General features: G+C 70.4%; 96 protein-coding genes and 1 pseudogene (1 of these 97 only partly in view). 68 read left to right on the top strand and 29 right to left on the bottom strand.

Annotation, left to right across the window (positions count from 1 at the left end; genetic code table 11):
* Positions 1-117: 117 nt before the first annotated feature.
* Both IQ210_RS31080 and IQ210_RS31075 read right to left on the bottom strand, forming a co-directional pair.
* The gene (locus IQ210_RS31080; protein WP_194082480.1) at positions 118-918 is read right to left on the bottom strand and encodes an MIP/aquaporin family protein; all 801 of its coding nucleotides are present in this window, start codon (positions 916-918) and stop codon (positions 118-120) included.
* 370 nt (positions 919-1,288) lie between these two features.
* A complete protein-coding gene (locus IQ210_RS31075) occupies positions 1,289-2,053 on the bottom strand; it encodes an IclR family transcriptional regulator (RefSeq protein WP_194082479.1) in 765 nt (254 codons plus the stop codon).
* 305 nt (positions 2,054-2,358) lie between these two features.
* Here IQ210_RS31075 and metH point away from each other — a divergent pair, with 305 nt between their 5' ends.
* The 4 genes from metH (at position 2,359) to IQ210_RS31055 (ending at position 10,429) form a co-directional block, all read left to right on the top strand.
* The gene (gene metH / locus IQ210_RS31070; RefSeq protein ID WP_194082478.1) at positions 2,359-5,871 is read left to right on the top strand and encodes a methionine synthase; all 3,513 of its coding nucleotides are present in this window, start codon (positions 2,359-2,361) and stop codon (positions 5,869-5,871) included.
* Between the two features lie 184 nt (positions 5,872-6,055).
* Positions 6,056-6,757 carry an HAD family hydrolase gene (locus IQ210_RS31065; protein ID WP_059196544.1) on the top strand — a complete coding sequence of 234 codons (702 nt, stop codon included), beginning with the start codon at positions 6,056-6,058 and terminating at the stop codon, positions 6,755-6,757.
* A gap of 421 nt (positions 6,758-7,178) precedes the next feature.
* Positions 7,179-8,783: an ABC transporter substrate-binding protein gene (locus tag IQ210_RS31060; protein ID WP_194082477.1), complete on the top strand. Its 1,605-nt coding sequence runs from the start codon at positions 7,179-7,181 to the stop codon at positions 8,781-8,783.
* Between the two features lie 68 nt (positions 8,784-8,851).
* The gene (locus tag IQ210_RS31055; RefSeq protein WP_194082476.1) at positions 8,852-10,429 is read left to right on the top strand and encodes an ABC transporter substrate-binding protein; all 1,578 of its coding nucleotides are present in this window, start codon (positions 8,852-8,854) and stop codon (positions 10,427-10,429) included.
* Positions 10,430-10,508: 79 nt separating this feature from the next.
* Here the strand turns inward: IQ210_RS31055 and IQ210_RS31050 are convergent, their stop codons facing one another.
* Together IQ210_RS31050 and IQ210_RS31045 are read right to left on the bottom strand one after the other, a co-directional pair.
* A complete protein-coding gene (locus IQ210_RS31050) occupies positions 10,509-11,180 on the bottom strand; it encodes a response regulator (protein WP_020141342.1) in 672 nt (223 codons plus the stop codon).
* 64 nt (positions 11,181-11,244) lie between these two features.
* Positions 11,245-12,228 (bottom strand): RecB family exonuclease, encoded by a 984-nt coding sequence (locus tag IQ210_RS31045; protein ID WP_194082475.1) that lies wholly within the window; start codon positions 12,226-12,228, stop codon positions 11,245-11,247.
* A gap of 175 nt (positions 12,229-12,403) precedes the next feature.
* Here IQ210_RS31045 and IQ210_RS31040 point away from each other — a divergent pair, with 175 nt between their 5' ends.
* The 3 genes from IQ210_RS31040 (at position 12,404) to IQ210_RS31030 (ending at position 15,802) form a co-directional block, all read left to right on the top strand.
* Positions 12,404-14,035, top strand: coding sequence for a site-2 protease family protein (locus tag IQ210_RS31040; protein ID WP_194082474.1), 1,632 nt, complete (start codon positions 12,404-12,406; stop codon positions 14,033-14,035).
* A gap of 76 nt (positions 14,036-14,111) precedes the next feature.
* The gene (locus IQ210_RS31035) at positions 14,112-15,014 is read left to right on the top strand and encodes a tRNA (adenine-N1)-methyltransferase (RefSeq protein WP_194082473.1); all 903 of its coding nucleotides are present in this window, start codon (positions 14,112-14,114) and stop codon (positions 15,012-15,014) included.
* Between the two features lie 209 nt (positions 15,015-15,223).
* Positions 15,224-15,802, top strand: coding sequence for a hypothetical protein (locus IQ210_RS31030; protein WP_194082472.1), 579 nt, complete (start codon positions 15,224-15,226; stop codon positions 15,800-15,802).
* Positions 15,803-15,895: 93 nt separating this feature from the next.
* Here IQ210_RS31030 and IQ210_RS31025 read toward each other — a convergent pair whose 3' ends face one another.
* Positions 15,896-16,201 carry a ferredoxin gene (locus tag IQ210_RS31025; protein ID WP_194082470.1) on the bottom strand — a complete coding sequence of 102 codons (306 nt, stop codon included), beginning with the start codon at positions 16,199-16,201 and terminating at the stop codon, positions 15,896-15,898.
* Between the two features lie 580 nt (positions 16,202-16,781).
* Between IQ210_RS31025 and arc the strand changes: the two genes are divergently transcribed.
* From arc to prcA, 6 genes are all read left to right on the top strand, one after another.
* Entirely contained in the window at positions 16,782-18,548 is a 1,767-nt protein-coding gene (gene arc, locus IQ210_RS31020) for a proteasome ATPase (RefSeq protein ID WP_079311552.1), read from the top strand.
* A 245-nt stretch (positions 18,549-18,793) separates the two neighbouring features.
* On the top strand, positions 18,794-20,305 hold the full coding sequence (gene dop, locus IQ210_RS31015) for a depupylase/deamidase Dop (protein WP_390897574.1): 1,512 nt from the start codon (positions 18,794-18,796) through the stop codon (positions 20,303-20,305).
* A gap of 189 nt (positions 20,306-20,494) precedes the next feature.
* A complete protein-coding gene (locus IQ210_RS31010) occupies positions 20,495-20,713 on the top strand; it encodes a ubiquitin-like protein Pup (RefSeq protein WP_189711133.1) in 219 nt (72 codons plus the stop codon).
* Positions 20,714-20,746: 33 nt separating this feature from the next.
* Complete coding sequence (locus IQ210_RS31005) at positions 20,747-21,340, top strand: endonuclease VII domain-containing protein (RefSeq protein ID WP_194082468.1); 594 nt, start codon at positions 20,747-20,749, stop codon at positions 21,338-21,340.
* The gene (gene prcB / locus IQ210_RS31000) at positions 21,292-22,137 is read left to right on the top strand and encodes a proteasome subunit beta (RefSeq protein WP_194082467.1); all 846 of its coding nucleotides are present in this window, start codon (positions 21,292-21,294) and stop codon (positions 22,135-22,137) included. Before IQ210_RS31005 ends, prcB begins: the two co-directional genes overlap by 49 nt.
* 66 nt (positions 22,138-22,203) lie before the next feature.
* The gene (gene prcA, locus IQ210_RS30995; protein WP_194082466.1) at positions 22,204-22,941 is read left to right on the top strand and encodes a proteasome subunit alpha; all 738 of its coding nucleotides are present in this window, start codon (positions 22,204-22,206) and stop codon (positions 22,939-22,941) included.
* Between the two features lie 73 nt (positions 22,942-23,014).
* On the opposite strand, the gene IQ210_RS30990 is transcribed toward prcA, so the two are convergent.
* A complete protein-coding gene (locus IQ210_RS30990; RefSeq protein ID WP_194082464.1) occupies positions 23,015-24,034 on the bottom strand; it encodes a LacI family DNA-binding transcriptional regulator in 1,020 nt (339 codons plus the stop codon).
* Positions 24,035-24,141: 107 nt separating this feature from the next.
* Here IQ210_RS30990 and IQ210_RS30985 point away from each other — a divergent pair, with 107 nt between their 5' ends.
* The 12 genes from IQ210_RS30985 to IQ210_RS30930 all read left to right on the top strand — a co-directional run bounded on the left by IQ210_RS30985 (position 24,142) and on the right by IQ210_RS30930 (position 36,408).
* Positions 24,142-25,401 (top strand): MFS transporter, encoded by a 1,260-nt coding sequence (locus tag IQ210_RS30985; RefSeq protein ID WP_194082463.1) that lies wholly within the window; start codon positions 24,142-24,144, stop codon positions 25,399-25,401.
* Positions 25,402-25,410: 9 nt separating this feature from the next.
* Positions 25,411-26,772, top strand: coding sequence for a Pup--protein ligase (pafA, locus tag IQ210_RS30980; RefSeq protein WP_059196529.1), 1,362 nt, complete (start codon positions 25,411-25,413; stop codon positions 26,770-26,772).
* Between the two features lie 128 nt (positions 26,773-26,900).
* The gene (locus tag IQ210_RS30975; protein ID WP_194082461.1) at positions 26,901-27,902 is read left to right on the top strand and encodes an FKBP-type peptidyl-prolyl cis-trans isomerase; all 1,002 of its coding nucleotides are present in this window, start codon (positions 26,901-26,903) and stop codon (positions 27,900-27,902) included.
* 61 nt (positions 27,903-27,963) lie between these two features.
* Positions 27,964-28,335 carry an FKBP-type peptidyl-prolyl cis-trans isomerase gene (locus IQ210_RS30970; protein WP_079311559.1) on the top strand — a complete coding sequence of 124 codons (372 nt, stop codon included), beginning with the start codon at positions 27,964-27,966 and terminating at the stop codon, positions 28,333-28,335.
* A 149-nt stretch (positions 28,336-28,484) separates the two neighbouring features.
* The gene (locus IQ210_RS30965; RefSeq protein WP_126270879.1) at positions 28,485-29,438 is read left to right on the top strand and encodes a helix-turn-helix transcriptional regulator; all 954 of its coding nucleotides are present in this window, start codon (positions 28,485-28,487) and stop codon (positions 29,436-29,438) included.
* 19 nt (positions 29,439-29,457) lie between these two features.
* Positions 29,458-30,486, top strand: a complete 1,029-nt coding sequence (locus IQ210_RS30960) for a helix-turn-helix transcriptional regulator (protein ID WP_194082460.1) — start codon at positions 29,458-29,460, stop codon at positions 30,484-30,486.
* Between the two features lie 89 nt (positions 30,487-30,575).
* Positions 30,576-30,836 carry a hypothetical protein gene (locus tag IQ210_RS30955; RefSeq protein ID WP_194082498.1) on the top strand — a complete coding sequence of 87 codons (261 nt, stop codon included), beginning with the start codon at positions 30,576-30,578 and terminating at the stop codon, positions 30,834-30,836.
* Positions 30,837-30,845: 9 nt separating this feature from the next.
* On the top strand, positions 30,846-31,040 hold the full coding sequence (locus IQ210_RS30950; RefSeq protein WP_109500017.1) for a hypothetical protein: 195 nt from the start codon (positions 30,846-30,848) through the stop codon (positions 31,038-31,040).
* A gap of 261 nt (positions 31,041-31,301) precedes the next feature.
* Positions 31,302-31,589 (top strand): Sec-independent protein translocase subunit TatA, encoded by a 288-nt coding sequence (gene tatA, locus IQ210_RS30945; protein ID WP_059196522.1) that lies wholly within the window; start codon positions 31,302-31,304, stop codon positions 31,587-31,589.
* 47 nt (positions 31,590-31,636) lie between these two features.
* Positions 31,637-32,590 carry a twin-arginine translocase subunit TatC gene (tatC, locus tag IQ210_RS30940; protein ID WP_194082459.1) on the top strand — a complete coding sequence of 318 codons (954 nt, stop codon included), beginning with the start codon at positions 31,637-31,639 and terminating at the stop codon, positions 32,588-32,590.
* A 31-nt stretch (positions 32,591-32,621) separates the two neighbouring features.
* On the top strand, positions 32,622-33,512 hold the full coding sequence (locus IQ210_RS30935) for a diacylglycerol kinase (RefSeq protein ID WP_194082458.1): 891 nt from the start codon (positions 32,622-32,624) through the stop codon (positions 33,510-33,512).
* Positions 33,513-33,552: 40 nt separating this feature from the next.
* Positions 33,553-36,408 carry a DEAD/DEAH box helicase gene (locus IQ210_RS30930; RefSeq protein ID WP_194082457.1) on the top strand — a complete coding sequence of 952 codons (2,856 nt, stop codon included), beginning with the start codon at positions 33,553-33,555 and terminating at the stop codon, positions 36,406-36,408.
* 65 nt (positions 36,409-36,473) lie between these two features.
* On the opposite strand, the pseudogene atzF reads toward IQ210_RS30930, so the two are convergent.
* The 4 genes and pseudogenes from atzF to IQ210_RS30910 all read right to left on the bottom strand — a co-directional run.
* Positions 36,474-38,123 (bottom strand): annotated as a pseudogene (gene atzF / locus IQ210_RS30925) (allophanate hydrolase); the annotation flags it as partial.
* Between the two features lie 124 nt (positions 38,124-38,247).
* Positions 38,248-41,751 (bottom strand): 5-oxoprolinase/urea amidolyase family protein, encoded by a 3,504-nt coding sequence (locus IQ210_RS30920; protein WP_194082454.1) that lies wholly within the window; start codon positions 41,749-41,751, stop codon positions 38,248-38,250.
* Complete coding sequence (locus tag IQ210_RS30915) at positions 41,748-42,380, bottom strand: urea amidolyase associated protein UAAP2 (protein WP_194082452.1); 633 nt, start codon at positions 42,378-42,380, stop codon at positions 41,748-41,750. Before IQ210_RS30915 ends, IQ210_RS30920 begins: the two co-directional genes overlap by 4 nt.
* Entirely contained in the window at positions 42,377-43,201 is an 825-nt protein-coding gene (locus IQ210_RS30910; RefSeq protein ID WP_194082451.1) for an urea amidolyase associated protein UAAP1, read from the bottom strand. The genes IQ210_RS30915 and IQ210_RS30910 overlap by 4 nt, the downstream gene beginning before the upstream one ends.
* A gap of 156 nt (positions 43,202-43,357) precedes the next feature.
* On the opposite strand from IQ210_RS30910, the gene IQ210_RS30905 reads away from it, so the two are divergent.
* The 6 genes from IQ210_RS30905 to IQ210_RS30880 all read left to right on the top strand — a co-directional run bounded on the left by IQ210_RS30905 (position 43,358) and on the right by IQ210_RS30880 (position 48,828).
* Positions 43,358-43,984, top strand: coding sequence for a TetR/AcrR family transcriptional regulator (locus tag IQ210_RS30905; protein WP_194082450.1), 627 nt, complete (start codon positions 43,358-43,360; stop codon positions 43,982-43,984).
* A 270-nt stretch (positions 43,985-44,254) separates the two neighbouring features.
* The gene (locus IQ210_RS30900; protein ID WP_194082449.1) at positions 44,255-45,838 is read left to right on the top strand and encodes a sensor histidine kinase; all 1,584 of its coding nucleotides are present in this window, start codon (positions 44,255-44,257) and stop codon (positions 45,836-45,838) included.
* Positions 45,835-46,242, top strand: coding sequence for a roadblock/LC7 domain-containing protein (locus IQ210_RS30895; RefSeq protein ID WP_059196512.1), 408 nt, complete (start codon positions 45,835-45,837; stop codon positions 46,240-46,242). The genes IQ210_RS30900 and IQ210_RS30895 overlap by 4 nt, the downstream gene beginning before the upstream one ends.
* Positions 46,239-46,655: a DUF742 domain-containing protein gene (locus tag IQ210_RS30890; RefSeq protein ID WP_194082447.1), complete on the top strand. Its 417-nt coding sequence runs from the start codon at positions 46,239-46,241 to the stop codon at positions 46,653-46,655. Before IQ210_RS30895 ends, IQ210_RS30890 begins: the two co-directional genes overlap by 4 nt.
* On the top strand, positions 46,636-47,256 hold the full coding sequence (locus tag IQ210_RS30885; protein ID WP_194082446.1) for a GTP-binding protein: 621 nt from the start codon (positions 46,636-46,638) through the stop codon (positions 47,254-47,256). Before IQ210_RS30890 ends, IQ210_RS30885 begins: the two co-directional genes overlap by 20 nt.
* 75 nt (positions 47,257-47,331) lie before the next feature.
* A complete protein-coding gene (locus tag IQ210_RS30880) occupies positions 47,332-48,828 on the top strand; it encodes a cytochrome P450 (RefSeq protein ID WP_194082444.1) in 1,497 nt (498 codons plus the stop codon).
* Here IQ210_RS30880 and IQ210_RS30875 read toward each other — a convergent pair.
* Complete coding sequence (locus IQ210_RS30875) at positions 48,822-49,769, bottom strand: RluA family pseudouridine synthase (RefSeq protein WP_194082443.1); 948 nt, start codon at positions 49,767-49,769, stop codon at positions 48,822-48,824. The genes IQ210_RS30880 and IQ210_RS30875 overlap by 7 nt on opposite strands.
* Positions 49,770-49,788: 19 nt before the next feature.
* Positions 49,789-51,333: an amino acid permease gene (locus tag IQ210_RS30870; protein ID WP_194082442.1), complete on the bottom strand. Its 1,545-nt coding sequence runs from the start codon at positions 51,331-51,333 to the stop codon at positions 49,789-49,791.
* 225 nt (positions 51,334-51,558) lie between these two features.
* Here IQ210_RS30870 and IQ210_RS30865 point away from each other — a divergent pair, with 225 nt between their 5' ends.
* The 3 genes from IQ210_RS30865 to IQ210_RS30855 all read left to right on the top strand — a co-directional run bounded on the left by IQ210_RS30865 (position 51,559) and on the right by IQ210_RS30855 (position 54,126).
* Entirely contained in the window at positions 51,559-52,152 is a 594-nt protein-coding gene (locus IQ210_RS30865) for a PadR family transcriptional regulator (RefSeq protein ID WP_194082441.1), read from the top strand.
* Between the two features lie 181 nt (positions 52,153-52,333).
* Positions 52,334-53,353: an ATP-binding cassette domain-containing protein gene (locus IQ210_RS30860; RefSeq protein WP_194082440.1), complete on the top strand. Its 1,020-nt coding sequence runs from the start codon at positions 52,334-52,336 to the stop codon at positions 53,351-53,353.
* Positions 53,350-54,126, top strand: a complete 777-nt coding sequence (locus IQ210_RS30855; protein ID WP_194082439.1) for an ABC transporter permease — start codon at positions 53,350-53,352, stop codon at positions 54,124-54,126. The genes IQ210_RS30860 and IQ210_RS30855 overlap by 4 nt, the downstream gene beginning before the upstream one ends.
* A gap of 55 nt (positions 54,127-54,181) precedes the next feature.
* Here the strand turns inward: IQ210_RS30855 and IQ210_RS30850 are convergent, their stop codons facing one another.
* The 3 genes from IQ210_RS30850 to IQ210_RS30840 form a co-directional block, all read right to left on the bottom strand.
* Complete coding sequence (locus tag IQ210_RS30850) at positions 54,182-55,024, bottom strand: siderophore-interacting protein (RefSeq protein ID WP_194082438.1); 843 nt, start codon at positions 55,022-55,024, stop codon at positions 54,182-54,184.
* Between the two features lie 148 nt (positions 55,025-55,172).
* Positions 55,173-56,102: a 5'-3' exonuclease gene (locus IQ210_RS30845; RefSeq protein ID WP_228048609.1), complete on the bottom strand. Its 930-nt coding sequence runs from the start codon at positions 56,100-56,102 to the stop codon at positions 55,173-55,175.
* 21 nt (positions 56,103-56,123) lie between these two features.
* Positions 56,124-56,483, bottom strand: a complete 360-nt coding sequence (locus IQ210_RS30840; protein WP_194082436.1) for a hypothetical protein — start codon at positions 56,481-56,483, stop codon at positions 56,124-56,126.
* A gap of 161 nt (positions 56,484-56,644) precedes the next feature.
* Between IQ210_RS30840 and IQ210_RS30835 the strand changes: the two genes are divergently transcribed.
* The 4 genes from IQ210_RS30835 to IQ210_RS30820 all read left to right on the top strand — a co-directional run bounded on the left by IQ210_RS30835 (position 56,645) and on the right by IQ210_RS30820 (position 61,891).
* Complete coding sequence (locus tag IQ210_RS30835) at positions 56,645-57,712, top strand: quaternary amine ABC transporter ATP-binding protein (protein ID WP_194082435.1); 1,068 nt, start codon at positions 56,645-56,647, stop codon at positions 57,710-57,712.
* Positions 57,705-60,320: an ABC transporter permease/substrate binding protein gene (locus IQ210_RS30830; RefSeq protein WP_194082434.1), complete on the top strand. Its 2,616-nt coding sequence runs from the start codon at positions 57,705-57,707 to the stop codon at positions 60,318-60,320. Before IQ210_RS30835 ends, IQ210_RS30830 begins: the two co-directional genes overlap by 8 nt.
* Positions 60,321-60,602: 282 nt before the next feature.
* Positions 60,603-61,175: a helix-turn-helix domain-containing protein gene (locus IQ210_RS30825; protein WP_194082433.1), complete on the top strand. Its 573-nt coding sequence runs from the start codon at positions 60,603-60,605 to the stop codon at positions 61,173-61,175.
* Positions 61,172-61,891 (top strand): helical backbone metal receptor, encoded by a 720-nt coding sequence (locus IQ210_RS30820; RefSeq protein ID WP_194082432.1) that lies wholly within the window; start codon positions 61,172-61,174, stop codon positions 61,889-61,891. The genes IQ210_RS30825 and IQ210_RS30820 overlap by 4 nt, the downstream gene beginning before the upstream one ends.
* On the opposite strand, the gene IQ210_RS30815 is transcribed toward IQ210_RS30820, so the two are convergent.
* Entirely contained in the window at positions 61,839-62,981 is a 1,143-nt protein-coding gene (locus IQ210_RS30815) for a TDT family transporter (RefSeq protein WP_194082431.1), read from the bottom strand. The two genes, IQ210_RS30820 and IQ210_RS30815, sit on opposite strands and share 53 nt — an antisense overlap.
* Before the next feature lie 70 nt (positions 62,982-63,051).
* On the opposite strand from IQ210_RS30815, the gene IQ210_RS30810 reads away from it, so the two are divergent.
* Both IQ210_RS30810 and IQ210_RS30805 read left to right on the top strand, forming a co-directional pair.
* A complete protein-coding gene (locus IQ210_RS30810; protein WP_194082430.1) occupies positions 63,052-63,966 on the top strand; it encodes a LysR family transcriptional regulator in 915 nt (304 codons plus the stop codon).
* Positions 63,967-64,236: 270 nt separating this feature from the next.
* Positions 64,237-65,184, top strand: coding sequence for a phosphotransferase family protein (locus IQ210_RS30805; RefSeq protein ID WP_194082429.1), 948 nt, complete (start codon positions 64,237-64,239; stop codon positions 65,182-65,184).
* Here the strand turns inward: IQ210_RS30805 and IQ210_RS30800 are convergent.
* Together IQ210_RS30800 and IQ210_RS30795 are read right to left on the bottom strand one after the other, a co-directional pair.
* The gene (locus tag IQ210_RS30800) at positions 65,168-65,851 is read right to left on the bottom strand and encodes a gamma-glutamyl-gamma-aminobutyrate hydrolase family protein (RefSeq protein WP_194082428.1); all 684 of its coding nucleotides are present in this window, start codon (positions 65,849-65,851) and stop codon (positions 65,168-65,170) included. The genes IQ210_RS30805 and IQ210_RS30800 overlap by 17 nt on opposite strands.
* Positions 65,852-65,933: 82 nt before the next feature.
* Positions 65,934-66,680, bottom strand: a complete 747-nt coding sequence (locus tag IQ210_RS30795; RefSeq protein ID WP_194082427.1) for a FadR/GntR family transcriptional regulator — start codon at positions 66,678-66,680, stop codon at positions 65,934-65,936.
* A 95-nt stretch (positions 66,681-66,775) separates the two neighbouring features.
* Here IQ210_RS30795 and IQ210_RS30790 point away from each other — a divergent pair, with 95 nt between their 5' ends.
* From IQ210_RS30790 to IQ210_RS30775, 4 genes are read left to right on the top strand one after another with little or no spacing between them, the layout of a single operon-like run.
* The gene (locus tag IQ210_RS30790; protein WP_194082426.1) at positions 66,776-68,134 is read left to right on the top strand and encodes a glutamine synthetase family protein; all 1,359 of its coding nucleotides are present in this window, start codon (positions 66,776-66,778) and stop codon (positions 68,132-68,134) included.
* An 11-nt stretch (positions 68,135-68,145) separates the two neighbouring features.
* Positions 68,146-69,525 carry an aldehyde dehydrogenase family protein gene (locus IQ210_RS30785; RefSeq protein ID WP_194082425.1) on the top strand — a complete coding sequence of 460 codons (1,380 nt, stop codon included), beginning with the start codon at positions 68,146-68,148 and terminating at the stop codon, positions 69,523-69,525.
* Positions 69,522-70,313 (top strand): 3-oxoacyl-ACP reductase, encoded by a 792-nt coding sequence (locus tag IQ210_RS30780; protein WP_194082424.1) that lies wholly within the window; start codon positions 69,522-69,524, stop codon positions 70,311-70,313. Before IQ210_RS30785 ends, IQ210_RS30780 begins: the two co-directional genes overlap by 4 nt.
* A gap of 27 nt (positions 70,314-70,340) precedes the next feature.
* Positions 70,341-71,246, top strand: coding sequence for a DUF2510 domain-containing protein (locus IQ210_RS30775; RefSeq protein WP_194082497.1), 906 nt, complete (start codon positions 70,341-70,343; stop codon positions 71,244-71,246).
* A gap of 14 nt (positions 71,247-71,260) precedes the next feature.
* Here IQ210_RS30775 and IQ210_RS30770 read toward each other — a convergent pair whose 3' ends face one another.
* Positions 71,261-72,463 (bottom strand): amino acid deaminase/aldolase, encoded by a 1,203-nt coding sequence (locus tag IQ210_RS30770; RefSeq protein ID WP_194082423.1) that lies wholly within the window; start codon positions 72,461-72,463, stop codon positions 71,261-71,263.
* A 1,233-nt stretch (positions 72,464-73,696) separates the two neighbouring features.
* On the opposite strand from IQ210_RS30770, the gene IQ210_RS30765 reads away from it, so the two are divergent.
* Both IQ210_RS30765 and mycP read left to right on the top strand, forming a co-directional pair.
* Positions 73,697-74,437, top strand: a complete 741-nt coding sequence (locus tag IQ210_RS30765; RefSeq protein ID WP_322657040.1) for a hypothetical protein — start codon at positions 73,697-73,699, stop codon at positions 74,435-74,437.
* Complete coding sequence (mycP, locus tag IQ210_RS30760) at positions 74,434-75,615, top strand: type VII secretion-associated serine protease mycosin (RefSeq protein WP_194082421.1); 1,182 nt, start codon at positions 74,434-74,436, stop codon at positions 75,613-75,615. The genes IQ210_RS30765 and mycP overlap by 4 nt, the downstream gene beginning before the upstream one ends.
* Before the next feature lie 87 nt (positions 75,616-75,702).
* Here the strand turns inward: mycP and IQ210_RS30755 are convergent, their stop codons facing one another.
* On the bottom strand, positions 75,703-76,644 hold the full coding sequence (locus IQ210_RS30755) for a serine hydrolase (RefSeq protein ID WP_194082420.1): 942 nt from the start codon (positions 76,642-76,644) through the stop codon (positions 75,703-75,705).
* A gap of 150 nt (positions 76,645-76,794) precedes the next feature.
* Between IQ210_RS30755 and IQ210_RS30750 the strand changes: the two genes are divergently transcribed.
* Entirely contained in the window at positions 76,795-77,526 is a 732-nt protein-coding gene (locus IQ210_RS30750) for an SseB family protein (RefSeq protein ID WP_194082419.1), read from the top strand.
* 1 nt (position 77,527) lies between these two features.
* Here IQ210_RS30750 and IQ210_RS30745 read toward each other — a convergent pair whose 3' ends face one another.
* Positions 77,528-77,902: a DUF1844 domain-containing protein gene (locus IQ210_RS30745; RefSeq protein ID WP_194082418.1), complete on the bottom strand. Its 375-nt coding sequence runs from the start codon at positions 77,900-77,902 to the stop codon at positions 77,528-77,530.
* A 388-nt stretch (positions 77,903-78,290) separates the two neighbouring features.
* Here IQ210_RS30745 and infC point away from each other — a divergent pair, with 388 nt between their 5' ends.
* The 10 genes from infC (at position 78,291) to IQ210_RS30695 (ending at position 89,050) form a co-directional block, all read left to right on the top strand.
* A complete protein-coding gene (gene infC / locus IQ210_RS30740) occupies positions 78,291-78,956 on the top strand; it encodes a translation initiation factor IF-3 (protein ID WP_194082496.1) in 666 nt (221 codons plus the stop codon).
* 109 nt (positions 78,957-79,065) lie between these two features.
* The gene (gene rpmI, locus IQ210_RS30735; RefSeq protein ID WP_004933563.1) at positions 79,066-79,260 is read left to right on the top strand and encodes a 50S ribosomal protein L35; all 195 of its coding nucleotides are present in this window, start codon (positions 79,066-79,068) and stop codon (positions 79,258-79,260) included.
* Between the two features lie 98 nt (positions 79,261-79,358).
* Positions 79,359-79,742: a 50S ribosomal protein L20 gene (gene rplT / locus IQ210_RS30730; protein ID WP_033531708.1), complete on the top strand. Its 384-nt coding sequence runs from the start codon at positions 79,359-79,361 to the stop codon at positions 79,740-79,742.
* Positions 79,743-79,836: 94 nt separating this feature from the next.
* On the top strand, positions 79,837-80,679 hold the full coding sequence (locus tag IQ210_RS30725; RefSeq protein ID WP_194082417.1) for a TrmH family RNA methyltransferase: 843 nt from the start codon (positions 79,837-79,839) through the stop codon (positions 80,677-80,679).
* Between the two features lie 53 nt (positions 80,680-80,732).
* Positions 80,733-81,842 (top strand): sensor histidine kinase, encoded by a 1,110-nt coding sequence (locus IQ210_RS30720; RefSeq protein ID WP_194082416.1) that lies wholly within the window; start codon positions 80,733-80,735, stop codon positions 81,840-81,842.
* Between the two features lie 139 nt (positions 81,843-81,981).
* A complete protein-coding gene (gene pheS / locus IQ210_RS30715; protein ID WP_079309919.1) occupies positions 81,982-83,103 on the top strand; it encodes a phenylalanine--tRNA ligase subunit alpha in 1,122 nt (373 codons plus the stop codon).
* On the top strand, positions 83,103-85,613 hold the full coding sequence (gene pheT, locus IQ210_RS30710; RefSeq protein ID WP_194082415.1) for a phenylalanine--tRNA ligase subunit beta: 2,511 nt from the start codon (positions 83,103-83,105) through the stop codon (positions 85,611-85,613). The genes pheS and pheT overlap by 1 nt, the downstream gene beginning before the upstream one ends.
* Positions 85,614-85,749: 136 nt before the next feature.
* Positions 85,750-86,808: a PP2C family protein-serine/threonine phosphatase gene (locus IQ210_RS30705; protein WP_194082414.1), complete on the top strand. Its 1,059-nt coding sequence runs from the start codon at positions 85,750-85,752 to the stop codon at positions 86,806-86,808.
* A 281-nt stretch (positions 86,809-87,089) separates the two neighbouring features.
* The gene (locus IQ210_RS30700; protein ID WP_194082413.1) at positions 87,090-88,430 is read left to right on the top strand and encodes a transcriptional regulator; all 1,341 of its coding nucleotides are present in this window, start codon (positions 87,090-87,092) and stop codon (positions 88,428-88,430) included.
* 74 nt (positions 88,431-88,504) lie between these two features.
* Positions 88,505-89,050, top strand: a complete 546-nt coding sequence (locus IQ210_RS30695) for an NUDIX hydrolase (RefSeq protein ID WP_194082412.1) — start codon at positions 88,505-88,507, stop codon at positions 89,048-89,050.
* Positions 89,051-89,071: 21 nt separating this feature from the next.
* Here the strand turns inward: IQ210_RS30695 and IQ210_RS30690 are convergent, their stop codons facing one another.
* Both IQ210_RS30690 and IQ210_RS30685 read right to left on the bottom strand, forming a co-directional pair.
* Positions 89,072-89,329 (bottom strand): hypothetical protein, encoded by a 258-nt coding sequence (locus IQ210_RS30690; RefSeq protein ID WP_194082411.1) that lies wholly within the window; start codon positions 89,327-89,329, stop codon positions 89,072-89,074.
* A 223-nt stretch (positions 89,330-89,552) separates the two neighbouring features.
* Complete coding sequence (locus IQ210_RS30685; RefSeq protein ID WP_194082410.1) at positions 89,553-90,413, bottom strand: 3-hydroxybutyryl-CoA dehydrogenase; 861 nt, start codon at positions 90,411-90,413, stop codon at positions 89,553-89,555.
* Positions 90,414-90,695: 282 nt separating this feature from the next.
* Here IQ210_RS30685 and IQ210_RS30680 point away from each other — a divergent pair, with 282 nt between their 5' ends.
* Positions 90,696-91,952 (top strand): glycoside hydrolase family 10 protein, encoded by a 1,257-nt coding sequence (locus IQ210_RS30680; protein WP_194082409.1) that lies wholly within the window; start codon positions 90,696-90,698, stop codon positions 91,950-91,952.
* A 26-nt stretch (positions 91,953-91,978) separates the two neighbouring features.
* On the opposite strand, the gene IQ210_RS30675 is transcribed toward IQ210_RS30680, so the two are convergent.
* Together IQ210_RS30675 and IQ210_RS30670 are read right to left on the bottom strand one after the other, a co-directional pair.
* Complete coding sequence (locus tag IQ210_RS30675; RefSeq protein WP_194082408.1) at positions 91,979-92,176, bottom strand: DUF1918 domain-containing protein; 198 nt, start codon at positions 92,174-92,176, stop codon at positions 91,979-91,981.
* 93 nt (positions 92,177-92,269) lie between these two features.
* Positions 92,270-93,184 (bottom strand): DMT family transporter, encoded by a 915-nt coding sequence (locus IQ210_RS30670; RefSeq protein WP_194082407.1) that lies wholly within the window; start codon positions 93,182-93,184, stop codon positions 92,270-92,272.
* Here IQ210_RS30670 and IQ210_RS30665 point away from each other — a divergent pair.
* The 3 genes from IQ210_RS30665 to IQ210_RS30655 all read left to right on the top strand — a co-directional run bounded on the left by IQ210_RS30665 (position 93,183) and on the right by IQ210_RS30655 (position 95,812).
* On the top strand, positions 93,183-94,616 hold the full coding sequence (locus IQ210_RS30665; protein ID WP_194082406.1) for an aminotransferase-like domain-containing protein: 1,434 nt from the start codon (positions 93,183-93,185) through the stop codon (positions 94,614-94,616). The genes IQ210_RS30670 and IQ210_RS30665 overlap by 2 nt on opposite strands.
* Before the next feature lie 54 nt (positions 94,617-94,670).
* The gene (locus tag IQ210_RS30660; RefSeq protein ID WP_194082405.1) at positions 94,671-95,096 is read left to right on the top strand and encodes a GNAT family N-acetyltransferase; all 426 of its coding nucleotides are present in this window, start codon (positions 94,671-94,673) and stop codon (positions 95,094-95,096) included.
* 122 nt (positions 95,097-95,218) lie between these two features.
* The gene (locus IQ210_RS30655; protein WP_194082404.1) at positions 95,219-95,812 is read left to right on the top strand and encodes a histidine phosphatase family protein; all 594 of its coding nucleotides are present in this window, start codon (positions 95,219-95,221) and stop codon (positions 95,810-95,812) included.
* A 5-nt stretch (positions 95,813-95,817) separates the two neighbouring features.
* Here IQ210_RS30655 and IQ210_RS30650 read toward each other — a convergent pair whose 3' ends face one another.
* The gene (locus tag IQ210_RS30650; RefSeq protein WP_194082403.1) at positions 95,818-96,261 is read right to left on the bottom strand and encodes a DUF6314 family protein; all 444 of its coding nucleotides are present in this window, start codon (positions 96,259-96,261) and stop codon (positions 95,818-95,820) included.
* Between the two features lie 149 nt (positions 96,262-96,410).
* Between IQ210_RS30650 and IQ210_RS30645 the strand changes: the two genes are divergently transcribed.
* Positions 96,411-98,888 (top strand): alpha-L-arabinofuranosidase C-terminal domain-containing protein, encoded by a 2,478-nt coding sequence (locus IQ210_RS30645; RefSeq protein WP_194082402.1) that lies wholly within the window; start codon positions 96,411-96,413, stop codon positions 98,886-98,888.
* Here IQ210_RS30645 and IQ210_RS30640 read toward each other — a convergent pair.
* Positions 98,875-99,321, bottom strand: a complete 447-nt coding sequence (locus tag IQ210_RS30640; protein ID WP_194082401.1) for a carboxymuconolactone decarboxylase family protein — start codon at positions 99,319-99,321, stop codon at positions 98,875-98,877. The two genes, IQ210_RS30645 and IQ210_RS30640, sit on opposite strands and share 14 nt — an antisense overlap.
* Positions 99,322-99,486: 165 nt before the next feature.
* Here IQ210_RS30640 and IQ210_RS30635 point away from each other — a divergent pair, with 165 nt between their 5' ends.
* Genes IQ210_RS30635 through IQ210_RS30610 form a run of 6 tightly spaced genes read left to right on the top strand, consistent with a single transcriptional unit; the run spans position 99,487 to position 106,955 of the window.
* Positions 99,487-102,057: a YfhO family protein gene (locus tag IQ210_RS30635; protein WP_194082400.1), complete on the top strand. Its 2,571-nt coding sequence runs from the start codon at positions 99,487-99,489 to the stop codon at positions 102,055-102,057.
* Positions 102,058-102,102: 45 nt separating this feature from the next.
* Positions 102,103-103,131, top strand: coding sequence for an N-acetyl-gamma-glutamyl-phosphate reductase (gene argC, locus IQ210_RS30630; RefSeq protein ID WP_097261657.1), 1,029 nt, complete (start codon positions 102,103-102,105; stop codon positions 103,129-103,131).
* Positions 103,128-104,279 (top strand): bifunctional glutamate N-acetyltransferase/amino-acid acetyltransferase ArgJ, encoded by a 1,152-nt coding sequence (gene argJ, locus IQ210_RS30625; RefSeq protein WP_194082399.1) that lies wholly within the window; start codon positions 103,128-103,130, stop codon positions 104,277-104,279. Before argC ends, argJ begins: the two co-directional genes overlap by 4 nt.
* The gene (gene argB / locus IQ210_RS30620; protein ID WP_194082398.1) at positions 104,276-105,187 is read left to right on the top strand and encodes an acetylglutamate kinase; all 912 of its coding nucleotides are present in this window, start codon (positions 104,276-104,278) and stop codon (positions 105,185-105,187) included. Before argJ ends, argB begins: the two co-directional genes overlap by 4 nt.
* Positions 105,184-106,389 (top strand): acetylornithine transaminase, encoded by a 1,206-nt coding sequence (locus IQ210_RS30615; protein WP_194082397.1) that lies wholly within the window; start codon positions 105,184-105,186, stop codon positions 106,387-106,389. Before argB ends, IQ210_RS30615 begins: the two co-directional genes overlap by 4 nt.
* Before the next feature lie 20 nt (positions 106,390-106,409).
* A complete protein-coding gene (locus IQ210_RS30610; RefSeq protein ID WP_059196460.1) occupies positions 106,410-106,955 on the top strand; it encodes an arginine repressor in 546 nt (181 codons plus the stop codon).
* Positions 106,956-107,042: 87 nt separating this feature from the next.
* Here IQ210_RS30610 and IQ210_RS30605 read toward each other — a convergent pair whose 3' ends face one another.
* Positions 107,043-107,843 (bottom strand): FAD:protein FMN transferase, encoded by an 801-nt coding sequence (locus IQ210_RS30605; protein WP_407699730.1) that lies wholly within the window; start codon positions 107,841-107,843, stop codon positions 107,043-107,045.
* Positions 107,836-108,131, bottom strand: the 3' portion of a protein-coding gene (locus IQ210_RS30600) for an FMN-binding protein (protein WP_194082396.1). It continues 484 nt past the right edge of the window; only the last 296 of its 780 coding nucleotides appear in the window; its start codon lies beyond the right edge, outside the window — the gene reads right to left on this strand; its stop codon occupies positions 107,836-107,838. Before IQ210_RS30600 ends, IQ210_RS30605 begins: the two co-directional genes overlap by 8 nt.

Genomic DNA, 108,131 nt, shown 5'->3' with positions numbered 1-108,131 from the left:
GGGGCCGGCGGTGTGCGCGTCGGTCACTGTGTGCTCCTGAGGTTCCGTGGATAAGCGGTCTGTCTACGGCTGCTTGCTACGAGTGCGTGCTACGCGTGCTTGCCAGAAGTGCTGCTTCTAAGCGAAGGCGACGTTGTAGATGCCTGCAGCGATCGCGCCGCCGATCAGCGGACCGACGACCGGGACCCAGGCGTAGCCCCAGTCGGAACCGCCCTTGTTGGGCAGCGGCAGGAGGGCGTGCACGATACGCGGACCGAGGTCACGGGCCGGGTTGATCGCGTAGCCGGTCGGGCCACCGAGGGACAGACCGATGGAGACGACGACCAGGGCGGTGATCAGGGCGCCCAGCGTGCCCAGGCCGTTGCCGCCGTCGTTGAGGCCCTGCGTGAGGACGGCAAGGACCAGCACGATGGTGCCGATGACCTCGGTGGCGACGTTCTGCCAGGCGACCCGGATCTCCGGACCGGTGGAGAAGATGCCCAGGACCGGGCCGGCGCCCTGCTCCTGCGCCTCGACGGCCTTGGTCTTGGTGGCCTGCGCGCCCGGACCGCCGACGATCTCCTTGTCGGTGAGGTGCGCGTGGAACTGGCCGTAGTAAGCGATCCAGACCAGAGCCGCGCCGATCATGGCGCCGAGCACCTGACCGCCCCAGTAGATCGGGACGTCGCTCCAGGAGATGCCGTCCTTCTTGAGCGCGAGCGCGAGCGTGACGGCCGGGTTCAGATGTGCGCCGGACAGGGGCGCGGAGGTGTAGACGGCCGTGAGAACGGCGAAACCCCACCCGAAGGTGATGGCGAGCCAACCGGCGTTACGGGCCTTGGAGGCCTTCAGCGTGACGGCGGCGCACACGCCACCGCCGAGCAGGATGAGTATGGCGGTACCGATGGTCTCGCCGATGAAGATGTCGGAGCTGGACACCCGCGACTCCTTTGTCCTTCGTCCAGGGGAAGCAGAACCCCGGGTCCCTCCGGTGGTTCGCGTGCCCTCGGGGGTGAGAGCGTTGCCGGCCCTTGGCGTTGTCACACTCTAGCGCGTATTGCCGGTAGGTGTTCGACAATGCCGACCGATGGACGGGAGTCTTGCTCCGGCGTTACGTGCGCGTCAAGGGTTCTGTTATCGAAAGCACGATCGTTATTGATTGCTGTGAGCTGTCGATCTTCAGGCGGGACGCCGGGAGGCGCCTCGCCCGATATGTCCACTTCAGGGTATGGCGAAGGCCGGGACGCGTCGCGGCGTCCCGGTCGCTCTTACCGAGTTCTCAGTCCGTTACGGGCTCTGCGTACGGGCTCTAGAAGCGCCCGGCGCCCAGGTCCCGCGACACCGCGCGGGCGCAGTCGCGTACCGCCGCGATCAGCTCGGGACGCAGCTCGCCGTCCCGGCACAGCCGCTCCACGGCACCGGTGATGCCGACCGCGCCGACCGGCATCCGCCGCCGGTCGTGGATGGGGGCGGCGACACCCGCGACGCCCTCCCAGGTTTCCTCCACGTCCGCCGCGTAGCCCCGCGCGCGGGTGATGTCGAGGATGTTCTCGAAGCTGTCCAGCTCGCACACCGTGCGGTCCGTGAACGGCTTGCGGTCCGCCTCGATGGCCTCGCTGTGCGCCACCGGGTCGTAGGCCGACAGCACCTTGCCCAGGGCCGTGGAGTGCAGGGGCTGCATGGCCCCGATCTCCAGCACTTGACGGCTGTCGTCCGGCCGGAAGACGTGATGCACGATCAGCACGCCCTGCTGGTGCAGAACCCCGAGATACACGCTCTCGCCGCTGGAACGGGCCAGATCGTCGGTCCACACCAGCGCCCGCGCCCGCAGCTCGTGCACGTCGAGATAGGTGGTGCCGAGGCGCAGCAGCTCGGCGCCCAGCTGGTAGCGCCCGGAGGCGTCGTCCTGCTCGACGAAGCCCTCCGCCTGGAGCGTGCGCAGAATCCCGTGCGCGGTGCCCTTGGCGAGGCCCAGGGCCGAGGCGATGTCCGACAGGCCGAGCCGCCGCTCGCCGCCCGCGAGCAGCCGCAGCATCGCGGCCGCCCGTTCGAGCGACTGGATGTTCCGTGCCATCGCCGTCCCTGCCTCCGTCCCCTTCGCCGTCGACCCGCGACGTCGCTGCCGCCGTTCGGCAATGTCGAACACTACTAGTCCATGCCGACCGACCGCCAATAGTCGGACGACACGTTTGCGCCACCGACACGCAGTCTTGCGTCACTCGTATCCCGCCGATGACCTGCCCGTCATCCTCGTCCGCCCCGTGGACGCCCTGACCATCCGGCGCCGGTCCCGGCTACCCTGGCCGCGTGCGCCCGCTGTGGGAAGCCCCACGGCAGGACGCAAAGCCGACAGCCGTCGCACCCAAAGGGAGCCCTTTCATGGCCTCGTTGCCACCGTCCCCTTCCGCCGACAGCCGGACCCGTGTGTCCGCGCTCCGCGAGGCGCTCGCCACCCGTGTGGTGGTCGCCGACGGAGCGATGGGCACCATGCTCCAGGCGCAGGACCCCACGCTTGAGGACTTCGAGAACCTCGAAGGCTGTAACGAGATCCTCAACGTGACCCGCCCGGACATCGTCCGCTCCGTCCACGACGCGTACTTCGCGGTGGGCGTCGACTGCGTCGAGACCAACACCTTCGGGTCCAACCACACGGCCGCCTCCGAGTACGACATCGCCGACCGGGTCCACGAGCTGTCCGAGGCCGGCGCCCGCATCGCCCGCGAGACGGCCGACGAGTACACCGCCCGCGACGGCCGCCAGCGCTGGGTCCTCGGCTCCGTCGGCCCCGGCACCAAGCTGCCCACCCTCGGCCACATCGACTACGCCACCATCCGCGACGGCTACCAGGCCAACGTGGAGGGCCTGCTCGCCGGCGGCGCCGACGCCCTGATCGTCGAGACCACCCAGGACCTCCTCCAGACCAAGGCCTCCGTCCTCGGCGCCCGCCGCGCCATGGACGTCACCGGCGCCGACGTCCCCCTCGTGGTCTCCATGGCCTTCGAAACGACCGGCACCATGCTCCTGGGCTCCGAGATCGGCGCCGCGCTGACCGCGCTGGAACCGCTCGGCATCGACATGATCGGCCTGAACTGTTCCACCGGCCCGGCGGAGATGAGCGAGCACCTGCGCTATCTCACCCGGCACTCCCGCATCCCGCTGCTGTGCATGCCGAACGCGGGCCTGCCCATCCTCACCAAGGACGGCGCGCACTTCCCCCTCGACCCCGAGGGCCTGGCCGACGCCCAGGAGAACTTCGTACGCGACTACGGCCTGTCGCTGATCGGCGGCTGCTGCGGTACGACGCCCGAGCACCTGCGCCAGGTCGTCGAACGCGTCCGCGACCTCACCCCCGCCGAGCGCCACCCGCGCCCCGAGCCGGGCGCCGCCTCCCTCTACCAGACCGTCCCGTTCCGCCAGGACACCTCCTACCTGGCGATCGGTGAGCGCACCAACGCCAACGGGTCGAAGAAGTTCCGTGAGGCCATGCTGGAGGGCCGCTGGGACGACTGTGTGGAGATGGCCCGGGACCAGATCCGCGAGGGCGCGCACATGCTGGACCTGTGCGTGGACTACGTCGGCCGCGACGGCGTGGCGGACATGGAGGAACTGGCGGGACGGTTCGCGACCGCGTCCACGCTGCCGATCGTGCTGGACTCCACCGAGGTCGACGTCATCCAGGCCGGCCTGGAGAAGCTCGGCGGGCGTGCGGTCATCAACTCCGTCAACTACGAGGACGGCGACGGCCCCGAGTCCCGCTTCGCGAAGGTCACCAAGCTCGCGCAGGAGCACGGGGCGGCGCTGATCGCGCTGACCATCGACGAGGAGGGCCAGGCCCGCACGCCGGAGAAGAAGGTCGAGATCGCCGAGCGGCTGATCGAAGACCTGACCGGCAACTGGGGCATCCATGAGTCGGACATCCTCATCGACACCCTGACCTTCACCATCTGCACCGGTCAGGAGGAGTCCCGGGGCGACGGCATCGCCACGATCGAGGCGATCCGCGAGCTCAAGCGCCGCCACCCGGACGTGCAGACCACGCTGGGGTTGTCGAACATCTCCTTCGGCCTGAACCCGGCCGCCCGCATCCTGCTCAACTCCGTCTTCCTCGACGAGTGCGTCAAGGCGGGCCTGGACTCGGCGATCGTGCACGCCTCGAAGATCCTGCCGATCGCCCGGTTCAGCGAGGAAGAGGTGCAGACGGCCCTCGACCTCATCTACGACCGTCGCGCCGAGGGCTACGACCCCCTCCAGAAGCTGATGGCCCTGTTCGAGGGCGCCACCGCGAAGTCGTTGAAGGCGGGCAAGGCCGAGGAACTGGCCGCGCTGCCGCTGGAGGAGCGTCTCAAGCGGCGCATCATCGACGGCGAGAAGAACGGCCTGGAGGCCGACCTCGATCAGGCGCTGGAGACCACTTCCGCCCTGGACATCGTCAACAACACGCTGCTGGACGGCATGAAGGTCGTCGGTGAGCTGTTCGGCTCCGGCCAGATGCAGCTGCCGTTCGTGCTCCAGTCCGCCGAGGTGATGAAGTCGGCCGTCGCCTACCTCGAACCGCACATGGAGAAGTCCGACGCCGAAGGCAAGGGCACCATCGTGCTGGCCACCGTCCGAGGCGACGTCCACGACATCGGCAAGAACCTGGTGGACATCATCTTGTCCAACAACGGCTACAACGTGGTCAACCTCGGTATCAAGCAGCCGGTCTCGGCGATCCTGGAGGCGGCCGAGGAGCACAAGGCCGATGTGATCGGGATGTCCGGGCTGCTGGTGAAGTCCACGGTGATCATGAAGGAGAACCTGGAGGAGCTCAACTCCCGTGGCATGGCCGCCGATTACCCGGTCATCCTCGGCGGCGCCGCTCTGACCCGGGCCTATGTCGAGCAGGATCTGCACGAGATCTACCAGGGCGAAGTCCGCTACGCCCGCGACGCGTTCGAGGGCCTGCGCCTCATGGACGCCCTCATCGGCGTCAAGCGTGGCGTCCCCGGTGCGGCCCTGCCCGAGCTCAAGCAGCGCCGGGTGCGCGCCGGCGCCGCCGTGGCCGTCGAGGAGCGCCCCGAGGAAGGGGGACGCTCCGATGTCGCCACCGACAACCCTGTCCCCACGCCGCCGTTCTGGGACACCCGCGTCATCAAGGGCATCCAGCTCAAGGAGTACGCCTCCTGGCTCGACGAGGGCGCCCTCTTCAAGGGCCAGTGGGGCCTGAAGCAGGCGCGCACCGGCGACGGTCCGACGTACGAGGAACTCGTCGAGACCGAGGGCCGGCCCCGGCTGCGCGGGCTGCTCGACCGGCTCCAGACGGAGAACCTCCTCGAAGCGGCCGTGGTCTACGGCTACTTCCCGTGCGTCTCCAAGGACGACGACCTGATCATCCTCGACGACCAGGGCAACGAGCGCACCCGCTTCACCTTCCCGCGCCAGCGCCGCGGCCGCCGCCTGTGCCTCGCCGACTTCTTCCGCCCGGAGGAGTCGGGGGAGACCGACGTCGTCGGCCTTCAGGTCGTCACCGTCGGCTCCCGCATCGGCGAGCAGACCGCCAAGCTCTTCGAGGCCAACGCCTACCGCGACTACCTCGAACTGCACGGCCTGTCCGTCCAGTTGGCCGAGGCGCTCGCCGAGTACTGGCACGCGCGCGTGCGTTCGGAACTCGGCTTCGCCGGTGAGGACCCCAGCGACATCGAGGACATGTTCGCCCTGAAGTACCGCGGCGCGCGCTTCTCCCTCGGCTACGGCGCCTGCCCCAACCTGGAGGACCGCGCCAAGATCGCCGACCTGCTCCAGCCGGAGCGCATCGGCGTCCACCTGTCCGAGGAGTTCCAGCTGCACCCCGAGCAGTCCACCGACGCGATCGTGATCCACCACCCGGAGGCGAAGTACTTCAACGCCCGCTAGAAAGGTGCCGCACAGGCACATAAGCGCAGCTCAAGACGGCCCCCGGCGGTACTTGAGGTGTGCCCCGGACCACGTCGATTAAACGAGGCGCATCCTCCGGGACAGCCGTACACTGGACGGTCCATCGCAGGCCGGTTCCCTCCATGGGAACCGGCCTGATCGTCCCTCAAGGAGGTGCGCCTAGATGACCAGTACGGTCCCCGCGCTCGGAACCCGTACGGCCGAAGGCTCAGCCCTGCAGGCCGTGCTTCTCGACATGGACGGCACCTTGGTGGACACCGAGGGCTTCTGGTGGGACGTCGAGGTGGAGATCTTCGCCGGACTCGGCCACACCCTCGACGACTCCTGGCGCCATGTCGTGGTCGGCGGTCCCATGACCCGCAGCGCGGGGTTCCTGATCGAGGCCACAGGCGCCGACATCACCCTCCCCGAACTCACCGTGCTGCTCAACGAGGGCTTCGAGGACCGCATCGGCCGCGCCCTGCCGCTGATGCCGGGCGCCCTGCGGCTGCTGGCCGAACTCTCCGAGTACGAGATCCCCACCGCCCTGGTCTCCGCCTCCCACCGGCGCATCATCGACCGAGTGCTCACCTCCCTCGGACCCCAGCACTTCGCCCTCACCGTCGCCGGCGACGAGGTGGCACGCACCAAGCCGCACCCCGACCCCTACCTCTTCGCCGCCGCGGGACTCGGCGTCGATCCGGCCAGATGCGCCGTCGTCGAGGACACCGCCACCGGCGTCGCCGCCGCCGAGGCCGCGGGCTGTCACGTCGTGGCCGTGCCGTCCGTCGCGCCCATCGCCCCCGCCGCCCGGCGCACCGTCGTCACCTCGCTCGAGGAGGTCGACCTGGCATTTCTGCGCGGCCTGATGACGGAAATGCGCTGAGCGTTCACCCAGCGTGCATCGCGGATAACGGAAGCATTTCCGGACCGCGCGCAAAGGAATTCGAATCTTGATGGATGGCCGAATTCCGGTGTCCGTACACCTTGTTGAGCATGTGACGTTCCCCACTTCACAGGAGGTCGACAGGTAGCGCGGCCTGTGCCTGTGGCCCGCAATGAGGGGGTTCTGCCGTGCCCTTGTGTCCCGATTGATGGAAACCTGCACTAATCCTTCCCCTGTCGGGTTTTCGGTGTGTCCGCACCCGGTTTCGCTCCGTGATGGCACCTCAACTCCGGTGCCTGCGAACCCCTCTGCGGGCGCGGACTAATCTCGTCGCGAGAACATCACCGCACCCCCCGTGGATCCGCCGCACCACCCATGCATGCCGGATACACGGACTCGACAGCTCTGGAGAAACTCGAGCATGAACCGCAAGACTTTGGTGCTGCCGGCCGTGATCGGTCTGCTCGCGCCGGTCCTCGCCGCCTGCGGCGGGTCCGACGGCGGCAGCGGCGGCGGAGACGCGATAGTCGTCGGCACCACGGACGCGGTCACTGCCTCGAAGGACGCCCCCGCGCCCCTCGACCCGGCCTACGCCTACGACGCCGGCATCTGGAACATCCTGCGCCAGACCGTGCAGACCCTGATGATCCAGCCGCGCGGCGAGGGCGAGCCCGTGCCCGAGGCCGCCGAGAGCTGCGGCTTCACCGACACCGGCAACGAGCGCTACGCCTGCAAGCTGCGCCCGGGCCTGAAGTTCGCCAACGGCGACGCCGTCACCGCGCAGGACGTCAAGTACTCCATCGACCGCGCGCGGAACATCAACGCCGAGGGCGGCCCGGTCGGCCTGCTCTCCACCATCGACACCGTCGAGACCCAGGGCGACCGCGAGGTGATCTTCCACCTCAAGACGGCCGACGCCACCTTCCCGTACAAGCTCTCGACACCCGTCGCCGGCATCCTCAACCCCGACGACTACCAGCCCAAGACCCTGCGCGAGGGCTTCGACGTCGACGGCTCCGGCCCGTACACCATGTCCGCCGAGGTCAAGGACGACGAGCTCGTCAGCGCCGTGTTCACCAAGAACCCCAACTACAAGGGGACGCTGAAGGTGAACAACGACAAGGTCGAACTGCGCACCTTCGCGGACGCCGACGCCATGGGCACCGCCATCGACGACGGTGACATCGACGTCATGTCCCGCACCATGTCGCCCGAGCAGATCGAGAAACTCTCCGCGTCCCCCGACAGCGATGTCGACCTCGTCGAGATGCCCGGCCTGGAGATCCGCTACCTGGCCTTCAACACCGACGCCCCCACGGTCAAGACCAAGGCCGTGCGCCAGGCGATGGCCCAGGTCATCAACCGCAGCGAACTCGTCTCCAAGGTCTACGGCTCCGAGGCCGAACCGCTGTTCTCGCTGGTGCCGGCGAGCATCATCGGCCACTCCAACTCGTTCTTCAACAAGTACGGCGACCCCAGCAAGACCAAGGCCGCGGCCCTCCTGAACAGGGCCAACATCACCACGCCGGTCAAGCTGACCCTGCACTACACCACCGACCACTACGGCTCGGCCACCAAGAAGGAGTTCGAGCAGCTCCAGCAGCAGCTCAACGACTCCGGCCTGTTCGACGTCAGCATCAAGGGCGAACTCTGGAAGACCTTCCGCCCCGCCGAGCAGAAGGGCGCGTACGACGTCTACGGCATGGGCTGGTTCCCGGACTTCCCCGACGCCGACAACTACCTCGCGCCGTTCCTCGACAAGGGCAACTTCCTCGGCTCGCCCTACGCCAACAGCGAGATCCGCAACACCCTGATCCCGGAGTCCCGCCGCCAGGCCGACCGGCTGTCCGCCTCCACCAGCCTCACCGACATCCAGGACATCGTCGCCGACGACGTCCCGGTGCTGCCGCTGTGGCAGGGCAAGCAGTACGTCGCCGCCCGTGACGACATCACCGGCACCGCCTACGCCCTCAACTCCTCCTCCACCCTTCAGCTGTGGGAGCTCGGCCGTGGCGTGAGCGGCTGATCGTCCCCTGCCCGGGGCCCGGGACGGCCGGCCCCGGGATTCGACACCCGACGACAAGGCACTCGCACGTGAACATGCGCAACCAGTGGCCGGTCCTGCCGATCATGGCGGGGCTGGCCTCCGGCCTGTTGACCGGCTGCGGCTCGGAGAACGGGGAATCCGGCAGCGGTGGCTCCACCGTGGTGATGGGGATGTCCGACGACGTCCTGGCCACCGACCCGGCCTCCGGCTACGACCCCGGCTCGTGGCTGCTGTTCAACAACGTCTTCCAGTCGCTGCTCAGCTTCCCCAAGGGCGGCACCGAGCCGGTACCGGAAGCCGCCGAGAGCTGCGGGTTCAGCGACACCGAGACCAAGGTCTACAAGTGCACGCTGAAGGACGGCCTGAAGTTCAGCAACGGTGACGACCTCACCTCGGAGGACGTCAAGTTCTCCTTCGACCGCATGCTGAAGATCAACGACGACGCCGGCCCCGCGATCATGTTCCCCATGCTCGACAAGGTCGAGACGCCGGACGAGAAGACGGTCGTGTTCCAGCTGAACACCCCCGACGCCACCTTCCCCAGCAAGATCGCCTCCGGCGCCGGTTCCATCGTCGACCACCGGCAGTACGACGCCGGCAAGCTTCGCGAGGACGGCGAGGCCGTCGGCTCCGGCCCCTACAAGCTGGACTCGTTCGACGACGGCGAGGCCGTGTTCTCCGTCAACGAGAACTACGAGGGCACCGCCAAGATCAAGAACTCCGGCGTCACCCTGAAGTTCGGCGTCGACCAGGCCCAGCTCAAGCAGGACCTCACCGACAACAAGATCGACATCGCCTACCGGGGCCTCAGCGCGAACGACATCTCCGACATCGAGGCCGCAGGCACCGACGCCGACGTCGAACTCGTCGAGGGCACCAGCGCCGAGGTCCAGCACCTCGTCTTCAACATGGACGACCCCGTCGCCGGAAAGCTCGGCGTCCGCAAGGCCATCGCCTACCTGCTGGACCGCGACGCCCTCATGGCCGACGTCTACCAGGGCACCGCTACCTCGCTCTACTCGATCATCCCGGCCGGCATCGCGGGCCACAACACCGCCTTCTTCGACACCTACGGCGCCCGCCCCTCCAAGGCCAAGGCCGCCGCCGCCCTCAACACCGAGGGCATCACCGGCAAGGTCAAGCTCACCCTCTGGTCCACCCCCACCCGCTACGGCCCCTCCACCGACCAGGAACTCAAGGCCATCGCCGACCAGCTCAACGACAGCGGCCTCTTCGACGCCGACGTCAAGTCCGTCGCCTACGACCAGTACGAGAAGGACATAGCCAAGGGCAAGTACGGCGTCTACGTGAAGGGCTGGGTCCCCGACTACCCGGACGCCGACAACTTCACCGCCCCCTTCTTCGGCGAGGGCAACGTGCTGAGCAACAACTACACCAACAGCACGATCACCGACACGCTCATCCCGCGCACCGCCGCCCAGAGCGACCGCGCCGCCACCGACAACGACTACGGCCACCTCCAGGACGTCGTCGCCGCCGAACTCCCCGTCCTGCCCCTGTGGCAGGCCAAGCAGTACGCCGTCGTCCGCGACAACGTCTACGGCCTCGAGTACTGCCTCGACGCCTCGACCGTCTTCCGCTTCTGGGAGATCAGCAAGGGCTGACCGGCCGACCGGCCCCGGCAACACCAAGGGCGCCCCTTCCTCGGAGGGGGCGCCCTTGGTGTTGCAATTCCTGGTGCTGCTACTGCGCGCCGGGGCGCACCAGCCCGCTCTCGTACGCGTACACCGCCGCCTGCACCCGGTCCCGCAGCCCCAGCTTCGTCAGCACATGCCCCACATGCGTCTTCACCGTGGTCTCACTGACGAACAGATCGGCCGCGATCTCCGCGTTCGACAACCCCCGCGCCACCAGCTTCAGCACCTCCACCTCACGGTCGGTGAGCGTGTGCAGCGTGTCCGGCACCGGCTCGTCACCCGACGGCAGATGCGTGGCGTACTTGTCGAGCAGCCGGCGCGTGATGCTCGGCGCGAGCATCGCCTCACCCGCGGCCACCACCCGGATCGCCTGCACCAGCTCGTTCGCCGGTGCGTCCTTCAGCAGGAACCCGCTGGCCCCCGCCCGCAACGCCTCCACCACGTACTCGTCGAGATCGAACGTCGTCAGCACCAGCACCTTCGCCGGACCGTCCCGCCCGGGCCCGGTGATCTGCCGGGTCGCCTCGACGCCGTCCATCCGCGGCATACGGATGTCCATGAGAACCACGTCGGGCTGCAACGCCCGCACCTGGTCGAGCGCCTGGAGGCCGTCCCCGGCCTCACCGACCACAGCGATGTCCTGCTCCGCCTCCAGAATCATCCGGAAGCCGGTACGCAGCAGCGGCTGGTCGTCGACCAGTAGGACGCGGATGGCCACGTGACACTCCTTCGCTAGTCCGGCCCCATTCTGCCCTGCGACGCCCCGCCGGACTCGGCCGCCCTCACCGCAGCGGCTGCGATGCCCCCGGACCCCCGGCTGTGTCCGCGCCCGCCACTGTCACCGGCAACGGATACGGCGGGGGAGTGCCGCCGAACTCCGGACAGTGCGCCTGGTGATCGCACCAGCCGCACAGCTTCGTCGGCCGCGGACGCCAGTCGCCCGTCTCCGTCGCCAGCCGGATCGCCTCCCACAGCGCCAGCAACTTCCGCTCCACCCGCTCCAGATCCGCCACCACGGGGTCGTACGTCAGCACGTCACCACTGCCGAGATACACCAGCTGCAACCGCCGCGGCACGACCTGCTTCAGCCGCCACACCACCAGCGCGTAGAACTTCATCTGGAACAGCGCACCCTCGGCGTACTCCGGCCGCGGCGCCTTGCCCGTCTTGTAGTCGACGATCCGCACCTCACCCGTCGGCGCCACGTCCACCCGGTCGATGATCCCGCGCAGCCTCAGCCCCGACTCCAGCTCCGCCTCGACGAACAACTCCCGCTCGGCAGGCTCCAGCCGCGTCGGATCCTCCAGACTGAACCACCGCTCCACCAGCTGCTCGGCCTCCCCGAGCCACCGCGCCAGCCGCTCACCCTCCGGATCGTCCGCGAACAGCTCCACCACCTCGGGCCGCGACTCCCGCAAGCGGTCCCACTGGCCGGGGATGAGCGACTTCGCCCGCGGCGGCGTCCGCTCGCCCGCCGGGGCGTCGAACAACCGCTCCAGCACCGCATGCACCAAGGTGCCCCGCGTCGCCGCCTCACTCGGCTTCTCCGGCAACCGGTCGATCACCCGGAACCGATACAGCAACGGACACTGCATGAAGTCACTCGCACGCGACGGCGACAACGACGCCGGAGCTATCGCGACGGGCGCCCCGGCCGTGACCGTCACGTCCTGTGCCCTCGCCGCCTGCTCGCCCACGACCGGCGGATCCACGTCCGCGACCCCGCCGCCGGCGGCCTCCGCCGCGCCCTCGGTGCTCGTCTCCATGCCCACAGACCTTACGGCCCACCACTGACAGTGACCCACTCGCCGCCGCGACCCGCACGACAGCCCGGGAAACACAGGGGGTGCCGGGGCGGAACGCGTCGCGACCGCCGCATACCATCGACCCCGAGACCCTTCCGCCGGCAGGCGCGGAAGACGCTTCGAACGAGGGGACACCGTGGACGAGAGCGGCGGGAGCGGGCAGCCGCGGTCCGGCAACGACGAGCCGACCCAGCACGCAGGCCCTACGGCCCCGGCCGCCGACCCCGCACCCCCTACACCCGACGAACACCCCGCGAAGGCGACGGACACCGACCCCGCCACGGGGGAGCGGGACGAGCCCACGACCGGCCCCACTGACGCTGCGACGCCGGGCGAGGACACCCCGACCGCTCCGAGCACTTCGAGTGGCTCAAGCACCACCAAGGACGCCGAGGCCGAGCGGCAGGGCGCGGCGCCGGAAGACAACGCCGTCGGCGACACCAGCGAGCGCACCCGTGACGTCGAGGACCACCCGACGCCGAACGCCCCCACCCCCCACGACGAAGACCCGGCCCCCGCCCACGACCACCGCACCAGCGACCAAGACCCCGCCCACGACCACCGCACCCTCGCCCACTCCGGCACCACCAAGGGCCGCCCGCCCCAGCGGCAGCGCGAACCCGGTGGTGGGCTGCTCATGGGACGCCCCTTCGGCGTGCCCGTGTACGTCGCGCCCAGCTGGTTCCTCGTGGCCGCCCTCATCACCTGGGTCTTCGGCGGACAGCTCGACCGCGTCCTGCCCGAACTCGGCGCCGCCCGCTACCTCGTCTCCCTCTTCTTCGCCGTCGCCTTCTACGCCTCCGTCCTCGTCCACGAACTCGCCCACACGGTCGCCGCCCTCCGCTTCAAGCTCCCCGTGCGCCGCATCCAGCTCCAGTTCTTCGGCGGCGTCTCCGAGATCGAGAAGGAGGCCGAGACCCCCGGCCGCGAGTTCGTGCTGGCCTTCGTCGGCCCCCTGCTCTCCCTCGTCCTCGCCGGCCTCTTCTACGTCGCCCTCCAGCCCGTCGAACCCGGCACCGTCCCCGGCGTCCTCCTCGCCGGCCTGATGATCTCCAACCTCATCGTGGCCGCCTTCAACCTCCTGCCCGGCCTCCCCCTCGACGGCGGCCGCATGCTCCGCGCCGTCGTCTGGAAGATCACCGGCAAGCCCATGAGCGGCACCATCGCCGCCGCCTGGGTCGGCCGCGCCCTCGCCGTCTCCGTCCTCATCGGCCTCCCGCTGCTCACCCAGTCCGGAGCCCTCGGCTCCAACGCCGAGGACAACGTCGGCATGGACACCGTCATGGATGCCCTGCTCGCCGCCATCCTTGCCGCGATCATCTGGACCGGCGCCGGCAACAGCCTCCGCATGGCCCGCCTGCGCGAACACCTCCCGGAACTCCGCGCCCGCAACCTCACCCGCCGCGCCGTCCCCGTCGAGACCGACACCCCCCTCTCCGAGGCCCTGCGCCGCGCCAACGAAGCCGGCGCCCGCGCCCTCGTCGTCGTCGACACCGACGGCGAACCCCTCTCCCTCGTCCGCGAGGCCGCCATCGTCGGCGTCCCCGAACACCGCCGCCCCTGGGTCGCCGTCAGCGGTCTCGCCCAGGACCTCACCGACGGCATGCGCGTCTCCGCAGAACTGGCGGGCGAGGACCTCCTCGACGCCCTGCGCGCCACCCCCGCCACCGAGTACCTCGTCGTCGAGGACACCGGCGAGATCTACGGCGTCCTGTCCGCCGCCGACGTCGAGCGCGCCTTCGTCAAGGCCATGGCCCGCCCCAGCTGAGAGCACCGCTCTCCTGAAGCGGTGCTCGGGCTTCCTCGTGGTCGGCGGCCCTCCGAAACGCCGGTAGTCTGTTCACATGTCCGAACCGACCGGTGCCGCCCGCAGGCGCGGGCCCTTCAAGGTCGGGGACCAGGTTCAGCTGACCGACCCCAAGGGCCGCCACTACACGTTCACGCTCGAAGAGGGAAAGAACTTCCACACCCACAAGGGTTCCTTCCCGCACGACGAGCTGATCGGCGCTCCCGAGGGCAGCGTTGTCCGCACCACCGGTAACGTCGCCTACCTCGCGCTGCGCCCCCTGCTCCCCGACTACGTCCTGTCCATGCCCCGCGGGGCAGCCGTCGTCTACCCGAAGGACGCGGGACAGATCCTCGCCTTCGCCGACATCTTCCCCGGCGCACGCGTCGTCGAAGCCGGCGTAGGCTCCGGCTCGCTCAGCAGCTTCCTGCTGCGCGCCATCGGCGACCAGGGCATGCTCCACAGCTACGAGCGCCGCGAGGACTTCGCCGAGATCGCGCAGGCGAACGTCGAGCGCTACTTCGGCGGCCCCCACCCCGCCTGGCAGCTCACCGTCGGCGACCTCCAGGACAACCTGTCCGACACCGACGTCGACCGCGTCATCCTCGACATGCTCGCCCCCTGGGAATGCCTCGAGGCCGTCTCCAAGGCGCTCGTCCCCGGCGGCATCCTCTGCTGCTACGTCGCCACCACCACCCAGCTCGCCCGGACCGTCGAGTCCATCCGCGAGATCGGCTCCTTCAACGAGCCGACCGCCTGGGAGACGATGATCCGCAACTGGCACATCGAGGGCCTCGCCGTCCGCCCGGACCACCGGATGATCGGCCACACCGGCTTCCTCCTCACCGCCCGCCGCCTCGCCGACGGCGTCGAGCCGCCCATGCGCCGCCGCCGCCCCGCCAAGGGCGCCTACGGCGAGGACTACGCCGGCCCCAACGCCGACGGAGGCTCCGGCCGCTGAGGCGGCCCCGTGCCGCGTACAACGCAACCGCGCCGCGGCCGAGTTCCCGACACCAGCTCCGGAACTCGGCCCCGGCGCCTTTTCGTTGCCGGCGCCGCGGACCCCGAGGTCCGTGCGACAACCACCGACCCCGCCGTTCCGCTCCCTTGTGACGTGTGGCACCATGCGGGACACCCCCACCGCCACAGCCCTCTCGGGAGTCACCCCTAGTGCAGCAATCCGCGGTTCCGGAACTCGCTCACACCCACACCCGCCCCATCCACTGGGTGGCCACCGCCACCGCCGTGGCAGGCGTCGTGGCCCTCTCCTCGGTCCTCCAGCCGAATCCGGCCACCGCCGCCCAGGCCGCAGGCCCCCAGTCGCAGAAAGCCCCCGCGACCACCACCGCCCCGAACCCGGCCCACGTCGACTTCCCGATCGACTGCGGCCCCGTCAAAGCCCTGGTGGTGAAGAAGGCAACCGGCGACCTCGACGGCGACGACCGCCCCGAGACCGTCGCGGTCGTCCACTGCGACGCCCCCATGGGCACCCCGCCCGACGGCGTCTACGTCCTCACCCAGGCCGCCGACGCCAAGAAGCCCCGCGTCGTGGCGACCCTGATCGACCCCAAGGACCGCATCACCGTCAAGAACCTCGCCCTCACCGACGGAACCGTCCTCGCCGACACACTCGGCTACTCCTCGGACTCCGTACCCAGTTGCTGCCCGGACGTGAAGACGAGCGCGAAGTGGCAGTGGAAGAACGGCACCTTCCTGCGCACCACCCCGGCGGGCGCACAGAGCGTCTGAGCCCCGCTCAGCACGCCACGGCGGCGGCCAACTGACAGAGCGACAACAAGCGTTCCGCCCGGTACGACGCCGCCGACCCGCACCCGCGCGCGGTCACGCCACGTCGGGCCCGTACACCTCGACCCCGTCCGACACCCGGCGCACATGAATGCACTCGCCCGGGCACTCCTTGGCCGAGTCCACCACATCCGTCAGCAACGGCAGCGGCACCGGCGTCGACGCGCCCGCGGACTGCAGCAGCTCGTCGTCCGCGCCCTTCACATACGCCAGACCGTCGATGTCCAGCTCGAACACCTCAGGCGCGTACTGGACACAGATGCCGTCGCCGGTACAGAGATCCTGATCGATCCAGACCTCCAGAGCCTCACCGACGACCCCGGCCTCCTGCTGCACGCTCACGTCTCCTGCCACCTCCGGTGCTCAACACCCCCGACCCTACCCCCGCCACCGTACGAACATCCCAGACAAGCCCCCGGACCAGCCCAGCCCATCGCGCGCCGGTGGAGTACCCCTCGAATGCACCTCGATCACACCTCGCGCACCGGTCGAGACACCCCCGCCCCACACCCGTGCGCCCCCCGTGCCACCACCCGGCAGCCGCCGACCCGGCCCGCACCCCGGCCGCCACCACCATGACGCACCCCACCCGCCCGCACACGCTCCGTCAACACCACCCCGCCACCGACCGACCGACCCCACGCCCCAGCGAACAAGCACCGAAGGCCCGATCACCGGGCCCCACGAGCCCCCGACCGGCGGCGCTGCGCGCAACTCACCCCCGCCGTGGAAGATTTCGAGCACTCCTGCCCAGGAACAGTCGGCTTCTGAATCACGTTGACTGGGTATTCAGACGGCGTGAGGGAGAGCGCAGGGTGACCGACGACACACCTTGACACTCTTTGTGATCTAGGGGTTTCAATCGACACCCACCCAGGTAGGGTCTGGAAGCGTCCAGCTCCCCTTGGAGGAGGTGAGGACCGTGGCAGCCCACGACGACGACATGAACCGCGGCATCCGCCCGGGACGAGGGTCCGACGACCCGGCCGGGCAGATTGCCTACCTTGAGCAGGAGATCGCCGTCCTGCGACGCAAGCTCGCCGACTCTCCGCGGCACACGAGGATTCTCGAAGAGCGGATCGTCGAGCTGCAGACCAATCTGGCCGGCGTGTCCGCCCAGAACGAGCGACTCGCGAACACGCTCCGCGAGGCCCGCGACCAGATCGTGGCCCTCAAGGAAGAAGTCGACCGGCTCGCACAGCCCCCGGCCGGCTTCGGCGTCTTCCTGCAAGCCAACGAGGACGGCACCGCCGACATCTTCACCGGAGGACGCAAACTCCGGGTGAACGTCAGCCCCAGCGTCGACCTCGAAGAACTCCGGCGCGGCCAGGAACTGATGCTCAACGAAGCACTCAACGTGGTCGAGGCCATGGAGTTCGAGAGCGTCGGCGACATCGTCACCCTCAAGGAGATCCTCGAGGACGGCGAACGCGCCCTCGTGCAGGGGCACACCGACGAGGAACGGGTGGTACGGCTCGCCGAGCCACTGCTGGACATCACCATCCGCCCCGGCGACGCCCTCCTGCTCGAACCCCGCTCCGGCTACGTCTACGAAGTCGTGCCCAAGAGCGAGGTCGAAGAACTCGTCCTCGAAGAAGTCCCCGACATCGGCTACGAACAGATCGGCGGCCTCGGCGGCCAGATCGAAGCCATCCGCGACGCGGTTGAACTGCCCTACCTCTACCCGGACCTGTTCAAGGAGCACGAACTCCGCCCGCCCAAGGGCGTCCTGCTCTACGGACCCCCCGGATGCGGCAAGACACTCATCGCCAAGGCCGTCGCCAACTCGCTGGCCAAGAAGGTCGCCGAGGTCACCGGCCAGGCCCAGGGCAAGAGCTTCTTCCTCAACATCAAGGGCCCCGAACTCCTCAACAAGTACGTCGGCGAGACCGAGCGGCAGATCCGCCTCGTCTTCCAGCGTGCGAGGGAGAAGGCCAGCGAAGGCACCCCCGTCATCGTCTTCTTCGACGAGATGGAATCCCTCTTCCGCACCCGCGGATCCGGCGTCAGCTCGGACGTGGAGAACACCATCGTCCCCCAGCTCCTCGCCGAGATCGACGGAGTCGAAGGCCTGCAGAACGTGGTCGTCATCGGCGCCTCCAACCGCGAGGACATGATCGACCCCGCCATCCTGCGCCCCGGCCGCCTGGACGTGAAGATCAAGATCGAACGTCCCGACGCCGAGGCCGCCAAGGACATCTTCGGCAAGTACCTCACCGAGCGCCTCCCCCTGCACTCCGACGACCTCGGCGAGCACGGCGGCAGCAAGGAAACGACCGTCCAGAGCATGATCCAGACGGCCGTCGAGCACATGTACGCCGAATCCGAGGAAAACCGCTTCCTGGAAGTCACCTACGCCAACGGAGACAAGGAAGTCCTCTACTTCAAGGACTTCAACTCCGGCGCCATGATCGAGAACATCGTCGGCCGCGCCAAGAAGATGGCCATCAAGGACTTCCTCGACCACAACCAGAAGGGACTCCGCGTCTCCCACCTCCTCCAGGCCTGCGTGGACGAGTTCAAGGAGAACGAGGACCTCCCCAACACCACCAACCCGGACGACTGGGCCCGCATCTCCGGAAAGAAGGGCGAACGGATCGTCTACATCCGTACCCTCATCACCGGAAAGCAGGGCGCCGACACCGGACGCTCCATCGACACGGTGGCGAACACCGGTCAGTACCTGTAAAAAACAGGGCGGCTGCGGGTGCCCTCACCGGGTACCCGCAGCCGACTGTTTTCCAGGACACAGCCACAACCACAGGCGTGCAAGGCAATGACGCAAATGATCTCCCCACCAGCGCAAAGCCGTTCTAGGCTCTTCGGTACCGCCGAGTCGCGCAGTGCGGGGACGGGCACCGCACACGCACCGGAGCGCCAGCGGTACTTGAGCGCCGCCCCCGACCGAGGGCGCCGCCGGGCAAGGAGGGCCGCATGACCGTACGGCGAGTAATGGGCATCGAGACGGAGTACGGGATCTCCGTCCCCGGCCACCCCAACGCCAATGCCATGCTCACCTCGTCCCAGATCGTCAACGCCTACGCGGCGGCGATGCACCGGGCCCGCCGGGCCCGCTGGGACTTCGAGGAGGAGAACCCGCTACGGGACGCGCGAGGCTTCGACCTCGCCCGCGAGGCCGCCGACTCCAGCCAGCTCACCGACGAGGACATCGGCCTCGCCAACGTCATCCTCACCAACGGCGCCAGGCTCTACGTCGACCACGCACACCCCGAATACAGCGCCCCCGAAGTCACCAACCCCCGCGACGCCGTCCTCTGGGACAAGGCCGGCGAACGCATCATGGCCGAGGCCGCCGAACGCGCCGCCGCACTCCCCGGCGCCCAGCCCATCCACCTCTACAAGAACAACACCGACAACAAGGGCGCCAGCTACGGCACGCACGAGAACTACCTGATGAAGCGGGAAACCCCCTTCTCGGACATCGTGCGCCACCTCACCCCCTTCTTCGTCTCCCGCCAGGTCGTCACCGGCGCCGGCCGCGTCGGCATCGGCCAGGACGGCCACGAACACGGCTTCCAGATCAGCCAGCGCGCGGACTACTTCGAGGTCGAGGTAGGCCTGGAGACGACCCTGAAGCGCCCGATCATCAACACGCGGGACGAGCCGCACGCGGACGCGGAGAAATACCGCCGCCTGCACGTGATCATCGGCGACGCGAACCTCTCCGAGATCTCGACCTACCTGAAGCTCGGCACGACAGCCCTCGTCCTCTCGATGATCGAGGACGGCTTCATCGCCGTCGACCTCGCCGTCGACCAGCCCGTCCGCACCCTCCACCAGGTCTCCCACGACCCCACCCTGCAACGCCTGGTCACGCTCCGCAGCGGCCGCACACTCACCGCGGTCCAACTTCAGATGGAGTACTTCGAGCTCTCCCGCAAGTACGTCGAGGAACGCTTCGGCGCCGACGCCGACGAACAGACCAAGGACGTCCTCGCCCGCTGGGAAGACACCCTCAACCGGCTCGAGAACGACCCCATGAGCCTCGCAGGCGAACTCGACTGGGTCGCCAAGCGCGAGCTCATGGAGGGCTACCGCCGCCGCGACGGCCTCGACTGGGACGCCGCGAAACTCCACCTCCTCGACCTCCAGTACGCCGACGTACGCGCCGAGAAGGGCCTCTACAACCGCCTCGCGGCCCGCGGCCGCATGAAGCGACTCCTGGACGAGGCGGACGTCGAGCGCGCCCGTACCAAGCCCCCGGAGGACACCCGCGCCTACTTCCGCGGCCGCTGCCTGGAGCAGTACGCCGACGACGTCGCCGCGGCCTCCTGGGACTCCGTCATCTTCGACCTCCCGGGCCGCGACTCCCTCCAGCGGGTCCCAACCCTGGAACCACTACGCGGAACGCGAAATCACGTCAAGGAGCTCCTGGACCGCTGTCGCACGGCGGAAGACCTGGTCAGGGTCCTCTCGGGCGGCTGAGCGGTTACACGGGCAGTGTCGGCCGGACAGGGTGGAAATCCCTCCGTCCGGGAATCATCGAGGTGGCCCCCGCACGTTGAGGAAACTGCGGGGCCGATGTCAGACCCGGCTTGTAGGGTCTGATCATCACCGATCGGCGGATAAGCCGACCTGGCGACCATGTCGGGCGAAACGAGCGGGGTGAGGGTTATGGCAACCAAGGACACCGGCGGCGGCCAGCAGAAGGCGACGCGCTCCACGGAAGAGGTCGAGGAGCAGACTGCGGAGGCGCAGGGCTCGGAAGACCTCAAGGAGCGCCACGAGAAGCTGAGCGATGACGTGGACTCGGTTCTGGACGAGATCGACGATGTCCTCGAGGAGAACGCAGAGGATTTCGTTCGAAGCTTCGTTCAGAAGGGTGGCGAGTAGCCTTCGAATCGAAGGTTGCGGGGGTCCCTGGAATTGGAAAGTGGAGAGCGAGTGAAGCGCTGCTCGCGGTGCAAGGAAAACAAGCCGCGAGCAGCCTTCGCCCGTAACAAGTCGGCCCGTGACGGATTGCAGGCCTACTGCAAGGAGTGCTGGTCCGCCTATCACCAGGCTCGACAACTGGCCAAGGGGAAGAACGTCCGGCCGAGGGTGGAGACGCCTGAAGGGCACAAGTTTTGTCGTAGCTGTGGGGAGATCAAGCCCCACAGCGAATGGCATCGCAACGCGACGGCCTCGGACGGACTCGCCACCTGCTGTAAGGCGTGCAAAGCCGTAAGAGGCAGGCAGGGGCATCTCAAGCGCCAGTACGGCATCACCGAGGCTGAACGTGACCAGTTGATCGCCTCTCAAGGGGGCGTCTGCTGCATATGTTTGGCGGCTGTGCCTGAGCATGTGGATCACTGCCACAAGACGGGTAGGGTCCGAGGCGTACTGTGCTTCAGCTGCAACGCCGCACTGGGGCAGTTCAAAGATCGGCCCGATGCCATAAGGCGGGCTGCCGCATACGTGGAAGGAATCGCGTGGAAGCCAACACTCGTAGCACCGGGCGTCTACCAGCTGCCTTCCTGACGCCAGGGTCCTCGTCGTTCATGGACTTTCTCTCCGAGCACCAGCCCGAGCTGCTGCCCGGCAAGCGTCAACTCCCGCCCGTGCAGGGTGTGATCGAGGCGCCGCACGGGACGACCATCGTGGCCGTGACGTTCCCGGGGGGCGTCGTGCTCGCCGGTGACCGTCGGGCGACCATGGGCAACGTCATCGCGCAGCGGGACATCGAGAAGGTGTTCCCGGCGGACGAGTACTCGGCGGTGGGTATCGCCGGCACCGCCGGCCTCGCTGTCGAGATGGTGAAGCTCTTCCAGCTGGAGCTGGAGCACTTCGAGAAGGTGGAAGGCGCTCAGCTGTCGCTGGAGGGTAAGGCCAACCGGTTGTCGACCATGATCCGGTCGAACCTCGGCATGGCGATGCAGGGGCTGGCTGTCGTGCCGCTGTTCGCGGGGTACGACGTCGACCGGGAGAAGGGGCGGATCTTCTCCTACGACGTCACGGGTGGTCGTTCCGAGGAGCAGAACTACGCTGCTACCGGTTCCGGTTCGATCTTCGCGCGCGGTGCGATGAAGAAGCTGTTCCGTGACGATCTGAGCGAGGAGCAGGCGACCACGCTGGTGGTGCAGGCTCTGTACGACGCGGCTGACGACGACTCGGCGACCGGTGGTCCCGATGTCGCCCGCCGGATCTATCCGATCGTCACCGTGATCACCGAGGACGGTTTCCGTCGGCTGACGGACGAGGAGTCGTCCGACATCGCCCGTTCGATTCTGGAGCGGCGTCTGGAGCAGCCGGACGGTCCGCGGGCCGCGCTGCTGTAGGCGGTCGGCGCTCCGGTTCTTGTTCAGGTGATCGCAGTGACTTCTACAGAAAGGGACGGATAACCGGTGTCGACGCCGTTCTATGTCTCCCCCCAGCAGGCGATGGCCGACCGGGCGGAGTACGCCCGTAAGGGCATTGCGCGTGGCCGCAGCTTGGTTGTGCTGCAGTATGCCGACGGCATTGTGTTCGTCGGTGAGAACCCGTCCCGTGCGCTGCACAAGTTCAGTGAGATCTATGACCGGATCGGTTTCGCGGCCGCCGGTAAGTACAACGAGTACGAGAACCTGCGGATCGGTGGCGTGCGCTATGCCGATCTTCGTGGGTACACGTATGACCGTGATGACGTGACCGCGCGTGGTCTCGCCAATGTCTACGCCCAGACGCTGGGCACGATCTTCTCCTCCGCGGCCGAGAAGCCGTACGAGGTGGAGCTGGTCGTGGCGGAGGTCGGTGACACGCCCGAGGGTGATCAGATCTATCGGCTGCCGCATGACGGTTCGATCGTGGACGAGCACGGTTCGGTCGCGGTCGGCGGTAATGCCGAGCAGATCAGCAGCTATCTCGATCAGCGTCACCAGGACGGGATGAGTCTCGCCGAGGCGCTGAAGCTGGCGGTGCAGGCGTTGTCGCGGGACACGAACGGTACGCAGCGGGAGATTCCGGCCGAGCGGCTGGAGGTCGCGGTGCTGGACCGTACGCGTCCGCAGCAGCGGAAGTTCAAGCGGATCGTGGGTCGTCAGCTGTCGCGGCTGCTGGAGACCGATGGTGCGGAGACCGAGGCGGAGAGCTCCGAGGAGGAGTAGTCCTCTCCAGTCGCGCCCAGCGCTCACCCCTTCTGTGCCCCGGCCCGGGTCTCCCGGCCGGGGCACAGGGCGTTCAGGGGGTGCTGGGCGGGGCTGTGGAGGCGCGGACGACCAGTTCGACCGGGATGTCCCCGGCGTCGGGTGTGCGGCCGTCCAGGACGTCCAGGAGGGCTTGCATGCCGCGTTCGCCGAAGAGTTCGGCGTCGAGTCGTACGGTCGTGAGTTCGGGGTCGAGGGCGGCGGCGAGTGCGATGTCGTCGACGCCGGTGACGGAGACGTCGTCGGGGATGCGCAGGCCGCGGCGGCGGAGGGCTTTGTAGACACCGGCGGCGAGTTTGTCGTCGTCGCAGACGACGGCGGTGGGGTGATCCCGGTCGGCGGCCGACAAAGCTGCCTCTGTTGCCGCCAGGGCGCCTTCGATGGACATCGGGGTGTGGGCGGTGCGCAGGGAGGTTCCGGGTACCGCTGCCAGTCGTGCGGCGAGGGCACGCGCGCGTACCTCGAAGGTCCAGGAGGGGATGTCGGCGGCGAGGTGCAGGAAGTGGCGGTGGCCGAGGCCGAGGAGGTGGTCGGCGATCTGGTGGGTGCCGTCGGTGATGTCGAGGTTGACGGTGGCGGCGCCGAGGCTGCCTTCGGGGTCGCTGTCGAGCATGACGAGGGGGAGTTGGTCGCCGCGGATGGCGGTGAGGGCGTCGGCGGCCATGGAGGAGGCGATGACGCCGTCGAGGGCTGCTTGGGCGGAGGCGAAGGGGTCTCGGGCGGGGCCGACGCCTTCGGGGGAGGGGTAGAGGACGACGCCGAAGCCGCGTTCGGCGGCGACGCGGGCGGCGCCGGTGTAGACGCCGGCGAAGAACTCGGTGGTGAGGGCGGGGACGACCAGGAGGACGGTGCGGGTGCGGCCGAGGCGGAGGTTGCGGGCGGCGAGGTTGGGGCGGTAGCCCAGTTCGCGTGCGGCTTCCCGTACGCGTTCCGCGGTGGTCTCCGAGACGCGGCCGCGCCATTTGTCGCCGAGTACGAGGGAGACGGCGGCCTGGGAGACGCCGGCGGCCTGGGCGACGTCGCGGCTGGTGGGGCGGGTGCTGCCTCGTGCCACCGTGTGCCTGCTCTTTCGTCTGGACTCGTGAACAGCGCACATGGTACGTATGACGAGCGACGTTATACGTAACACTTGAGCGCTGTCGGCGAGGGAGAGGGCGGATCATGGCCGCGGGATACCTGGAGATCCTCAGGGCTAGGCATGCGACGCGGCTGCTCGTCGGCACGCTCGTGGGGCGGCTGCCCAACGCCATCGCGGCGATCGCGATCGTGCTGTTCATCCGCTCGGAGGGCGGTACGTACAGCCTCGCGGGTGCGCTGGCCGCGGTGTACGGCGTCGCCAATGCCGTGGGTCAGCCGGTGCTGGGGCGGCTGGTGGACCTGTACGGGCAGCCGCGGGTGCAGTTGCCGGCCGCGGTCCTCTCGGCGCTGGCGATGACCGCCTTCGCCTTCGCCGGCACCGATCCGCTCGTGCTGTCCTACGCCGCCGTGGCCGCCGCCGGTCTGTTCACGCCGCCCCTGGAGGGTGGTCTGCGGGCGCTGTGGTCGTCGGTCCTCCACCGGGAGGACCAGGTGCACACCGCGTACGCCATGGATGCGGTGGCGCAGGAAGTCATGTTCACCGTGGGACCGTTGCTGCTGACGGTGTGCGCGTCGGTGTGGTCGGCGCAGGCGGCGTTGCTGGTGCTGAACGTCCTCGGGGTGCTGGGCGCGCTCTCCGTGGTGGTGTCGCAGCCCTCGCGCGCGTGGAAGTCGGCGCCGCGGGAGGCGCACTGGCTGGGTGCGTTGCGCTCGCCGGGGCTGCTGGCGTTGCTGGCGGCCTTCCTGTTCGTCGGCAGTGCTCTGGGGTCGATCGCGGTCACTTCGGTGTCGTACGCGGACGATCATGGCGGGGATGCGGTGTACGGCTGGATGATGGCGGGGCTGGGGCTAGGTGCTCTCATCGGCGGCACTGTGTACGGGGCTCGGCAGTGGACGGGTGAGCCGGCGCGTCGACTGCGGGTGCTGGTCGCTCTTCTGGCGGCGTGTCAGGTGCCGTTGTTGCTGCGGCCCGGTCCGGTGCCGATGGTGCTGCTGACCGTGCTCGCGGGGCTGTTCCTGGCGCCCGCCATCGCGTGTGCGTTCGTGCTCGTGGACCGGCACGCGCCGCGGGGCACGGTCACGGAGGCTTTCTCGTGGCTTGTGACGACGTTCACGGTGGGTTCGTCGGTCGGAACGGGCCTTGCGGGGCCGGTCGTGGAGCACGGTGGGGCGCTGTGGGGGTTCGCCGTGCCGGCGGTCACGGGGGGTGTGTCGTTGCTGGTTCTGCTGGCCACCGGGCGGGTCCTCGCAGCTCCCGGCAGGGGGGCGGTGGTTGCGGCTTCATCGGAAAATGATCCAAACCGTGCTGCCGAACCCCGTTTCAGCGCAGGGGATCGGGCGTAATGTTCACTCATGGACCGCCGCATTTTCGGGCTGGAGAACGAGTACGGCGTCACATGTACGTTCAGGGGACAGCGCCGCCTGTCTCCCGACGAGGTGGCGCGGTACCTCTTCCGCCGTGTCGTGTCATGGGGCCGCAGCAGCAACGTCTTTCTGCGAAACGGCGCCCGCCTCTATCTCGATGTCGGGTCACATCCGGAATACGCGACTCCCGAATGTGACAACGTGACGGAACTGGTCACGCACGACAAAGCAGGCGAGCGCATTCTCGAAGGACTCCTGGTGGACGCCGAACGACGCCTGCACGAGGAAGGAATCGCGGGCGACGTCTACCTCTTCAAGAACAACACCGACTCGGCCGGCAACTCCTACGGCTGTCACGAGAACTATCTCGTCGCACGTCACGGGGAGTTCTCCCGGCTCGCGGACATCCTCATTCCGTTCCTCGTCACGCGGCAGCTGTTGTGTGGTGCCGGCAAGGTGCTGCAGACGCCGCGGGGCGCGGTCTACTGCGTGAGTCAGCGGGCGGAGCACATCTGGGAGGGCGTCTCCTCGGCGACGACCCGCTCGCGCCCGATCATCAACACGCGTGACGAACCGCACGCGGACGCCGAGCGTTACCGCCGTCTCCACGTCATCGTGGGTGACTCGAACATGTCCGAGACGACCATGCTGCTGAAGGTCGGGGCGACCGACCTGGTGCTGCGCATGATCGAGGCGGGCACCGTGATGCGTGATCTGACGCTGGAGAACCCGATCCGGGCGATCCGTGAGGTCAGTCATGACATCACGGGCCGGCGCAAGGTGCGTCTGGCCAGTGGCCGGGAGGCCTCCGCGCTGGAGGTGCAGCGCGAGTACTACGAGAAGGCCGTGGACTTCTGTGAGCGCCGCGGTATTCGTACGGGCACCGTCGAGCAGGTCCTGGAGCTGTGGGGCCGGACGCTGGACGCGATCGAGGCGGAGGATCTCGACCGGATCGGTACCGAGATCGACTGGGTGATGAAGTACAAGCTCATCGAGCGGTACCGGGCCAAGCACAACATGACCATGTCGCATCCGCGGGTCGCGCAGATAGACCTCGCGTATCACGACATCCACCGTCGTCGCGGGCTGTACTACCTTCTGGAGCGGAAGGGCCAAGCAGCCCGTATCTGCAACGACTTGAAGATCTTCGAGGGCAAGTCCGTGCCCCCGCAGACCACTCGGGCGCGTCTTCGCGGTGACTTCATCCGGCGGGCGCAGGAGCAGCGCCGGGACTTCACGGTCGACTGGGTCCACCTCAAGCTGAACGACCAGGCGCAGCGCACGGTGTTGTGCAAGGACCCGTTCCGTTCGGTGGACGACCGGGTGGAGAAGCTGATCGCCGGTATGTGAGTCGGGTGTTCCGGTCGGATTGCCGGAACGCAACACGGGCGCCGTACGTTTTCCGTACGGCGCCCTTCTCACGCCGTAGAGTTGCGCGCACGCCATCAACAAGATCGATCGATTACGAGGCCCTCACCGTGCGCCGACGCTCACTTCTCATTGCCGTACCCGCTGGAATGGCCACGCTCGCCGCGTGTGGTGACGAGGATTCCGACTCGAGCAAGGCGAGCGAGAGCGCGTCTCCCTCGGCGTCGGAGACGTCCGCCGCGCCGGCGCCGAAGATCGTCGACGGTCCGCTGCCGGCGATCACGGCGGGGACGAAGTTCGGCGAGAAGCCGACGGTCGCCAAGGGCAGTGGTGACCCGTCCGACCAGGTCGCGGTGAAGACGGTGATCGCGGGTGGCGGTCAGTCGGTCGCGGAGAACGACTTCATCCAGGCGAACTACCTGGGTCAGATCTGGGACACGGCGAAGGTCTTCGACAACTCCTACGACCGCAAGACTCCGCTGGTGATCCAGCTCGCCCAGGGCGCGATCATCGACAGCTGGCGCTATGCGCTGGCGGGCAAGAAGGTCGGCAGCCGGGTGCTGATGTCGACGGCGCCCACGTGGGGGTACGGCAAGGAGGGCAACTCGTCGGCGGGCATCAAGGGCACCGACACGCTGGTCTTCGTGGTCGACATCGAGGGCACGTTCAACGCCAAGAGCTCGGCCAAGGGCAAGGACGTCGCGCAAGACGACTCGGCCCTGCCGAAGGTGAGCACCAACACCGACGGCAAGGCGCCGACCATCGACGTGCCCAAGGCGGACGCGCCGACCAAGCTGGTCGCGGAGTACGTGATCGAGGGCGACGGTGACGAGGTCAAGGCGGAGAACACCGTGCTCGTCCAGTACAAGGGCGTGCTGTGGGACACCGGCAAGGAGTTCGACTCGACGTACAGCCGCAAGGCGCTGACGTCGTTCTCGTTGCAGCAGGTCGTCAAGGGCTGGGCGCAGGGTCTGACCGGCAAGAAGGTCGGCAGCCGCGTCCTGATCGTGATCCCGCCGAAGCTGGGCTACGGCGACAACCCGCCGAGCGGCAGCGGCATCTCGAAGGACTCGACGCTGGTCTTCACCGTGGACATCCTCGCGAAGATGTGAGCCCTGCCAGGGTGTAAGACTGTCCCTGTTGCCTTTCCGTGAACAAGCAGGAGCTAGTGACGTGAGCATCGACAAGCCCGAGATCGACTTCCCGGGCGGCGAGCCCCCGGCGGACCTCGAGATCAAGGACATCTGGGAGGGTGACGGCGAGGTCGCGCAGGCCGGTCAGAACGTGACCGTGCACTACGTGGGTGTCGCCTTCAGCACCGGCGAGGAGTTCGACGCCAGCTGGAACCGCGGTACGCCGTTCAAGTTCCCGCTCGGTGGCGGCCGCGTCATCAAGGGCTGGGACCAGGGCGTGCAGGGCATGAAGGTCGGTGGCCGTCGCCAGCTGACCATCCCGGCGCACCTCGCCTACGGCAACCAGAGCCCGACCCCGGCGATCAAGCCGGGCGAGACGCTGATCTTCGTGGTCGACCTGATCGCCGTCTGATCGTCCCGTCTGACGTGTGATCGTCACACGATCGGTCTCGATCAGCTGGGGCCCATGCCTGTCCGGGCATGGGCCCTCGGCTTTTGCCACGCCACCGCGGGGCGGTACGGTCAACGTCATTACGCACCATAGGGAGGCGAAGGGCGTCGATGGCCATTGCCAAGGCCGAGCGGCTGATGAACCTGGCGCTGTGTCTGCTGGGGACGCGCAGGCCGCTCAGCAAGCGTGAGCTCCGCGAGTCCATCGAGGCCTACCTCGAAGCCAACAGCGACGACTCCTTCAACCGGATGTTCGAGCGCGACAAGGACGATCTGCGCGAACTCGGGCTCGTCATCGAGACCGTGGAGAACCTCGACGGCGAGGTCGGCTATCTCGCCCGCCGGGACAGCAACCGGCTGCCGCCCATCACGCTCGACGCCGAGGAGGCCGCGGCCCTGGGCCTGGCCGCCAAGGTGTGGCAGCAGGCCCGCCTCGCGGGCGCGGCCAGCGGCGCCCTGCAGAAGCTGCGTGCGGCCGGGCTGCCGGAGGACGTCGACCCGTACGAGGCGCACGGCGCCCTGGAGCCCCGTATCCCCGTGCACGAGGCGGCGTTCGAGCCGCTGATGCTGGCCTGCCGGGACCGTCGCCCGGTCGTCTTCGACTACCGCAAGGCCACCGCCGCCCACCCCGAGACCCGGCATGTGGAGCCGTGGGCCCTGGAGTGCTGGCGCGGCCACTGGTATCTGGCGGGCTGGGACCGCGACCGGGGTGCCGAGCGGGTCTTCCGGCTGTCGCGGATCACGGGCAAGGTGCGCTCGCGCGGCAGCAGCTTCACCGCGCCGGTGCCCGATGTCGTCACCGTCCGTGAGACCGTCGCGAGCTGGGCCGGGGAGACCGCTGACCGCAGCGCGCTGATCAGGCTGCGCACGGACGCCGGTTACCCCTTGCGGGCGAAGGCCACCGCGGTGCGGGAACTAGGGGACGGCTGGGACGAGTTGGAGATCCCGTACGGCCACGGGCTGGACGCCTGGCTGGTGGAGTTCGGTCCTGACGTGGTCGTCCTGGAGCCCGCCGAGCTGCGGGCCGATGTGGTGGACCGGCTGCGTGCCGTGGCCAAGGGCTGAGGGGGAGCGGGGAACAACTGTGGCAGGCAAACCGGTCAGGCCCGTCAACGCCATCGACCAGACCCGGCGGATGCTGTCCTTGGTGACGTATCTGAAGGAGCGGCCCGGCGCCCGCGTCGAGGACGTCGCCCGGGCTTTCGGCATCACCGAGGACGAGCTGGTCTCGGACCTCGACGTGCTGCCGATGTGCGGCACCAGCTTCCGCGGCGGTGACCTCCTCGACATCGACACCGACGGTGAGCGCATCTGGTGGCACAACCCGGCCGCCCTCGGTGAGGAGACCGCCGAGCCGCTGCGGCTCGCCGCCGACGAGGCCACCGCGCTGCTCGTCGCCGCCCGTGCGGTGTCCACGCTGCCCGGGCTGCGCGAGGGCGACCGGCAGGCGCTGCTGCGGGCGACCGCCAAGGTGGAGGCCGCCGCCGGTGAGCAGGCGGGCGCGAGTTCCCGGCTGTCGGTGACCTTCGAGTCGGAGGGCGGTGTCTTCGCCGACGTCGACCGGGCGATCTCCGAGCGGCGCCGGCTGTGGATCCGCTACTACTCGCCCGCCCGTGACGAGCTCAGCGAGCGCGAGATCGACCCGATCCGCCTGGTCAGCGTCGGGCACACCTATGTCGAGGCCTGGTGCCGCCGCTCCGAGGCGCGCCGCACCTTCCGGCTCGACCGGGTCGCCGAGATCAAGATCCTGGACGAGCCGTCGGTGCCGCCCGAGATCGAGCTGCGGGACCTGTCCGAGGCACTGGTGCAGCCGGCCGCCGAGGACCCGGAGGTCGTCGTCGAAGTGGGCCCGGGCGGGCGCTGGGTCGCCGAGTACTACCCGCACGACAGTGCGGATGAGCTTCCGGACGGCGGGCTGCGTATTACCCTGCGCACCCCCGACCCGGCCTCCCTGCGCCGGCTGGCGCTGCGGCTCGGCCGGGACGGCCGCATCGTCTCGCCGAGCGGGCTGGCCGACAGCGCCCGGCAGGCGGCTCGCGAGGCGCTGGCGGCGTACGACGGGGTCGAGGTGCGGGACGACGAGCGGTACGACAGGCAGGAGCAGGGGCTTTGAGCGAGTCGGCTACCTCCGGTGCGGTCACCTCGGGTGCGGCGACTTCTGGTGGGGGTGTCTCCGGTGCCGCCGCTTCGGGTGCGGCGGGGATGTCCGTGGCGGCCGCCTTCGCGGGGATGAGAAGTGTCTCCCCGATGGTGTTCCGGGCCGGCTGCCCGGACTGCCGGGGCCGCTTCGAGCTCGCCGCGAGCGCCCTGCGGCTGGCCATCGGCGCCACCAGCAAGACCACGTTCTACTCGTTCACCTGCCCGGACTGCGGGGTCTCCGTGCGCAAGCCGGCCGGGGAGCGGATCGTGGAGCTGCTCACCGGCGGTGGGGTCAGGACACTGCGCCTGCACTCGACCCTCTAGGGTCTGCCTATGTTCTGGTCGATGTTCGCCGTCGCTGTGGGCTTCCTGGGGATCGCCGTTCTCGGCGTGCTCGCCGTGCGCGTGTTCCTGGAGGCGCAGCGGCTGGGACGGCAGGTCTCGGACTCCGCGCAGCGCATCAGCAGGGCCGCGGCGGATCTGGAGCGGGCCGCCGAGAGCACCGTGCGCTCTGTGGACGCGCTGTGAGTCCTGCTGTGCTCTGCATGTGAGTCCTGCGCCGCAAGCGGTTTGGGTCACTTCGCCCTGTCACCTTGATGGCATGGGCAGGTACGCTGCTGGTCGCGGACCGGAGAACGAGGCCCGGATCGCGGACCGGGAGTACGCACGGGGATTGCCTCACGTTTACCCCTGAGCGTTACGATCGCTGACAACACGATCGTTCGGACACGTGTCCGACCGGTCGGACAGCACCCCACCCCAGCCGCCTCGGTGAGAAGGTAAAGACTTATGTTCGGAAGGCTCGGCGCCCCCGAGATCATTCTCATCCTCGTCGTCATCATCCTGCTGTTCGGCGCGAAGAAGCTTCCCGACATGGCGCGCTCGCTCGGCAAGTCCGCCCGCATCCTCAAGAGCGAGGCGAAGGCGATGAAGGACGAGGGCAAGACCCCCGCCCCGGCCGACCCGCCGCAGCAGGCGGACGACCAGGCCCCGGCGCAGCGCATCATCCAGGCCGCTCCCGGCGACGTGACCAGCTCCCGCCCGGTCACCGAGCCGACGGACACGACCAAGCGCTGACGCAGGGCCGGTGACCTCCGGCCCGCCGCACGAGATGGGAACGTGGGTTGCTGAAGTCTGCCCGCAAAGAGGAGAAGGATCCCGAGGGGCGGATGCCCCTTGCGGATCACCTTCGTGAGCTTCGCAACCGGCTCGCGAAGGCGCTGCTGGCCATCGTCATCGTCACGATCGTCGCCGCCTTCTTCTACAACGACATCATCAACTTCCTGACGAAGCCGATCCTGGACTCCATCGGTTGCGACTCGAGCTTCGCGGAACTGGCCAAGTCGTCCGACGCCAGTGAGAAGTGCGCCCGGATCACGATCAACGGTCTGCTCGCGCCCTTCACGCTCGCCCTGCAGGTCTCGCTGACCGCGGGCATCGTGCTGGCCTCGCCGATCTGGCTGTACCAGCTCTGGGCGTTCGTCGCCCCGGGCCTGCACCGGCACGAGAAGAAGTACGCGTACGCGTTCGTCTTCACCGGTGCCCCGCTGTTCATCGGCGGTGCCTACTTCGCGTACTCGGTGCTCCCCACCACCGCGAAGGTGCTGATCGACTTCACGCCCAACGGCAGCATCGACAACCTGCTGCCGCTCGACGACCTGCTCCAGCTCGTCACGCGCATGGTCATCGTCTTCGGCCTCTCCTTCGAGCTGCCGCTCCTGCTGGTGATGCTCAATCTCACCGGCATGATCACCGGCAAGCGGATGCTCGGCTGGTGGCGCGGGATGATCATGGGCATCACCGTGTTCGCCGCGGTCGCGACGCCGAGCACGGACCCGCTGAGCATGCTCGCGCTGGCCGGTCCCATCTGGGTGCTGTACTTCCTCGCGACGCTGTTCTCCCTGGTCAACGACAGGCGCCGGCGCCGCCGTGAGGCGGAGGGCCCCGCCGACGACGAGGCCTCCGACCTGGACCTCACCCCCGAGGACATCGGCGAGGTCGAGACGGTCTCCGCCAGCCGGGCGCTGCCCGAGCAGTCGACCACGGACCGGGTCAACGGTTATGACGACGTGACCTGAAGATCGGGTGGCCGCTCGTAGGGTCGGTGACGTGACCAGCGAGATCACCCTCTTCGTCAACCCCACCGCGGGTCGCGGCCGGGGCGCCCACGCGGCGCAGCCGGCCGCTTCCGCGTTGCGGGCGGCCGGTTTCTCCGTGCGTACGGTCCTCGGGGAGAACGCCGGGGACGCCCTCACCCGCGCGCGTGCCGCCGTCGCGGACGGCACCGGCGCGCTGATCGCCGTCGGCGGCGACGGCATGGCGCACCTCGCGCTCCAGGCCGTCGCCGGCACCCGCACCCCGCTCGGCCTGGTCGCCGTGGGCACCGGCAACGACCTCGCCCGCGCCCTGGGCCTGCCGGTGCGGGACCCGGCCGCCGCGGGACGCCGGATCGCCGACGCCCTCAAGGGCGGCGAGCTGCATGACGTCGACCTCGGGCAGGTGGGCGACCGCTGGTTCGGCACCGTCCTGGCCTCCGGGTTCGACTCCCGCGTCAACGACCGCGGCAACAGGATGAGATGGCCCACGGGCCGCTTCCGGTACGACCTGGCGATGATCGCCGAGCTGGCGGCGTTCAGACCCTTCCCGTACCGGATCAGGCTCGACGACGGCGAGGTCCAGGAGATCGAGGCGACCCTGGTGGCGGTCGGCAACGGATCGTCGTACGGCGGCGGCATGCGGATCTGCCCCGGCGCGGATCTCACCGACGGGCTGTTCGACATCACCGTGGTCGGCGACTGCGGCCGGGCCACGCTGCTCAGGGTGTTCCCGAGCGTCTACCGGGGCACCCACGTCGACCACCCCAAGGTCACCGTGCACCGGGCGGCGAAGGTCGAGATCAGCGCGGCGGGGATCACCGGGTACGCGGACGGGGAGCCGCTCGGGCCGTTGCCGCTGACCGCGCGCTGTGTGCCCGGCGCGGTGCGGGTCGCGGGGCTCTGAAGTGCACGGACCCGGGGTTTGACAAGACGGGATCCGGATAATGATCGTCCTGTTGTCAGTGGGGCCCGGTACGCTCGAAAGCACGATGACAGAGGACCTCTCACCGGCCGAGCGGTATGCGGCTGCCCGTCTGCGGGCCGCCGAGCAGGCCACCGCGCTCGCGGGCTTCCGCGAGATGTACGACTTCGGCCTCGACCCCTTCCAGATCGAGGCCTGCCAGGCGCTCGAGGCGGGGAAGGGCGTACTGGTGGCAGCCCCCACCGGCTCCGGCAAGACGATCGTCGGCGAGTTCGCCGTCCACCTCGCCCTGCAACAGGGCAAGAAGTGCTTCTACACGACACCCATCAAGGCGCTGTCGAACCAGAAGTACGCCGACCTGTGCCGCCGCTACGGCGCCGACAAGGTCGGTCTGCTCACCGGCGACAACAGCGTCAACTCCGAGGCCCCGGTGGTCGTGATGACCACCGAGGTGCTGCGGAACATGCTGTACGCGGGCTCCCAGACCCTCCTCGGCCTCGGCTACGTGGTCATGGACGAGGTGCACTACCTCTCCGACCGCTTCCGTGGCGCCGTATGGGAAGAGGTGATCATCCACCTCCCCGAGTCCGTCACGCTGGTCTCGCTGTCGGCGACCGTGTCCAACGCCGAGGAGTTCGGGGACTGGCTCGACACCGTCCGCGGCGACACCGAGGTGATCGTCTCCGAGCACCGGCCCGTGCCGCTGTTCCAGCACGTGCTCGCCGGACGGCGGATGTACGACCTGTTCGAGGAGGGCGAGGGCCAGAAGAAGGCCGTCAACCCCGACCTCACGCGGCTGGCCCGCATGGAGGCTCAGCGGCCCTCCTACCAGGACCGCAGACGCGGCCGGGCGATGCGCGAGGCCGACCGGGAGCGGGAGCGCAGACAGCGCTCGCGCGTGTGGACCCCGGGCCGCCCCGAGGTCATCGAGCGGCTCGACGCCGAAGGCCTGCTGCCCGCCATCACGTTCATCTTCAGCCGGGCCGCCTGCGAAGCGGCCGTACAGCAGTGCCTGTACGCCGGACTGCGGCTCAACGACGACGAGGCGCGGGCCAAGGTCCGTGACCTCGTCGAGGAGCGCACCGCCTCCATCCCGACGGAGGACCTGCACGTCCTCGGGTACTACGAGTGGCTGGAAGGCCTCGAGCGCGGCATCGCGGCCCACCACGCGGGCATGCTGCCGACGTTCAAGGAGGTCGTCGAGGAACTCTTCGTACGCGGCCTGGTGAAGGCCGTGTTCGCGACCGAGACCCTCGCCCTGGGCATCAACATGCCCGCCCGGTCGGTGGTGTTGGAGAAACTCGTCAAGTGGAACGGCGAGCAGCACGCCGACATCACCCCCGGCGAGTACACCCAGCTGACGGGCCGGGCCGGGCGGCGCGGCATCGACGTCGAGGGCCATGCCGTGGTGCTGTGGCAGCGCGGGATGAGCCCCGACCATCTCGCCGGGCTCGCCGGCACGCGCACGTATCCGCTGCGGTCCAGCTTCAAGCCGTCGTACAACATGGCGGTCAACCTGGTCGAGCAGTTCGGGCGGCACCGGTCCAGGGAGCTGCTGGAGACGTCGTTCGCGCAGTTCCAGGCCGACAAGTCGGTCGTGGGCATCTCGCGGCAGGTGCAGCGCAACGAGGAGGGTCTTGAGGGCTACAAGGAGTCCATGACCTGCCACCTCGGTGACTTCGAGGAGTACGCGCGACTGCGGCGCGAACTGAAGGACCGCGAGACCGAGTTGGCCCGGCAGGGCGCCAACCAGCGGCGCGCCGAGGCCGCGACGGCGCTGGAGAAGCTCAAGCCGGGGGATGTCATCCATGTCCCGACGGGCAAGTACGCAGGACTGGCCCTGGTGTTGGACCCGGGGCTGCCCGCCGGGCGGTCCAACGGACACCGGGGCTTCGAGCAGCATGACGGGCCCCGGCCGTTGGTGCTGACCGCCGAGCGGCAGGTCAAGCGGCTGGCGTCGATGGACTTCCCGGTGCCGGTCGAGGCGTTGGACCGGATGCGGATTCCCAAGTCCTTCAACCCGCGCTCGCCTCAGTCGCGTCGGGATCTGGCCTCCGCCCTGCGGACCAAGGCCGGGCACATTCCGCCGGAGCGGGCCCGCAAGAAGCGGGCGCAGGCCGCCGACGACCGTGAGATCGCGCGCCTGCGGACCGAGATCCGGGCGCATCCGTGCCACGGGTGCGACGACCGGGAGGACCATGCGCGGTGGGCCGAGCGGTATCACCGGCTGCTGCGGGACACCTCGCAGCTGGAGCGGCGCATCGAGGGGCGTACGAACACCATCGCGAGGACCTTTGACCGCATCGTCGCGCTGCTGACCGAGCTGGACTATCTGCGGGCCGACGAGGTCACCGAGCACGGCAAGCGGCTGGCGCGGCTCTACGGCGAGCTCGATCTGCTGGCCAGCGAGTGTCTGCGGGCCGGAGTCTGGGAGGGGCTCGCCCCTGCCGAGCTTGCCGCGTGCGTCTCGGCTCTGGTGTACGAGGCGCGGGTCGGTGACGACGCGATGGCGCCGAAGCTGCCGTCCGGCAAGGCGAAGGCCGCGCTGGGTGAGATGGTGCGGATCTGGGGGCGGCTGGACGCCCTTGAGGAGGACTTCCGGATCACGCAGACCGAGGGTGTCGGGCAGCGTGAGCCGGATCTCGGGTTCGCCTGGGCCGCGTACATGTGGGCCAGTGGGAAGGGGCTCGATGAGGTGCTTCGGGAGGCTGAGATGCCGGCCGGGGACTTTGTGCGGTGGTGCAAGCAGGTGATCGATGTGCTGGGGCAGATCTCGGCTGCGGCGCCGGCGAGGGAGGGGTCTTCTGTGGCCAAGGCTGCGCGTAAGGCGGTTGATCAGTTGTTGCGGGGGGTTGTGGCCTACTCGTCGGTGGGGTGACCGTTTCGGGGGCGGGTGCGGGTTGTCTGTGGCTGGTCGCGCAGTTCCCCGCGCCCCTAGGTCGGTCAGTGTCCCCTGCGTTTCAGATAGTTCCGCCAACTGCCGTGTCGCGTGATGTCCTCGGCGTCCGTCAAGGCGGCTGGTTCGCAAAGGAAGCCCGGGATCCGGCTACCGTCTGCCAATTCCACGCTGCCCAGCGTCATGGGCCGCGGAAGCGTGGACAGTAGGCGGCCCAGGCCCTCTGCCGCGAGGCGCCAGATCTCCGTCTCGATCGCGGCTCCTTCCTTGCCCACGTGCACCAAGCCCGGCTTCGGCGGGGTCGTACGCAGGGCATAGAGGCGATACGCCGCGGCCGTCGTCGTCGTACGTTCCAAGCGGGCCCCCAATCCAAGGAGTTGGGGGTTCAACGGCTGGCCCGACAGATGTGCCCCCACCACCGCCAGCCTCGTCTCCGGCTGGAGCAGCCCCGCCATCCTCGCCAGGCGTTCGTCCGTGAACGCCGGGCCTATCAGCATCACGCCGAACGGGAGGCCGTTCACCTCGCCCGCCGGGACCGCCACCGCCGCCAGGTCGAAGAGGTTGGTGGAGTTGGTGAAGCGGCCCAGGCGGGCGTTGGTGGACAGGGGGGCCGCGGCCACCTCCGCGAGGGTGGGGTGGCCCGGGGTTGTGGGGAGCAACAGGGCGTCCGCGTCCGAGAGTTCTGTCAGGGCTCGGGTGCGGAGAGACGACAGGCGGTCCATGTCGGCGTAGAGCTGGTGGGCCGGGATGTCGCGGGCGCGGGTGATGATGCCGGCGACCGTCGGGTCCAGGCCCTCGCCTCCCTCCGTGAGCAACTTGTCGACAAAGCTTCCCACCGCCGTGTAGCGCTCCGCCACGAACGCGCCCTCGTAGAGCATCGCGGCCGCCTCGGTGAACGGGGTCAGGTCGAGGGTGCGGATCTCGGCGCCTGAAGCCGACAGTTGCGCGACTGCCGCCTCGTAGGCCTCCGCCCAGCCCTCGTCCAGTTCGCCGAGCTGGTCCAGGGGCGGGACGGCTATCCGCCAGGGGCCCGGTGCCCGGCCGGGGAGCGCGGGGGGCGTGCCCGTCGCCATGTGGGAGAGCGCCTGTTCCGCCTCCGGAAGGGTGCGGGCGAAGACCGTCACGCAGTCCAGGGAGGCGCAGGCCGGGACCACGCCGGTCGTCGGGACCAGGCCTCGGGTGGGCTTGAGGCCGACGATGCCGTTGAAGGCCGCCGGCACCCGGCCCGAGCCGGCCGTGTCGGTGCCCAGGGCGAAGTCGACCAGGCCGAGGGCCACCGCGACGGCCGAGCCCGAACTGGAGCCGCCGCTGATACGGGACGGGTCGTGGGCGTTGCGGACGGCGCCGTGCGGGGAGCGGGTGCCGACCAGGCCGGTCGCGAACTGGTCCAGGTTGGTGGTGCCCAGCACGATCGCGCCGGCCGCGCGGAGGCCGGCCACGACGGGGGCGTCCTCGTCGGGGTGGTAGGCGTACGCCGGGCAGCCCGCGGTCGTCGGCAGGCCCGTCACGTCGATGTTGCCCTTCACGGCGAACACGCGGCCGGCCAGCGGGAGGCCTTCACCGGCGTCGACGGCACGGGCCTCGGCCTCGACCTCCTCCTGCGGGCGCAGGTCGATCCAGATCTCCGGTCGGTCCACGGCCTTGATGCGGGCGTAGGCGGCGCGGACGCGGGTGAGGGCGTCGGTCATGCGGTTCCTCGTTTCATTTCGCGGGCCTTGGGACCGGCAGCTTTCGGTTCGTGGTCCCGAGGACCCGCCGCTTTCGGTTCGTGGTCCCGAGGACCCGCCGCTTTCAGTTCGCGGGACCGAGGGCCAGCCGCTTTCAGTTGGCGGGACCGAGGACCAGCAACGCCGTCCCCGCCTCCACCTGGTCGCCCGGTCTGGCCAGGATCTCCGTCACCACGCCGTCGACCGGTGCGTGCACCCTGGACTCCATCTTCATCGCCTCCAGCGCGAGGAGCGGCTGTCCGGCCGTCACCTCGTCGCCGGGTGAGACGTTCAACTGCCATACGGAGGCGGCGAATTCGGCCTCGACCATGCGTCCGCCCTCGGGGACCGTCACCTCCGCCGGGGGAGCCGGCGGTGCTGCCGCGGCCTCCGCCCTGGTGAACTCGCCCGCCGCCTCCCACGCGTCCCGTTCCGCGGCGAACGCCGCCTGCTGCCGGGTCCTGAACTCCCGTATGGACTCGGCGTTGTCGGACAGGAACGCCTGGTACTCGGCGAGGGAGAACGTGCCCTCCTCGATGCGGGGCACGAAGCGGCCGGAGGTGATGTCCGCCCGCAGGTCGAGGAGTTCGTCCGCGTCGACCGGGTACCACTTGATCCGGTCGAAGAAGCGCAGCAGCCAAGGAGACCCCGGCTCGAACGCGCCGCGCTGCTGCCATCCCGACCACACCTGGGTCGTACGGCCCACGAACTGGTAGCCGCCGGGGCCCTCCATGCCGTAGATGCAGAGGTAGGCGCCGCCGATGCCGACCGAGTTCTCCGCGGTCCAGGTGCGGGCCGGGTTGTACTTGGTCGTCACCAGACGGTGGCGCGGGTCGAGGGGGGTGGCGACCGGGGCGCCCAAGTAGACGTCTCCCAGGCCCAGTACGAGGTACTCCGCGTCGAAGACCGTGCGGTAGACGTCGTTCACCGAGTCCAGGCCGTTGACGCGGCGGATGAACTCGATGTTCCACGGGCACCAGGGCGCGTCGTCGCGCACACCCGCCATGTAGCGGGCGATCGCCTCCCGGGTCGCCGGGTCGTCCCAGGACAGGGGGAGGTGGACCGTGCGGGAGGGGACGACCAGTTCGTCCGTAGGGGGGAGCGCGTCGACGATCTCCCGTACGGAGGTGAGGAGTTCGTGTTGGGGCAGGCGCCGTGGGTCCGTCTGGATCTGCAGGGAGCGGATGCCCGGGGTGAGGTCGGTGACCCCGTCCAGCTCCGCCTCGGCGACCGCTTCCATCAGGGCGTGGACGCGCATGCGCAGCGCCAGGTCCAACTGCATCGGGCCGAACTCGACGAGCAGGTTGTCGTCGCCGCTGCGGCGGTACGTCACGTCGCCGTCGCGGGCGAGGATGCCGCCGTCCACGATCTCCGGGCGGGGTGAGCCGTCGACGTCCACCGGTACGAAGCGGACCGTGTCGCCCGGGCGCAACTGGCCCAGCTTCCAGCGCTCGCCGCTCAGTACCGTCGCCGGGCACACGAAGCCGCCCAGCGAGGGTCCGTCCGGGCCGAGCAGCACCGGCATGTCGCCGGTGTAGTCGACGGCGCCGACCGAGTACGGGGTGTCGTGGATGTTGGACGGGTGCAGGCCCGCCTCGCCGCCGTCCGTGCGGGCCCAGCGGGGCTTGGGGCCGACGAGACGGACGCCGGTGCGCGCCGAGTTGAAGTGGACCTTCCAGTCGGCGGCGTAGAAGTCGCGGATGTCGTCCTCGGTGAAGAACTCCGGTGCCGCGTGCGGGCCTTCGACGGCGGCGATGTGCCAGGTCGAGCTGTACGACGGCCGGTCGGTGACCGGCGTTCCGGTGGTCTCGCCGCCGCCGTGCAGGACGTCGCCGGTGCGCAGCGCCCTGCCGCCGTGCCCGCCGAAGCGGCCCAGCGTGAAGGTGCTCGCGCTGCCGAGGAAGGCGGGGACGTCGAGGCCGCCGGCGAAGAGGACGTAGGTCCGCAGGCCGTGCTCGGCGGGTGCGCCCACGGTCAGCAGCGAGCCGGCGGGTATCGTCACCGGCTCCCACTGCGGGACCGGCACGCCGTCCACCGTGACCTCGGCCGGGGCGCCCGTGACGCACACCGTCGTCGGGTGCGTGAACCTCAACGACGGTCCCTGGAGGGTGCATTCGAGGCCGGGCGCGCCTTCGTGGTTGCCGAGTGCCTGGTTGCCGAGCCGGAAGGCGCGGTCGTCCATCGGGCCGCACGGGGGCACGCCGACCTGCCAGTAGCCGGTGCGGCCGGGCCAGTCCTGCACGGTGGTGAGGGTGCCGCCGGAGACGACCTCGATGCGCGGGGTGGGGTCGGCGATGCTCGCCAGGGTCGCCGTCGAGTGCGCCGCCCGGGTGAAGAGCGGATCGGCGAGGGCGGCGCGGACCAGGCCCAGGTTCGTCTCGATGCCGTCGACGCGGGTGCGGGCCAGCGCCTCGTCGAGGCGGCGCAGCGCGTGGGCGCGGTCGGAGCCGTACGCGATGACCTTCGCGAGCATCGGGTCGTACGACGTCGTCACCTCTGTGCCCGTCTCCACCCAGCCGTCGACGCGGACGCCCGGCGGGAACTCGACCCGCGTCAACAGACCCGCGCTGGGCCGGTGTTCGCGTGACGGGTCCTCGGCGTAGACGCGGGCCTCGACGGCGTGACCCCGCGGTGGGCCGGGATCGCGGACGACGTCCGTCTCACCGCGGGCCAGCCGCAGCATCCAGGCGACGAGATCGACGCCGTAGACCTCCTCGGTGACCGGATGCTCCACCTGGAGGCGGGTGTTGACCTCCAGGAAATACGCCTCCTCGCGGGCGGCGTCGTAGACGAACTCAACGGTCCCGGCGGAGCGGTAGCCGACGGACGCGCACAAGTCGCGGGCACTGGAGGCGAGTTGTGCCCGTACGTGGTCGGGGAGTCCCGGGGCCGGTGCCTCCTCCAGGACCTTCTGGTTGCGGCGTTGCAGGGAGCAGTCGCGGTCGCCGAAGGTGACGACCCGGCCCTCGCCGTCGCCGAAGACCTGGACCTCGACGTGACGGGCGTGCTCGACGAGGCGTTCCAGGAAGACGCCCGCGGAGGAGAAGGAAGCGGCGGCGACGCGCTGGACGCGGTCCCAGGCATCCTCCAGGTCCGCACGGGACCGACATGCCGACATACCGATACCGCCGCCACCGCCGGTCGCCTTGAGCATGACCGGGTAGCCGATCGCCGCCGCCCGCGCGAGGGCCTCGTCCAGCGAGGCCAGCAGGCCCGTTCCGGGCGCCAACGGCACCCCCGCCGCCTCGGCCGCCGCCCGCGCCGTGTGCTTGGCGCCGAACAGCTCCAGCTGCTCCGGCGTCGGGCCGACGAAGACGATCCCGGCCTCCTCGCAGCGCCGCGCGAAGTCGGCGTCCTCCGACAGGAAGCCGTACCCGGGGTGCACGGCGCCCGCGCCGGTGTCCTTCGCCGCCTTCAGGACCAGGTCGGCGTCGAGATACGACTCCTTCGCGGGCGCGGGCCCCAGGCGTACGGCCGTGTCGGCGAGCCGGACGTGGGCCGCCGAGCGGTCCGGGTCGGAGTACACGGCGACCGTGCGCAGGCCCAGCTCCCGTGCCGTGCGGATGATCCGTACCGCGATCTCGCCCCGGTTCGCGACGAGCAGCGTGTCGAAGCTCATCCGGCGGCCCCGATCGTCATCTCCACCGCGGTCGGCTCGAAGCCGTTGCAAGGGTTGTTGATCTGCGGGCAGTTGGAGACGAGGACGAGGACGTCGCACTCGGCGCGCAGGGTGAGGGAGAGCCCCGGTGCCGAGATGCCGTCCACGATCCCGAGCGTGCCGTCCTTCTCGACCGGCACGTTCATGTACCAGTTGATGTTGGAGACCAGGTCGCGCTTGCCGAGGCCGTAACGGGCACCCTCGGCGAGGAAGTTGTCCACGCACGCGTGCTGCGACCAGGTGTGGTGGCCGTACCGGAGGGTGTTGGACTCCTTGGAGCAGGCGCCGCCGACCGTGTCGTGGCGGCCGACGTCGTCGGCGACGACCGTCATCAGCGGCGTGTGCTCGTTCGACATCAGCGCGGTGCCGGTGGTGAGGAAGATGTTGCCCTGGGCATGGAGGGTGTCGGGCGCGCTGTAGCGGACGGACGTGTCGTGGGCGTCGTAGACGAGGAAGTCGACGGCCTGGTTGCCGTGCAGGTCGGTGATGGTGAGCGTCTCACCGGCCCGTACGACGGACGACCAGGCGGCGCGGGCGGGAACGACGGCCTTCACCGGAACGAGGGCCTTCGCGGGAACCACGGACGTCATGCGAGCCCCCTGGCGGTGAGGAATTCAGCGGTGTTGAGGAAGGCGCGGCGGCCCTCGGGCGTCGCGTCCCACAAGGGGTCGCCGGGCGCGGTCGGCGCGGCCCGCCAGGCGAGGACCTCCAGCGGGGTGCTGACGTAGTCGGGGCGCGGGTCGGCCGGGTGCGGGACGTTGGCGATCAGCACGGTGACGTCCTGCTCGGTCCGCAGGGTGACGCTGCCGCCGGGACCGGCCGAGCCGGTGAAGTCCAGGGCGCCGTCCTCGCGGACCTCCACGCCCTGGAAGAAGGAGAGCGACGGGGGTAGGTCGCGGGGTCCGAGGCCGTTCTTGGCCGCCGCCAGCTTGAACAGCTCGCGCCCGGCGGGGGAGGGGGACTGCGGGGTGCCGTCGCCGTAGCGTTTCGTGTTGCGTACGAGGGTGGAGGTGCCGCACAGCGCGTCGTGCCGGCCCGATGTGTCGGCGACGACGGTCGCGAGGACGCGGCCCTGGTCGGACAGGAGCAGCTGGCCCTCGCCGAGGTAGGCGTTCCACTGCACCTTCACCGTGTCGGCGACGTTCAGCCGCTCCCAGGGGCGGTCCGCCGCGTACAGCAGGAGGTGGGCGCAGGCGTCGCCGCGCAGGTCGGTCAGGCGCAGCTCGGTGCCGCGGGCGAGCACGCGGTGGGTGTAGTTGCCGCCCGCGACCGTCTCGGCCCACACCAGGTGGCCCGCCTCGCAGGGCGGCTCGGGCCAGTCCGACGCCGGGACGACGGGCATGGCCTCGGCGCGGGTGCCTTCCTGGGCGCGGGCGTGGTCACGGGCTCCGTAGGTGGTCTCTGTCGCCATGGCGGACCTCCGGCTCCTCACGTAATTTCTGTCGTGCGACAGAAATTAGGAGCGAGGTGGGTCACGCGGATTGCCCGGGCGTTGCGAGGCGGTTACCGAGCCCTCACCAGGGCTGATGGAGATCGTCACCGGACCCGCTGTGCGAGGATCGAACGCATGGGAACGACAGGTGGGCGACGGGTCGGCAGGCCGCGGGCCGCGCAGCGGGCGGACAGCGGGCTCGAGCCGCGCGACGAACTCCTCGCCGCCGCCGCCGAGTTGTTCACCGTCCGCGGCTATGCGGCCACCACCACGCGGGCGGTCGCCGAGCGCGCGGGCATGCGCCAGGCCTCCATGTACCACTACGTCTCCGGCAAGGAGGAGCTGCTCGCCCAGCTCCTGGAGTCCACGGTCACCCCGTCCCTGGGCTACGCCCGTGAACTCCTCGCCGACGACGCGACCCCGGCCGCGGACCGGCTCTGGGAGCTGTGCCGCGCCGACGTCGAGCTGCTGTGCGGCGGCCCGCACAACCTCGGCGGCCTGTACCTGCTGCCCGAGGTGCGCGCCGAGCGGTTCGCCGGGTTCCGTGCCGTGCGCGCCGAACTCAAGGACGCCTACCGGCAGTTGCTCGCCGCGACCGAGGCCGGCAGCGCGCTCGCCAAGAGCGAGCTCGACCTGCGTACCGATCTGGTCTTCGGGCTGATCGAGGGCGTCATCCTCGTCCATCGCTCCGACCCCGAGCGTCCGGTGTCGGTGTTCGCGGAGGCGACGGCCGACGCGGCGCTGCGCATCGCCGGGGTCTGAACCGCCGTATCGGAAGCGGACCTTCACCCGTCACGGTGAGTGGCTCTCGCATGCCCGTACGCCGTGACGCACCGTGTGCGAGTGGCGGCTCAGCGTGTAAATGGAGCCGAGGGTACTCCTGTCGCGGGGACGATTTCAGGTGCTTGCTGAATATGACACGGCGATGATCCGGTCGGACTAAGCTCGCCCGCAGCGCACCGAGTTGAGATGTATTCGGTCGCTTGTTCCCCAAATATGCGCCTCCCAGCCGATATGTTTCAGAGGGCCTACATGGTGAGTGTTCAATCCCCACCCGGACGCCGTGAACTTCCCTACGCGCGCGTGCTGTTGCTGCCCGCGATACTGATGGCCGCGGCGACCGGAGCCGCAGCCGCCGCCGTCTCGGAGCCCGCCCGTACGGCCGTCGGCTGGTGCGGCGGCGTCGCCATGCTCCTGGTGCTCGCGACGGCGGCCGAAGCGGTACGTCGCGGCCGGGCCCTGCGTGACCTGCGGGCCGAGCACGCTCGTCACACTGCGTATCTGGAACGCCGGGTCGCCTCCCACGAGGCCGAGATGCTCCGCTTCGCCAAGGAGATCGTGCCCAACGCGATCTACCGGTTGCGATCCGGAAATTCCCCCGGTGAGGTGATTCGCCGCATCGGCGACATCGACCCCTCCTACCGCGAACTCCCCGAGTCGCAGCTGAAGGTGCTCCAGACGGTCCTCGAGATCATCGACCGCGAGGAAGCCCTGCGCGACTCCGCCCAGCGCTCCTTCGTCAGCATCGCCCGCCGCGTCCAGGCCATCGTCCACCAGCAGAACAACGAACTCCGGGAGATGGAGGAGGACCACGGCCGCAACCCCGAGGTCTTCGACGACCTCCTGCGCATCGACCACGGCACCGCGCTGATCGGCCGCCTCGCCGACTCCATCTCCGTGCTCGGCGGCGGCCGCCCCGGCCGCCAGTGGCCCGACCCCGTCCCGCTCTACAGCGTGCTGCGCGGCGGCATGTCCCGCATCCTCGAGTACCGCCGCATCAAGCTGGACTCCATCGCCCAGGTCAACATCCGCGGCATCTCCGTCGAACCGGTCATCCACGCCGTCGCGGAGCTCATGGACAACGCCACCCGCTACTCGCCGCCGCAGACCAAGGTCCACGTCACCGCGACCGAGGTGCAGACCGGCGTCGCCGTCGAGATCGAGGACGCCGGCGTCAGCTTCAGCGAGGAGGCCCGCAACAAGGCCGAGGGCATGCTGGAGCGGGCCAAGGCCGGCGTCGACCTCCAGGACCTCGGCGATGCCCCGCGCCTCGGCCTGGCCGTCGTTGGACGCCTGTGCTCGCAGTTCAACATGCAGGTCTCGCTGCGCAGTTCGGCGTACGGCGGCGTCCGCGCCGTGCTCATCGTGCCGCGCGAGATGATGACCGAGGAGCCCGCTCCCGGACTCGCCCACGGCATCGGCGCAGGCGCCGTGCCCAAGACCGAGGGTGCGCTCGAAGGTCCCAAGCGCGCACCCAAGAGGCGGCGTCCCACCAGCCCCCGTATCCCGGCCACCGTGTCCATGACGGACGAGGTCCCCGAGGTGACCGAGTGGACGGCGGGCGGGCTGCCGCAGCGCCGCAGTCGGGTCAAGATCCCGCTCAGCCAGCGGCTTGCCGAACAGGCCGCCGCCGAGAAGGCCGAGCGGGAGGGCAAGCCGTCCATCTGGTCGACGCCCGCACCCGCCCCCGAGCCGGAGCAGAAGGAACCCGAACCCGGCCTGTGGGTCGAGGCGTTCTGGAACGGACTCAAGGGCGACCCGGACCCGGCCGCACTCACCCAGCAGACCACCGAGCCGGCCCGCATCGAGGCCGACGACGAGAGGGACCACAAGTGATCCAGCAGCGCGCCAACTTCGACTGGATGCTCAAGGATCTCGCCGATGGCGTACCGGGCATCGAGATGATCGTGGTGCTCTCCGCCGACGGCCTGCGCATCGCCCGCCACGGCGGCGACCCGGACGCCGCCGACCGCGTCGCCGCGGCCTGCGCCGGGCTGCAGAGCCTGGCCGGTGCCGTGGCCCACGAGATCCCGGGCAGCGACGGCCGGATGAAGATGGTCCTCATCGAGATCAACGGCGGCTACTTCTATCTGATGGCCGCCGGCCCCAACGCCTACCTCGCGGTCCTGTCCGACGTGGTCGCCGAACCGGGCCTGATGAGCAACAGAATGCGCGACCTGGTGGTCCGGATCGGGGCCCACCTCACCAGTCCGCCCCGGCGCAACGGCCAGACCGTATGACTCCTCCGCAACGCCGGCGGCGATACCCCAGTCAAGAAGCGGTCGAACCGGTCCCCAAGCCCACGCCCGAGGGCGAGGGCGGCGACGGAAAGCGGCCCCCGGAACGCCTCTACGTGGTCGCGGGACCGGACGGCGAACGCGCCGACCTCGACCTCGTCACGTTAATCGTGGCGCGCGCCGACCCACCGCCCTCCGCGACGCCCGAGCAGACGGCGATGCTCCGGCTCACCACGGCCCCCCTGTCGGTGGCCGAGCTCTCGGCCTATCTCAACCTGCCGTTCAGCGTGGTGACCGTACTGCTCACCGAGATGCTGACGGCCGAACTGGTGCAGGCGCGCGCCCCGATCGTCCGGCAGGCGCTCCCCGACCGTTCCCTTCTCGAAGCGGTGATGCATGGACTTCAAAGGCTCTGACACCATCCCCGGACCACGGACAGAGGATCATCTGCCGCACACGGCCCAGGCCGCGGTGAAGATCGTGATCGTGGGCGGCTTCGGAGTCGGCAAGACGACGATGGTCGGCTCGGTCAGCGAGATCAGGCCGCTGACCACCGAGGAGACCATGACGCAGGCCGGTATCGGCGTCGACGACAACTTCGGCTCCGACACCAAGACGGCCACCACCGTCGCCATGGACTTCGGCCGGATCAGCATCACCGACCAGCTCGTGCTGTACCTGTTCGGCACCCCCGGCCAGGAACGCTTCTGGTTCCTGTGGAACGGCCTGTTCGAAGGCGCGCTCGGCGCGGTGGTGCTCGTCGACACCCGCCGCCTGGAGGTCAGCTTCGACGTCATAGGACGACTGGAGGAGCGCGGCGTGCCCTTCGTCGTCGCCGTCAACACCTTCCCGGACGGGCCGCGTTACCCCATCGCGGACCTGCGCAGCGCGCTCGACCTGGCCCCGGACATCCCCATCGTGGAGTGCGACGCGCGCCGCCGGGCGTCCAGCCGCGACGTGCTGATGACCCTGATGCGCTTCCTGCACTCGCTCGCCATGACGGGCGCCCTCACCTGACGCCCCGCATCTCTGACGGGCGCCGCCACCCGACCTCAACTCCCCTGCAACCGGATCCACTTCGGAGCGACCACTGTGACGCCTGAACCCCACTCCCTGACCGGCGCCGGCCCCATGGCCGGCCCGCCCCCCGGCTGCCCCGCCCACAACCTCGGCCCCGGGGGGCTGCACAGGCTGTACGGCCCCGAGGCGGAGGACCTCGAAGGGCTCTACGAGAAACTCCGTGACGAACACGGCCCGGTGGCGCCCGTGCTGCTCCACGACGACGTCCCCATGTGGATCGTCCTCGGCCACGCCGAGAACCTCCATCTGGTGGGCACGCCCTCGCACTTCTGCCGGGACAGCCGCATCTGGACCCCGCAGATCGAGGGCATGGTCAAGCCCGACCACCCGATGATGCCGCACATCGCCTGGGCGCCCATCTGCTCCTACGCCGAGGGCGACGAGCACCTGCGGCTGCGCGGCGCGGTCACCGGCGCCATGTCGACCATCGACTACCGCGCCATCCGCCGCCACATCAACCGCTACACCCAGCGCCTGGTCAACGAGTTCTGCGAGACCGGCGAGGCGGACCTGATGAGCCAGTTCGCCGAGCATCTGCCGATGGCCATCCTGTGCGAGATCCTCGGCATGCCGGACGAGTACAACGACCGGCTCGTCCAGGCCACCCGCGACCTCCTCAAGGGCACCGAGACCGCCAACGCCAGCCAGGGGTACGTCATGGGCGTCCTCCAGCGGCTCGCCGAACGCCGCCGCAAGGACCCGCAGGACGACTTCGCGAGCCACCTGGTCCTGCACCCGGCGAAGCTCACCGACGACGAGGTCACCACCCACCTCTGGCTCGTCCTCATGGCCGCCTACGAGGCCACGGTCAACCTCATCGGCAACGTCATCCGCATGGTCCTCACCGACCCCGGCTTCCGCGCCCGGCTCAACGGCGGCCAGATGACGGTCCCGCAGGCGGTCGAGCAGTCCCTGTGGGACGAGCCGCCGTTCAGCACCGTCTTCGCCTACTACGCCAAGCAGGACACCGAGTTGGGCGGCCAGCGCATCCGCAAGGGCGACGGCCTGCTGTTCGGGATCGCGCCGGGCAACGTCGACCCCCGGGTCCGTCCCGACCTCAACGCCAACATGCAGGGCAACCGCTCCCACCTCGCCTTCGGCGGCGGTCCGCACGAGTGCCCCGGTCAGGACATCGCCCGTGGCATCGCCGACACCGGTGTCGACGCGCTGCTGATGCGGCTTCCGGACGTCCAACTCGACTGTCACGAGGACGAGTTGGAGTGGCGGCAGTCGATCTCCTCGCGGCATCTGGTGGAGCTGCCCGTTCGGTTCGAGCCCAAGCCGCAGCAGGACGTCATGCAGAAGCCGGGCCACGCGCCGGTGCCGCAGCAGCGACCCGCGTGGCAGGTCAGCACGGAACCGGCGGAGCCGACGGCCCCGGTGACGCCCGTGGCGGCGGAGCCCCGGCCGGCCGCGCCCACGGCACCGCAGCCGCCCCTGCCGACGCCCGAACCCGCACGGCCGATGGGTGCCTGGCGGCGCTTCCTGCGCTGGTGGCGGGGTTACTGACCGGCCCAGGTGGCGTACGAGGACCAGGCTTCCAGCGTCGCGGCACTGCGGAACCGGTGCTCCACTCCCGTGACCGGATCGGTGAACTCCAGTGAGCGTGCCAGCAGTTGCAGCGGTCGCCGGAAGTCACCGGCCGGCACGGCGTCGGCCACCACCGGGTACAGCGGATCACCGAGGATGGGCAGGCCCAGGGCGTTCATGTGGACGCGCAGCTGATGGGTCTGCCCGGTGGCCGGCAGCAGCCGGTACCGGCCCAACTCGTCGCGGCGGTCGATGAGTTCGATCCGGCTGACGGCGTTGGGCTCGCCCGCCACCTCATAGGCGGCCAGCACCCCGCGCTCCTTCACGATCCGGCTGCGCACGGTCCGAGGAAGGGCGATGGAGGGGTCGTACGATGCGATCGCCTCGTACTCCTTGCGGACCCGTCGCTCGGCGAACAGGGTCTGGTACGCGCCGCGTTCCGCGGGGCGCACCGTGAACAGCACGAGTCCGGCCGTGAGCCGGTCGAGCCGGTGCGCGGCACCGAGGGTTGGGATGTCCAGCTCCCGGCGGAGCCGGGCGAGCGCGGTCTCGGTGACATGGCTGCCGCGCGGGGTGGTGGCCAGGAAGTGCGGCTTGTCGGCGACGACGATGTGTTCGTCCCGGTGGACGACCGTGAGCGGGAACGGCACGACCGGCTCGTACGGCAGCTCGCGGTGGAACCACACGTACATGCCGGGCACGTACTCCGCGTCGGGCGCCACCGCCCGGCCGTCCGCGTCGACGACCTGCCCCGCCGTGAACATGCCGTCGACGACCCCGGTCCCCGCCCCGCTGAGCCGCTCCACGAGGTGCTCCCGGACCGTGGTCCACGGCCCCTCGGGGGGCAGCCGCACTCGCACCGGGTCCACCCCCTCGCGCTGGGGGAGGGGAGAGGGCGGGATCCGGTTCTTGCGTCTCATCACCGGCCAGGGTAGATCGTCACGCCGGGGCGACGGCCTCCGCGGCCACCGTCGCGCGGGCCTTGTACGCGCGGTAGGCCACGCCCGCCGCGACGGTGACGCCGAGGAAGAGCACCGTGAACCACTGGAACCACCAGTGGCCCCCCGCCGGGTCGTACACCGCCGCCCGTGGCCAGGCCAGGTTGACGGCCATGAGGAGGCCGTAGAGCAGGGCGAGCGCGTTGACCGGGACGCCCCAGCGGCCCAGGGAGAAGAGGCAGGCGCCGGTCTCGTCGGTGCCGGTGGTGGTGGTGAAGCCGCCGCGCAGGCGGGTGACGAGGAGCGGGCCGGTGACCATCGCGTACGCCAGGTACAGCATCACGATGCAGGTCGTGCCGATGGCCAGGAACGCCTCCGGTGAGGCGAAGTTCAGCAGGAGCAGGGCGGCGGCGAGGGTGCCGACGACCAGGGCGGGCGCGGTCGGCATGCCGGTGCGCGGGTTGACCCGGGCGAGCCGTGCCGAGAAGGGCAGTTGGCCGTCGCGGGCCATGGAGAACAGCATCCGGCAGGCCGCCGTCTGGATCGCCAGGGTCGCCACCGCGATCGCCACCACCACGTCGGCCAGCAGCACCTTCCCCACCCCGTCACCCAGGCTGCTGGTGAGGACGTAGCTCAGCCCGTCCACCGCGAGGTGCCCGTCCGTGAGGCTCGGCGCCGCCAGCAGGCCGCCCAGCACGATCAGCCCGCCGAGCAGCCCCGCCGCGCCCAGCGCGGTGAGGATCGTACGGGGAGCGGTACGACGCGGATGGTGCGTCTCCTCGCTCATCTCGCCCGCGCTGTCGAAGCCGATCATCACGTACGCCGCCGTGAACGAACCGACCAGCAGCGCCCCGAACAGGCCGCTCTGCGCCGCGCCCTCGGTGTGGAAGGTGATGCCCGGCGTGCGCTCGGAGTGCGTGAGCAGCAGCACGACGATGAGGACCGCGCCGATGATCTCGGCCGTCACGCCGACCCGGTTGATGACCGACATCACGCGGTTGTCCAGGACGTTCACCAGCGTCGTCAGCGCGAGCAGGACCACCCCGAGCAGCGCCGCGTTGGCCGCGCCGTCCGCCGAGGTCGGCGCCGGGTCGGTGCCGACCAGCTGGAAGCCGGACCAGATGGCAGGCAGCACCATCTGGAGGGCCAGGGCCGCCGCCGCGACCACCACGATCTGCCCGATCACCATGATCCAGCCGGCGAACCAGCCGAAGGTGAGGTTCGACAGCCGGGACGACCACTGGTAGATCGCGCCCGAGATCGGATAGCGCGCCGCCAGCTCGGCGAAGCAGGCGGCCACCATCAGCTGCCCGAGCAGCACCGCGGGCCAGGCCCAGAAGAAGACGGGGCCGCCGAACGCGTACCCGAAGGCGAAGAACTGGAAGACGGTCGTCAGGACGGAGATGAAGGAGAACCCGGCCGCGAAGGAGGCGTATTTGCCGAGGCTGCGGTGCAGCTCCTGGCGGTAGCCGAACTCGGCGAGGGAGCGGTCGTCGGGGGAGTGCGGTGGATCGGGGCGGACGTCGGACGGGGTGGTGGTCGTCACGGAGGCACCTGCCTTCGACGTGGGATTCCTGTCAGGCGACAGAAATTAAGGAGGCGCTGTTTCGCCTCGATGACGCGGTCATGTCGAAGGCGGTCCCAACTCCTCACGCCCTTGCATGGTCCGCCCGAACGCGATACATCGTGTCTATTGACGGTTGGTCGTAGATCGCGATATGTTCGGCTACGGATATTCGGATGCGGGTGGGGATGCGAGGTGAACCGGACCATGCGGCGACGCAAGCTCCGCAACCCCCTGGCACTCGCCGTGCTGGCGACGCTGTGGCAGAAGCCGATGCATCCCTACGAGATCGCCCAGACCCTGCGCCGCCAGGGCAAGGACTCCAGCACGAAGATCAACTATGGCTCGCTCTACACGGTCGTGCAGAGCCTCGAGAAGCACGGCTTCGTCGAGGTCACGGACGTGGAGCGGCAGGGCAACCGCCCTGAGCGCACGGTGTACGGCATCACAGCGGCCGGCCGCCAGGAGACCACCGAGTGGATGTCGGACCTGGTCGCCTACCCGGCCAAGGAGTACCCGATCTTCGAGACCGCGCTCTCGCTGCTCGGCGTGCTGCACCCGGACGACGTGGTGACCCTGCTGGAGGAGCGGCTCGAAGCCCTGCTGGTCCAGGCGGCGAGCAGCCGCGGCGCGCTGGAGAAGCTGTACGAGACGCTGCCCCGGCTCTTCCTCGTGGAGAACGAGTTCCAGCTCCACATGGTGGAGGCCGAGGCGGAATGGGTCCGAGGCTTCCTCGACGAGCTCAAGTCGGGCGCACTGCCCGGGATCGAGGAGTGGAAGGCCCTGCACGAGAAAACGTGACCTGAAGCAGAACGAGAACAGGCCCCGGCACGGCTGTTGCAGCAGCGGTGCCAGGGCCTCGAACCCCGAGCTGAATCCGCCGTGAGGCACATCCAGGCGATCGAGGTGCGGCACACCCAGGATAGCCCGGTGCCCCTCCGGCGGATCAGCTGTCATCCGCTCACCCAGGAGAGCACCTGCCATGAACACCCGTGCGCCCGCGGTAGAGGCGCGTCAGCTGATCAAGACCTACCCCGTTGAGGTCACCGCCCTCAACGGCATGGACCTCACCGTCGAACCCGGCACGGTCTTCGGGCTCCTCGGCCCCAACGGCGCCGGCAAGTCCACCACCGTCAAGATCCTCACCACCCTGGCCCGCCCCGACTCCGGCTCCGCCACCGTCGCCGGCCATGACGTCCTGAGCCACCCGGACCGGGTCCGCCGCGCGATCGGCGTGGTCGCCCAGAACTCCGGCGCCGACCCCGTCGCTACCGGCCGCGAGAACCTCCGGCTCCAAGGGCGGCTCTACGGCGTGAAGGGTGCCGACCTCGACCGCCGGGTGGCCGAGCTGCTCGACCGCTTCACCCTGGCCGACGCCGCGAACCGCCAGGTCAAGGGCTACTCCGGCGGCATGCGACGCCGACTGGACGTCGCCCTCGGGCTGGTGCACCGCCCCCAGGTCCTCTTCCTCGACGAGCCCACCACCGGCCTCGACCCGCAGGCCCGCAGCGCGATGTGGGACGAGATCGGCCGGCTCGCCGGCGAGGAGGGGCTGACCATCCTGCTCACCACGCACTACCTCGAAGAGGCCGACCGGCTCGCCGAACGCGTCGCGATCGTCGACCGCGGCCGGGTCGTCGTCGAAGGCACCCCTGACGCCCTCAAGGGCGAACTCCGCGGCGACGCCGTCCACCTGGAACTGCGCGCCACGGTCGGCGAAGCGGGTCGTACGCTGCTCAAGGGCGCCCTCGGCGGACTGCCGGGCGTGCACGAGGTGGTGGTCGACGGCCACCGGGCCAGCGTCCGCGCCGACGACGGGGCGGCCGCGATGCCCGCCCTGCTCGGCGCCCTGGAGCGGGCCGGCGTCGGCGTCGCCGCCGCGACCGTCGCCCGCCCCTCGCTCGACGACGTGTATCTGCGCTACACCGGCCGCCGGTACGCGCAGACCGACGCGTCCTACGAGCAGGCCGACGCGCTCGTCCTCGCCGGAGGTGAGCGATGAGCACCGCCGTCTCCCAGACCTGGTACATGACGCAGCGTCAACTCATGGTGTTCGTACGGCAGCCCGCCTACGCGATCATCACCCTGATCCAGCCGGTCATCTGGCTGTTCCTGTTCGGCAGCCTGTTCCGCGAGGTCGTCGAGCTCGGCGGCTTCGGCACCACCTCCTACCTCGACTACCTCGTCCCGGGCGTGGTCGTGATGAGCGCGCTCAGCTCCAACATGTGGGCCGGGATGACCACCCTCGACGAGATCCAGCGCGGCACCCTCGACCGCTTCCTGACCACGCCGGTCAGCCGGGCCGCGCTGATGAACGGCAACGTCGTCAACAACGGCCTGGTCACCGCCCTGCAGTCGGTCGTCATCGTGCTGCTCGGGCTGCTGGGCGGGGCGGACTGCCCCGGCGGGATCGCGGGCGTCGCGGTGCTGGTGCTCGCCTCGGTCCTGCTCGGCACCGTCTTCGGCGCGTTCTCCAACGCGCTGGGGATGCTGGTGCGGGAGCGGGAGTCGATCATCGGCATCAACACCTTCCTGCTGCTGCCGCTGACGTTCCTGTCCTCCGCCTTCATGGCGCCGAGCCAGATGCCGTCCTGGATGCGGCACGTCGCCGACTTCAATCCGCTCAACTGGGCGATGGTGGCCGGTCGTTCGGCCCTGTCCGAGAACCCGGACTGGGGCGCGGTGCTGGGGCGTGGCGGGGCGCTGCTGGCGCTCGCGGTGGCGGCGGTGTGGCTGTCGATACGGACGTTCAGGTCGTACCAGCGGTCGGTGTAGCGGGAAAGGTGAAGGAGGGCGCCTCGGCGCCCTCCCGAAACAGCTGACCGCTGAGCTACGCCGCCGGCGTGCCCTCCTGCTCGGTCTCGATGCGGGCGTTCCACTCCCGCTTCGAGGCCTGCCAGCCGTCCTCGTTGTGGCCGAGCCGCCAGTAGCCGGAGATCGACAGGTCCTCGCGCGGGATCTCCCGCTCGACCCGCAGCAGGTGCCGCAGCTCCTTCACGAAGTGCGCCTCGCCGTGCACGAAGGCGTGCACCCGCCCCTCGGGGAACTCCAGCGCCCGCACGGCCTCGGTCAGCGCGTCGCCGATCGGGCGGTCCCCGCGGTGCAGCCAGACGACGTCCACATCGGAGTCGATCTTCTGCTCCTCCTCGGGACCGGCCACCTCGACGAAGGCGTACGCGGTGACACCGTCGGGCAGCGCCTCCAGGGAACGGGCGATCGCGGGCAGCGCGCTCTCGTCACCGACGAGCAGATGCCAGTCGGCGGCCTCGTCGGGGGCGTAGGCGCCGCCCGGGCCCATGAAGCGGACGGTCTCGCCCGGCTGGACCCGCATCGCCCACGGACCGGCGAGGCCCTCGTCGCCGTGGATCACGAAGTCCAGGGTCATCTCGCGGTGTTCGGCATCCCAGTGCCGGACCGTGTAGGTCCGGGTGACCGGCCACTGCTCGCGCGGGAACTCCTCGCGGATCCGCTCCATGTCGAAGGGCTCGGGATAGACGGCACCCCCGGCCGGGAACAGCAGCTTCACGTAATGGTCGGTGCAGGTGTCCGCCGCGAACTCGGCGAGTCCCTCGCCACCGAGCACGACCCGCTGCATGTGCGGGGTCAGCCGCTCGGTGCGGACGACCTGCGCGGAATGCGGCTTCCGCGGCTTGCGTCCCGGTCGTTCTGCCATGGCGGCCTCCCTGCTCCCATGCTTAGGCTTACCTAAGTTAGCATCTTCCCCCTACTTAACACCCCTCGTCTGAAGGCAAGATTAAGCCAAGGGCGAGAGCGCCGTTCCGGCCTGCTGAGAAGGTGATCCGCCCAGCGGAGAAGCTGATTTACGGTGCCAGGGTGGTCAGCAGCCGCTTCAGCGAGCCGCCGAGGCCCCAGCGGGCGCCCAGCTCCTCCACCGCCGCCGGGTCGCGCGGACCGCTCGGCAGGGTCGTGTCGACGTCCGGCAGCGGGACGTCGTCCGCGACCCGGACGACCTTCGGTGCCACCGCGACATACGGCCGCGACTCGTCCAGGCGCTTGCGCTGCGACGGCGTGAGCTTCGCCTTCGGGTCGTCCACCGCGGCCATGATCCCGGCCAGGTCGCCGAACTCGGCCAGCAGCTTGGCCGCCGTTTTCTCCCCGATGCCGGGCACGCCCGGCAGGCCGTCGCTCGGATCGCCGCGCAGCAGCGCCAGATCCGCGTACCCACGCCCGTCGACCCCATACTTCTCGCGCAGCCACGCCTCGTCCGTGAGCTGGAGCGTGCCCACGCCCTTGAGCGGGTACAGCACGCGGACGCCACGGGCGTCGTCCACCAGCTGGTACAGGTCGCGGTCGCCGGTGACGATGTCGACCGGGCCCTTCGCCCGCCCGGTGAACGTGCCGATCACGTCGTCCGCCTCGTACCCCTCGACGCCCACGCGCGCGATGCCGAGCGCGTCCAGGACGGCCTCGATGACCGGCACCTGCGGCGACAGCGTGTCCGGCACCTCCTCCTCGTCCGGTCCCACCTCGTGCTCCTCGGCGACGCGGTGGGCCTTGTAGGAGGGGATCAGGTCGACCCGCCACTGGGGGCGCCAGTCGGCGTCCATGCAGGCCACCAGCTCATCCGGGCGGTGGTCCTTGACCAGGCGGTCGATGAACTCCAGCAGCCCGCGCACGGCGTTCACCGGTGTGCCGTCCGGGGCCTTCACGGACTCCGGGACGCCGAAGTAGGCGCGGAAGTAGAGCGAGGCGGTGTCGAGAAGCATCAGTCGTCCGGTCACGCCTCGCATCATGCCGTACGGCACCGACAGTCACCCGCCGACGCGGGTCAGCAGCCAGCGCCAGCGCGGTTGTTCGGTGACGAGGGTCGCGGCGGCCAGCACGGACACGACAACCGCCGCCCACACCGGCCAGGCCCACCACGCCGCCACCACCGCCGCGACGAGCTGGAGCAGCACCAGCAGGATCGTGACCGCGCCGGGCACCGGGACGATCACCTGCGCCTTGTCGCCCGGCGTGGCGAACACGGTCGGCAGACCGATGAGGACCACCACCGCGAGAACCGCCAGCGCCCAGGAGTACGAGGCCAGCGCCCAGGGCGCGGCGACCCACGCCACCAGCTCCGTCGCGAAGCGCAGCACCGACGCGCGTCTGTCGTCCGGTCGTTCCACAGCCGTCCCCCCAGCACCGATGTGAAGCGTCGACGGTGATCCTACGGACTGGAGGGGGCGATCGTACGGACTGGTTGTGAACTGAACCACTTCCCGGTTTGTCCTGGTCGGCCGGGGGCAGGCGCCGCCACTGACCCCCGCCCCCGATGCAAGAGGTACGCGTGTCATCCAGGCTTGAGGCCGAACATCTCTACAAGGTGTTCGGCAGACGACCGAGTGAGGCAGTCGAGAGACTGCGCAGTGGAGCCGACCGGGAGGAGCTGCGCGCCGACGGAACGACCGCCGCCGTCATCGACGCCTCCTTCACCGTGGACCCCGGCCAGATCTTCGTCGTCATGGGCCTGTCCGGTTCCGGCAAGTCGACGCTGCTGCGCATGCTCAACGGGCTGCTGGAACCGACCGCGGGACACGTCCGCTTCGACGGCCAGGACCTGACCGCGCTCGGCGCCCGCGACCTGCGCGAGGTCCGCGCCCGCAAGATCAGCATGGTGTTCCAGCACTTCGCGCTGTTCCCGCACCGCAGTGTCCTGGAGAACGCCGCCTACGGTCTCGCCGTCCAGGGCGTGGCCAAGGCCGAACGCGTCAAGCGCGCCACCGAGGCCCTGGAGCTGTGCGGCCTGGCCGGCTGGGAGAAGTCCTGGCCGGACGAGCTGTCCGGTGGCATGCAGCAGCGCGTCGGCCTCGCCCGCGCCCTGGCCACCGACGCCGACCTGCTGCTGATGGACGAGTCCTTCAGCGCCCTGGACCCGCTGATCCGCCGTGACATGCAGGACCAGCTGCTCACGCTCCAGCAGACCCTGAAGAAGACCATCGTCTTCATCACCCACGACCTCAACGAGGCCATGCGTCTCGGCGACCGCATCGCCGTCATGCGCGACGGCCGCATCGTCCAGAACGGCACCGCCGAGGACATCCTGGTCCGGCCCGCGAACGACTACGTCGCCTCCTTCACCAAGGACGTCGACCGCTCCCGGGTGCTCACGGCGTCCGCCGTGATGGACACCGACGTACGCGGCGACGAGGCCGACTGCGGCTGCGCGGGCGACTGCGAGACCGTCACGCCCGACACCCCGTTCGCGGAGCTCTGCGCCGTCAGCGCCCGCTCGACCCATCCGGTGGCCGTGCTCGACGACGAGCGGAAACTCGTCGGGGTGATCCCGGCGCAGCGGCTGATCGGCTTCCTCGGCGAGCAGGACCGCGAGCAGGACCGGGAGGCCGCCCATGCCTAGGATTCCGCTCGGCGACTGGGTCAACGACGCCGTCGACTGGCTGCTCGCCCACATGGGCTGGCTCTTCGACTTCCTCAAGACCGTCTTCACCGGCACCTACGACGGCATCGACGCCGTCCTCCAGGCGCCCGAACCCCTGCTCCTCGCGGGCATCTTCGCCGTGATCGCCTTCTGGCTGCGCGGCACCACCGCCGGCCTCCTCACCTTCGCGGGCTTCGCCTTCATCGACTCCCTCGAACTGTGGGACGACGCGATGGTGACCCTCTCGCTCGTCCTCGTCGCCACGCTCATCGCGCTGGTGATCTCGGTGCCGGTGGGCATCTGGGCGGCCCGCTCCGAGCGGGTCGGCGCGCTGGTCCGGCCGGTGCTGGACTTCATGCAGACGCTGCCCGCGATGATCTACCTCATCCCGGCGATCCTGTTCTTCGGCACCGGCGCCTCCGCGGGCATCGTCGCCACCCTGATCTTCGCGCTCGCCCCCGGCGTGCGCATGACCGAGCTGGGCATCCGCCAGGTCGACAAGGAACTGGTCGAGGCGGCCGAGGCGTTCGGCACGACTCCCCGGGACACCCTGCTGCGCGTCCAGCTCCCGCTCGCCCTGCCCACCGTCATGGCGGGCGTCAACCAAGTCATCATGCTCGGCCTGTCCATGGCCGCGATCGCCGGCATGGTCGGCACCGGCGGCCTCGGCGGCCGGGTCAACGAGGCCATCGGCCAGCTCGACGTCGGCCTCGGCTCCGAGGCGGGCGTCGCGATCGTGATCCTCGCGATCTACCTCGACCGCATGACCGGCGCCCTCGGCACCCAGGTCTCCCCGCTGGGCCGCCGCGCCGCCGCCCGGGCCCGCGCGGCACAGGGGCTGCGGATCTGGTCGTACCGCCCCCGCCCCCAGGTCGCCGTGGTCGGCATCGTGATCCTGGCCCTCGTGGCGGGCGGCATGGGCATGTTCGGCGGCAAGGGCGACAGCACGGCCCCGGTCGCCGACGGCAAGAACGTCGGCCAGGGCGAGAAGGTCCGCATCGGCTACGTCCCCTGGGACGACGGCGTCGCCTCCACCTTCCTCTGGAAGGAGATCCTGGAGGAACGCGGCTTCCAGGTCGAGGCCAAGCAGCTCGACGCGGGCCCTCTCTACACCTCCGTCGCCTCCGGCAACGTCGACTTCATGACGGGCGCCTGGCTGCCGACGACCCACGAGCAGTACTGGAAGAAGTACGGCGACCAGCTCGACGACCTCGGCGCCTGGTACGGCAAGACGTCGCTGGAGCTGAGCGTCCCGTCGTACATGAAGGGCGTCGACTCCCTCGACGACCTCAAGGGCAAGGCCTCCGAGTTCGGCGGGAAGATCACCGGCATCGAGTCCAGCGCCGGCGAGATGGCCCTGCTCAAGAGCAAGGTCCTCAAGGCGTACGGCCTCGACGAGGAGTACAAGGTCGTCGACAGTTCCACGCCCGCGATGCTCGCCGAGCTCAAGCGCGAGTACAGCAAGAAGGAGCCGATCGTCGTCACGCTCTGGTCGCCGCACTGGGCGTACAACGACTACGACCTGAAGAAGCTCAAGGACCCCAAGGGCGCGTGGGGTTCCGGTGACGGCATCCACACCGTCGCCCGCAAGGGCTTCGCCGCGAAGAACCCGGCCGTCGGCAAGTGGCTGAAGGACTTCAAGCTCGACGAGAAGCAGCTCACCAGCCTGGAAGCCGAGATCAACAAGGCGGGCAAGGGCAAGCAGCAGGACGCGGTGCGCACCTGGCTCAAGAGCAACCCCGGCGTGGTCGACAAGCTCGCCCCGGTCGCCAAGAGCGCGGCCGCGCCCGCCGAGGCCAAGAACCCGATCGACGTCGCCTGGTTCCCCTGGGACGAGGACATCGCCGTCACCCACCTGTGGAAGAACGTCCTGGAGCGGCGCGGCTACAAGCTGAACCTGAAGCAGATGGACGTCGGCCCCGTCTACACCGGCCTCGCCTCGGGGGACCTGGACCTCAACTTCGACGCCTGGCTGCCGTACGCGCAGGCGAACTACTGGGAGAAGAGCAAGGACAGCCTCGCCGACCTCGGCACCTGGTACCAACCGACCTCGCTGGAGGTCGCGGTCCCCTCGTACGTCAAGGGGATCAAGTCCTACGAAGACCTCAAGGGCAAGGCCGACCTCTTCGACGGGAAGATCATCGGCATCGAACCGGGCACCGGCGAGATGAACCTCCTGAAGAACAAGGTCCTGCCCGGCTACGGCCTGGACAAGGAGTACGACGTCGTCGACGGCTCCACGCCCGCGATGCTCACCGAGCTCAAGCGCGCGTACGCCGAGAAGAAGCCCGTCGCCGTCGTGCTCTGGTCGCCGCACTGGGCGTACAGCCAGTACGACCTCACCAAGTTGAAGGACGGCAAGAAGCTCTTCGGCGAGGGGAACACGATCCGCACGATCGCCAACGAGAAGTTCCCCGGGCAGTACCCGCAGCTCACCAAGTGGATCAAGGGCTTCCATATGAGCGAGGACGAGCTCGGTACCCTGGAGGCCGAGATCAACGCGCACGGCCAGGGCCACGAGGACGAGGCCGTCGACGCCTGGCTGAAGAAGCACCCCGACGTCGTGGATCGGATGACTCCGCAGTAGCCGCGACGAAAAGAAATCGGACAACCACATACAGCTACGTCGTCACCTGAGCCTCATCCGGCCGTCGTGGTCAGGCCGTTCGTCCTGACGGAGGAATCCCCTCACACGGCGGCCGGAGAGCTGATCTACTGGCCGGAGTTGGCGAGATTGTCCGCACCGGGTTTACGGCAATGTGACGGGTGCATGAAACGGTTTGCCGAACATGCGTAGGGTGCAGACAACTCAACAGAGACATGTTCAGCGACCGGTGCCGACCGACGAGCGAAGGAGGGAGCCGGAGCGATGGGCGACCACAAAGAACAGCCCCTGCGGGTGGGCGCGGCCGTACGGCGGCGGCGTCGCGCGCTGGAGCTCACCCTCGCCGTCGTGGCCGAGCGCAGCGGCCTGTCGGTCCCCTTCCTGAGCCAGATCGAGAACGAGCGGGCGCGCCCCAGCACCAGCTCCCTGGAGAAGGTCGCGGACGCCCTGCGCACCACCGCCGTCGAACTCCTCGCCGCCGCCGACCCGGCGTGCAGCGTCGACGTCGTGCGCGCCGACGACCCCGAGCCGGCGACGCCCGGCCCCCGGGCCCGTTCCCTGGTACGCGGTCATCACCAGATGCACGCCCAGGAGTTCACCGGCGACCATGACGCGGGCCGTGAATTCCAGTACCGCAACGACCAGTTGATGTACGTCGCCGACGGCGCGGTCGAGATCGAGGCGGAGGGCCGGGCCTACCGGCTCGGCCGGGGCGACACGCTCTACCTCACCGGCGGCGTCCGGCACCGCTGGCGCGCGACCGTGTCGGACACCCGGCTGGTCGTCGTCGCCGTCGCGGAACACATCGAGGCGGTCCAGGACCGACCGCGCCCGTGAGGGTCGTCTCCCTCGTCCCGTCCCTGACGGAGGCGGTGGCCGAGACCGTCCCCGGCGCGCTCGTCGGCGTCACCGACTGGTGCACGCATCCGGCCGACCTGGACGTGACCAGGATCGGCGGCACCAAGAACCCCAGGCTCGACCGGATCCTCGACCTCGCCCCCGATCTGGTGATCGCCAACGAGGAGGAGAACCTCGCCCGCGACCTCACGGCCCTGCGCGAGGTGGGCATGGACGTCCTGGTGACCGAGGTGCGGACCGTCCCGCAGGCCTTCTCGGAGCTGGCGCGGGTGCTGGCGGCCTGCGGGGCGCCGGCCCGGCCGCGCTGGCTGGACGAGGCGGAGGAGATCTGGGCGACGCTGCCGCCCCCGGAGTCCCGCGCGCGGGCCGTCGTACCGATCTGGCGCCGCCCGTGGATGGTGCTGGGCCGGGACACCTTCGCGGGAGACGTACTGGCGCGGCTGGGCGTCGACCACGTGTACGCGACCCACGAGAGCCGCTACCCCCGCGTCCCCGTCGAGGAGTTGCTCGGGGCGCGGCCGGATCTGGTGGTCCTCCCGGACGAGCCGTACGCCTTCACGGCGGAGGACGGCCCGGAGGCGTTCCCCGGCATCCCCTGCGCCCTGGTCAGCGGCCGGCACCTCACCTGGTACGGCCCTTCCCTCAGGGAAGCGCCACGGGTACTGGCCGAGGCCCTGCGAGCAGCTCACCGCTGACGAGCCCCCGTACGGTGTGCAGGGCGGCGACGCCCCAGGCGGCGACGAGCACGGCGTACAGCCCGATCGCGAGCCCGTCGAAGACGACCAGCCCGGTGTGCCGGGCCAGCCCCTCCGCCCCGGTGACGCAGGTCCCCACGGGGAACGTGAACGCCCACCAGGTCATCGCGAACCCCATGCCCGCCCGCCGGGCCCGCAGCACATGGGCGACGGCCAGCGCGAACCAGAGCAGCGCGAAGCCCATGACGGGGACGCCGTAGAGCACGGCGAGGACCGAGAAACCACCGCTGTACGGGGCGGGTACGACACCGGGGGCGACGTCCGCGAACTTGTTGACGGCGGTGGTGGACTGCCCCAGCGGGCCGAGGACCAGGAACAGGGTCGGGGTGAGGGCGAGCGGCAGCGGCCCGCCGGTGATCAGCCGGCCGAAGACCAGGGGCAGCATGAGCAGCGTCGCGAGCAGCGAGAGGCCGAACAGCGCGACGCAGGCGAGCAGCAGGGTCTCCTGGGCCTGACCGGCGGGCAGATGGGGCACGAGGAGCGGGCCGAGCGCCGCGGACACCATCGGCGCGACGAGCGGCAGCAGCCACACGGGGGTCGCCTGGCCCGGCTCGATGCGATGGCGTACGGCCATCAGGTACGGCACGGCGACGGCGGCCGCGAGTCCGACGACCGTCCCGGCGGTGAACAACACGGCGTCGAGCGCCACCGCCGCCTCGGTGCCGATCCAGTCCGCGCCGACCGTGAGGGCACCGCCGCCGACGGCGAGCAGGGCCATGGCCAGGCAGCCGTAGAAGGGCGCCATGGCGGGGTCGAGGAGATGGGCGCGGGCCTGGTCGCGATGGTGCGTCCAGTGCAGGGCGCGGGCGCAGAGCAGGGTGAGGAGGACGACGAACGAGAGCGCCCAGACGCCGGTGAGGACGGGGCGCAGACCGGGGACGGAGACCGGCAGCCCGGCTCCGGCGGTGGCGACGATGGCGGTGCCCATGACGGTGGCGTACCAGTTAGGCCCGAGGTGACGGACGGCTGCGGCGCGCGGGGGACGTGCGGTGGCACGGACGGGGTGGAGCGGCTGGGCTGCGGTGACCATGCTTCGAGCGTCGCGCGGTTCGGTGCTCCCCACCAGGGACGATCTCTCTATGAGGGCATAAACTGGGCTTATGAGCAGTGAGGGTACGGTCAGCGGCACGCTGGCGCACAGAGTCCCCGACCTGGGGGCGCTGGAGCTGCTGCTGGCGGTGGCGCGGCTCGGCAGTCTCGGCGCGGCGGCCCGTGAGGTCGGCATCACCCAGCCCGCGGCGAGCAGCCGTATCCGGTCCATGGAACGTCAGCTGGGCGTGGCGCTGGTGGACCGCTCGCCCCGCGGTTCGCGGCTGACGGACGCCGGGGCGCTGGTCACGGACTGGGCGCGGCGGATCGTGGAGGCGGCGGAGGCGTTCGACGCGGGGGCGCAGGCGCTGCGGGACCGGCGGGACTCGCGGCTGCGGGTGGCGGCGAGCATGACGATCGCGGAGTATCTGCTGCCGGGCTGGCTGCTGGCCCTGCGGGCCCAACGCCCCGACACGGCCGTGTCGTTGCTGGCGGGCAACTCGGCGGCGGTGGCGTCGCGCCTGTTGGCGGACGAGGCGGACCTCGGCTTCGTGGAGGGGCTCACGGTCCCGACCGGCCTGGACTCGGTCGTCATCGCCCACGACCGCCTCATCGTCGTCACGGCCCCGGCCCACCCGTGGGCCCGCCGCCGACGCCCGCTGGCGGCGGAGGAGTTGGCGGCGACGCCGCTGATCCTGCGGGAGAAGGGGTCGGGGACGCGGCAGGTGCTGGACGCGGCGCTGGGGGGTCTGGCGCGTCCGCTGATCGAGTTGTCGTCCACCACGGCGGTGAAGGCGGCGGCGGTGAGCGGGGCGGGGCCGGCGGTGCTGAGCGAGTTGGCGGTGGGGGAGGAGATGGCGATGCGGAGGCTGGTCCCGGTGCCGGTGGAGGGCGTGTCGCTGGCCCGTGACCTGCGCGCGGTGTGGCCGACGGGGCATCGGCCGGTGGGGCCGGCGCGGGAGCTGTTGTCGCTGACGCGGGGGTAGGGATTTCTCTCGCCCCCGCCGCCCTTACCCGTCCCATCACTGGGGGCTGCCGCCCCCAGACCCCCGCTTCGGCCCTGAAGGGGCCTCGTCCTCAAACGCCGGACGGGCTGGTTGGTCAGCCCCTCCGGCGTTTGAGGAGCGGGGGTCCAGGGGGCGGCGCCCCCTGGGCGGGGTCGAAGGGGCGGCAGCCCCTGGGGATGGGAACGGGTAAGGGCGGCGGGGGCGAAAACCCTTGGTGCGGTGCCACCCCCGACCTGCACCATTCCTTCCATGCCACCCACCGCCCCGCCCGCCGCAGGCGTCCGTACCCCCTGGGAAGCCCTCCCACCCCACGTCCACACCGCCGTCGCCGACATCCTCGGCGCCCCCGTCGTCCACGCCGCCACCCAACCCGGCGGCTTCTCCCCGGGCACCGCCGCCCGGCTCCGCACCGGCCATGGCCACCGCGCCTTCGTGAAGGCGGTCAGCGCACAGGTGAACGAGACGAGCCCGGTCTTCCACCGTCGCGAGGCCCGCCACACCGCCGCGCTCCCGTCCACCGTCCCCGCACCCCGCCTCCTCGGCACCTACGACGACGGCACCTGGACGGTCCTGGTCCTCGAGGACATCGAGGGCCGCCAGCCCCATGTCCCATGGCGGCGACCGGAGTTGAACCGCGTCCTCGACGCGGTGGCCGACCTCTCCCACGCCCTCACCCCGGCCCCCATCCCCGACGCACCCCTCGCCGCCGACTCCCTCGCCGACCAGTTCGACGGCTGGCAGCGGCTCATGGACGAGCCCACGCCCGAGGGGCTCGACCCGTGGGTCGCGGACCGTCTCCCGCAGCTGGCCGAACTCACCGCCCCCTGGCCCGAGGCCGTCACCGGCGACACCCTCGCCCACGGCGACCTCCGCGCCGACAACATGCTGCTCACCGACGACGACCGCGTCGTCTTCGTCGACTGGCCGCATGTCGTCCGGGGCGCCCCCTGGCTGGACCTGCTGCTGATGCTCCCGTGCGTCACGGCCCAGGGCGGCCCGGACCCGGAGGAGCTGTTCGCCACGCACCCCCTCGGCCGCGCAGCCGACCCCGACGCCGTCACCGCCGCCCTCGCGGGCCTGGCCGGCTACTTCGTCCACCGCTCGCTCCAGCCCCCGCCGCCGGGCATCCCCACGGTCCGCGCCTTCCAACGCGCCCAGGGCGAGGCGGCGTTGGACTGGCTCAGGAAGCGGCTGTGACCAACCCCCGCACCACCCGCAGATCCTCGCCCATCTCCGGATGCCACTGCACCCCCAACACCCAGTCGGCGGTGGGCAGTTCCACGGCCTCCACCGTCCCGTCCGCCGCATGCGCCGACACCACCAGACCGGTGCCCAGACGGTCCACGGCCTGATGGTGGTACGTCGGTACGGACGTCTCCTCCGGGACGACACCGGCGTACAACGTCCCCGGCACCGGCTTCACCGTGTGCCGGCCGAAGACACCGACCACCTCCGCGTGGCCCTCGATGTGCTGGACGAGCGTGCCGCCGAGGGCGACGTTCAGCAGCTGCATGCCCCGGCAGATCCCCAGCAGCGGAACGCCCGCCGCCAGGGCCGCGTCGATCAACGCCAGCTCCCACGCGTCCCGTTCCCGCGCGGGCGGGCCGGTGCGGGGCTCGCGCTCGGCGCCGTAGTGGACCGGCTCCACGTCCGGACCGCCCGCGATCACCAGCCCGTCGAGGCGGGCCACGGTCGCGGCAGCGTACTCGGGCGCGTCCGGCGGCAGCATCGCCGCCAGCCCGCCCGCCCGCTGCACCAGGCGCGGGTACCCGACGGGCAGCAGTGCCGCCTCCAGCTCCCACACGCCCCAGCGCGCCCCGGCCTCCAGATACGTACTGATGCCGATCAGCGGCCTGCCAGCCATACGTCCTCCAGCTCCGCAATGGATTACCCGCATACCTTTGCTGAGCGGAGCCCGGTACGGCAAGAGCCCGCCGGTCGCGCAGCTACGCCAGGAACCCCCTGAGCAGCGCCGCCGTCCCCCCGCAGTGCTCCCGCATCATCTCCCGCGCCCCGTCCGCGTCCCCGTCGAGGACCGCCTCCACCAGCGCGCTGTGCTGACGCTGCGAATGCTCCAGGTTCCGCACCAGGAGCGGGATGCAGTCCAGCAGGTCGTTCACCGTGGCCCGTACCGCCGCGTACTGCGCGGTCAGCGTCGGGGAGCCGCACAGCTCGGCCAGCGTCAGATGCAGCAGGGTGTCCAGGCGCCGGTAGTCGGTCAGCGGCGCGTCCTGCGTGCGGGCGAGCGCCTCGCGCAGCCGGTCCGCCTGCTCGTCCGTCAGCCCGTGCGCCGCGCACAGGCCCGCCGCCCCGACCTCCAGCACCTCCCGGAAGCGCAGGACGTCCTCGATGTCGACCTCGGCGATCCGCCGCCGCAGCTCGTCCTCACCGCCGGCGTCCGCGCGCGGCAGCACGAAGGTGCCGCCGTACCGCCCGCGCCGCGACTCGACCAGCCCCTGGTCCTGGAGGACCTTCAGCACCTCGCGCAGCGTCACCCGGCTGATCCCGAGCCGCTCCGCCAGCTCCCGCTCGGCCGGCAGCCGCTCGCCCCCCGGCACCAGACCGAGCCGTACGACCTGGAGGATCTGCTCCAGCGCCTCCTCGAACCCGTTGCCCGCCCGCACCGGCCGCAGCACCGGCGTCAGACGGTCCTCCAGCCGGCCCTCCAGACCGCCCTCCGGATCCAGCGACATCCCGCCGCACCCCCTTCCCAAGCAATGGTTCTCCGCAATACCTTATGGCTTCCGGCCCGGCCGAAAAAGCGCGAAGAAGCCGAAGGAGCGTTCCCGTGGCAGACCGCACAGCCCCGCTGAGCGTCGAGGAGCTGCACGCCCTCGTCGCGAGCGGTGAGATCGACACCGTCGTCCTGGCCTTCCCCGACATGCAGGGACGACTCCAGGGCAAGCGGTTCGCCGCCCGCTTCTTCCTCGACGAGGTACTCCACCACGGCACAGAGGGCTGCAACTACCTCCTGGCCGTCGACACCGAGATGAACACCGTCGACGGCTACGCGATGTCGTCGTGGGACCGGGGGTACGGCGACTTCGCCATGCACCCGGATCTCGGCACCCTCCGCCGCGTTCCCTGGAACGCCGGCACCGCCATGCTCATCGCCGACCTCGCCTGGGAGGACGGCTCCCCGGTCGTCGCCGCGCCCCGGCAGATCCTCCGCCGCCAGCTGGAGCGGCTCGCCGAGCACGGGTACACCGCCCAGGTCGGCACCGAGCTGGAGTTCATCGTCTTCAAGGACACCTACGAACAGGCCTGGGACGCGGGCTACCGGGGGCTCACGCCGGCCAACCAGTACAACATCGACTACTCGGTGCTGGGGACCGGCCGGATCGAGCCGCTGCTCCGCCGCATCCGCAACGAGATGGCGGGCGCCGGGCTGACCGTCGAGTCCGCCAAGGGCGAGTGCAACCCCGGGCAGCACGAGATCGCCTTCCGCTACGACGACGCCCTGGTCACCTGCGACCAGCACGCCATCTACAAGACCGGCACCAAGGAGATCGCCGCCCAGGAGGGCGTCTCGATCACCTTCATGGCCAAGTACAACGAGCGCGAGGGCAACTCCTGCCACATCCACCTCTCCCTCGCGGACGCCGCCGGCAACAACGCCATGGCCGCGAACGGCGGCATGTCGGAGGTCATGCGGCACTTCCTCGCCGGGCAGCTGGCCGCGCTCAGGGACTTCTCGCTCCTCTACGCGCCCAACATCAACTCGTACAAACGCTTCCAGCCCGGCTCCTTCGCCCCGACAGCCGTCGCCTGGGGCCACGACAACCGCACCTGCGCGCTGCGGGTCGTCGGCCACGGCCGCTCGATGCGCTTCGAGAACCGGCTGCCGGGCGGTGACGTCAACCCACACCTGGCCGTCGCGGGCCTCGTCGCGGCCGGGCTGTACGGCATCGAGCAGAAGCTGGAGCTGCCCGAGGCCTGCCCGGGCAACGCCTACACCGCCGAGTACGAGCACGTCCCCACCACCCTCCGCGAGGCCGCCGAGCTCTGGGAGAACAGCCCCATCGCCAAGGCCGCCTTCGGCGACGAGGTCGTCGCGCACTACCGCAACATGGCGCGCGTCGAGCTGGACGCCTTCGACGCCGCGGTGACCGACTGGGAGCTCCGCCGCTCCTTCGAACGTCTGTGAAAGGTCCTTCCTTGTCGCACGAGTACGAGCAAGAGCTCACGATCCTCAATCCGGCGACGGAGGAGGTCGTGGCGACCGTGCCGGCCGCCACCGCGGCCGACGTGGACGCGGCGGTCGCCCGTGCCGCAACGGCACAGGCCAGGTGGGCCGGACTCGCGCCCGCGGACCGGGCCAGGCTGCTGCGCCGGTTCGCCGACGCGGTGGACCAACACGTCGAGGAGCTCGCCCGGTTGGAGGTGCGGGAGGCCGGTCACCTGCTCGGCAACGCCCGCTGGGAGGCCGGCAACGTCCGTGACCTGCTGGCCTACGCGGCCGGGGGAGTGGAGCGGCTGAACGGCCGTCAGATCCCGGTCCCCGGCGGCCTGGACGTCACCATCCTCGAACCGCTCGGCGTCGTCGGGGTCATCGCGCCCTGGAACTTCCCCATGCCCATCGCGGCCTGGGGCACCGCCCCCGCGCTCGCCGCCGGCAACGCGGTGATCCTCAAGCCCGCCGAGACCACCCCGCTGACCGCCCTGCGGCTCGCCGGACTCGCCCTGGAGGCAGGCCTGCCCGAGGGGCTGTTCCAGGTGCTGCCCGGCCATGGCCCGGTCACCGGCAACGCCCTGGTCGAACACCCCGGCGTCGCCAAGATCGTGTTCACCGGGTCCACCCGCACCGGCCGCGCCGTCATGGAGCAGTGCGCCCGCCAGGTCAAGCAGGTCACCCTCGAACTCGGCGGCAAGAGCCCCAACATCGTCTTCGCCGACGCGGACCTCGCCACCGCCCTCGACCCCTTCTCCTTCCTCGACAACTCCGGCCAGGACTGCTGCGCCCGCACCCGCATCCTCGTCCAGGAGTCCGTCTACGACGAGGCGCGCGAACTGCTCGCCGACGCGCTGAAGGCCGTCGTCGTCGGCGACCCGGCCGAGGAGAAGACCCAGATGGGGCCGCTGATCTCCCGTCAGCAACTGGAGCGGGTCAGGGCGTTGGCGCCGGAGGGCATCCCCGGCCTGCGCGGCAGCGCCCCCGACGGGCCCGGCTTCTGGTTCGCGCCGACCGTGCTCACCGGCGCGGCGCACGACTCCGAGGCCGCCCGCGAGGAGATCTTCGGCCCGGTCGCCGTCCTGCTGCCCTTCACCGACGAGGCGGACGCCATCCGCCTCGCCAACGACACCCCGTACGGCCTCTCCGGCTCCATCTGGACCCGCGACGTGGGCCGCGCCCTGCGGATGTCGAGCGCCGTCCGGGCCGGCAACCTGTCCGTCAACTCCCACTCCAGCGTCCGCTACTGGACCCCCTTCGGCGGCTACAAGCAGTCCGGACTCGGCCGTGAACTCGGCCCGGACGCCCTCACCGCCTTCACCGAAACCAAGAACGTCTTCATCAGCACGGAGGGCCCCGCACAGTGACCTCATCCACCGAGGAAATCGTCTGCCGTCGTCTCGTCGGCCGCACCGCCGTCATCACCGGCGCCGGCAGCGGCATCGGCCTCGCCACCGCACGCCGGCTCGCCTCCGAGGGCGCCCACGTCGTCTGCGCCGACGTCGACGAGGCCCGCGGCAAGGCCGCCGCGGACGAGGTCGGCGGCCTCTTCGTGAAGGTCGACGTCACCGACGCCGAGCAGGTCGAGGCGCTGTTCAAGACGGCGTACGACACCTACGGCAGCGTCGACATCGCCTTCAACAACGCGGGCATCTCCCCGCCCGACGACGACTCCATCCTGGAGACCGGCCTCGAGGCCTGGAAGCGCGTCCAGGAGGTCAACCTCACCTCCGTCTACCTGTGCTGCAAGGCGGCCATCCCCTACATGCGGCAGCAGGGCAAGGGCTCCATCATCAACACGGCGTCGTTCGTGGCACGGATGGGCGCGGCCACCTCGCAGATCTCGTACACCGCCTCCAAGGGCGGCGTCCTCGCCATGTCCCGTGAACTGGGCGTGCAGTTCGCGCGCGAGGGCATCCGCGTGAACGCGCTCTGCCCGGGCCCGGTCAACACCCCGCTGCTCCAGGAGCTGTTCGCCAAGGACCCCGAGCGGGCCGCCCGCCGCCTCGTCCACATCCCCCTGGGCCGGTTCGCCGAGGCCGAGGAGATCGCCGCCGCCGTCGCCTTCCTGGCCAGCGACGACTCCTCCTTCGTCAACGCCAGCGACTTCCTCGTCGACGGCGGAATCTCGGGGGCATACGTCACACCGCTGTAGGCCTCGCCTTACAGTGCCGGGATGAGCATGACGCCCCCGCCCGGCTGGTACCGCGACCCCCACGCCCCGCACCTGGAGCGCTGGTGGGACGGCACCGCCTGGACCGAGCACCGGCGCGAGCCCGCACTCCCGGGCCCGCCGGCGCCCGTTCCCGCCGAGGGCGCCTCGGGGCGGGCCAAGGCGATCGCCCTCACGACCGCCGGGGTCGTGCTGGTCGCCGCGATCGTCACGGGCGCGTTCGTCCTGCGCGAGGACGACGGCGGGGACACCGGCGCCGACGTGGCCGTCACCGAGTCCGTCACCCCCACCTACGCGCCCACCACCGAGACACCCTCGGAGTCGGCGAGCGAGCCCTCCGCCGACGACCCGGCCGTCGTCGAGGACCAGCTCAACGGCATCACCGTGCCGCTCCTCGACGGCTGGGTGCGCCCCCAGTACGTGGTCGACGACGACATCCTCATGACCACCGACGGCACCTACGACTGCCCCGGCGACCCCGGCACCTGCCGGCACGGCCTCGTCATCTCCCGCACGGTCACCGACAACGACGAGACCTCCCCCGAGGCCCTCGCCAAGGCCGACATCTCCGAGGCCGCCGACGCCGCCTACGACCGCGACCTCGTCGGCAAACGGCCCTTCGGCGGCATCGAGTCCCACGAGGTGGTGAAGTCGGGGCCGGTCGCGGTGGCGGGCCGCGCCGGGTATTTCGTGCGCTGGCGCGTCAAAACCGCCGAGGGGCCCGGCGGTTACGTGCAGTCCCTCGCCTTCCAGTCCAGCGTCGGCACCGAGTCGCCGGTCATCGTGCGCTATGTCTTCGACGCGGGCGAGGACGGGCCGCCGCTGGCCGACATGGACCGGATCACCAAGGGCATCCGGTCCATGGCCGACGACGGGGGCGGCGGGGTGGGCAGCAGCATCGGCCCCACCGACTGAGGACCCTGTGCGGCCTACAGGAACGTGTGGCCTTCCCCGCGATACGTCGGGACGGTCGCCGTCACCGCGTCCCCCTCCACGAGATGCAGCGTGTCGAACCGCTCGCACAGCTCACCGGCCTTGGCGTGCCGGAACCACACCTTGTCGCCGATGAGGAGATCGTCGGCGGGAGAGCCCAGCAGCGGCGTCTGCACCTCGCCGGGACCCTCCTGAGGGTCGTACTTCAGCCCCTCGGGGAGATAGGGCACGGGCAGCCGGTCGCGTCCGGGCGCACCGGAGGCGGGGTAGCCACCGCCGAGGACCGTGACGACCCCGACCCCCGGCCGCCGTACGACGGGCTGGGCGAAGAGCGCGGCCGGACGCCCGCTGAACGACGTGTAGTTGTCGAACAGCCGCGGGACGTACAGCCCGGACCCGGCGCCGATCTCGGTGACCGCGTCCTCCGCGGCGGTGGTCTGCACACTGCCCGTACCACCGCCGTTGACGAACTCCAGGTCCGGCACGACCGCCCGCAGCGCACGCACCACCGCGGCCCGCCGCTCGGCGAGTTCACGGCGCGCGGTGGCCTGCATCAGCCGCACGGCACGCGAGCGGAACGGCCGCCCGGCGACGGAGTCGCCCACCCCGGCGATATGACCCTCGTACGCCATGATCCCGACGACCTTGAACCCCGGCCGCCGGGCCACCGCTCGTGCCAGCTCGGCGACTTGGGCGGGGGAGTGCAGCGGGGAGCGGAGCGCGCCGACGCGCACCCGGCCGCCGAGGAGCTTCAGCGAGGTGTCCAACTCCAGGCAGACCCGGACGACTTCACGTCCGCCGTCCCGGGAGCGGTCGATGAGATCCAGCTGGGCGACGTCGTCGACCATCACGGCGACGGCGGAGGCGAGCTTGGGATCGGAGGTCAGCTCGGCGTAACCGGCGCTGTCCACGGACGGGTAGGCGAGCAGCACGTCGTCGAACCCGGAGCGGGCCAGCCACAGCGACTCGGCGAGGGTGAAGGACATGATCCCCGCGAAGCCGTCCTTGGCGAGCACGCGTTCGAGCAGCGCCCGGCACCGCACGGACTTGCTGGCGACCCGGATCGGCTTCCCGCCCGCCCGGCGGACGAGATCGTCCGCGTTGGCGTCGAAGGCATCGAGATCCACGATCGCGAGAGGGGCGTCGAGGTGGGCGGTGGCCCGGTCGTAACGGGCCCGGTCGGCGGCGCGCGCAGTCATGAACGAAGCCTGCCAGACAGGATTACCGCAGGGTAGGGGGACGTTCCGGGCAGATGCCCCTGGCTCGTGGACTGGTTCCCGTTCGCCCAGGGACAAGCCGTAGAGTGACGCGCACGTACGAAGGGTGCGCCGGGATGCCGGGCCGTCCGCGCGGGTATGCGTGCCCGGGGACGGAGAACGGCACGGAACTCCACACGGGTCCGGACACCCACGCCCGCGTACGACGACAGGCCCGGGCACGAGGGAAACGGGGGGCGCATGAGCACGGAAGCGCAACACGCCTCCATCCCCCCACGCCCCACAGCCCCACCCCGCCCCACGGAGCCCCCGACGCCACCCGCTTCCCGCCCCGACGACACCACCCCACCCCGCCCGACCACCCCACCGAAGCCACCACGACAGGCGGACCACCCGGAGCGGTCTGAGGCCGAGGGGGCGGAGTGGTCTGAGCGGCCCCAGGGGCAAGGAGCCCGTGCGGAGCGGTCCGCGGACGGCGGTGGTGTTGCCGGAGACGGTCGGGCGGGTTCGCGTGGGTCCTCGGGCGATGCCGGCCCGGATACCTCGCCCCGGTTCCCGAGCCTGCGTGCGCGTTCCGCCGACGGTGCCTCGGTCTCCCGTACGACCCCGCCCCCGCCTCGCGCCTCGGCCCGTTTCCCCGATGCCCCGCCGACCCAGGGCGCGGGCTCCGGCGGTGCCGGAACCGCCGTACCGCCGCGGCCGGCGCACCGGCCCCCGACGTCACCGCGACGCGACGGCGCACCCCCCGAGTCCGCCTCGGAGACGACGTTCCGGCTGCGTCCGGTCCCCGCGGACCGCGGGCCCGAACGGCAGGACGCCCAGCGCGGCCCGACCGTACCCACGCCATCTGCCCCCGGTGCCGCGGCGGCAGATCCGGCCACGCCCACGCCCATGCCCTCTGCCTCCGGTGCTGCGGAAGCCGGCCGGGCCACACCTTTGCCCTCCGGCGCCACGGCGGCACGTCCGTCCGCACCCATGCCCCCCGCCCCCGCCCCCGGCGCCGCAGCGGCACGTCCAGCCGTACCTGAGCCGTCCGCCTCTGCCTCCACGACGGCCCCCCTCCACCCAGACCCCGCCCTCTCCTGGAGCGCCCCCACCCCCGGCGGCACTCTCGGAACCGGGCGGCCCGTCGTGTCGTTCGGGGAGCCTGAGGGGTATGACGAGGGTGCTCGGCCGCGGCCGTTGGCGGGGCGGGCCGGGGCTCGTACCGCTGCCGTGGCCGTCTGTCTCGTGCTCGGGCTCGGGCTCATCGGCGGTGCGGTGACCGGGAGTTGGCTGGTCGGGGACTCGGCCGCGGCGGGGGAGAAGGACTCCTTCACCGCCGCCGAGAGCCTGTGGCACAGCGTCCCCGTCGACCAGCTCTTCCCGCCCACCGTGCAGGGCCAGGGCGCCGGCCCCGGCGGAGCCGACCGCACCTGGACGCGGATCGCCGTCGCCCCGGACAGCGGCTGCAAGGACGCCTTCGACCCACTGCTGGAGAAGGCCCTCGCCCCCGTCGGCTGCCGCCGCCTCCTGCGCGCCACCTACACCGACGCCACCCAGAGCTACGTCACCACCGTCGGCCTCCTCTTCACCAAGGCCGACGCGGCCGGCATGACGGCCCTCGACGCCCGCTTCACCAAGGAGCACCTCGGCGACCGGGCCGACCTGATGCCCCGGCCGTACCCCGCCGAGGAGACGGCCGCCGCCGACTTCGGTGCCAAACAGCGCGCCTCCTGGGCGATCTCCGTCCTCACCGACGCCCCGGTCGTCGTCTACGCCGTCTCCGGCTGGGCCGACGGCCGTACCGTCGACGAGCCCCAGTCCGCCGCGGCCGCCATGCAGTCCGGCGCCACCACCCCCGTCGCCCAGGCCGGCCTCGGCCACGAGGCACAGGGCCTCGCCGACCGCATCGAACGCGGCCTGCGCAGAACCGTCGACACCCCGGCCACGGCGGGGACGGGAAAGACCTCATGAGCGCCGCCACCCACACCCGCCGGGCCGGCATCGTCAGCGCCCTCCTCGCCGCTTCCCTCGCCCTCGTCCCGTCCACCGCCGCGCACGCCGACGGCATACGCGCCAAGCAGTGGGCCCTCGAAGCGATGCACACCCAGGAGGCCTGGCAGACCACCAAGGGCAAGGGCGTCACCGTCGCCGTCCTCGACACCGGCGTCGAGGAGGACCACCCCGACCTCGTCGGCAACGTCCTCGACGGCAAGGACATGGTCGGCTTCGGCGCCGGCCGCGGCGACCGCGCCTGGGCCCGCCACGGCACCGCGATGGCCGGCATCATCGCCGGCCACGGACACGGGTACGCCAACGGCGACGGCGTCATGGGCATCGCCCCCGAGGCCAAGATCCTCCCCGTCCGCGTCATCCTGGAGGACGGCGACTCCTCCCGCGGCAAGGCCCGCAACACCCGCGGCAACGCCCTCGCCGAAGGCATCCGCTGGGCCGCCGACCACGGCGCCGACGTCATCAACCTCTCCCTGGGCGACGACTCCAAGTCCGCCCACCCCGAACCCGCCGAGGACGAGGCCGTCCAGTACGCCCTGAAGAAGGGCGTCACCGTCGTCGCCTCCGCCGGTAACGGCGGCGAGAAGGGCGACCACATCTCCTACCCGGCCGCCTACCCGGGCGTCATCGCCGCGACCGCCGTCGACCGCTACGGCACCCGCGCCTCCTTCTCCACCCGCCGCTGGTACGCCACGGTTGCCGCCCCCGGCGACGACGTCGTCATCGCGGACCCGGACCACAAGTACTACGAGGGCTGGGGTACGAGCGCCGCGGCGGCCTTCGTCTCCGGCGCCGTCGCCCTGGTCAAGGCGGCCCACCCGGACCTGACCCCGGCGCAGATCAAGAAGCTCCTGGAGGACACGGCCCGGGACGCCCCGGTCGGCGGCCGCGACGACTCCCGCGGCTACGGCTTCGTCGACCCCGCCGCCGCCCTCAAGGCCGCCGACCGCCTGGACCCACAGGGCCTGAAGTCCGCGGCGTACGGCGAGCATTACTTCGGCTCGGGCCCCGACGCCCCCAAGACGGAAGACGACACGGCCGACTGGGCAGCCCCCCTCGCGGGCAGCGTAGGAGGCGTCCTACTGGTCGCCGCGGTGGTGCTATGGCGGGGCCGCAGGGAACGGTACGAACAATTCTGACGGCGCGGGCAACCCCCTAGGGGCGCGGGGAACTGCGCGACCAGCCACAACGCAGCCGCACCCCGCCGACGACCCGACGAGGCACTCTCAACCCGCAAAAACCGACACCGCAGCCCGCGCCGCAGACTCCACCAACGAGATCCCCTTCTCCTTCGTCGCGTTGCCGTTAGACAGCGCGACGACGAGATAGTCGCCCCCGTCCGAAGCCGTCACCCGCCCGATGCTGTTGATGTCCCACAACCCCGTCGCACTACGCGGCAACCACCCGTTCTTCAGCGCCCAAGAGGACCCGTCAGCCGCAGCCGACACCCCCCAGTGCTGGTCGGTGGCTATCTCCCCCATCAGCCCCTGGAGATACTCCTGCGAGGCCGAGCTCAACTTCGAGTCGTCCCCGAACACCTGCTGAAGCAGGGCGAGTTGATCGGCGGCCGTGGTCTGCGTCAGCCCCCACAGCATGCCGTCACCACCCTCCGTGTCCGTGAGCCCGAAGCGCTCGTTCGCCGCGTCGAGCCCCGCCGCCTTGCCGATGATCCGCCACAGCGCCGACGCGGAGGCGTTGTCGCTGTTCTCGATCATCGCGGTGGCGTACGACTTCTCCGCCGCCGTGAGATGACGGTCCTCGTCCTGCGCCTGGAGCAGCAGCGTCGCCAGGATGTCGACCTTGACGATGCTCGCCGTGTCGAAGGCGGCGTCCCCGTACGTGGCGCTGTCGCCGGAGTCCAGGTCGAGCACGGCCACCGACACGTCCGCGTCTTCCGGCACGGTCACCGCGCCCATCGCGTCGGCGAGCAGGGCGTCGTAGTCCACCGCGGGCACCGCCACCGGCTCCACCGAAGCCTCCTCGCTCGACACACTCGGCGACGCCGCCGACGATACGGCCCGGGCGCCGGAGTGCGCCTGCGCCTTCACGTACACGGTGCCGGCCGCCGTGGCGCCGACCACCGCCACGGAGGCGAGGGCGGTGTACATGAGGGGGCGGCGCCGGGACGGGCGGGCGCGGCGGCTCCGGCGGGCTCTGGAGGACTCCATGCCCGTGATGCTCCGGCCGCCGTCTGTGCGGACCGTTAGACGGACGTTAGATGTGTGTCAGGGAAATCTGAGATTCCGGTGAGGGCGGTCACGCCCGGGTTTCCGGGCCCGCACAAGGCCAGCAGCATCCCCCCTATAGGGTCGGGGACCGTGGCGAACAAGAACATTCCCGACCCCGGCTTCTCCGACGACGACGGCTCCGCCGACCCCCGGCTGAGCGCGGCGCTCGCCGGCTGGGCCGAGGACCGCACCGCCGTGGGACCCGTCCTGGAGGCGCTCAAGGGCGCCCGGCTGCTCGTCCCGGTCGTGGCCGTCCTCGGCGAGGTCGAGGAGGACGAGAACGGACTGCGCCGCGAGAAGACCAGCGACATGGCCGTGCCGACCCTCAAGGCCGGCCCCCGGACCGCCCTGCCGGCCTTCACCTCCACCGATTCGCTCGCCCGCTGGGACCCGGCGGCCCGCCCCGTCGCCGTACCCCTGCACCAGGCGCTCCAGGCCGCCGCGCACGAGAAGGCGGACACCGTCCTGCTGGACATGGCCGGTCCTGTGCCGTTCGAACTGACGGGCCCGGCGCTGCTCGCCCTCGCCGAGGGCCGTACGACGGCCGACCCGCTCGCCGATCCGGCGGTCCTCACGGCGGTACGGGAAGCGGTGGCCGCCGAGCCCGCCGTACTGCGTGCCCATCTCGGGCCCGGGCAGGCCGACGGCACCCTGGCCCTCGTGCTCGACCCGGCGGCGCCCCCCGCCGAGGCCGCTCGGGCGGTCGCCGAGCGGATCGCCGCCGACGAAACACTGAGGGCCCGCCTGGTGCGCGGCCTCGACCTGGCACTGCTGCCGGCCACGGCCACGCCTCCGGGCGAGCCCCTTTACGTACGCGGGTGAACTAGCCGTAGATCGGGCCGGTGTACTTCTCGCCCGGGCCCTGGCCCGGCTCGTCCGGGACGATCGACGCCTCGCGGAACGCCAGCTGGAGGGACTTCAGGCCGTCGCGGAGCGGGGCGGCGTGGAAGGAGCTGATCTCGGTCGCGCTGCCGTCGAGGAGTCCGGCGAGGGCGTGGATGAGCTTGCGGGCCTCGTCCAGGTCCTTGTACTTGTCGCCCTCCTCGGTCAGACCGAGCTTCACCGCGGCGGCGCTCATCAGGTTCACGGCGACCGTCACGATCACCTCGACGGCGGGGACCTCGGCGATGTCGCGGGTCATCTCGTCGAAGTCGGCGGACGCGGGGGAGCCGGTGGACTCAGGAGGGGTGTCACTCATGTCCCACACGATAGGGCCCGGTGCGTACCGCTCCGCACCGGCCCTGCTGCACATCGGTTCGCACCACCGTCGGGTTGCTGCTAACCTTGTGTGACGACCGGCTGGATACTCGCGTGTCCGGCCCACAAGTGGAGGCTCCGATCTCCCACCTGATCGCCCCCAGGGCGGCGGGTCACCCCGGTCAGGCGGCCGCCATCGTTCCGTACGGACGATGGAGTCGCCCGAAATCGCGCCCCGCGATCATCGTGGCGGTGCTCCGGTAGTGCTTTGGAGCCCCCTCATGTGATCGTCCGGGGCATTTTTTGTGCTTCGGTGCGGTTAGGTCCTACGAAAAGAGACGTACGCGGCTGTCCGCCAGACCGCCGTATGGTGCTACCGAGGAGGATCCATCAGCACCGAGCCCCGCATCAACGACCGGATTCGCGTTCCCGAGGTGCGACTTGTCGGTCCCAGTGGCGAGCAGGTCGGGATTGTCCCGCTTGCCAAGGCCCTGGAGCTTGCGCAGGAGTACGACCTCGACCTGGTCGAGGTGGCGGCGAACGCCCGCCCGCCGGTCTGCAAGCTCATGGACTACGGGAAGTTCAAGTACGAGTCGGCCATGAAGGCCCGTGAGGCGCGCAAGAACCAGGCGCACACGGTCATCAAGGAGATGAAGCTCCGGCCGAAGATCGACCCGCACGACTATGACACCAAGAAGGGTCACGTCGTCCGGTTCCTCAAGCAGGGCGACAAGGTCAAGATCACGATCATGTTCCGTGGTCGCGAGCAGTCCCGGCCGGAGCTCGGCTACCGACTGCTGCAGCGGCTCGCGGAGGACGTCCAGGACCTCGGCTTCGTGGAGTCGAACCCGAAGCAGGACGGCCGAAACATGATCATGGTTCTCGGTCCGCACAAGAAGAAGACCGAGGCCATGGCCGAGGCTCGCCAGGCGCAGGAAGCCCGCAAGGCCGACGCGAAGGCCAACCCCGGCAAGTCGCAGAACGCCGCGGAGACCCAGGTCGACGAGGCTCCTGAGGCCGCCGAGGTACAGACCGAGGCTCCGGCCGAGGCGTGATCCCAGGGACGCGAGTCCCCAGGACGTAACCGATACAAGAGCGACGCTCCACCCGTGCCCGGTTTCACGACCGGGCACCGGAGCGCCACCCAGAGGAGAGAACGGCGCTATGCCGAAGAACAAGTCGCACAGCGGTGCCAGCAAGCGCTTCAAGGTCACCGGCTCCGGCAAGGTGCTCCGTGAGCGCGCCGGCAAGCGCCACCTGCTCGAGCACAAGTCGTCCCGCGTGACGCGTCGCCTCACCGGCAACGCCGAGATGGCCCCGGGCGACGCCGCGAAGATCAAGAAGCTTCTCGGCAAGTGAGGTCGGGCGCGCAGCGCCTGATCCACCTCCAGACCGGGACCCAATCGATTTCCGGGCCGTGTGAGTCCAACCACGGCCCCGCTACAAGGAGTTAACAAGTGGCACGCGTCAAGCGGGCAGTCAACGCCCACAAGAAGCGCCGGGCGATCCTCGAGCAGGCCTCCGGCTACCGCGGTCAGCGTTCGCGCCTGTACCGCAAGGCCAAGGAGCAGGTCACCCACTCGCTGGTCTACAACTACAACGACCGCAAGAAGCGCAAGGGTGACTTCCGCCAGCTGTGGATCCAGCGCATCAACGCCGCTGCCCGCGCCAACGGCATCACGTACAACCGCTTCATCCAGGGTCTGAAGGCCGCGAACATCGAGGTCGACCGCAAGATCCTGGCCGAGCTGGCCGTCAACGACGCCACCGCGTTCGCCGCGCTGGTCGAGGTCGCGCAGAAGGCCCTCCCGGCCGACGTCAACGCCCCCAAGGCGGCCTGACGCAAGCGCTGGCTTCGAGCCGACGTGACATGAGGGACCCGCAGGCTTTCGGGCTTGCGGGTCCTGCTTGTTGTCCTTTCCGAAAGTGAGCCCCATGCCCTCCGCCAGCCCCGAGCTGATCTCCCCCCGTTCCCCCCGCGTCTCCGCCGCCCGGCGGCTCGGCAAGCGGAACTTCCGGGGCAAGGAGCGGCTGTTCCTGGCCGAGGGGCCGCAGGCCGTGCGGGAGGCCGCCGGGCACGGACTGGTCGAGCTGTTCGCCACCGTCGAGGCCGCGGAGCGGTACGCCGACATCATCGGCGAGGCCCGCTCGGTCGGCGCGCGCGTGCACCTCGCCTCCGAGGACGTCATCGCCGACATCTCCACCACCGTCACCCCGCAGGGGCTCGTCGGGGTCTGCCGGTTCCTGGACACCCCCTTCGAGGAGATCCTCGCGGCGAAGCCCAAGCTCGTCGCCGTCCTCGCCCACGTCCGCGACCCCGGCAACGCCGGCACCGTCCTGCGGTGCGCGGACGCCGCCGGAGCCGAGGCCGTCGTACTGACCGACGCCTCCGTCGATCTCTACAACCCCAAGGCTGTACGGGCCTCCGTGGGATCGCTCTTCCATCTGCCCGTCGCCGTCGGGGTGCCCGTCGAGGACGCGATCCAGGGGCTCAAGGACGCCGGCGTGCGGATTCTCGCCGCCGACGGGGCCGGGACCGATGACCTCGACGACGAGCTCGACAAGGGCACCATGGGCGGGCCGACCGCGTGGGTGTTCGGCAACGAGGCGTGGGGGCTCCCGGAGGAGACCCGCGCACTCGCGGACGCCGTGGTGCGCGTACCGATCCACGGAAAGGCCGAGAGCCTGAACCTCGCGACCGCCGCCGCCGTATGTCTCTACGCGTCGGCCCGTGCACAGCGCGCCTCCGGAGGGTGCCGCTCCGTCACCGCCAACTAGTAGGGTGACCAGCTCGGGGGCCCCTCAGCCGTCGTGAGAGGTGGGGTACGGGGATGAGTGTCGGGACGAGCGGGGCGCCGGGAGCACAGGCCGGTGAGGACGCCGCGCACGCCTGTGACCCCAACGATCTGCCCGACGGTCTCGTCGTCGCCGACGAGCAGGGACGCGTGATCTGCTTCAACACCGCCGCCGAACGCATCACCCGGGTCCCCGCCGCCGAGGCCCTCGGCCAGCGGCTGGAGAAGGCCCTGCCGTTAGAGGACCTGGAGGGGCGGCGCTGGTGGCAGCTGACCGACCCCTACGGCGGACTCGCCATCCGGACCCGGCAGCCCGAGCGCAACCTGCTGCTTCCCGGCGGCCGCGAGGTCCTCGTCTCCGCGCGCTACGTCCGTGGCGGACCCACCGGGCCCGTCCAGCGCGTCGTCGTCTGCCTCCGCGACACCGAGGCCCGGCGCCGCACCGAGCGCAGTCACGCCGAGCTGATCGCCACCGTCGCGCACGAGCTGCGCTCCCCGCTCACCTCCGTCAAGGGCTTCACGGCCACGCTCCTCGCCAAGTGGGAGCGGTTCACGGACGACCAGAAGCGGCTGATGCTGGAGACCGTCGACGCCGACGCCGACCGGGTCACCCGCCTCATCGCCGAGCTGCTGGACATCTCCCGGATCGACTCCGGACGCCTTGAGGTACGGCGCCAGCCCGTCGACATCGGGGCCGCCGTCGGGCGGCACATCCAGGCGTACGTCGCCGCCGGGCAGACCGCCGACCGGTTCCTGCTCCGCATCGAGCAGCCGCTGCCTCAGCTCTGGGCCGACCCCGACAAGATCGACCAGGTGCTCAGCAACCTGCTGGAAAATGCCGTGCGCCACGGCGAGGGAACCGTCACCATTGACGTCACGCCCGCCGCGTCCCCCCGGGAAGGGGAGGACACCGGCACATCGGTCACCGTCAGCGACGAGGGGCCCGGCATCCCGGAGGAGTCCATGAACCGCGTCTTCACCCGCTTCTGGCGGGGCAGCAAGCGCGGTGGCACGGGCCTCGGGCTCTACATCGTCAAGGGCATCGTCGAGGCCCACGGCGGCGCCATCACGGTCGGCCGCGCCCCCGGCGGCGGTGCCGAGTTCCGATTTACGTTGCCCGTGGCGGCCCCGGCCTATCTCACCTGAGAGCCGGAGAGCGCCCCACGGGCGCATTCGTACACCTCCACCCCGTTAGACTCGGCCTTTGGCACCTTTGTGTCCTGCACACGGCTGAGAGCGCCGGTCACGGGGACCATCCGCCAGCCAATCGGAAGCACGGGAAGAGATGTCGGCACCGAATAAGTCGTACGACCCTGTCGAGGTCGAGGCATTGAAGCCAGAAGAGATCGAGCGCATGCGGGACGAGGCGCTCGCCGCCTTCGCCGCCGCGGACTCCCTCGACGCGCTCCAGGAGGCCAAGGTCGCCCACACCGGCGGCACCTCGCCGCTGGCCCTCGCCAACCGCGAGATCGGCGCCCTGCCCCCGCACGCGAAGGCCGCCGCCGGAAAGCTCGTCGGCCAGGCCCGCGGCGCGGTGAACAAGGCGCTCGCCGGCCGCCAGGCCGAACTCGAGGCCGAGCGCGACGCGCGCGTACTGGTCGAGGAGTCGGTGGACGTCACGCTGCCGTACGACCGCGTACCGGCCGGCGCCCGCCACCCGCTCACCACCCTGTCGGAGCGCATCGAGGACGTCTTCGTGGCCATGGGCTACGAGGTCGCCGAGGGCCCGCAGGTCGAGGCCGAGTGGTTCAACTTCGACGCCCTGAACATCGGCCCGGACCACCCGGCCCGCGGCGAGGCCGACACGTTCTTCGTGCAGGGCCCCGAGGGCGGCACCGAGTCCGGCGTCGTCCTGCGCACCCACACCTCGCCCGTGCAGATCCGCTCGCTGCTGAGCCGTGAGCTGCCGGTGTACGTGATCTGCCCCGGCGTCGTGTACCGCACCGACGAGCTGGACGCGACCCACACCCCGGTCTTCCGCCAGGTCGAGCTGCTGGCCGTCGACGAGGGCCTCACCATGGCCGACCTCAAGGGCACCATGGACCACATGGTCCAGGCCCTGTTCGGCGAGGGCATGAAGACCCGGCTGCGCCCGAACTTCTTCCCCTTCACCGAGCCGTCCGCCGAGATGGACATGGTGTGCTACGTCTGCCGCGGCGAGTCCGTCGGTAACCCCGACCGCCCCTGCCGCACCTGCTCCTCCGAGGGCTGGATCGAGCTCGGCGGCTGCGGCATGGTCAACCCGAAGGTCCTGACGGCCTGCGGTGTGGACCCCGAGAAGTACAGCGGATTCGCCTTCGGGTTCGGCATCGAACGGATGCTGATGTTCCGCCACAACGTCGAAGACATGCGAGACATGGTCGAGGGTGACGTCCGGTTCACCCGGCCGTTCGGGATGGAGATCTGATGCGGGTCCCGCTTTCTTGGCTGCGGGAGTACGTCGACCTGCCGGCGACGGAGACCGGGCGTGACGTCCAGGCCAAGCTCATTTCGGCAGGCCTCGAGGTGGAGACCGTCGAGCAGCTCGGCGACGGCCTCAAGGGCCCCCTGGTCGTCGGCCAGGTGCTGACCATCGAGGAGCTGGAGGGCTTCAAGAAGCCGATCCGGTTCTGCACGGTCGACGTCGGCACCGCCAACGGCACCGGTGAGCCCCAGGAGATCGTCTGCGGCGCCCGCAACTTCGCCGTCGGCGACAAGGTCGTCGTCGTGCTCCCCGGCGCGGAGCTGCCCGGCGGTTTCGCCATCTCCGCCCGCAAGACCTACGGCAAGACGTCCCACGGCATGATCTGCTCCAGCGACGAGCTGGGCATGGGCGACGACGGCACCAAGGGCATCATCGTGCTGCCGCCGGAGACCGAGGTCGGCAAGGACGCCATCGAACTGCTTGAGCTGGTCGACGAGGTCCTGGACATCGCCGTCACCGCCAACCGCGGCGACTGCCTGTCCATCCGCGGCGTCGCCCGTGAGACCGCCATCGCCTACGGCCTGCCGCTGCGCGACCCGGCCCTCCTCGACGTCCCGGGCCCCAACGCCTACGGCTACCCGGTCCAGGTCTCCGAGCCCTACGGCTGCGACCGCTTCACGGCCCGTACGGTCGGCGGCCTCAGCCCCGAGGCCCGCTCCCCGATCTGGCTGAAGCGCCGGCTCCAGAAGGTCGGCATGCGCCCGATCTCGCTCGCCGTCGACATCACCAACTACGTGATGATGGAGCTCGGCCAGCCGCTGCACGCCTACGACCGCAAGCTGGTCCAGGGCACCATCGGCGTCCGCCGGGCCGCCGAGGGCGAGCAGATCGTCACCCTCGACGGCGTCACGCGGAAGCTGCACGCCGAGGACCTGGTCATCACCGACGACCGCGGCCCGATCGGCCTCGCCGGCGTGATGGGCGGCGCCAACACGGAGATCGCCGACCACGAGGAGGGCGAGGGCACCACCGACGTCGTCGTCGAGGCCGCGCACTTCGACGCGGTGTCGATCGCGCGCACCGCCCGTCGCCACAAGCTGTCCTCGGAGGCGTCCCGCCGCTTCGAGCGCGGTGTCGACCCGGCGGCCGCCGCCGCGGCGGCCCAGCGCACGGTCGACCTCCTCGTCCTCCTCGCGGGCGGCACCGCCGACGCCGGCGTCACCGAGATCGCCGCGCCGTCCGCGCCGCACACCATCGCCGTCCCGGCCGACCACCCGGACAAGGTGGCGGGCGTGGACTACGGCCGTGAGATTGTCGTACGCCGTCTCCAGCAGGTCGGCTGTGACGTGTACGGGCAGGACGAGCTCATCGTCACCGTCCCGTCCTGGCGTCCCGACCTCACCGAGGTCAACGACCTCGCCGAAGAGGTCATCCGCCTGGAGGGCTACGAGAACCTGCCCTCCACGCTGCCCAAGCCCCCGTCGGGCCGCGGCCTCACCCACCGGCAGCGGCTGCACCGCCGCGTCGGCCGGGCACTGGCCGGTGCCGGGTACGTCGAGGCGCCGAACTACCCCTTCATCGGCGAGCAGGTCTTCGACCAGCTCCTCCTGGAGGCCGACGACCCGGCCCGCCGCGTCGTCAAGCTCACCAACCCGCTCAACGACGAGGAGCCCGCGCTCCGTACGACGCTGCTGCCGGGCCTGCTGGGCGCGCTGCGGCGCAACGACGGCCGGGGCTCGCACGACCTCGCCCTCTTCGAGACGGGGCTGGTGTTCCTGCCGCGCGAGGAGCAGAAGGTCGCCGCCGCGCTGCCGGTGGACCGGCGTCCCACCGACGAGGAGATCGCCGACCTCAACGCCGCGCTGCCCGAGCAGCCGCGCCATGTCGCCGCGGTCCTCGCCGGGGCGCGCGAGCAGGCCGGCTGGTGGGGCAAGGGCCGTCCGGCCGACTATGCCGACGCCATCGAGGCGGCGCGGGCGGTCGCCCGTGAGGCCGGGGTCGAACTGCTCGTCCGCGGCGGTCAGTACGGGCCGTGGCATCCGGGTCGGTGCGCCGAGCTCGTGGTCGTGGCGGACGGGGCCGAGAAGGTCGTCGGTCACGCCGGTGAGCTGCACCCGCGCGTGGTGAAGGCCTTCGGCCTGCCCGTCCGTACCTGTGCGATGGAGCTGGACCTGGACGCGCTGGAGGCCGTCGGCGACGACACGCCGCAGGCGCCGGGCATCTCCACGTTCCCTGTCGCTACGCAGGATGTGGCGCTGGTCGTGGACAAGTTCGTACCGCACGCGGACGTCGAGGCGGCGCTGCGGGAGGGCGCCGGTGAACTGCTGGAGGGCATCCGGCTGTTCGACGTCTACGAGAACGCGGAGCAGCTGGGTGACGGGAAGAAGTCACTGGCGTATGCGCTGCGGTTCCGCTCCGCGGACCGGACGCTGACGGTTGATGAGGCGTCGGCTGCGCGGGATGCGGCTGTTGCGCTGGCGGGGGAGCGGACCGGAGCCGTCCTGCGCGGTTGAGGAATCCGTTACCTCACTCGTTTGAGTGAGAACTCCCAGTGATCTGGTCCATCCGGGCCATGGCTCGACAGAATCGGACCGGCCTTTCGGGGTCGGTCCGATTCTGCTGTCTGGGCCTATATGGGGGGCCATCGGCATGATCCGTATCAGGGGTCGGGTTCCCCGCAAGGTGCTCGCGCTGGGGCTGCCCACGGCCTGGGGTGCCGTGGCGATCTCGTACAAGATGACGTGCCCGCTCGCCCAGCAGACCGGGTTCGAGGCGCGGCTCGCCACCAGCGCCGTCTTCTTCGCCGTCGGCACCGGGCTGATACTCCACGTCCGCAAGGCGCTGCTGCGTGAGCTGCGGCAGATCCGGCAGGTCGCCGGCGTCGCGCAGAGCGCGCTGCTGCGGCCGCTGCCCCCGCGGATCGACGGGCTGAACGTCGCCGCCGCCCAGCTGTCGGCGGACCGCGGGGCATCCGTCGGCGGCGATCTCTACGAGGTCATCGCCACCGAGCACGGGGTGCGCGCGGTCATGGGCGATGTACGGGGCCATGGCCTCGCGGCCATCAGCACGGCCGCCGCCGTCCTGGGCAGCTTCCGCGAGGCCGTGCACGACGAGCCCGAACTCGGCTGTGTCCTACGGCGGCTGGAGCGGGCCCACGCCCGGCATCTGCGCGAGCGGGCCCGCGCCGAGCATCCGTCCAGTGGGGCGGAGCCGGAGAATCCGGTCGCCGAGGAGTTCGTCACCGTACTGCTCCTGGAGATCCGTCAGGACGGCGCGCTGTACGCACTGAACTGCGGCCACCCCTGGCCGTATCTCCTCAGCGGCCCCCGGGTGGACCCCCTCACCCGAGCGGATCCCCTCCCTCCGCTCGGGCCGTTTCCCTTGCCGTCCCACCTGCCGGCGATGCCCTGCGGCCACCTCCTCCCGGGCGAGACCCTCGTCCTCCACACAGACGGAGCCGAGGACGCAAGGGACACGAATGGCCGGTTCTTCTCCCTGAGGGCGGCCCTTGAGAAGGCTGCGGACCAGGTCCCCCAGGCTCTATTGGGCTCTGTTTTCACGGCGCTTCTACGACACACCACCGGAACCCCGAAGGACGACATCGCCTTACTGGTGCTACGAAACGACCGCCCACACAGACACCCCTCAGGGGCGCGGGGAATTGCGCGACCAGCCACATCGCACCCGCAGCCGACAACGCACCTTTAACCCCAACGGCGTTGAGTCGCACCGCCAAGCCAGCGCGGCGACGCCGTCCGCCCCGCCACGGAGTGTCGGGCAGGCAGCTGGGCGGACGGCGCGGAATCGGGCCGCCGCACTGTACGAGGGGGAGCCGGCGGCCCGGCCGGCCTCTTGCGAGGCATTTCAGTCAACCGGCTGGAAACTCTCCGCGACAGTGCGCGCACGCTGCGGATTCGAGCACTCCGTTCACACCCCGTGTGAACCCCGACCCACTACTCTGTCCGCACCGAGCCACCCGGGGGGCATATATGCAGCCCAATACTCTGCTCGACGCGATCCTGGACGAGGCGGGGATCTCGCACGCGGGGTTGGCCGCACACGTGAACCAGGCGGGACGGGCGCGCGGGCTCGCGCTCCGCTACGAACACACCGCCGTGGCACGCTGGTTGAAGGGGCAGCGCCCCCGCGGCCAGGTGCCCGACCTGATCTGCGAGGTGCTCGCGGGACGGCTGCACCGGACCGTCACCCTCGACGACATCGGGCTCGGCGTACCCGGCGAACCCTCCGCCCCGCACGGCACCTCGCTGTCCGGGTTCGTGGAGCGGGCCACCGCCCTGTGGCGCTCCGACGAGCAGCAGCGCCCGCACATCCTGGGCGCGCCCGCGGTCACCGGCACGCCCGCCGTCATGCCGGTGTGGGAGTGGGAGAACCCGCCCGAGGACGTCGACGTGTCGCGGGGCGGGCGGCATCGGGTGACCGTCGGCGACCTGGAGATGCTGCGGGCGGCCCGGACGCACTACGAGCAGATGTACCGCAAGGCGGGCGGCATAGCGACCCGTACCCGGATCGTCGGTTTCCTCAACGCCGAGGCGGCGCCGTTACTGCGCGGCAGCTACACCGACGCCACCGGCCGCCAACTGCACCGGGCCACGGGCGGGTTGGTGGCGATCGCGGGGATCTGCGCGTACGACTCCGACGCGCACGGTCTCGCGCAGCGGTACTTCCACCAGGCGCTGCGGCTGGCGAAGGCCAGCGGCGACCGGGGACTCGGCGCCTATGTGATCGCGCTGCTCGTCAACCAGGCGCTGTTCATGCGCGAGCACCGGCAGGCCGTCGCCTTCGCGGAGGCCGCGTTGCGCGCCGCCGGCAAGCACATCACCCCCGCCCTCGCCTCCGACCTGTACGCGATGCAGGCGAAGGCGTACGCACACCTCGGTGACGGTACGAGCGCGCTGTCCTGCATCCGGCGTGCCGAGCAGGCCGCCGAACGCATCCGGCGTGGATACGAACCCGACGAAACGGGCTATGTCCAACCGGGGTTGGTCAACGTCCAGGTGGCGGAGGCGCTGCTCAGCCTCGGCGAGCTGGTGGCCGCGGGCGAGCATGCCGCGGCGGCCGTGGACAACCCGGCCCATGACCGCGGCCGGGTGCACCGGCTGGCGATGCTCAGCACGATCGAGCTGCGCCGGGGCAACGCCGACAAGGCGGTGGCCACCGCGGTGCAGATGGCCGAACAGGCCCGCGGGATGGAGTCCCAGAGACTGCGCGACAGACTCCGGGCGGTGCGCGAACATCTGGTCCGCAGCGGCTGCGCGGGCACGGCCGAGGCAGCCGAACTCATCGACGGAGCACTGCGCGTACCGCTGTAGGCAGGTTCCTGAGCGCGGACACCCACAGTCCCTGCTGCGATATTGCCACTTACTCGACGGAAGGTGGCAGAACCGTGCAGTGGACGAAACAGAACGAACAAACTGTGTATGCGAACCGCTGGTTCACCGTCAACCTGGCAGATGTGGAACTGCCGGACGGGCGGCACCTGGATCACTTTCTGATACGGCTGCGGCCCGTCGCCGTGGCCACGGTGGTGAACGAGGCCAACGAGGTCCTGCTCCTGTGGCGCCACCGCTTCATCACCGACAGCTGGGGGTGGGAACTGGCCGCGGGCGTCGTCGAGGACGGCGAGGACATCGCGAGCGCGGCCGCCAGGGAACTCGAGGAAGAGACCGGCTGGCGGCCGGGCCCGCTGCACCATCTCATGAGCGTGGAACCGTCCAACGGGCTCACCGACGCCCGGCACCACATCTACTGGGCCGACGAGGGCGAGTACGTCGGACACCCCGTGGACGACTTCGAGTCGGACCGCCGGGAATGGGTCCCCCTCAAGCTCGTCCCCGACATGGTCGCCCGCGGCGAGGTCCCGGCCGCCAACATGGCGGCCGCCTTACTCCTGCTGCACCATCTCAGGCTCGGTCAGGACGTCTTGCCCTGATCCCCCACCACGTCCCGGTCCCTAGTGCCCGAGGGCCTGCCAGACCGCGACGATGAGCGCGCCCACGGCCGTGACGGCCGCGACCGCGGGCAGCGGCCAACGGGCGTGCTCCAGCGCGACGATCCGTGAACTCAGGTCGTCCACTTCCTTGTCCGTCTCCTCCGTGCGATGGCTGAGCAGTGCGAGCCCTCCCTCGACACGCGCGTACGCGACATCGAGGCGGCGGCGTAACTCTGCGAGTTCTCCATGGACCACGGGATGCTCCGGGTCGGCGGTCACTTGTCCGCTCCTTTCCGTAGTCATCACATCCCTTGCATGCGCATGAGGAGTCAACTCCCCTGGTGGGCGCGTGGGGAGCGTGTGCGACGGGCATATGCGGGCCCGGCGCGCACACGGTGTGTGAATACGGCGGGCCCGGCGCTCCGAAGAGTGCCGGGCCCGTGTTCGTCGCAGTGTGTAATCAGCACCCTGTAACGGGCACTGTGCACCTGGCCGGGACGTGTCAGCCGTAGGTGTAGAAGCCGGAACCGGTCTTGCGGCCGAGACGGCCGGCGTCGACCATGCGCTGGAGCAGCGGGGGAGCGGCGTACAGCGGCTCCTTGTACTCCTCGTACATCGAGTTGGCGATGGAGACGATCGTGTCCAGACCGATCAGGTCCGACAGCTTCAGCGGGCCCATCGGGTGGGCGCAGCCCATCTCCATGCCGTTGTCGATGTCCTCGCGGCCCGCGATGCCCGACTCGAACATCCGGATCGCGGACAGGAGGTACGGGACGAGGAGGGCGTTCACCACGAAGCCGGAGCGGTCCTGGGCCCGGATCGCGTGCTTGCCGAGCAGCTTCTCGGCGAAGCCCTGGGCGCGGCTGATCGTGCCCTCGGAAGTGGTGAGCGCCGGGATCAGCTCGACGAGCTTCTGCACCGGGGCGGGGTTGAAGAAGTGGATGCCGATGACCTGGTCGGGCCGCGAGGTGGCGACCGCCAGCTTCACCAGGGGGATGGAGGAGGTGTTGGAGGCGAGGATCGCGTCCGGCCGGGTCACGACCTGGTCGAGCACCTGGAAGATCTCCGTCTTCACCTGCTCGTTCTCCACGACGGCCTCGATGACCAGGTCGCGGTCGGCGAACTCGCCGAGGTCGGTGGTGAAGGAGAGCCGGGCCAGCGCGGAGTCCCGCTCCTCCTCGGTGATCTTGCCGCGCTCGGCGGCCTTGGCCAGGGAGTTCAGCAGCCGGGTCCGACCGATCTCCAGGGCCTCACCGGTGGTCTCGGCGACCTTCACGTCCAGTCCGGAGCGGGCGCACACCTCGGCGATGCCCGCGCCCATCTGTCCACAGCCCACCACTCCGACGCGCTCGATGTCGGTCACATCGTCCCCTTCGCAGATCTACGAATCCGGCAGGACCCGCGTGGTTCGCAGCCTGCTCCATCCGTGCACGTTACTGGAAAGTATCGATGATCGATCGATCGGGTCGGACATGCTCGACGGCGGCTCCGCCGGAGGTCGAGCGGACCGGCTGGTCCGGGGAGCGTGCGGGACGACTCGGTGCCTGCCGCAAATCTGCACGTTCCCTTCGGCGATCGTTGATCGAATGCCCGGGGTCCGCATGGCAGGCTGCGGCTGGACGGAACCACGGAGGTACGAGTGAGGATGCATCGGAAGTCACGGCTGTCGAGGCGGGCGTTCGCGGTGACCGCCCTGTCGGCTCTCGTGGCGGGCGGCGGCGCGGTGGCGGCGGGCGCGGCGATGGCCGGCGGATCGGACTCCCCGCGGCGCCGGGGGCCCGGTGAGATGCGGGGCGTGTGGGTGGCGAGCGTCGCCAACCGCGACTGGCCCTCGAAGGCGGGGCTGACCGCCGCACAGCAGCGGGCCGAGCTGATCAAGCTGCTCGACCAGGCCGTGGAGCGGCGCCTGAACACGGTGATCCTCCAGGTGCGGCCCGCGGCCGACGCGCTGTGGCCCTCGCCGTACGAGCCCTGGTCGCAGGTCCTCACCGGCACGCAGGGCAAGGCCCCGGGCTGGGACCCGCTCGGCACGGCGGTCGAGGAGGCCCACGCCCGCGGCCTGGAACTGCACGCCTGGTTCAACCCGTACCGGATCGCCAACCACGCCGACCCGACGAAGCTCGTCGCCTCCCACCCCGCCCGGGTGCACCCGGAGTGGGTGGTGACGTACGGCGGCAAGATGTACTACAACCCCGGGCTGCCGAAGGTCCGCGCCTTCGTGGAGAAGGCGATCCTGGACGCGGTGCGCAAGTACCCGGTGGACGCGGTCCACTTCGACGACTACTTCTACCCGTATCCGGTCGCGGGCCAGACCTTCGACGACGACGCGGCCTTCGACGCCTACGGCGGCGGCTTCGACACCCGGGCGGACTGGCGGCGCAGCAACATCGACAAGCTGGTCCTGGAAACGGCCGCGAAGATCAAGCAGATCCGGCCCACCACCCAGTTCGGGATCAGCCCCTTCGGCGTGTGGCGCAACGCCTCCACCGACCCGCTGGGCTCGGAGACGAAGGCGATGCAGGCGTACGACGACGTCTTCGCCGACACCCGTAAATGGGTCCGGGAGGGCTGGATCGACTACATCGTCCCGCAGATCTACTGGAACATCGGCTTCTCGGTCGCCGACTACGCCAAGCTCGTGCCCTGGTGGGCGCAGCAGGCGCGGGGCAGCAGGACGAAGCTGTACGTGGGCGAGGCCCTCTACAAGGCCGGCGATCCGGCGCAGCCCGCCGCCTGGCAGGACCCCGCCGAACTGTCGAGGCACCTCGCGCTCGCGTCCGACCAGGTGCAGGTGCGCGGGCATGTCTTCTTCGCCGCCCGCGAGGTCGCGGCGGACCCGACCGGGGCCATGGCGCGGGTGGTGGCCGACCACTACCAGGAACCGGCGCAGCCACCGCGCTGAGCCACTGGCCGCCGGCTCGCGCCGGGCTACTGGCTGGTCTGCTGCCGGTGCCGGATCTCGGTGTCGGGGCCGGGTGAGCACACGCCCTCGTGCCCGTCCTCGAAACGGACGCGGTACGGGGGGTTGCCGCCCTGTCCCATGACCTCGACGATCTCGCCGACCTTGTCGTGCTGTCCGACCACCCTGCCGTGCTGGACGAGCTGGTCGCCCACGGTTGCACGCATCTTCGGGGCCTCCTCACCATGTCCGGGAGCAGCGGTCCGTGGCCTTGAGTTTACGGCGCGAGGACCCGGTGGGAACCGGTGCGTACCCGCCCCTCAACCGCGCGCCCGCTGCGTGACGGCGATGCACACCAGCACCGCCGCGGCCGTCAGTGGGGCGGCCACCGTCAGGTGCTCGCCGAGCAGCAGCACCGACCACACCAGTGTGAGCAGCGGCTGGGCCAACTGCAACTGGCTGGCCTTGGGGATGCCGATCGTCGCCATGCCCCGGTACCAGACGACCAGACCGAGGAACTGCGAGCCCGCCGCGACCCAGAGCAGCCCGCTTACGCTGTGGAACGTCAGCGCGACGGGCTCGTACGACAACGCCACCACGGCGGCGGGCAGGGTGAACGGCAGACACAGCACCAGCGCCCAGCCGATGACCTGCCAGCCCGGCATGACCCCGGCCAGCCGGCCGCCCTCGGTGTACCCGGCCGCGCACACCAGCAGCGCGGCGAAGAGGTAGAGGTCGGCGGTGGTGAGGGCGCCGCCGCTCTGCTGGACGGTGAAGGCGATCACCGCGGCGGCGCCGGCGAGGGCGGCCGTCCAGAAGGTGCGGGACGGGCGGGTGCCCATGCGCAGGGCGGACAGCAGCGCGGTGGTGAGCGGGAGCAGACCGACCACGACGGCGGCGTGCGCGGTGGTGGAGGTCTGGAGCGCGAGGGTGGTGAGCAGCGGGAAGCCGACCACGACCCCGGCGGCGACGACCGCGAGCCCGGCCCGGTGCCGCCGGTCCGGCAGGGGGACGCGCAGGGCCAGCAGACAGGCCCCGGCGATCAGCGCCGCGAGGACCGACCGCACGGCGACCAGTGACCACGGCCCGAAGCCCTCCAGGCCCCACGCCGTCGCGGGAAAGGTGAGGGAGAAGGCGACGACACCGAGCGCGGCGAGGAGGGTGCCGGTCGCCCGGTAGGGCCGGCTGTCGACCGCTATCGCGACCGGGGTGGTAGCGCTACTCTGTACTCTCATGCAAGAGCGTAGCAGCGTCGGTGAACTGGCGGAACGCCTGCGGCGGGAGCTCGACCGCTACTCGCCGGGTGGAAAGCTCCCGTCCAGCCGGGCCCTGGTCGAGCAGTACCGGGTGAGTCCGGTGACCGTCTCCCGGGCCCTGGCCCAGCTGGCCGCGGAGGGGCTGGTGGTGACCCGCCCCGGCGCCGGGGCGTTCCGCAGCCGGCCCCGGACGACTGCCGCCCCCGCCGGTGACACCTCCTGGCAGGAGGTGGCCCTGAGCGCGGACGCGTCGCCCGACCTCGTGCCGCGCTCGGTGGACGCGTCCGGGGTCGTCGTCTCGCTCGCCACACCGCCGCCCGGCGTCATCGAGTTCACCGGCGGTTATCTCCACCCCTCCCTCCAGCCCGAGCAGGCCCTCGCCGCCGCACTGTCCCGGGCTTCACGGCGTCCGGGGGCGTGGGGGCGGCCGCCGCTGGAGGGGCTGGTCGAGCTGCGGGAGTGGTTCGCGCGGAGCATCGGCGGGGCGGTGAGCGCGGCCGAAGTGCTGATCGCCGCGGGCGGCCAGTCGGCGCTGACGATCGCGCTGCGCGCGCTGGCGCCGCCGGGGGCACCGGTCCTGGTCGAATCGCCCACGTACCCCGGCATGTTGGCGATCGCGAGGGCGGCGGGCCTGCGACCGGTGCCGGTCCCGGTGGACGCGGACGGAGTACGCCCCGAACTCCTCGCGGACGCCTTCCGCGCCACCGGCGCCCGGGTGTTCATCTGCCAGCCCCTCTTCCAGAACCCGACCGGCGCGGTGCTGGCCGCCGAACGCCGGGGCGAGGTGCTGCGGATCGCGCGCGAGGCGGGCGCGTTCGTCATCGAGGACGACTTCGTACGACGGCTCGTGCACGAGGACGCCGGCGAACTCCCGCGACCGCTGGCCGCCGAGGACGCGGACGGGGTGGTCGTCCACGTCTGCTCGCTGACGAAGGCGACCTCACCGAGCTTCCGCGTCTGCGCGCTCGCCGCCCGGGGCCCGGTCCTGGAGCGCCTGCGCGCCATCCAGATCGTCGACACCTTCTTCGTGCCGAGACCCCTCCAGGAGGCGGCCCTGGAACTCGTCGGCTCCCCGGCCTGGCCCCGCCATCTCCGGTCGATCTCCGCGGACTTGAGAGCCCGCCGCGACACCATGACCGCGGCCCTGCGCCTGAACCTCCCCGAACTCGCCCTGCCCCACGTCCCGTCCGGCGGCTACCACCTCTGGCTCCGCCTGCCCGAGACCCTCCCCGAGCCCGCCCTGACGGCCGCGGCCCTGCGCGCCGGCGTCGCCATCACCCCGGGCCGCCCCTACTTCAGCGCCGAACCCCCGGCAGGCCACATCCGGTTGAGCTTCGCGGCGGTCGCGGGGGCGGGGGAGATCGCGGAAGGGGTACGACGGCTTCGTACGGCTTGTGACGAGGTGCTGTAGGGGAGCGCGGGAAACCGTTGGCTCCCGACCGCCGCCCCCTGCGAAGATCCCGCCATGAGCGACCTCGCCACCGGCTACCAGATCTCCACCGACCCCGACCGCATCGACGCCGAGCGGGTGCATCGCTGGCTGTCCGAGGACGCCTACTGGGCACTCGGCCGGTCCCGGGAGAAGCAGGACCGGGCCATCGCCGGGTCGCTGAACTTCGGGGTGTACGACACCGCTTCGGGGGAGCAGGTGGCGTATGCGCGGGTGATCACCGACCGGGCCACCTTCGGGTGGCTGTGCGATGTGTACGTCGATCCGTCCGTGCGCGGGAAGGGGCTCGGGACCTCGCTGGTCGAGGCGGTGCGCGAGCACCTGCGGGAGTACGGGCTGCGGCGCATTCTCCTCGCCACGCACGACGCGCACGGCGTCTACGAGAAGGCCGGCTTCACGCCCCTCGCCCAGCCGGATCAGTGGATGGCGTACCTGTACTAGGCCCCATCGTTTCAGGTGACTTGTCCGGCCCGTCCCGACCTCGGTGTGAGGGTTTACCGACCCTGCGTAACTCCCGGGTAACGCCCCTTGACCTGCGCACTTTCTCCACTCACCATCACCGCATGGCACTCCGGGTCACATTCGTCGCCGCCGCCCGCAGCTCCCCGCTGCTCGCGGAGCGGTTCGAGGACGACCGGCCCCTCGATCAGGCCGGCTGGGACGAGGTGCAGCGCTCCGCGCAGGAGCTGCTGCCCCTGTCCGCCGCCGAGCTGCGCTACTGCTCGCCGACCCCGCGCAGCCGCGCCACCGGCGACGCCCTCGGTTACGCCCCGCTCGTGCAACTGGCGCTGCGGGACTGCGACATGGGCCGCTGGCGCGGACTGACGCTGGGCGAGGCGATGGCGCGCGAGCCGGAGGCGGTGGACGCCTGGCTCGCCGACCCGCGCGGCGTCCCGCACGGCGGCGAGTCGCTGCTGTCGTTCATCACGCGCGTCGGCGGCTGGCTCGACACGCGGCCCGTGGGCGACGGCGGAAGGATCGTCGCCGTCGCCGAACCCTCGGTCGTCCGGGCGGCGTTGGTGTACGCCCTGAAGGCGCCCCCGTCGACGTACTGGAACATCGACGTGCGCCCCCTGTCGACCACCACCCTCACCGGCCACGCGGGCCGCTGGAACCTGCGCTTCGACGGGGCGTCGGCTCAGTCCTCACGGGCGTAGTCGGTTCAGGCCTCGCGGGCGTAGTCGGTGGTCAGGACCAGGTCCTTGGCGGGGCCGCCCACCCGCCACACCGTCCGCCAGTGGTCCGCGTCGAGGACGCTGAACTCGCCGCGGTAGAGGTCCGCCGAGCACGGATGGTCGGCGACATGCCGGCCGGTCGTCAGGTCCAGGTCGTGGAAGGGCCGGCCGTCGGCGAAGCGGACGTCCGCCGTGCCCGGCCGCCCGCCCGGCAGGAAGCGCAGCGTCCGCTCGGCGGGCCGCGGGACGCCGAGCCAGGTGAACGTGCCCGACTCGTGGTGCAGGAGGCCGTCCTCCTCCGACGGGCCGAAAACCGTCGTACCGGTGAAGGCCCCCGTCTGCCCGCTCGCCAGGTCCCGCACGCTCCGCTCCACCCGCCAGCTCCCGGCCAGATACGTCAGTACGTCCGGTACCGGCCAGAACTCGCCCATTGCTTCCTCGCTTCCGACACTTTCGGTACCGCGCGACCCGTTGACGCTCTTCGATCTCTCTCCCTATCTTGCCGTTCGAAGTGCTGATCAGCGTCTGATATCTCGAACAAGCCTTGAACGACTCCCCCTTATCGAGCCGCGGAGTATTCATGTCACGCACCCGCTGGAGATACGGCATAGCCGCCACCGCCCTCCTCGCGGCGGCCGGCCTCATCCCCGCCCCCGCCCATGCCGAGGACGCCACCGACTACGCCATCACCGTCGACCCCACCGCCAAGGGCGCGAAGATCGACGACACGATGTACGGCGTCTTCTTCGAGGACATCAACCGGGCCGCCGACGGCGGTCTGTACGCCGAGCTCGTGCAGAACCGGTCCTTCGAGTACTCCACCGACGACAACAAGTCGTACACGCCCCTCACCTCCTGGACGGTCGACGGCACCGGCCAGGTCGTCAACGACGACGGACGCCTGAACGCCCGCAATCGCAACTACCTCACCCTGGGCGCCGGTTCGTCCGTCACGAACGTGGGCTACAACACCGGCATCAGCGTCGAGGAGGGCAAGCGGTACGACTTCTCGGTGTGGGCCCGCGCCGCGGCCGGCACGACCCTCACGGTCACCCTCCAGGACGCCGACGGCAGCCTCGCGACCGCCCGCCAGGTGGCCGTGACCAAGAGCGGCTGGGCCAAGTACAAGGCCGGTTTCACCGCGACCCGCACCAGTAGCGACGGCCGCCTCACCGTCGGCTCCCCCGGCGCGACCGCGCTCGACATGGTGTCCCTGTTCCCGCGCGACACCTACCGGAACGAGCCCAACGGTCTGCGCAAGGACCTCGCCGAGAAGATCGAGGCCCTGCACCCCGGCTTCGTGCGCTTCCCCGGCGGCTGCCTGGTCAACACCGGCTCCATGGAGGACTACAGCGAGGCCTCCGGCTACCAGCGCAAGCGGTCCTACCAGTGGAAGGACACCATCGGCCCGGTAGAGGAGCGCGCCACCAACTCCAACTTCTGGGGCTACAACCAGAGTTACGGCCTCGGCTACTACGAGTACTTCCGCCTCTCCGAGGACATCGGCGCCATGCCGCTGCCCGTGGTCCCCGCCCTGGTGACCGGCTGCGGCCAGAACAAGGCCGTCGACGACGAGGCGCTGCTCAAGCGGCACATCCAGGACACCCTGGACCTCATCGAGTTCGCCAACGGCCCGGTGACCAGCGAGTGGGGCAAGAAGCGCGCGCAGATGGGCCACCCCAAGCCCTTCCACCTCACCCACATCGAGGTCGGCAACGAGGAGAACCTCCCCGAGGCGTTCTTCGCCCGGTTCAAGCAGTTCCGCACCGCCATCGAGGCGAAGTACCCCGACATCACGGTCATCTCCAACTCCGGCCCGGACGACGCCGGTACGACCTTCGACACGGCGTGGCAGCTCAACAAGGACGCCAAGGTCGACATGGTCGACGAGCACTACTACAACAGCACCCAGTGGTTCCTGCAGAACAACGACCGCTACGACTCCTACGACCGGAACGGCCCGAAGGTCTTCCTCGGTGAATACGCCTCGTGGGGCAACGCCTTCAAGAACGGTCTCGCCGAGGCGGCGTACATGACCGGCCTGGAGCGCAACGCGGACGTCGTCAAACTCGCCTCGTACGCCCCGCTGTTCGCCAACGAGGACTACGTCCAGTGGCAGCCGGACCTCATCTGGTTCAACAACCACGCGGCCTGGAACTCGGCCAACTACGAGGTCCAGAAGCTGTTCATGAACAACATCGGCGACCGCGTCGTCCCGTCGACCGCCACCGGCACCCCCTCGCTCACGGGCCCCATCACCGGTGCCGTCGGCCTGTCCACCTGGGCGACCACCGCGGCCTACGACGACGTCAAGGTCACGGACGCCGAGGGCAACTCCCTGCTGAGCGACGACTTCTCGGGTGACGCGTCCAAGTGGACGCACACCGGGGGCGGCAGCTGGGCGATCCAGGACGGGCAGTACGTGCAGACCGACGTCGCCGCCGAGAACACCATGGTGTCGGCCGGTGACACGAACTGGCACGACTACGACCTGAAGGTGAAGGCCACCAAGAAGTCCGGCAAGGAGGGCTTCCTCGTCGCCTTCGGCGTCAAGGACACCGGCAACTACTACTGGTGGAACCTCGGCGGCTGGAACAACACCCAGTCCGCCGTCGAACAGGCCGTGGACGGCGGCAAGTCCACGCTCATCTCCAAGCCCGGCACGATCGAGACGGGCCGCACCTACGACATCGACGTCAAGGTGCGCGGCCGCCAGGTCACCCTGTACCTCGACGGCCAGGAGTGGGGCAGCTTCACCGACGACAAGCCGGCCGAGCCGTTCCGCCAGGTCGTCACCAAGGACAAGAAGACCGGTGACCTGATCGTCAAGGTCGTCAACGCCCAGGCCACCGCGGCCCGTACGGCGATCGACCTCGGCGGCGCGAAGGTCGCGTCCAAGGCGCGGGTCACCACGCTGACAGCCGACGCCAACGCGGTGAACACCGAGACGGAAACCCCGGTGGCACCGGTGAAGTCCACGTTCGACGGGGTCGCCGACAAGTTCACGTACACCTTCCCGGCGAACTCCGTCACCTTCCTGCGGATCAAGCAGAAGTAGGCGGGTTCTCAGGGGGCGTGGGCTGCTGCTGGTCGACCGGCAGCAGCCCACGCTCGTCGAAGACCTTCTTCGCGACGAACGTGGCGTTCAGGGCCCGCGGGAAGCCGCAGTAACCGGCGGAGTGCAGCAGCGCCTCGACGATCTGCTGGGGCGTCAGGCCCACGTTCAGCGCCGCGTTGATGTGCACCTCCAGCTGCGGCTCGCAGCCACCGAGCGCGGTGAGCATGCCCAGCGTCACCAACTGGCGGTCCCTGGGCTGGAGTTCGGGCCGGGAGTAGATCTCGCCGAAGCCCCAGGCGACGATCTGGTGGCCCATCTCGGGGCTGATGTCGGCGAGCGAGTCGATGACCCGCTGCCCGACCTCGCCGTCGACGCTCCGCAGCACCTCCATACCCTGGGCGAAACGCTCTTCACGGGTGGTGCCGTCCGTCATGTCGTGCCCTCCATTAACCTTCCAATAAGCTGGAATTCATTCCACCACTTTCGGCGACCGCACAACCGGTCGTATTCCCCCTCTGTCTAAAAGGGTGCAGTGAATTGCTGCGAATGGACGCACGGGGATGAACCCCCGGACGGGGGGCCCGAATTGCACAGCGGTATGCCAAGACCTCGGCGAGCCGCGGCCGGACTCGCGGCGCTGATCACCGTCGTCGTGTTCTGTGCCGCCGACGCCGTCGCCCGCAGCTACCCCTTCGGCCCGCGCACCCGCACCGTCAACGACCTCGGCAACCAGTACGTGCCCTTCCACGCCCACCTGTGGGACCTGCTGCACGGCCGCGCCGACGGCGGTCTCCTCGTCAACTGGCAGTCCGGGTACGGCAGCAGCTTCCTGCCCGACCTCGGCACCTACCTCACCAGCCCCTTCGCGCTGCTCGTGGCGGTGTTCCCGCGGGACGAGATCGACCTCGCGGTGTATGTGATCACCGTCCTGAAGGTCGCGTGCGCCGCCGCTGCCATGGCCTGGCTGCTGCTCGCGCTGCGCCCCGGGCGCTGGTGGGCGGCGGGGCTGCTGGGAGTGTCGTACGCCCTGTGCGGGTGGACCGTGGCGGCGGCCGTGTACAACCTCATGTGGCTCGACGGCCTCATCGCCCTGCCCCTGCTGTGCCTGGCCGGCGAATGGATTCTGCACCGGAGGCGACCGCTCCTCGGCGTGCTGGTCGTGACGGCGGCCTGGATCGCCAACTTCTACACCGCCTACATGGCCACCCTCGCCGCCGCTCTCGTCCTCCTCCTGAGGCTGGCCCTGTCCGGTCTCCCGCCGCGCCGGAAGGCGGCGGTGGCGGGGCGTGCCGGGCTGACCGTGGCCCTCGGGGTCGGCTTGGCCGCGCCCGTCGTGACGGTGGTGTACTTCGGCACCACCCACGCCTCCCCGGGCAGGTTCACCGAGTTCAAGCCGGTCGGCGCCGAGGACCTGCTGGCCCGGCTGCTGCCGACGACGTACAGCTTCGGCTCCCCGGCGCTCTTCGTCGGCACCACGGCGCTGCTGCTCGCCCTCGCCCTGCCCTTCCACCGGGCGGCCCCCCGGCCGGTGCGCGTCGGATGGACGCTGCTGGTGGCCGGGGTGACGCTGTCGATGCAGTGGGGCCCGACCCATCTCCTCTGGCACGCCTTCGCCGCTCCGCAGGGCAGCCCGTACCGGCAGGCCTTCGTGGTGTGCGCGCTGCTGGTGATGGCGGCCTGGCACGCGCTCTCGTACGGTGTGCCGGCACCGCGGGCGCTGGGCGCGGCCACGGGTGTCCTCGCCCTGATCGTGGCGGTCGCCGCGCGGAGCGATCTGGTGCGGCAGGTCGCCTGGCCGGTGCTGCTCCTGGCCACGGCGGGCGCGTTGGGCGGGCTGATGCTGCTGGGCGTGGTTAGCGGGGCGGGCGACTGGCGTCCGCTCGGCGACCGAGCCAGGCGTCTCCTCCGTGGGGGCGACCGGCGTCTCCCCGCCGGCGCCCGCCGTACCGCGCCCGTCGCCCTCGCCGTCGTACTCCTCCTCGGTGCCCAGTTCGGCGAGACCGTCGCCACCTCCGCCGTGGCCTCCCGATTGCGGCTCGCGCACCTGGACGACTACGCGCCCTGGGGCGACCGGCAGCAGCGGCAGGCGGAGGTGATCGCAAGGGCCGACGGCTGGCCCCGCTACCGCACCGACCCGGGCCGGGAGCAGACCGTCGCCAACGACCCCATGCTCGTCGGCGGCCAGGGCGCGCAGTACTACAGCAGCCACACCTCCGACGTGCTCCTGCGCACGCTCACCGCCCTCGGCGGCGGCTGGACCTCGGGCGGCCGCAGCCTCCAGAGCCTGGACAACGCCGTCACGGACGTGATCTTCTCCGTCGGCGCCCGGGTGCACTCACCGCCGGACCCGCACCAGAGCCAGTCTCCTGAGCCCGACGGCCGGGTGACTGTGTCCCGCCAGGACGTGCCGCCCCTGGTGACCGTACGGCCCACGGCCGCCACCGCACCCGCCTTCGGGCCGTCGCCGTACCGCAACCAGGAGCTGCTGCTCGGCGCCCGCGTCTACACCGTGCCCCGGCTCGTCGTGAGCGCCGAGACCGTCAGCGCCCGGTGCCCGGCGGGCAGCGAGGCGTATCTCTGGGCTCCGCACTTCGCCGGCACGGCCCAGCTCACCGGTGCTTCCGGCCCGGCCGCCCGCTTCAGGTCCGACGCGAGCAAGCGCGCCGCCATGCAGCCGCTCGGTACGGTCCCGCCGTCCGGGCGGCTGACCATCGAGCTGTCCGCCCACCGCCCGGGCAGAATCCCGGCGGGTGCGGTCGGCTGCCTGGACACCGGCAAGCTGCGCACCGCCGTCCAGCGGCTCAAGAACACCGGTGCCACGAAGGTCACGGTCTCGGACAGCGCGATCCGGGCGGAGCTCCCGGCCGGCAGCAAGGGAATCGCAGTTGTCGCGGCCCCTCGAATCGCCGGCTGGCGCTGCGCCGCCGGCAATTCGGCCGCCGCACCGGCCGGGAATTACCACGGGCTGATATCCGTGCCTCTCGACGGCACCTCGAACACCGTCACCTGTACTTTCCGGCCACCCGGTTTGCGGCTGGGTATGACGGTCGGGGGAGTGGCCTTCGTGACCGTCCTTCTGCTCGGAGTGGTGGGCGTGGTGCGACGGCGGCGCAGCCCCCGCCCGTCGGCGCGCCCCGCCTCGCGTGAGGACCTCGCCAAGATTGCATAAACGTGCATCGCTGCGTATAGTCATGCCATCCAAGAGGAGGGTGACATGGCGGTACGTGCGGCAGTGGCCGGGGCGAGCGGTTATGCGGGCGGCGAGGTCCTGCGGCTGCTCCTGGCCCACCCCGAGGTCGAGATCGGTGCCCTGACCGGCAACTCCAACGCCGGCCAGCAGCTGGGCGCCCTGCAGCCGCACCTGCTGCCGCTGGCCGGCCGAGTGCTCCAGGAGACCACCCCCGAGGTGCTCGCCGGGCACGACGTCGTGTTCCTCGCGCTGCCCCATGGCCAGTCCGCCGCGGTCGCCGAGCAGCTCGGCCCGGACGTCCTCGTCGTCGACATGGGCGCCGACTTCCGGCTCAAGGACGCCGCCGACTGGGAGAAGTTCTACGGCTCCGCCCACGCCGGCACCTGGCCGTACGGCCTCCCCGAACTTCCGGGTGCCCGCGCCGCGCTGGAGGGGTCCAAGCGCATCGCGGTACCCGGTTGCTACCCGACCGCCGCCACGCTGGCCCTGTTCCCGGCGTACGCCGCCGGGATCGCCGAGGCGGAGGCCGTGATCGTCGCCGCCTCCGGCACCTCCGGCGCGGGCAAGGCGCCCAAGGCCCATTTGCTGGGCAGCGAGGTCATGGGGTCCATGACGCCGTACGGCGTCGGCGGCGGCCACCGGCACACGCCCGAGATGATCCAGAACTTCAGCGGGGTCGCGGGTGAGCGGATCACCGTCTCCTTCACCCCGACCCTCGCGCCGATGCCCCGCGGCATCCTCGCCACGTGCAGCGCCAAGGCCCGTGCCGGCGTCACCGCCGAGTCCGTCCGCGCCGCCTACGAGAAGGCCTACGCCGACGAGCCCTTCGTCCACCTCCTCCCCGAGGGACAGTGGCCCGCGACCGCGTCCGTCTACGGTTCCAACGCCGTTCAGGTGCAGGTCGCGTACGACGAGACCGCGGGCCGCATCATCGCGATCAGCGCCATCGACAACCTCACCAAGGGCACCGCGGGCGGTGCCGTGCAGAGCATGAACATCGCCCTCGGACTCGACGAGACCACGGGGCTTTCCACGATCGGAGTCGCACCGTGAGTGTCACGGCAGCCAAGGGATTCCGGGCAGCGGGCATCGCCGCCGGAATCAAGGAGAACGGCAACCCCGACCTGGCCCTCGTGGTCAACGACGGGCCCCGCCGCGCCGCCGCCGGTGTCTTCACCTCCAACCGTGTGAAGGCCGCCCCGGTCCAGTGGTCCGAACAGGTCCTCAAGGACGGCCGGTTGACGGCCGTCGTCCTCAACTCCGGTGGTGCCAACGCCTGTACGGGCCCCAAGGGCTTCCAGGACACCCACGCCACCGCCGAGAAGGTCGCCGACGTCCTCGGCGTCGGCGCCATCGAGGTAGCCGTCGCCTCCACCGGCCTCATCGGCGTCCTGCTGCCGATGGACAAGCTGCTGCCGGGAGTCGAGAGCGCCGCCGAGGCGTTGAGCGAGCACGGCGGCGAGAAGGCCGCCATCGCCATCAAGACCACCGACACCGTCCACAAGACGTCCGTCGTCACCAAGGACGGCTGGACGGTCGGCGGCATGGCCAAGGGCGCGGGCATGCTCGCCCCCGGCCTCGCCACCATGCTCGTCGTCCTCACCACCGACGCCGACCTCCCGAGTGACGTACTGGACAAGGCACTTCGGGCCGCGACCCGCACCACCTTCGACCGCGTCGACTCCGACGGCTGCATGTCCACCAACGACACGGTCCTGCTACTCGCCTCGGGCGCCGCCGAAGTCGCCCCGGCCTACGAGGAGTTCGCCGAGGCCGTACGGCAGGTCTGCGACGACCTCGGGCAGCAGCTCATCCGGGACGCCGAGGGCGCCAGCAAGGACATCAAGGTCGAGGTGATCAACGCCGCGACCGAGGAGGACGCCGTCGAGGTGGGCCGCTCCATCGCCCGCAACAACCTCCTCAAGTGCGCCATCCACGGCGAGGACCCCAACTGGGGCCGCGTGCTCTCCGCGATCGGCACCACCAAGGCCGCCTTCGAGCCGGACCAGCTCAACGTCGCCATCAACGGCGTCTGGGTCTGCAAGAACGGCGGCGTCGGCGAGGACCGCGACAAGGTCGACATGCGCTACCGCGAGGTGCACATCGTCGCCGACCTCGCCGCCGGCGCCGAGACCGCCACCATCTGGACCAACGACCTCACCGCCGACTACGTCCACGAGAACAGCGCGTACTCCTCATGAGCAATGTGACCCGCAAACACACCGCGCTGCCCAAGGCCCAGATCCTCATCGAGGCGCTGCCCTGGCTGGTCCGGCACAACGGCAAGACCGTCGTCATCAAGTTCGGCGGCAACGCCATGATCGACGAGGACCTCAAGCGCGCGTTCGCCCAGGACGTCGTCTTCCTGCACCACGCCGGCCTCAAGCCGGTCGTCGTGCACGGCGGCGGCCCGCAGATCAGCGCCGCCCTCGACCAGGCGGGCATCGTCAGCGAGTTCAAGGCCGGCCTCCGCGTCACCACCGAGGACGCCATGGACGTCGTACGGATGGTGCTGGCCGGTCAGGTCCAGCGCGAGCTGGTCGGACTCCTCAACCAACACGGGCCGCTGGCCGTCGGGTTGACCGGCGAGGACGCGCACACCATCACCGCCACCAAGCACCAGCCCGAGATCGACGGCGAGTTGGTCGACATCGGGCGGGTCGGCGAGATCACCGCGATCGACACGGGCGCGATCGAGGCCCTGCTCGCCGACGGCCGCATCCCGGTCGTCTCGTCGATCGCCCGCAGCCAGGACGACCACCATGTCTACAACGTCAATGCTGATACGGCGGCTGCGGCACTCGCTGCTGCGCTGGGCGCCGAAACCCTCATGGTCCTCACGGACGTCGAGGGCCTCTACGAGGACTGGCCCCACTCCGACGAGGTGATCAGCCGCCTCACCGCCTCCCAACTGGAGAAGCTGCTGCCGGAGTTGAGCTCCGGCATGGTCCCCAAGATGGAGGGCTGCCTGCACGCCGTGCGCAACGGCGTCACCACCGCCCGGGTCATCGACGGACGGGTCCAGCACTCGATCCTGCTGGAGATCTTCACGGACGAAGGAATCGGCACGATGGTCGTGCCGGACGCGCAAGAGGGGGATGGGGAATGACCGGCAATCAGGAGCTCACCCAGCGGTGGCAGGGCTCGCTCATGAACAACTACGGCACCCCGCGCCTCCCCCTCGTCCGCGGTGAGGGCCTGAAGGTCTGGGACTCCGAGGGCAGGCAGTACTACGACTGGGTCGGCGGCATCGCCACCAACGCGCTCGGCCACGCCCACCCGGCGGTCATCGACGCCGTCAGCAAGCAGATCGCGTCCCTCGGCCACATCTCCAACTTCTTCATGGCCGAGCCGACGATCGCCCTCGCCGAACGGCTGCTCCAGCACTTCGGCCGGGACGGCAGGGTCTTCTTCTGCAACTCCGGCGCCGAGGCCAACGAGGCCGCCTTCAAGATCGGCCGGCTGACCGGGCGCAGCCACATGGTCGCCACGTCCGGCGGCTTCCACGGCCGGACCATGGGCGCCCTCGCCCTCACCGGCCAGCCCGCCAAGCAGACCCCGTTCCTGCCGCTGCCGGGTGACGTCACGCACGTGCCGTACGGCGACGCGCAGGCGCTGGCCGCCGCGGTCACCGAGGACACCGCGCTCGTCATCATCGAGCCCATCCAGGGCGAGAACGGCGTCGTCGTCCCGCCCGCCGGCTACCTCAAGGCGGCCCGGGCCATCACCGCGGCCAAGGGCGCGCTGCTGGTCCTCGACGAGGTGCAGACCGGCATCGGCCGGACCGGGCACTGGTTCGAGTACCAGGCCCACGAGGGCGTCCTGCCGGATGTCGTGACCCTCGCCAAGCAGCTCGGCGGCGGACTGCCGCTCGGCGCGACCGTAGCCTTCGGCCGGGCCGCGGAGCTGCTCCAGCCCGGCCACCACGGCACGACCTTCGGCGGCAACCCGGTCGCCTGCGCCGCCGGACTCGCCGTCCTCGACACCATCGCCGGCGACGGGCTGCTCGACAACGTCAAGCGGCAGAGCGCCGCGCTGAGCGACGGAATCGAGTCCCTGGGGCACCCGCTGGTCGACCACGTCCGGGGCTCCGGGCTCCTCCTGGGTATCGTGCTCACCGAGCCGCTCGCGCCCCAGGTGCAGCAGGCGGCTCAGGACGCCGGTTTCCTGGTGAACGCGCCCGCCCCCGATGTCGTACGGCTCATGCCGCCGCTGAACCTCGGCGACGACGAGGTGGCTGCGCTGCTCCAGGCGCTGCCCGGCGTTCTTGACGCGGCGAAGGCGGCGAAGGCAGCCAACGGGGACGGATGATCCGGAGAAATGAGACGTCGATGAGCCAGGCGCAGGAGCATGAGCAGAACGGGGCCGGCGGGCCTGCGGTGCCGCAGACGCGCACGGCGCGGCACCGCCGGATCGTGGACATCCTCAACCGGCAACCGGTGCGGTCGCAGAGCCAGTTGGCCAAGCTCTTGTCCGACGACGGGCTGAGCGTCACGCAGGCGACGCTCTCCCGGGACCTCGACGAGCTGAACGCGGTGAAGATCCGTAACACCGACGGGGATCTCATCTACGCGGTTCCGAGTGAGGGCGGGTTCCGTACTCCTCGGGCGCCGCTGGGGGAGTCCGCGAAGGAAGAGCGGATGCGGCGGCTCTCGCAGGAGCTGCTGATCTCCGCGGAGGCGTCGGCGAATCTGGTGGTGCTTCGGACGCCGCCGGGTGCTGCGCAGTTCCTGGCTTCGGCCATTGATCAGGCTGAGCTGCATGACATTTTGGGGACCATCGCGGGTGACGACACGTTGTTGTTGATCAGTCGGGATCCGGTGGGTGGGCAGGCGCTCGCCGAGCATTTGTTGCGGTTGGCTCAGAACGGGCATTGATCGTCGTCGGGTGCGGGTGCTTCGTGGCTGGTCGCGCCCACGCGGCGGAGCCGTAAATCGATACAGCCCCGCGCCCCTAAAAGCCTTTCATCCGAGCCTTGCTGCCAAGCCGCCCGTACACCTCACCTCATCGCCCGCCGTGATCAACAGCGCCTCCACATCCGGCAGTGACTCCAGCCAGCGCAAACCCTCCCGCGAGCCCATCGCGAACGCCGCCGTCGCCCAGCAGTCCGCCCAGGTGACGCTGGGGGCCACCACTGTCACGGCGACCAGGTCCGTCACCGCGGAGCGGCCCGTGCGGGGGTCGACTATGTGCGTGCCGCGTTCCGCCGTGCCGGACGTGGCGACCGCCAGTTCGTCGGTTCCCGCCGCCGACACCACCGCCGCCAGACCCCCCGGCCGCAACGGGTCAGCGACCCCCACCCGCCACGGCCGCTGCGGCCCCGGCGTCCCCAGCAGCTGTACGTCCCCGCCGCCGTTGAGGCTCACCCCGGTCGCGCCCGCCGCCATCAAGGACTTCGCCGCCCGTTCCACCGCCCAGCCCTTGACGATGCCCGTCGGGTCCAGTCGGCCCTGGTAGCGCATGCTGAACCAGCCGTCGCTCAACCGCTCGGCCTCCGCGCCCAGTTCGAGGACTTCGGCGACCTCGGGATCGCACTCCTCGACGGTCAGCTCGCCGTGCGCCAGGCGCGAGATCTGGCTGTCGTCGCGGTACGTGCTGAACACGGCGTCGACCCGGTGCAGCCCGGCCACCGCCTCCTCCAGTGCCGCCTTGACGGCACCGGGGTCCCCGCCGCGGACGTCGAAGGAGAAGACGGTCCCCATGACCTCCTCCGCATGACGTACCGCGGCGGGAGCATCTGCCGACTCGGCCACGGTGTCAGCCACCGGCCTGGTCCAGCGCCGACTGGAGGGACTTCTTGTAGCCCGCGCTGGTGTAGGTGGCCCCCGACACCGAGTCGATGTCCGCGCTGCCGGCCGCCACCGCTGCCGCGTTGAGCTTCGGTACGGCCAGCTCGGTCTTCTGCGTGCTCTGGCCGCCGCTCGGCGCCTGGACCGCCTCGGCCTTGGTGATCTTGCCGTTGGCGACGGTGATCCGGACCTGGACCGGGCCGTACTGGGTCTGCGCGACCGTGCCCGTGAGGGTCTTGGAGGCGGCTTCCTGGGCCGGGGCCG

The sequence above is a fragment of the Streptomyces justiciae genome (assembly GCF_015163075.1).
In the GTDB taxonomy this organism is placed as follows: Bacteria; Actinomycetota; Actinomycetes; order Streptomycetales; family Streptomycetaceae; genus Streptomyces; species Streptomyces justiciae.
Note: the sequence above shows the minus strand (reverse complement) of the source record. Positions and strands in the feature narration are given on the sequence as shown.

Coding starts and splice junctions, on each gene's coding strand:
- IQ210_RS31075 (WP_194082479.1), bottom strand. CDS start 2,053: ATGGCACGGAACATCCAGTCGCTCGAACGGGCGGCCGCGATGCTGCGG.
- metH (WP_194082478.1), top strand. CDS start 2,359: ATGGCCTCGTTGCCACCGTCCCCTTCCGCCGACAGCCGGACCCGTGTG.
- IQ210_RS31065 (WP_059196544.1), top strand. CDS start 6,056: ATGACCAGTACGGTCCCCGCGCTCGGAACCCGTACGGCCGAAGGCTCA.
- IQ210_RS31060 (WP_194082477.1), top strand. CDS start 7,179: ATGAACCGCAAGACTTTGGTGCTGCCGGCCGTGATCGGTCTGCTCGCG.
- IQ210_RS31045 (WP_194082475.1), bottom strand. CDS start 12,228: ATGGAGACGAGCACCGAGGGCGCGGCGGAGGCCGCCGGCGGCGGGGTC.
- IQ210_RS31035 (WP_194082473.1), top strand. CDS start 14,112: ATGTCCGAACCGACCGGTGCCGCCCGCAGGCGCGGGCCCTTCAAGGTC.
- dop (WP_390897574.1), top strand. CDS start 18,794: ATGACCGTACGGCGAGTAATGGGCATCGAGACGGAGTACGGGATCTCC.
- IQ210_RS31010 (WP_189711133.1), top strand. CDS start 20,495: ATGGCAACCAAGGACACCGGCGGCGGCCAGCAGAAGGCGACGCGCTCC.
- IQ210_RS30985 (WP_194082463.1), top strand. CDS start 24,142: ATGGCCGCGGGATACCTGGAGATCCTCAGGGCTAGGCATGCGACGCGG.
- pafA (WP_059196529.1), top strand. CDS start 25,411: ATGGACCGCCGCATTTTCGGGCTGGAGAACGAGTACGGCGTCACATGT.
- IQ210_RS30965 (WP_126270879.1), top strand. CDS start 28,485: ATGGCCATTGCCAAGGCCGAGCGGCTGATGAACCTGGCGCTGTGTCTG.
- IQ210_RS30955 (WP_194082498.1), top strand. CDS start 30,576: ATGTCCGTGGCGGCCGCCTTCGCGGGGATGAGAAGTGTCTCCCCGATG.
- IQ210_RS30950 (WP_109500017.1), top strand. CDS start 30,846: ATGTTCTGGTCGATGTTCGCCGTCGCTGTGGGCTTCCTGGGGATCGCC.
- tatA (WP_059196522.1), top strand. CDS start 31,302: ATGTTCGGAAGGCTCGGCGCCCCCGAGATCATTCTCATCCTCGTCGTC.
- IQ210_RS30930 (WP_194082457.1), top strand. CDS start 33,553: ATGATCGTCCTGTTGTCAGTGGGGCCCGGTACGCTCGAAAGCACGATG.
- IQ210_RS30920 (WP_194082454.1), bottom strand. CDS start 41,751: ATGAGCTTCGACACGCTGCTCGTCGCGAACCGGGGCGAGATCGCGGTA.
- IQ210_RS30915 (WP_194082452.1), bottom strand. CDS start 42,380: ATGACGTCCGTGGTTCCCGCGAAGGCCCTCGTTCCGGTGAAGGCCGTC.
- IQ210_RS30910 (WP_194082451.1), bottom strand. CDS start 43,201: ATGGCGACAGAGACCACCTACGGAGCCCGTGACCACGCCCGCGCCCAG.
- IQ210_RS30905 (WP_194082450.1), top strand. CDS start 43,358: ATGGGAACGACAGGTGGGCGACGGGTCGGCAGGCCGCGGGCCGCGCAG.
- IQ210_RS30900 (WP_194082449.1), top strand. CDS start 44,255: ATGGTGAGTGTTCAATCCCCACCCGGACGCCGTGAACTTCCCTACGCG.
- IQ210_RS30890 (WP_194082447.1), top strand. CDS start 46,239: ATGACTCCTCCGCAACGCCGGCGGCGATACCCCAGTCAAGAAGCGGTC.
- IQ210_RS30885 (WP_194082446.1), top strand. CDS start 46,636: ATGGACTTCAAAGGCTCTGACACCATCCCCGGACCACGGACAGAGGAT.
- IQ210_RS30875 (WP_194082443.1), bottom strand. CDS start 49,769: ATGAGACGCAAGAACCGGATCCCGCCCTCTCCCCTCCCCCAGCGCGAG.
- IQ210_RS30865 (WP_194082441.1), top strand. CDS start 51,559: ATGCGGCGACGCAAGCTCCGCAACCCCCTGGCACTCGCCGTGCTGGCG.
- IQ210_RS30860 (WP_194082440.1), top strand. CDS start 52,334: ATGAACACCCGTGCGCCCGCGGTAGAGGCGCGTCAGCTGATCAAGACC.
- IQ210_RS30855 (WP_194082439.1), top strand. CDS start 53,350: ATGAGCACCGCCGTCTCCCAGACCTGGTACATGACGCAGCGTCAACTC.
- IQ210_RS30850 (WP_194082438.1), bottom strand. CDS start 55,024: ATGGCAGAACGACCGGGACGCAAGCCGCGGAAGCCGCATTCCGCGCAG.
- IQ210_RS30845 (WP_228048609.1), bottom strand. CDS start 56,102: ATGCGAGGCGTGACCGGACGACTGATGCTTCTCGACACCGCCTCGCTC.
- IQ210_RS30830 (WP_194082434.1), top strand. CDS start 57,705: ATGCCTAGGATTCCGCTCGGCGACTGGGTCAACGACGCCGTCGACTGG.
- IQ210_RS30825 (WP_194082433.1), top strand. CDS start 60,603: ATGGGCGACCACAAAGAACAGCCCCTGCGGGTGGGCGCGGCCGTACGG.
- IQ210_RS30815 (WP_194082431.1), bottom strand. CDS start 62,981: ATGGTCACCGCAGCCCAGCCGCTCCACCCCGTCCGTGCCACCGCACGT.
- IQ210_RS30810 (WP_194082430.1), top strand. CDS start 63,052: ATGAGCAGTGAGGGTACGGTCAGCGGCACGCTGGCGCACAGAGTCCCC.
- IQ210_RS30805 (WP_194082429.1), top strand. CDS start 64,237: ATGCCACCCACCGCCCCGCCCGCCGCAGGCGTCCGTACCCCCTGGGAA.
- IQ210_RS30800 (WP_194082428.1), bottom strand. CDS start 65,851: ATGGCTGGCAGGCCGCTGATCGGCATCAGTACGTATCTGGAGGCCGGG.
- IQ210_RS30795 (WP_194082427.1), bottom strand. CDS start 66,680: ATGTCGCTGGATCCGGAGGGCGGTCTGGAGGGCCGGCTGGAGGACCGT.
- IQ210_RS30775 (WP_194082497.1), top strand. CDS start 70,341: ATGACGCCCCCGCCCGGCTGGTACCGCGACCCCCACGCCCCGCACCTG.
- IQ210_RS30770 (WP_194082423.1), bottom strand. CDS start 72,463: ATGACTGCGCGCGCCGCCGACCGGGCCCGTTACGACCGGGCCACCGCC.
- mycP (WP_194082421.1), top strand. CDS start 74,434: ATGAGCGCCGCCACCCACACCCGCCGGGCCGGCATCGTCAGCGCCCTC.
- IQ210_RS30755 (WP_194082420.1), bottom strand. CDS start 76,644: ATGGAGTCCTCCAGAGCCCGCCGGAGCCGCCGCGCCCGCCCGTCCCGG.
- IQ210_RS30745 (WP_194082418.1), bottom strand. CDS start 77,902: ATGAGTGACACCCCTCCTGAGTCCACCGGCTCCCCCGCGTCCGCCGAC.
- rpmI (WP_004933563.1), top strand. CDS start 79,066: ATGCCGAAGAACAAGTCGCACAGCGGTGCCAGCAAGCGCTTCAAGGTC.
- IQ210_RS30725 (WP_194082417.1), top strand. CDS start 79,837: ATGCCCTCCGCCAGCCCCGAGCTGATCTCCCCCCGTTCCCCCCGCGTC.
- IQ210_RS30720 (WP_194082416.1), top strand. CDS start 80,733: ATGAGTGTCGGGACGAGCGGGGCGCCGGGAGCACAGGCCGGTGAGGAC.
- pheS (WP_079309919.1), top strand. CDS start 81,982: ATGTCGGCACCGAATAAGTCGTACGACCCTGTCGAGGTCGAGGCATTG.
- pheT (WP_194082415.1), top strand. CDS start 83,103: ATGCGGGTCCCGCTTTCTTGGCTGCGGGAGTACGTCGACCTGCCGGCG.
- IQ210_RS30705 (WP_194082414.1), top strand. CDS start 85,750: ATGATCCGTATCAGGGGTCGGGTTCCCCGCAAGGTGCTCGCGCTGGGG.
- IQ210_RS30700 (WP_194082413.1), top strand. CDS start 87,090: ATGCAGCCCAATACTCTGCTCGACGCGATCCTGGACGAGGCGGGGATC.
- IQ210_RS30680 (WP_194082409.1), top strand. CDS start 90,696: ATGCATCGGAAGTCACGGCTGTCGAGGCGGGCGTTCGCGGTGACCGCC.
- IQ210_RS30675 (WP_194082408.1), bottom strand. CDS start 92,176: ATGCGTGCAACCGTGGGCGACCAGCTCGTCCAGCACGGCAGGGTGGTC.
- IQ210_RS30665 (WP_194082406.1), top strand. CDS start 93,183: ATGCAAGAGCGTAGCAGCGTCGGTGAACTGGCGGAACGCCTGCGGCGG.
- IQ210_RS30670 (WP_194082407.1), bottom strand. CDS start 93,184: ATGAGAGTACAGAGTAGCGCTACCACCCCGGTCGCGATAGCGGTCGAC.
- IQ210_RS30660 (WP_194082405.1), top strand. CDS start 94,671: ATGAGCGACCTCGCCACCGGCTACCAGATCTCCACCGACCCCGACCGC.
- IQ210_RS30655 (WP_194082404.1), top strand. CDS start 95,219: ATGGCACTCCGGGTCACATTCGTCGCCGCCGCCCGCAGCTCCCCGCTG.
- IQ210_RS30650 (WP_194082403.1), bottom strand. CDS start 96,261: ATGGGCGAGTTCTGGCCGGTACCGGACGTACTGACGTATCTGGCCGGG.
- IQ210_RS30645 (WP_194082402.1), top strand. CDS start 96,411: ATGTCACGCACCCGCTGGAGATACGGCATAGCCGCCACCGCCCTCCTC.
- IQ210_RS30640 (WP_194082401.1), bottom strand. CDS start 99,321: ATGACGGACGGCACCACCCGTGAAGAGCGTTTCGCCCAGGGTATGGAG.
- IQ210_RS30635 (WP_194082400.1), top strand. CDS start 99,487: ATGCCAAGACCTCGGCGAGCCGCGGCCGGACTCGCGGCGCTGATCACC.
- argC (WP_097261657.1), top strand. CDS start 102,103: ATGGCGGTACGTGCGGCAGTGGCCGGGGCGAGCGGTTATGCGGGCGGC.
- argB (WP_194082398.1), top strand. CDS start 104,276: ATGAGCAATGTGACCCGCAAACACACCGCGCTGCCCAAGGCCCAGATC.
- IQ210_RS30615 (WP_194082397.1), top strand. CDS start 105,184: ATGACCGGCAATCAGGAGCTCACCCAGCGGTGGCAGGGCTCGCTCATG.
- IQ210_RS30610 (WP_059196460.1), top strand. CDS start 106,410: ATGAGCCAGGCGCAGGAGCATGAGCAGAACGGGGCCGGCGGGCCTGCG.